This is a genomic window from Variovorax ureilyticus, assembly GCF_037889935.1.
In the GTDB taxonomy this organism is placed as follows: Bacteria; Pseudomonadota; Gammaproteobacteria; order Burkholderiales; family Burkholderiaceae_C; genus Variovorax; species Variovorax ureilyticus.
The window spans coordinates 1-108,604 of sequence record NZ_JBBKZU010000021.1 but is presented as its reverse complement, the minus strand read 5'-3'; the positions used below and the strand labels follow the sequence as shown (position 1 = coordinate 108,604).

The window sequence follows — 108,604 nt, the reverse complement described above, 5'->3', positions numbered from 1 at the left end:
CTGGAGACTCGCGAATGGTTCGATGCCGCTTCCGCCGGACTCTGGAAGCGCATCGGCGGCCGCGATGTCGTCGTGGCCACGCAAGCGGAGCGTGCGCCGCAGGGCGTGCTCTCGGTGCGCGAGCGCGATGGCGTTTTCGGGCGCTGGCTTCACGCGCTCGGCGCGCGGGCGGTCATCGTGCGGCCCGACCGCTACGTCTTTGGTATCGCCCGTGATGCAGCCGGCCTGCAGGCGCTCCTCGTGCAACTTGGAGACGCGCTGTTCGCGGGCTTGCCCGTCGACAACGATACGGTGCCTGCTCACGCCTGACGACCTCGTTCAAACTCAAAAGGAGACATTCATGGCTTCCCTTCCCCGCATGACGCGCAGGACCTTTGCCGCAGGCACCACGCTGGCGATGCTCAGCCCCTGGGCGCTCGCACAGGGCTACCCGACCAAGACCGTGAAGTGGGTGGTCGGCTTTCCGCCGGGCGGCGGCACCGACGTGCTCGCACGCACGGTGGCGGCACAGCTGTCGACCCAGTTCGGGCAGCAGGTGATCGTCGACAACAAGGCCGGTGCCGCCGGCATGATCGCCGCGGAGAGCGTCGCGCGCGCCGAGCCCGACGGCTACACGCTGTTGACCGCCGACATCGCGATCCTCGCGCTCAATCCCGCGATCTATCCCAAGGTCCGCTACAACCCGCTCACGGACTTCGTGCCGGTGGGCCTGATGGCGCGCTTCCCGCTGATCGTCGCGACGCATCCAGGCAGCGGCATCACCTCGCTCCAGCAACTGGTGGCCGATGCCCGCAAGGGCAAGAGCTTCAACTACGGCTCCGCCGGCGTCGGCACGCCGCACCACATGGCGATGGAGGTGCTCGCGTCTTCGGCCGGCATCACGGCGCAGCACGTGCCGTACAAGGGCGATTCGCCGGCCATGCAGGATGTCGCGGGCAAGCAGCTGCCGGTGGCGGTGATCTCGCCGTCGCTGTCGCTGCCCTTCATCAAGGATGGGCGGCTCGTTCCGCTCGCGGTGACCGGCGACCAGCGCATGGCGCAGTTGCCCGACGTGCCCACGCTGAAGGAACTCGGTTTCGCGCCGTCCGGCATCTATGCCTGGCAGGGCCTGGTGGTGCCGAAGAGCACGCCGCCCCACATCGTGTCGGCGCTGTCGGCCGAGATGCGGCAGGCGCTCGCGCTCGCCGCCGTGCGGCAGAAGCTCGCGGAGCTGGGCATGGAAGCCACGCCCAGCGATTCCGCCGAGATGGACCGCTATATTCGCGAGGAGATGCGCTTCTGGGACAAGCTGATCAAATCGCGTGGCATCACATCAACCTGACACACGTTCCGTCGTCCGCGAGGGCGCCCCTCGATCGCATGCGGATGCGGCGCACGACGATGCAGCCGCAGCGAGCCGTGACGGCGCATTGCACCGCGCCGCCGCGGTGCTCCGGCTACTGGCGACCGCCGGGCGCCGCGGCCTCGCGCTGACCGACCTGGCCAAGGCCGCGGGCCTGCCCAACAGCACGATGCATCGCCTGCTGCAGCAGCTGCAGGACGAGCGACTGGCGATGCGCATCGAATCCAGCCGCCACTACACCGTCGGCCCGCTGGCCTACGAGATCGGCCTCGCGGCGGCGCAGCAGTTCGACATCCGCGGCCTGCTTCGCCCGGCCCTCGAAGCGTTGGCCCGCGAAGCGGGCGAGACCGCCTACCTCATCATGCGAAGCGGCGACGAGGCGGTGTGCATCGACGTCGCCGAGGGCCCGACGCCGCTGCGCGTGGTCACGCTTCACATCGGCAGCCGGCGTCCGCTCGGGCTCGGCGCCGGCGGGCTCGCGATCCTCTCGGCCCTGCCGCCGGACGAGCGGAAGGGCATCCTGGAGAACGTGACCGCGAGGATCGAGCGGCACTGGGGCTTCCCGCCCGAACTGCTCGCGCAGTCGCTGGAAGAGGCCACGCGCCGTGGCCATGCGGTGATCCGCAACCGGGTGAATCCCGGCGTGACCGCGGTGGGCATGCCGTTCTTCGACAGTCTCGGCCAGGTGATCGGCGCGGTGACGGTCGCGGCGGCCAACGCGCGCATGGAGACTGCGCGCCTCGCCCAGCTCCAGCAACTGCTGGCGCGCACGAGCCGGGAATTGCGCGATGCCCTCAGCGGGCACCAGTGGCGCCGGCGCGAAGACTGAGCCGTGCCGCGCGCGCATGGCGAATGCGTCACGCGACCGGCATGACCAACCTCAGTGTGGTGGAGTCCACGATGAGGGAGCGTTGTAATTTCCTTGCGAAAAGGCGCGCTTCATTCTGAAAAGGTGTTGCGGGACGGCGCAATTCACAAGGATGCCCGTCTCTGGTCCTCGCTGAAGCCGCTCTGCACCTGGAAGGAGCCGACTTTCCGCTGCGAGAAGAGGGTGTCAAGGAAGCCCTCGCCGAGCTCAGCTGACCTGAGAGGCGATGTTCGAAGACACCGCGACCTGCTCGCAGGCGCGATTCCCATGAAACCAGGCGCCGGTCATCGGGGTAGGCGATCGGTGGCCGGCCAAGCGCTATTCGCGGATGTTCGCGAACTTCGCCAGTGCCGCGAATCGGTCCACGTCGTCGCGCGTCATTTGCGCCAGGTCCTCGTTGCCCTGGGCGGCGAGCGCGCCGTTCTCTTCCAGGCGCTTGCGCACGGCCGGGTCCTGCAGGCCCTCCTGCCAGGCCGCGCGCAGGCGCTGCACGATGTCGGGAGGCAGGTTGCGCGGCCCCTCGAGCGCGAACCAGCCCGAGAGGTCGTAGCCCTTGAGCAGCGGATGCTCACCCAGTGCGGGCACCTGCGGCAGACCGGGCCAGCGCGTGGCGGAGGTCACGCCCAGCGGCACGATGCGCCCGCCCTGCAGGAAAGGCGCGATCACCGTCGGCGACAGCCCCGCGAAGTCCACCGCGCCACCCACCAGGTCGGTCGTGAGCGTCGAGCCGCTGCGATAGGGCACGTGCACCAGCGACACGCCGGCGCGCTGCTTGACCAGCTCGCCGGCGAAATGCTGCAGAGAGCCGACGCCCGAGGTGCCGTAGCTGTACTTGCCGGGGTTGCGCTTCACCAGCGCGAAGAATTCGTCCAGGTTCTTCACGCCGGTGCGCGGGCTGGCAACGAGCAGCACGGGCGCGGTGGCCACCAGCGCAATCGGTGTGAAGTCCTTGCGCGGGTCATACTTCTGCGCGGGGTTCACGGCCAGCGTGGCAGCCAGTTCGTTGATGGTGCCGGCCAGCAGCGTGTATCCGTCCGCCGGCGCGAGAGCGACGCGCTGCGCGCCGATGGCCCCTGCCGCGCCAGCCTGGTTGTCCACGACCACCGCCTGCCGGAGACTGGCCGCCAGCACGTTGGCCACGATGCGCCCGATCACGTCCACCGAACCGCCGGGCGCATAGCCGACCACCAGCTTGACGGGCCGTGCGGGATAGGCGTCGGCAAACGCGGGTCCGGCAAGGCACGCCGCGATGGTGGCCAGGGCGTGGCGGCGCGAGAGGGGAGCGGAAAGATTCGAGTCCATGTGCTTCAGCCCTTCGGTGCCAGGAAACGCCGCGCCAAGCGGATCCAGAAGCCCGCGGCCACGGGCAGGATGGCGTCGTTGAAGTCGTAGCCGGGGTTGTGCACTTGGCAGCCGCCGGTGCCATGCGTGTCGCCTTCGCCGTTGCCCACGATCAGGTAGCTGCCGGGGCAGCGCTCCAGCATGAAGGAGAAGTCCTCGCTGCCCGTCACGGGCTGCAGCTCTTGCAGCAGCGCGCCATCGCCCAGCCAGTCGCGCACCACCTCGCGCGCGAGGCCCGTGCATTCCGCATCGTTGATGACCGCCGGGTAGCGCCAGTGGTAGTCGACCTCGGCGCGCACGCCCAGCGTGGCCGCCTGCGCCTGCACGAGCTCGGTGATGCGCTCGCGCAGCATCGCGCGGGTCTCGGGCCGGTACGCGCGCACCGTCAGGCGCAGGCTCACGGTGCCGGGAATGACGTTGGGTGCGTCGCCGCCGTGGATGGCGCCGACCGAAATGACCGCGGTGTCACGCGGGTCGACGTTGCGCGAGACGATGGTCTGGAGCGCCAGCACGATGTGCGCCGCCGCCACGATCGGATCGGCCGCCAGGTGCGGCGTCGAGCCGTGGCCGCCGCGGCCGACGACATTGATCATCACGGAGTCCGACGAGGCTGTGAACTGGCCCTCTCGGAATCCGAACTTGCCCGCCGGGAAGCCGGGCATGTTGTGCAGTGCGTAGACGGCATCGCAGGGAAACTTCTCGAACAGCCCCTCCTCCACCATGCGGCGCGCGCCGCCCAGGCCTTCCTCGGCCGGCTGGAAGATCAGGTGCAGCGTGCCGTCGAATCCGCGCTCCTGCGCCAGGCAGCGCGCAGCGGCGAGCAGGATGGCGGTATGGCCGTCGTGGCCGCAGGCGTGCATCTTCCCCGCATGGCGGCTGGCGTAAGGCAGTCCCGTCGCTTCGTGGATCGGCAATGCGTCCATGTCGGCACGGATGCCCAGCCGGCGCGTTCCCTGGCCCAACTTCAGCGTGCCGACCACGCCCGTGCCCGCCAAGCCCCGGTGCACCTCGTAGCCCCATTCGGCGAGGCGGCCGGCCACCAGATCGCTGGTCGCGAATTCCTCGTAAGCGAGTTCGGGGTGCGCGTGGATATGGCGGCGCAACTGCACCATTTCTTCCGCGATAGCGGCCGGGAGCGTCTCTGTCATGCTGTCAGTCTAGGCAGCGCACCGCCGCCGGTGCAGACAGGCGCCGCCATGCGCGGCGCGGCCCTGCCTGTCGGGCTCGCCGATAATGCCCCGATGAAGCTCCACCAGCTTCGCTATCTCATCGCCATTGCCGCCGACGGCAGCATCCGCGCCGCTGCGCGGTCGCTGGGCGTCACCCAAGCCACGGTGACGCAGGGCCTGCGCGAGCTGGAGGCCGGCTGCCAGGTCGCGCTGCTCACGCGCGGTAGTGGCGGCATTTCACTCACCGCCGCCGGGCAGGAGCTGCTGGAACACGCGCAGCGCATGATGGCGCAACTGCGTCACGCCGAGGAGGCGCTGGCGCGGCACCGCGACGCCGATTCGCCGCAGCACCTCGCGCTGGGCATCACGCCCTGGGTCGGCCAGACCCTCCTCGCGCACGTGCTGCCGCCGTTCCGGGCGGAGTTGCCACACGTGCAGCTGGAACTCTTCGACGGCCTATCACGGCTGAGCCTACCGCTGCTGCGCGATGGCAGTCTGGACCTGATGATCGGTCGCATCCCGCCGCCGGAGGCCATGGAAGGTCTGCAGGCCAGTGTCCTGTTCACCTACGACCTCACGGTGGTCGCACGCAGGGACCACCCCCGCGCGGGCGCGCGCTCCATCGCCGAACTGCTGGACCAGGACTGGATCCTGAACTTCACGCCGAGCGAGCGGGCCGCGGTGATGGACAACCTGTTCGGCCAGCACGGCCACGAGGCGCCGCGGCACCGCATCCACCTGGCGCACTCGGCGGCCCTGTCGATGACGCTGGTGCAGCAGACGGACATGCTGAGCCTGTGCCCATGGCCCCTGGTGGAAACCGAAGGGCGCCACAGCGGGCTGGTGCCGCTGCAGCTGCGCGAGCGCTTCCACCCCAGCCGCGTGGGCGTGGTGCGTCGCGCCAACGAGGCGCTGCCGCATGCCGCGTCGCGGTTCCTGGCGCATTTCACGGAGCAGACACGCGCCTGCCTGGCCTCGGGTGATCCGCGGATGAAGCGCGTATTCCGCTCGGTGGAGTTGCTGGCGGAGGAACCGGCGGGCTAGTTTGGTTAAACGTGGACATCCGCGTGACGAGATTGAGGCAATTCAATGCGCACTCCGGCGGCGCTCGACAAGGGCGCCTATCCTGCCGAAGCCGGGTCCGCGTTGACCATGGCCGAACTGGAGCACTGGCTCGCCATCGAGATCTGCGAGCCCATCGTCAGCGGTGAACTGTCGCCGCCGCCGCATCTGCGATCTGCGGCGCCCGTCCGACGTATCGGCTCACGTCCAGCAGGTCCGGTCTGTCGACGAGCAGCGGATGCTGCTTCTGAGCCCGCTTGGAGCTCAGCGCTCCGGAAGGCAAACGGTCTACTTGCGCGGGTATGAGCCCAGCACTTGCACATCGGGGTGGGTCTGCAGGAACTCGGCGAGTTTGCCCTGCCTCGAATGCCCGACAACCTCGACGAGATAACGGTGGGTGTCGAGTGTCTTCTTGCTTGGCCGTTCGTAGATTGTCAGGATCTGTAGGCCGGCCTGGGCAAAGGAATTTATCACCCCGTTCAGGGTTGCGTCAGAGGCATTGACCAAAAGTGACGTCTTGTCGTTTCCGGTGGGCGTGGGCATCGACCTGCCGAGTACCCACCAACGAGTGACGTTGTGCGGCCCCTCTTCGATACCTTCCGCCAAAGCTTGCAGGTTGTAAATGGACGCGCCAACCTTGGGTCCAAATGACGCCTTGTCCAACGTGGCACTGTCGGCCACGGCCTTGGCGGCTTCCCCACCGCTGGCTGCCTCGACTCGCTTGACGTTGGGCATCTCCCGATCGACCCATGGCTTGACCTCTTCTAGGGCTACGGGATGCGCCAACACTTCCTTGATGTCTTCCCGCTTGGCGCCGGGTCGTGCCAGCAGGCTGTAGCCCAGCATCTTTGGGTACTCGGCCACGATGGTCACGTCTGGCAAATCCAACACGGCATCCATGTAGGGGGTTACACCGACGATGGAGGTCGTTACCGGAACGCAAGCGCGCTCGACTTTGCCGCTTGAATAGCCCTTGAAAAGATCGTCACGGGAGAGCGCTACCAACTCCTTTTCACCGAACAGATCCAAACAGGCCTGGTGAGTCCAGGAGCCAGCAGGGCCGAGGTATCCGACGGGTCCGGCTAAGAGGGGCTTCAGTGGGAGCATAGAGGTTAGAAGTGCAAAGGTTAGAGTCGGGAGGCGCTTGTTCATCGTCTTCTCGCGGAGGCTGGATGGGTTGATTGATCCGTTGCGAATGCCGGCATCAAGTAAGCCGTTGCAACCAAATGGACTATGCATTGGGGTCAGACAATCCAATCAATGGCTCACCCGGGTACGCGGGCATCCGCTCGCAAAGCAGAGCTGATACGGGCGATTTTTCTCGAACCTCTTGCTGCGTTCAATCCGTTCGCGACAGGCAATTCTTGCCTCGGAACTCAACTACTCCCCTACGTCGTATCGCAGCGATTCAAGTTGCATGGACTGCAACTTGTGCCTCGATGTCAATTGAGCGGGGGTATGCTGGTCGAACCGGAAGGAACGGAAGGAACGGAAGGAACGGAAGGAACGGAAGGAACGGAAGGAACGGAAGGAACGGAAGGAACGGAAGCCTGTCGTCGCGCAAATGCCTGGGTGCGCAGAAGCGAGGGATGCACTCTCGCCCTTACTCAGAGCGATGAAGGTTTCAGGGCGCAAGCCGGTCTGGTGTTGCGATCCGATGCATGGGAAGGAACACGGTTACTTCATCCACTGGCTTCAAGACCCGTGACTTTGATCGAATCCTCGACGAAGTGCGCGAGTTCTTCGATGCCCATCGTGTTGAAGGAACGTATCCTGCCGGCTTGTATTTCAAAATGACAGGTCAGGACGTGATCGAGTGTCACGGGGTGCGCAAGCCCTCACGAACGAAGTGCTGGCAATACGATAAAGGAGCGCATGCGACCCGCGTCTCAATGGGGCCCAGAGCCTCGAGTTGGCGTTTCAGATCGCCGCCGTGTTGAAGGCTGCGCGCCGCAGCCTCTAGACGCCAGTGCGCGACGCAGAAGCCGCGTCGGGCCTTCTCTTTTTCTGCACCGAATCCGTGCAGTCCGGGGAGTGAAGACGCCCTGGCATGCACGGCAGCCGCAGCCGCGCGGGCGACAAGTGCCTTGGCGACTTAGGGTTCTCCCTGCCTGCGTGCGATCGAAGGCGCGGCGCCTCTATTCATAGCCGTCACATAACGGTCATGAGCAAAGTTGCATGCCATGCAACGCCAAGGGCGGGCTCACATTTGAGGCTCATGCAACTTTGCGCACACGGTGTTTTGCACGACGCGCAAGACTTGTTTGCCTAGTGAAAGACCCAAATCATTGAGCCTCCAAACTACTACTGCTCGAGGTACCCCATGGCCTTCGCCGCCACACTCGCCCGAATGAATCGTCGATTTGCCTGCGCCCTATTACTGTGCGCAAGCTGTGTTGGAGCTTCCTACGCTCAAAGTGCAAGCTATCGCATTGCAACTGAAGGGACGTACCCTCCGTGGAGCTTCAAAGATGCCCAAGGGAACCTTCAAGGCTGGGATGTGGACATTGCCAACGCCCTGTGCGAGAAGATGAAGGCCAAATGCGAAATCATCTCTCAGGATTGGGACGGAATCATTCCCGGCCTGGTGGCAAGGAAGTTCGACATCATCATCGCGAGCATGGCGATCACCGACCAGCGAAAGCAGAAGGTCGATTTCTCTGACAAGTACAAGGACACGATTTCCCGTTTCGTCGCGAAAAAGGGCGCTCCGGCCGACGTGTCTCCAACCGCGCTGAAGGGCAAGACCATCGGCGTGCAGCGCGGCTCTATTCAGGCCGGCTTCCTTAGCCAGAACTACAAGGACTCCGACCTCAAGTTTTACGACACGCCGCAGGCCGCGGAACTTGATCTCGTGGCCGGCCGTGTTGATTACATCTTCGGGAACATGGTGACCTACTTCGTTGGTTTCTTGAAGACGCCCGAAGCAGCGAGTTTTGCGTTCGTCGGACCCGAGATGAAAGGTGGCTTGCTGGGCGATGGAAACGGCATTGCGGTCCGAAAGGGCGACACAGCTCTGCTTGAGAAGATCAATGCCGCCTTGGCAGCGATTCGGGCTGACGGCACGTACGACCGCATCACCGCCAAGTACTTTCCCTTCAAACTGATGTGAGCCAGGGAACTCGATGAACCTCCTTCAGGGTTTTGGCGGCCAGCTTCTGCTCGGTGCCTTGGCGACAGTGCAGCTGGCAGTTGCGGCGCTGATCGTTGGGTCCCTCTTTGGCGCTATCGGCTGCTGGCTTCAACTGCGCCGGAACAAGATTCTACGAGGGATCGGGTACATGTATGCAGCGGTGGTCCGCGGCGTTCCCGACCTGTTGGTGGTTTTCGCGGTCTACTTCGGCGGATCTCTGACCTTGGCGACTATCACCGGGCGCTATGTAGAAATCAATGCGTTCGCAGCTGGCGTGTTTGCTCTGGCCTTGTCCTTTGGCGCCTATGCGGCCGAGATCGCTCGGGGCGCGCTGCTCTCCGTGGGAACCGGCCAAAGAGAGGCTGCCTGGATGCTTGGACTGTCTAAGTCACAGACCATGTGGACTGTCGTGGTCCCTCAGGCTGCCCGCACAGCGTTAGCGCCCTTTGGGAACCAGTCCATCGTGCTGCTGAAGCAGACGTCCATTGTTTCCATCGTCGGATGCGACGAGCTCATGCGCAAAGCGGCCGAAGCTTCGGGTGCGACTCGGCAGCCCTTCACGATGTACCTCGCCGCGGCATGCATCTACCTAGTGCTCACCGGCTTCGCCACATTACTGCTGGAGCGCGCTGAAGCTCGCTCCTCGCGCCACGTGAGAGTCTGAACCGTGTTCGAACTTTCCATTGTTTGGTCCGTCTTGCCTGCGCTGCTGAAGGGCGCGCTCCTGACGCTTGAGCTGACCGCCCTCGTGATCTTGCTCGGGTCGGCGTTGGCGCTGCCCCTTGCATTGATCAAGAACTCCCGGCTAGCTTGGGCGCGATCGGCGGCCAATGCGTACGTGGTCTTCTTCCGAGGTACTCCGTCGCTGGTTCAGGTTTTCCTGCTCTATTTCGGAGCAAGCCAGTTTGCCTGGATTCAATCGTCGTTTCTATGGCCGGTGTTTCGCAATCCGTTCTGGTGTGTCGTCATCGCTCTTGGCCTGAACTCCGCGGCCTACACTGGCAAGACGCTCGCGGCAGCACTAGCCGCCGTTCCACGGGGCATGAAGGAGGCAGCATTCACCTTGGGGCTTTCACGCACCAAGTCCTTCCTCACTGTCGAGTTTCCGTTGGCCGCACGAGCAGCGTTGCCGGCCTTTGGGAACGAGATCATCCTCACCTGCAAGGCGACATCCCTGGCCAGCACCGTGACGTTGCTTGACCTCACGGGCACTGCGCGCCTTCTGACGTCAGAGACCTATGCGCCGTATGAGGTGTTCTTGAGTGCGGGCTTGGTCTACCTCGCTATCAACTACGGCTTGATGCTTGTCATGCGCAGGCTGGAGTCGTCCTTCAAATACTCAAACTGAACGCAGAAAGCATTTATGAAGTTCATCACCCTTGGCCCGACTGGCAGCAACCACGAACACGTGACGCAGAACTACCTGGACTTCCATGGCATTGCCGGCAAGGCTTCCGTTGCCTTGGCTGTCGATTTTGAGGAGGGGGCGAAGGCAGTACTGAATGGCGACGCCGATTTTCTGATTCAGTGTGCCGTTCATCCGGCGACCATGGCAACAGTCGCCAAATACCTCAACGGTCTGTTTGTCGTAGATACGTTCATCTCTCCGAGCCAGGACCTTGCGGTTATTCATCGCCGGGATGCAACTCGGCCAGATACCCTCGCTGTTATGAAGCCAACCCTCGACTACACCGATGCATCTCGCTGGGCAAGGATTCAGTACGTCGACACCGTTGCTGAGGTCAGCCGCGGACTGCTGGAGGGTAAGTATCAGGCAGGTCTGGGTTTCGTTTCAATCGCGCAGAAGCACCCCGAGTTGTTGCAAATCGATGAGTTCATCGGCACTGTGGACGATGCTTGGATCGTCTATGGACGAACAAAGGTGAGCGGGGGGAAGCTGCTCGCCTGGCGAGACAGCCCGGCCGCTGCAATCTATCAAGAGATGGTGTGACATGGCATCCAACACTCATTCGATAGGGGATGCGGTCGTAACGATCAGCGGCATCTCCAAGCACTTTGGACCACTTCATGTCTTAAAGAACATCCACCTTGACGTCCACTCGCGTGAGCGCGTGGTGGTTTGCGGGCCATCGGGATCGGGGAAGTCTACGCTGGCCAGGTGCATCAGTGGCCTAGAGGAATATCAAAGCGGGCAAGTCAAGGTCAATGGCATCGAAATCTCGCCAGGAGCCAGCCATGCCGAGAGAATCCGAGCCAACGTTGGAATGGTGTTTCAGCAGTTCAACCTGTTTCCGCACCTCACAGTGATGGAGAATTGCACTCTCGCTCAAAAATGGGTGCGACGGAGGTCCAAGGAAGAAGCGAAAGACCGGGCCATGGCATATCTTGAAAAGGTTCGAATGTCGGAGAAGGCACAGTCCTACCCATCGCAACTATCGGGGGGACAGCAGCAACGGGTGGCGATAGCGCGGGCGCTGTGCCTCGATCCGTCAGTCATGTTGTTCGACGAAGCCACGTCGGCGCTGGACCCAGAAATGGTCAAAGAGGTCCTGGACACGATGATCATGCTGGCACGGGACGGCATGACCATGGTGTGCATCACTCACGAGATGGGTTTCGCCAAGGCCGTGGCGGACAAGGTCGTTTTCATGGAGGCGGGTAGCATCGTGAGTACGGAGCGCCCGGACGTCTTCTTTGGAGAACAAGGTGATGAGCGAGTAAGGCGATTCCTTAGCCAAGTGTTCTAGGCTTCGGCTCTTAAAGGTCAAAAAGCAGCAACATGGCCAAGCAGACGGCGTCCCCATTCCCCACCGGCAAGAAGGTTCGAGTGCCAAAGGCCGGCGCCAAGGTTGTCTCTGAACCAAAGCGAAGCACGACTGCTGCAAAGGTCGGCGTTCAGATTCGTGCCCAGCGAGCGGCCGTTGACATGTCAGCCGGTGCTTTGGCAACAAGAGCCGGTATTTCACGGTCGATGATGTCGAGGATAGAGCGGGGCCTGGTTTCCCCTTCCATCGAAGTGTTGGACAAGATTGCAACCGTCCTCGACGTGCCGATCTCCCGATTCTTCGCCGACCAGGTCCGCCGTCTTGACCTATCGCACGTGCCAGCGGGCAAAGGTCTGAAGATCGAACGTGTCGATGCCGTGCAGGGCTATCACTATGAGCTTCTTGGACATCTCCTGTCGGGAAATCTGTTCGTTGAGCCGTACTTGATCACGCTCTCAAAAGATGCAAAGCCCTATCCGACCTTTCAACATCCCGGGGTCAAGTTCATCTACATGCTTTCTGGGCGGGTGAAGTATCGCTATGGCAGTCGGACCATGGAGGTGAAGGCGGGCGATTCGTTGCTCTTTGACGCGCGTGCTTTGCACGGTGCGGAGGTTCTCAGGGAACGACCCATCTCTTATCTATCTTTGGTTTTCACCCTTCGAGAATAGGATGTGCAACCGTTCCTCAGGGCGAACAGACGTGGAGGCGGGATTCGGCCCGTGGAAATGCTCCGCCTACTGCGTTGTATTGCCGAATACAACAACTCGCCGTTCACTTGTTGACTTGTTGGTCTGAGCGGAGCTCTAACGGGTTTGCAGCCGTCAGGGTCTATACGCAAGCATCGTGGAGAAATAAGAGATGACTGCTACACAGCGATTGCGCCTACCCGAGAGTGATCCGACGTTCGGAGGCAACAAGGTTTTTGACCATTTCCAATACTCACCCGCCGTAACCGCGGGTGGTCTTGTCTTCATCGCCGGCCAAGTCGGCATTCGATCGGATGGCTCTATTCCAAAGCGCGCTGAGGAGCAGATTGAACTTGCATTCAAACGCCTTGGCGCAATTCTCACTCATCAGGAACTTGGGTTTGAGGACTTGGTCGAGCTCGTGAGTTACCACGTCAGAATCGACGAGCAACTTACTGCCTTCCGTGAGATCAAGGAGCGCTTTATTAACCGAGACTTCCCGACCTGGACGATCCTCGGTGTTGCATCGCTGGCGCGTCCCGATCTGCTAGGCGAGATCAAGGCGGTCGCGGCAGCGAAGTAGCTGAGAAGCGTCAATCATCTACCAGCGGGCTGGTGCCGTTGCAGTTGCGCGAGCGCTTCCACCCCGGCCGCGTGGGCGTGGTGCGTCGCGCCAACGAGGCGCTGCCGCATGCCGCGTCGCGGTTCCTGGCGCATTTCACGGAGCAGACACGCGCCTGCCTGGCCTCGGGTGATCCGCGGATGAAGCGCGTATTCCGCTCGGTGGAGTTGCTGGCGGAGGAACCGGCGGGCTAGTTTGGTTAAACGTGGACATCCGCGTGACGAGATTGAGGCAATTCAATGCGCACTCCGGCGGCGCTCGACAAGGGCGCCTATCCTGCCGAAGCCGGGTCCGCGTTGACCATGGCCGAACTGGAGCACTGGCTCGCCATCGAGATCTGCGAGCCCATCGTCAGCGGTGAACTGTCGCCGCCGCCGCATCTGCGATCTGCGGCGCCCGTCCGACGTATCGGCTCACGTCCAGCAGGTCCGGTCTGTCGACGAGCAGCGACCGGATCGCCTCGTTGTCGCTTGCAGCTTGTTGGAGCGAGCACCCTCGTTCTCTCGCGGTTCGGGTCAACCGTTGCATTTCGACGTGAGCCGTGTGCTTGCCCATGCGTTCGGCCAGCGCGAAGGTCATGGCCTCGGACATGATCATGCCCTGCGTGCGCTGGAGATTGGCGGCCATGTTCTGCGGCAGCACCACGAGTGCGTCCAGCAAGAGCCGAAGATTGAAAAGCAGGTCGCCCATCCCGACGCACATATCGCGCATCACATCCCCGTGTTGCGATGAATCGCGTTCGTAGACGACGAAAATCCATTCCAGCAGAGGCTGCACTCGCGCACTCACTTCGCGGGAACGGGATACAACGTCGATACACAAGGAGGGGTTCGACTTGTGAGGCATGGTCGATGATCCGACGGCACCGTTGGCCTCACGCACTTCATCCAGATCATCACCGCTCAGCAGGAAGATCTCCTGGGCCACGTGACCGCAGGTTCTTGCGGCAAGCGCTACGGCGCACCCGAATTCGGCGAAGCGATCACGGCTGCCTTTCCAGTCCACGATCTCGGGTTCGGCCAGGCCGAGCTCCGCCATGACCTCGCGCTCGATCACCGGGCCTTGTTCACCGAAGGCGGCGTATGTACCGACAGCACCGCTCAGGACGCCCGTCCGGTAGCGCGTCAGCCAGGCCTGGATCCGCGCGATGCTGCGGCCGTGCTCCGAGATCCAGGTAGCGACCTTCATGCCGAAGGTGAACGGCTGTGCGTGACGTCCGAGCGTGCGTGCAACCATTGGGGTCGCGCGATGCTCCGTCGCCAGCTCGGCGAGGCGGCTCTCGATGTCTCGCATCTGAGACGTCAGCTTGTTGCCAGCCTGTTGAAGCTGAAGGATCAGAACGGTATTGAACAGGTCCGCCGTGGTTGCGCCAAAGTGCAACCATTCGCGGCTTTCAGGATCTAGGCATGTCGTCCAGGCTTCGAGGATCGCCACCAGCGGGTGGCCGACCCGCGCGCGCTGGCGCGCCCATTCGTCGACGGGGAAGAAAGCCAGCTCGGCCTTTGCGCTGATGTCGCGGGCTGCCGCCTCGGGGACCAACCCGTGCCGCGACTGCACCCGAGCCAAAGCGGCTTCGAACGCCATGATGTGCTTGATGCTGGACCGCGCAGAAAAGATCTCAAGCAGGGTATCGCCAGCCGGTGTGGCTGCAGCATCGTCGGAAAGGCAGATCATGCAAAGAGCCCCGAGTTCAACGGTCGAGCTTTACAGTCGATGCGACTTGTCGATAGCGCGCATCTTCGCGTGCCAGCAGTTGAGCGAACTGTGCGGGTGAGCCGCCTTCGACACGAAAGCCGAGTTTGGCCAGCCCCTCTCGCACCTCGGGCTTCTTCAAACTCTGCGTGAGGGCAGCGTTCACTTTTTCGATCGCGGCCGAGGGTGTCTTCGAAGGTGCCATGAGGCCCAGCCAGGCATCCGTGGTGAAGCCCTTGATCTCGCGTCCTTCGTTGATGGTCGGCAGATCCTTGAAGCGATCGTCCCGATGCAGGCTCATCAAGCCGAGTGACTTCAGCTTGCCGTCCTGCACATACCCGATTGCGGAGGGCAGGGTCACCACGGCCAGGTCGATCTGCCCCCCCAGCAAGTCGGCATTCAGCGGGGCCGCTCCCTTGTACGGTACCGTGACCCAATCGACCTTTGCCTGGCTGGCCAGCATCGCCACGGCAATGTGCTGCAGTGTCCCCAGTCCCGGGATGCCCACGTTGAATGACCCCGGTTTCTTGCGCAGCACTGTGAGCAGATCGTCAATATGGTTCGCCGGAACCTTGGGATTGGCGACGAGAACGAAGGGCGTGACGCCGATTTCACCGATCGGTGCCAAATCCTGGTGCTTGTAACCAGTGCCGGGATTGACGATCGGCGCGAGGACCACTTCGTTGATCGTTCCGGCCAGGAGCGTGTAGCCGTCGGGTGTGGAACGTACGACTTTTTGCGCGGCGATGGCACCCGACGCCCCAGCAACATTGTCGACGACCACCGATTGTCCCAGCGCCTGACCGAGGTGCGTGGCAACCAATCGCGCGGCAGCATCCGTGGCGCCACCTGCCGGGAATGGCACGACGAGGCTGATCGGCTTGGCCGGAAAAGCCTGTGCGGCGGCCAATCCCGGTGCGAGTGCGACCGCACAGATCGCGGCCGCCAACCGAAGGGATCGAGAGGCGCGACGAGGCGCAAGGTGGGAAGTGAAACGCATGGTTGTCTCCGCGAGGTTGCTCTGATGCGGCCAAATTCTTGACGTCTACGAACAAGGCAGCAACATGCCAATGGTCTTAAGCTATAGGCTATTCAAATACCTTCAGAAGTCATGGTCAACTCGGTCTCTGACGCTCCAACTGCTCTGGTACGTCGCCTGCTGCACTACGCACGGCCCCGACAGTTGCAACTCGTCGTGCGCATGGCGGAACTCGGCGCCATCCAGAAAGCGGCTGAAGCTCTCGGCATGAGCCAGCCATCCGCCACCCAGGCGCTGACGCGCCTCGAAGGGCTCTTGGGCGTCACGCTTTTTGATCGGCATGCCCGCGGAGTGCGCCTGACCCGTGAGGGGACCTTGCTGATGCCGGCACTGAACCGAGCACTTGCTTCGTTCGACATGTTGGCTCGTGATGCCGCCCATGTGGGTCAGGGGGCGAGTGGATTGGTCCGGATCGCCGGGATCGCCGCAGCAAGCACGGCTGTTGTCGCGCCGGCCTTGCCTACGCTGTGTGCTTCGCATCCGGAACTCTGGATCGACTATCGCGAGATCGATGCTTCGCAGATCCCGTCGCTGTGCAGCGAAGACGGCGCAGACATCGCGTTGTGCCGGGCTTCGGTGGCCGTGCCCGATGGCTATTCGTTCGTTGGACTCAAGCAGGATAGCCTTGGCGTCTATTGCGCAAGTGACGACCCTCTCGCGGCGCGTCGGACGCTCAGTCCGCGCGCCTGCGCCAACGCGACGTGGCTCATGCCGCCGATGGAATCTCCGCCCCATCGCGCGTTTGTCGAGTTGTGCAAGCAGATGAACCTGAGTCCGAATGTTGCGCGCTTCGGTACACGGACCCTGGGCGTCAGCGTCGCGCTGGTATGTCGGCTGCGGCTCCTCTATGTCGGGCTGGAGAGCCACGTGAGTCCGTTCGTGGATGCTGGCCAATTGCGGCGACTGCCGCTGGCAGTGCCTGGCTCCGTGGACTGGATCGGCATGCTTGTGCGAGAACGGATGCGAGCTGAATCGGTTGAAGTTGTCGCTCGGCACCTTGCGACGTGGGCCGCGCGCTGATCGCCCGGGGGATATCCAAGTGCCGATCGTCGCCGCGCTGCTGGGCGGACGCAGTGCAGCGTACGCGAGGGGAACGCTGCGGCAGCGGCGGAGGGTTGCGCATCCTGGGGCTGGCCCGCGCTCACCTGCGTAAGTGCGCAAACCTGGTGTAGGTGCGTCTGGGGAAAACACCGATCATGACTTGCAATATTGGACTATGCAAGTCACTTGCATTGATGGATCATCTCCGGGCTGCTGCTTCACCTGTTCTTTCCCCACTTGAGCTAGAGGATCGTTATGAAGATTTTCCGCATGATTCGCACGAGCGTGGCCGTCGCTATAGCTGCGCTTTCCACCACTGTCTGGGCCCAGGCCAAGATCTCGGACAACGTCGTACGAATCGGCGTGCTGACCGACATGTCCGGCCAGTTCTCGCACGAGTCGGGCAAGGGCTCGGTCACTGCGGTGCAGATGGCCGTCGAGGACTTCGGGGGCAAGGTCCTTGGCGCGCCTGTCGAGGTGATCTCCGCCGATCACCTCAACAAGCCCGACGTTGCACTCGCGAAGGCGCGCGAGTGGTATGACACGCAGAAGGTCGACATGATCACCAATCTGATCAACTCGGCCATCGCATTGGGCGTCGCCAACGTGGCCAAGGACCGCAATCGCATTGCGATCGTCAACGGGTCTGGCAGTTCGAAGCTGACGAACGACTCGTGCACACCAAACAGCATCCACTACGCCTACGACACGTACGCGTTGGCCAACGGCACCGCCCGTGCGCTTCTCGACAAGGGAGACAACACGTGGTTCTTTCTGACAGCGGACTACGCGTTCGGTCAGGCGCTGGAGGCGGACACCGCGGCTATCCTGAAGGCGCGCAACGGCCGGGTCGTCGGCAACGTTCGCTACCCCGTGGAGACAAGCGACCACTCGTCGTTCCTGCTCAGAGCCCAGGACTCGAAGGCGAAGGTGGTAGCGATCGCAGGATCAGGCTCCTCGTTCGTTAACGCGGTCAAGTCGGCGCATGAGTTCGGCATCGGCGCAAAGCAAACGATCGCCGGCTTGCTGGTCTGGCTGACCGACGTTCACTCGCTGGGTCTGGAAACCGCCCAGGGCATGCTGCTGACCGACGGCTTCTACTGGGATCGCGACGAAAAAACTCGCGCGTGGTCCAAGCGCTTCTTCGAGCGCATGAAGCGCATGCCGCATATGGGCGACGCTGGCGACTACTCCTCGACCATGCACTACCTGAATGCCGTGCAGGCCGCGGGGACAGACGAGGCCGGCGCGGTCATGGCCAAGATGAAGGCGATGCCGATCAACGACTTCTTTGCAACCAACGGCCGCATTCGCGAGGACGGTCGCATGGTCCACGACATGTACGTGTACGAGGTGAAGAAGCCGTCGGAGTCGAAGTACCCGTGGGACTACTACAAGCTGCGGGCCACGATCCCCGCGGAGGAGGCTTTCCGGCCGCTGTCCGAGAGCTCTTGCCCGCTCGTGAAGAAGTAGGAAGGCAGAGCGGCCGCGTCACCTGCGGCCGCCGAGTCCTGCGACGCTACGCCGCCGCAGGATCGCGGTAGTTCATCCGATAGCGCATGTCGACGGCGCTCAAGGCCTTGAGGCACTGGTCGCACGCCACGGTCGGCACGAAGTCGTTCCCGCAGGTCGTATGGGTCAAGATCAATGGTGGCTCGCCCCCTGCAAGCCACGTGTCCCCCCAACGCAGCATTGCCAACATCGGGCCGAAGAGATCGCGACCCTTGTCGGTGAATCGATACTCGAAGCGCTCAGGACCGTCCTGGTACTTCACGCGTCGGAAGACACCCTCTGCAACCAGTCTGTTCAGGCGATCCGTCAGGATGTTGGGTGCGATGCCCAATCGAGTCTGCAGATCATCGAAGCGACGCACGCGAAAGAAGGCTTCTCGAATGATCATGAAGCTCCAACGGTCGCCGATGACCTGCAGCGCCCTTGCGACCGAGCTGGGGCGACGACGTTCCAAAGCGGTAGGGTCAGTGGATCGTCGACTGGTGCGCGTGTCCGGCACCGGGCCACTGCCGGCTCCCGGCCCGTCGCGGTAAGTGACCTCGCGAGCGAGGATCTCCTCTTTGCATGCGGAGCAAACGACCACGGCAGTACAGGGCTGACCGCAGCCCTCGTGAATCAGCTGCAGGGGCTTGACCTTGCGTCCGGCGAGCCAGCGGTCGCCGAAGGTCATCAACGCAAGCATGACCGGGTACAGGTCCAATCCCATGCGAGTGAGCTGGTATTCGTAGCGAACCGGCCGCTCGGAGTACGCCACCTGGCGAAGCAGCCCAAGTGTCGTCAGCTTGCGCAGACGATCCGTCAAGGTCGTGCGCGGCAGACCCAGCATGTCCTTGAAGCGCTCAAAGCGGCGAACGCCGAAATAGCACTCTCGCAGGATCATGAAGCTCCATCCGTCACCGATCACATCGATGGTTCTACCTACCGAGCAGTTGCGCTCGCGTGGAGCCCCATTCGCAGTCACCGTGCGTGCTGGAGGCGAGGAATGCTTCGGGGCAGCTTTGGAATGGGCGATCTGCGCGGTCGGGATGGCCATGGATAGGGTGGAAGAAGAGGTAGGCGGGTGTCGGCATGCGGCCGCCGCGTTGTTCGCAGTCTAAGCCCAGGCGTGTTTTCCCGTACCGGTCGATTTTCCTCTTGCAAATCCGGATAGTCCGTCCAATAATGCAAGTCAACAGCTTTGAGAATCCTCCGATGCAAGATTTCGACTTCAACACAGCGCGTTCCTTGAGCGTGATGAGGGGCGGCGCGACGCGCCTCGGGGAACGCGTGAGCACGATGGGCTTCAAGAGCGTGCTTGTCGTGACGGACCGAGATCTACTCGCCGCAGGCATGCTGGACAGCACCTTGAGAGGTCTCTCCGCTTGCGGCGTCGCACACCACGTCTTTTCCGACGTCGTCGCCGATCCGCCGGAGTCCGTGATCGTCGATGCTGCCGCAGCGGCGTCTGCTTGCAATGCCGAGTGCGTCATCGGCTTCGGCGGCGGCAGCTCGCTGGATGCGGCGAAGCTGGCAGCCCTGCTCGCCCGTAGCAAGGAGCCCCTCTCGCAGGTTTACGGCGTGAATCAAGCCCAAGGCCCGCGCTTACCGCTGATTCTGGTTCCGACGACTGCAGGCACGGGATCGGAGGTCACCCCCATTTCGATCGTGACCACGGGTCCTGGTGAAAAGAAGGGCGTTGTCTCGCCACTCCTGCTTCCGGATGTGGCACTGCTCGACGCAGAGCTGACCCTCGGGCTGCCGCCGCATGTCACCGCGGCCACCGGCATCGATGCAATGGTGCATGCCATCGAGGCTTACACGAGCCGGCGTCTCAAGAATCCGATCTCCGATTGTCTCGCTCGCGACGCATTGCGGCTGCTCGCAGGCAGCCTGCACCCGGCATGCCATGAGGGCAAGAACGTCAAAGCGCGAGAGGACATGCTCCTGGGTGCCTGTCTGGCGGGCATCGCTTTCGCCAACTCGCCCGTGGCCGCGGTGCACGCACTGGCGTACCCGGTGGGCGCGCGCTTCCACGTGCCCCACGGCCTGTCGAACGCGCTGGTGCTCGCGCCTGTGGTGCGCTTCAACCTGGACGCGGCGACTCAGCAGTACGCGCAGATCTGCGATGTGATCATGCCGGAGGTGTCCGGTACCGAGCGGCAGAAAGCATCGGCCCTCGCAGACTACCTGGGCAAGCTGACCGCCGAGTTGAACCTGCCGACCCGGCTGCGTGACGTCGGGATCGCGAAGGCAGACATCGCTCAACTGGCAATCGACGCCATGAAGCAGACCCGCCTGCTCGTCAACAACCCGCGTGAACTCACCGAGGCCGACGCCGTGGCCCTGTACGAGGAGGCACTATGAGCGAAAAGGCCCGACCGACGAGCCGCGACAGCTATCGTCATTTCATGCGGATTGACACACGCTGGGGCGACAACGACTCGTACGGACACGTGAACAACGTCGTGTACTACGCGTTCTTCGATACGGCTGTCAATCGCTACCTCATCGAGCGAGGTGTTCTCGACATCTCGGGCAGTCCTGCAATCGGCCTGGTCATCGAGACCCGTTGCACCTACTTCTCCTCGATCGGGTTTCCCGACACCGTTGATGTCGGCTTGAAGATCGTCCATTGCGGTAACAGCAGCGTGCGCTACGAGATTGCGCTGTTCCGCAACGATCAGCCCACGGCCTCCGCCGTCGGCGAGTTCGTCCATGTGTATGTCGAGCGCACGAGCAACCGTCCGACTCCGATCCCGGCAGACGTGCGCGGCGTCCTGCAGTCCCTCGTGGGCTGAGGACGGAATTCGTAGCTCAAGAGCAATAGGAGACAGAGAAAATGGAGATCTTGGGCGAAGCCCGCTTGGGCGCAACGCGAGAACTCGTTTGGGAGGCGCTGAACGACCCGGAGATCCTGCGCGCCAGCATCCCGGGCTGCGAATCCCTTGAGAAGGCCGAAGATGGCTCCCTGAGCGCGACCGTAGTGTCCAAGGTCGGTCCGATCAAGGCGCGCTTTGCCGGAAAGGTGACTCTTTCCAACATCGTGCCCCCGCGCAGCTACACGCTGACGGGCGAGGGCTCTGGCGGAGCGGCTGGTTTCGCGAAGGCGGACATCGGGGTGAACCTCGACGCGCTGGACGCCAATCTGACGCTGTTGCGCTACTCCGTAAAAGCCACAGTGGGCGGCAAACTCGCACAACTTGGCTCCCGGATGGTAGATGCTGCCGCACGCAAGTCCGCCGACGACTTCTTCGAGTTGTTCAGCGAGCAGGTGACATCGCGCGCAGCCACCGCCGCCCACGCGCAAACGCAGGCGGCCGTCGACCTGTCGGCTCTGGCCGGTCTGGGCCAGCTTGACGCCCCGGTGTGCGCCGCTGGACCGGCGTCGCCGCCACCGCCTGCCGCTCCTGCTCCTGCAGTGGCGCCCGCTGCCCCATCGGTCCAGGCCGCCCTCTCAAAAGCTCCAGTTGCCGCGGGGGCGACGCCTGCTTCTGCCGCGTCGACGAGCGCTGCAATGGACGTCCTGACATCCGAGATGGTCAAGGTCTGGATCTCCGATCAGATCGCCGTGGTGACGCTCAACCGGCCCGACAGCCGCAACGCGATGACATATGCGATGTGGCAGGCGATCCCCATCATCTTCGGCGCGCTGGCCCGCAACCCTGAGGTCCGCGCGATTATCTTGACCGGCGCCGGCAGCGACTTCTGTGCCGGCGCGGACATCGCCGAGTTCGAAGCAGTCCGGGGGAACGCCGCGCAGGCCACCGAGTACGAAGTGGCGGTGGATGCCTGCTGCGACGCCATCGCCAACGTGTCCAAGCCGACCATTGCCGTTCTCAACGGCTACTGCCTGGGCGGCGGTGCGCACCTGGCCATGTCCTGCGACTTCCGCTATGCCTCGACGGAGGCCGTCTTTGGCATACCTGCCGCACGTTTTTCCATCATCTACGGCGTCAAGGGAACCCGAAAGCTCCTCGCTCTGGTGGGCCTGCCCGAGGCAAAGAAGATCCTGTTCGGCGCGCAACGCTTCAACGCAGACCGAGCGCTTCAGATCGGGTTCGTCGATCACATCGCCACCGGCTCTGCAGGCACCTCCAGAGGTTGGCTCGAGCGACTCATCGGAGGCGCTAAAACCCGCGGGTCTGGCGTAGCGGATCCAATGGCCGACGCCCGTGTGTTTGCCCGGTCTCTGGCCGACAACGCGCCGCTGACGATCTCCGGTGCCAAGGCGCTGCTGAACGGCATGGCCATGGGAACAGGCACGCTCGACCTCGTGCACGCAGATGCCTTGATCGCGGCGGCGGCCGCCAGCGAGGACTACCGTGAAGGTCGGGCTGCCTTCGGCGAGAAGCGCGCGCCGCGGTTCAAGGGCCGCTGAGCGAGGGCAACATGAAGCCGGCACCGTTTGACTACTGCTGCCCCGATACGGTCGAGGAGGCGTTGAGCGTCCTCGCCGAACGCGGGTCCGACGCCAAGGTCATGGCCGGAGGCCAGAGCTTGACGCCGATGCTGAACTTCCGCGTCGTCCGGCCGGAGATCATCGTTGACATCAGCCGCCTCATCGAACTGGACTATGTCCGCGACCGCGACGACGGCGGGCTCACGGTGGGTGCGTTGACGCGTCACCGGGTGATGGAGACGTCCGCACAAGTGGCGCGCGTCTTCCCTGTGATCCCAGAGGCGATGAAATACGTGGCCCATCTGGCGATCCGTAACCGCGGCACGATCGGAGGGAGCCTCTCGCACGCAGATCCTGCGGCAGAACTGCCAATGCTCAGCAGGCTCCTGGACGCAACGATGGTTGCGCGCTCGGTGCGCCGGGAGCGATCCATAAAGTCCGAGGACTTCTTTATGGGCCCGCTGACCAGTTCGTTGGAGGAAGACGAATTGCTCGTGTGCATCGAGATGCCCGGCGTAGCCCACAACGGATGGGCCTTCGAAGAGTTTTCGCGTCGGGCCGGAGACTTTGCGCTGGCGGCCGTCGGCGTCATGTTGGACGTGACAGACCGCGAGATAGTCCATGCACGCGTTGCCATGATGGGTGTGGGCGATACGCCGTTGCGGAGACACGCGGCAGAGGAAGCGCTGATCGGCCGAGCGCTAGACGAGAAAGCGCTCGGCGATGCGATCGATGCGGCGTGCGATTCGCTCGATCCCCGTCGAGACCTTCAGGCATCGCCGGAGTTTCGCCGTCACCTTGCCCGAACCGTGATGGAGCGGGTTTTGCGCAAGGCATGGCAACGCGCAATAGGAGAAAGCTCATGAGCGACCGCGCGATCCCTTTGTACCCCGTCTGGATGGTAGTGAACGGCCAGGTCGAGGAACACAACGTTGAGCCTCGTTTGCTGCTCTCGGACTTCTTGCGCCACACGCTTGGCCTGACTGGGACCCACGTGGGCTGCGAGCACGGCATCTGCGGCGCGTGCACCGTGATGATGGACGGCGATAGCGTGCGTTCCTGCTTGACGCTCGCGGTAAGGGCGAACGGCTCGGAGATTACGACCGTTGAGGGCATGGGCAGCGTCGAGCAACTCAGCCCCATCCAGGAAGCGTTCAGGGAGTGCCATGGGCTGCAGTGTGGCTTCTGCACGCCCGGAATGCTGGCCACCTGTACCGACGCGCTCCAGAAATACCCCTTGGAATCCGATGAGGAGATCCGCGATGTCCTCTCTGGAAACCTGTGCCGCTGCACCGGATACCAGGGAATCGTCGAAGCACTGCGCGTGTGCGCAACGGCCAAGAATGCGCTTCGCGAGGCCGCAGGTACCGACGAGGATCAGGGAGAGAAGCGATGAAGATGCACATTCTCTGCGGGGGGCGACTTCGGATGCGCAAGAGCGTCTACCTCCCAGACGCTGAGCGAACCGAAACGATCGATCTCCCGGTCTCGAGCGTCCTCCTTCGCCACGCCCAGGGAAATGTGCTCTTTGACACGGGCTGTCACCCCAGCACCTTGAACGAGGCTGAGGCCCGCTGGGGAGCAATGGCGAAGGCCATGGTTCCCATCGGCGGCCCGAACGACAACGTGGTGTCGGAGCTGGCGACATTGGGGATGACCCCACAGGACATCGACGTGGTCGTGGCTTCCCATTTTCACTCCGACCACTGCGGCTGCAACGAGTTCTTCAAGCGTGCCACCCTGGTGTGCCATCGGAAGGAACTCGAGGCAGCGCAAGGTCCGGACGCGATCAGGAATGGCTACATCCCCGCAGACTGGCAGCATCCGATGCCGACCCAGCTCATCGAGGCGCAGCACGATCTCTTCGGCGACAGCCGCATGGTCCTTCTGCCGCTGCCTGGGCACACCGCCGGAGCCATCGGGGCACTCGTGTCCCTGGATCGCGACGGAACCTTCCTGTTGGCATCGGACGCTGCGGCCCTCCGGGCGAACCTCGACCGGGAGATCATTCCACGCAACACCTGGAACGCCGAGCAGGCGTCGGTGTCCCTGCGCGAGATCCAACGCATTGAGCGCTCCGGTGCCACCGTGATCTTCGGTCACGACCACCAGCAGTGGAGCGAGATGCGCAAGGGAGTGGACTCGTATGAGTGAACCCGACATCGACCATTCCCCGGACCTCGGGGCACTCCAGGAAGGCAGGCTGGTGGGCAAGCCAGTGCGGCGCGTCGAAGACGCCCGCCTGCTCGCAGGCCTGGGCCGGTATGTGGACGACAGGCCATCGGCGCATGCCTTGCACATGGCCGTCTTCCGAAGCGATCAGGCCCATGCACGCGTCGACGCCATTCGCACCGACGCAGCGCGCGCATTGCCTGGGGTACGGGGCGTCTACGTCTGGCAGGACATTGCCGGGTTGATCAAGCCCGCGCTGGCTACGTCCCGCATGAGTGGCTACCAGCCGACGCCGATCCATGCCTTGGCCAACGGCGTTGTCCATTTCGTGGGCGAGCCGGTCGTGGCGGTGCTCGCCGACAGCCGCTACATCGCCGAGGACGCGTTGGACCTCATCGAGGTCCACTACACCGAACTTCCAGTTGCCACCGATCCGGAAGTCGCGGCTCAGCCCGGTGCACCGCTACTGCACGCAACGCTGAAGAGCAACGTCCTGGTCGAGCGGGCATTTGCGCGTGGCGAGGTGGATGAGGCCTTCAACGATGCCCCCCACGTCATCAGCGGCCGCTTCCGTTTTCACCGCAAAACCTCGCTGGCCATGGAGAGCCGCTGCTACATGGCGGAGGTCGAGCGTGGCCGCGACGCCTTGACGCTCTACACCTCGAGCCAGGTGCCCGGGATCATCCGGGACGGCTTGGCGGACCTGTTGGACATGCCGGGCAACAGGCTGACCGTGATTGCCCCGGATGTCGGGGGCGGCTTCGGCGGCAAGACCTCGCTGTATCAGGAAGAAATGCTGGTCTGCGTGCTGGCCCGCAAGACGGGCAAGGCCGTCAAGTGGACCGGCGACCGCCTCGAGGACCTGATGTCCACGAGCCAGGCCTTCGACGAGCGCGTCAACGCCTCTCTTGCCATCAGCGAAGATGGCCTCATCCTGGGGCTGCGCGCCGAAGTGATCGGCGATGTCGGCGCGTATTCGATCTACCCCTGGACCGCGGGAATCGAGCCCGTGCAGGTCATCAGCTTTCTGCCCGGACCCTATAGGGTGCCGTGCTATCACGGGCATGTTCGAGGCGTGACGACCCCGAAGTCGCCGACCGGCCCCTACCGCGGCGTCGGACGGCCGACGTCGACCTTCGTCATGGAGCGGCTGCTCGACATGGCCGCAGTCGAATTGGGCATCGACCCGACCGAGATTCGCCGCCGAAACCTGGTGCGACCGGAGGAGTTCCCATACAAGACCGCTGTCGGCATCGTCTGGGACCGCTCCGCTTTTATTGAAGGGCTGGATGCCGCGATGGAGCGCTTTGACTACCACGCGGCGCGGCGTGCGCAGGCGCAGGCGCGGGCCGAGGGGCGATGGATCGGCATCGGCATCGCGTGCTACGCGGAGCTATCCGGCATCGGTTCGCGAATCTCAGCCTCGCCGGGCATGCCGATCAACACCGGAACTGATACATGTGTGATCCAACTCGACTCCACCGGAGCGCTGACTGCCTCCTTCGGATGCGCTTCGCACGGACAAGGCCACGAGACGACCTTGGGCCAGGTGCTCGCTGACGAGCTCGGTGCGCGCATCGAGGATCTGCGCGTGGTGACTGGCAGCAGCGCGGCCGTGCCCCACGGTACCGGAAGCTATGCGAGTCGAACAGCCGTCATCAGCAGCGGTGCCGGCATCCTCGCAGCTCGCGAACTGCGGGCGCGGATGTTGCGGGTCGCTGGTCACCTCTTGGGCACGACGCCCGAGGACCTGGACATCACCGAGGGCGTGATCAGCGCCAGGTCGAGCGGCGCCCGGATGACCTTCCCCGAACTGGCCAGAGCCTTGTATTCGCAAATGGGCCGCGTGCCCGCCGAGGTGCGTGAAGAGATGTGCGTCACGCGAGTCTACGACCCGGTGGTGGGGACGACGAGTTCCGCGACCCACATGGTCCAGGTCGAGGTGGATCCGAAGACCTATGGCGTCCACATCCAGCGTTATGTCATCGCCGAGGACTGCGGCCGCATCATCAACCCGCTCATCGTGACGGGCCAGACCCGGGGCGCAATGGCTCAAGGTGTCGGGGCGGCGTTGCTGGAGGAAGTGGTCTACGACGCAGACGGCCAGTTGCTAACCGCCAGTCTTGTGGATTACCTGGTCCCCTCGGCACCCGAGGTGCCGGACGTGGAGCTTGTCCATCTGCCCGCGGTTGCTCCCAACACCCTCGGCGGATTCCGTGGGATGGGTGAGGGAGGAACGATCGGCGCCCCTGCGGCGATCGCCAATGCCATCTCTGACGCCCTGGCGCCGTTTGGCATTGGGATCACTGAACTTCCCGCCACGCCGGAACGCCTGTTCCGGCTCATCCACGCGGGCCAACCTCATTCAACTTAAGGAAAGATTCATGAAATTAGGACTCGAAGGCAAGGTCGCGCTGATCACGGGCGGTGCGCGGGATGTTGGTCGCGAGATCGCAGTCGGCCTCGCCAATGAAGGCGCAGCCGTCGTTGTCAACTACAACGGTTCGAAGGCTGCCGCGCAAGCGGTGGTCTCCGAGATCCGTGAGCGCGGCGGCAAGGCCCTGGCCATCGGTTGCGACATTTCCAAGATGGACGCAGTCAAGGCGATGGTGGCGCAAACCGTGGCTGAATTCGGTCGCCTGAACATCTTGGTCAACAACGCTGGCCTGGTGATCCGCAAGCGCTTCGCCGATACCACCCCGGAAGAATGGCAGCGGCAGATCGACGTGTGCCTGTACGGCACGCTGAACTGCACGCACGCGGCCCTTCCGCACCTCGAAGAGAGCAAGGGAGAAGGCCGGATCATCACCATCGTCGGCGACTCCTCGCGCGTCGGCGAATCCGGGCTGGCTCTGGGTGCGGCTGCACGCGCGGCCAACGTTGCTTTGATGAAGTCGATCGCCAGGGAAACCCGCGCCGGCCTGACCGCCAACACGCTGGCACTGGGCCTCATCGAGACCGCTCACGACCCCGAGTTCATCAAGGCGAATCGCGAAAAGCTCACCAAGCTCTACCCGCTGCGCCGACTCGGCCAGCCGAAAGACGTCGCGCCCATGGCGGTGCTGCTGGCGTCCGTCGAAGGTGGCTGGATCACGGGTCAGGTCATCAGCATCAGCGGCGGGTTCAGCATGGTTTGAGACAGGTTGCCTGGCCACGTCAGTGGGCCGGGCCTGCATAGGAGACAAAAATGATTCGTACGGATTTGATTGCGCCCATCGGTGAGCTGGTTCGCAGGCACGCCAAGGATCGCCCCGACAAGGTGGCTTTCGAAGACGCCAAGGGCGCTTCGATCACTTACGGCGAGCTCGCCGCCAGGACTGCGGCCGCAGCCGGCCACTTCCAGGATCGCGGACTCGAAGCCGGAGACACGGTAGCGATCATGCTGCCCAACTCGGTGGACTGGGTCGTTTCCTGCGTGGCCATCGCGAGAGCAGGCTGCGTCAGTGTGCCCATCAGCCACGAGGCGGCTGAAAATGAAGTGCACTACCGCTTGGGAGACGCTCGCTGCAAAGCGATCGTGGTTTCTCCGAGCCAGCTCCCGCTGATCGAGCAGCTGCGGCCCAGATTGCCCCACCTGCAGCTCATCATCCTGGCAGGTAGCGACGACCCGACCGACCAGCTGTCGCTTGCGCTGCTCGTCCAGAGCGCAGCGCGATCGCAGCCTCGCGATCTCACGGACCTGCATGCGACCTCCTTCATCGTCTACACCTCCGGAACGACAGGGCGCCCAAAGGGCGTGATGCTTTCGCAGCACAGCATGCTGTGGGTCATTGCCGCGTGCTGGGCGCCGATCGCCGGGCTCAGCGCCGAGGATGTCCTGTTGGCTCCATTGCCGCTGTACCACTCCTACGCACTGAACCTGTGCGTCATCGGCGTGCTCGCGACCGGCGCTTCGGAATTCCTGCTCGAGAAGTTCTCGACTCAGGATGTGCTGGCCAGGCTGCGCACCGGCCGATACACGCTCATGCCAGGTGTTCCCACGGTGTTCCACTATTTGCTGGAGGGTGGCCGTGCCGGTTGCGAGACGGTTGCGCCTGGCATCCGCTACTTCATCTCGGCGGGGGCCATTCTCCCGGCCGCGCTCAACCGCGAATTCGAAGCGGCATTCGGCCGACCGCTCCTCGACGGCTATGGCATCACCGAGACCTCGACGATGGTCACGATGAATTCGCCCCAGGTGCCCCGGACAATGGGTTCTTGCGGGGTGCCACTGCCTGGCGTGGCTGTTCGCATCGTCGATCACCAGGGCGTCGATGTTTCGTGCGGTGAAGAAGGCCAGCTGATCGTGCGCGGACCCAACGTCATGCAGGGCTACTTGAACAAGCCCGAGGAGACGGCCTCGGCGATCCTGGGAGGGTGGTACCAGACCGGTGACCTGGCTCGAATCGATGTCAACGGCTATGTGACCATCACCGGCCGGCTCAAGGAACTGATCATCCGCGGCGGCCAAAACATTGCGCCTGCCGAAGTGGAAGAGGCAGTGCTGTCGCACCCGGATGTCCTGGACTGCGCCGCCATTGGCATCGCACATCCGTTCCTTGGCGAGGTGCCGGTCGTTTGCGTCGTAGCACGAGAAGGACATGAGATTGATGGCGAGGCCATTCGGGCGCATTGCGCTCGGCTGATCTCTCCCTACAAGGTTCCCCAGTCGGTGAACCTGGTCAGCGCCATCCCACGCACGGGCTCCGGCAAGATCCTTCGCTTCAAGCTCCGCGAAGCGATTGGACCGGTGACCTCGGCCTGATACCCGTCGCAATCACCCATTCAGCCGTAGACGGCGAGGACATCATGACAGCCCTTCAATTGAACGATCCGTCGCTGTGGCGACATCAGGCTTACATCGACGGCGCCTGGGTCGACGCCGACGACGGCGAAACCATCGTCGTCAAGAACCCCTCGGACGGCTCGGACCTGGGCACGGTGCCCCGGATGCGAGCGGAGGAAACATCCCGGGCCATCGATGCTGCGAACATCGCGGGCATCGAATGGCGCCGTCGCACGGGGAAGGAGCGCGCCGCCATCCTGCGCCGCTGGTTCGAACTCATCATGGAGAACCAGAACGATCTCGCCGCTCTGATGACCGCCGAGCAGGGCAAGCCCCTGACGGAGAGCCGCGGCGAGATCGCGTACGCCGCCTCTTTCGTCGAATGGTTCGCCGAGGAAGCCAAGCGCGTCTACGGCGACACCATTCCCGGCCATGCCCCCGACAAGCGCATCGTGGTGATCAAGCAGCCGATCGGCGTCTGCGCCGCCATCACCCCGTGGAACTTCCCGGCCGCCATGATCACCCGCAAGGCAGGCCCGGCGCTGGCCGCAGGCTGCACCATGGTGTTGAAGCCGGCGAGCCAGACGCCGTTCTCCGCGTTGGCGTTGTGCGTCCTGGCCGAGCGCGCCGGTGTGCCGAGGGGCGTCCTGTCGTGCGTGACGGGCGCAGCGGGCCAAATCGGCGCCGAGCTGACGTCCAACCCGCTCGTTCGAAAGCTCAGCTTCACGGGTTCTACGGAAGTCGGCAAGGTCCTGCTGGAGCAGTGCGCTTCTTCCGTGAAGAAGACGTCGATGGAGCTTGGTGGCAACGCGCCGTTCATCGTGTTCGACGATGCCGATCTCGATGCTGCGGTGAAAGGAGCGCTGATCTCGAAGTTCAGAAATGCCGGCCAAACATGCGTCTGCACGAATCGATTTCTGGTCCAGGATGGCGTCTACGAGGCCTTCGCTCAAAAGCTCGCAAAGGCCGCCGCGGAACTGCAGGTGGGTGACGGCGCTGCGCCGGGCACTGTCATCGGTCCGCTGATCGACACGGGCGCCATTGCCAAGGTCGAAGAGCACGTCAACGATGCCCTGCAGCGTGGTGCGCGCGTGCTGGTCGGGGGCGAGCGCCTCGGTGGCAACTTCTACGCGCCAACGGTGCTGGCAGACGCCAAGCCAGACATGCTCATCTTCAAGGAGGAGACGTTCGGCCCGGTCGCGCCGCTATTTCGATTCAAGACCGAGGCGGAAGCCATTGCGCTCGCCAACGACACCAACTTTGGGCTGGCCTCTTACTTCTACGGCCGCGACATCGCCCGGGTCTGGCGCGTGGCCGAGGCACTCGAGTTCGGCATGGTCGGCATCAACGAAGGTCTGATCTCCACTGAAGTCGCGCCCTTCGGTGGCGTCAAGGAAAGTGGTCTCGGCCGCGAGGGTTCGAAGTACGGCATCGACGACTACCTTGAAATCAAGTACCTCTGCATGGGGGGTATGTGATGGGGGTCGAACCAGGAGACGTCCTGCTCGAGACGACCGGGCTGCGCAAGGAGTTCAAAGGCTTTGTCGCTGTGGATGGGGTGTCGCTGAAGGTCCGCCGTGGCGACATCCACGCGCTGATCGGACCAAACGGCGCTGGAAAGACCACGATGTTCAACCTGCTGACGAAGTTCTTGCCCCCGTCTGCCGGAACCGTCGTCTTCAAGGGGCAGGACATCACGGGGGCCGATCCTGCGCAAACGGCGCGGATGGGCATCGTTCGTTCCTTCCAGATCTCAGCGGTCTTTCCCCACATGACCGTACTCCAGAACGTTCGAATCGCATTGCAGCGAGAGCTGAAGAATTCATTCCACTTCTGGCGTCCGCGCCGCTCGATCGACGTGCTGAACGACCGTGCTTTGGCGTTGCTTTCGGACGTCGGACTCGTCAAGTTCGCCAACGAACAGACGAGCTCTCTGTCCTACGGCCGCAAGCGTGCGCTTGAGATCGCGACAACGCTTGCGCTCGATCCCGAGCTGATGCTCCTGGATGAACCCACGCAGGGCATGGGCCATGAGGACGTCGGCATGGTCATCGACCTGATCAAACGAGTCTCGGCCAACCGGACCATCCTCATGGTGGAGCACAACATGAACGTAGTCTCCCGGATCGCAGATCAGATAACCGTGCTTCAGCGAGGCTCGATCCTGGCAGAAGGATGCTACGGCGACGTTTCGAAGGATCCGCGCGTCGTCGAAGCCTACATGGGGACTGCGGTCCACTGATCGGGAGATGGCGATGAACAAACGTTCCCCCATGCTGCGCGTGTGCGGGCTGAACGCCTGGTACGGAGAATCCCACATCCTTCACGGCATCGATTTCGAGGTCGGCGAGGGGGAAGTGGTTACCCTTCTAGGCCGCAACGGAGCGGGTCGAACCACCACGCTTCGAGCGATTCTCGGTATGACCGACCGTCGCACCGGCGAAGTCGAGATTCGCGGGCAGGACGTCATGGGACTGCCTGATCACCGAATCGCGCACCTGGGCGTAGGTTATTGTCCGGAGGAGCGAGGGATCTTCGCTGGCCTGAGCACCGAGGAAAACCTCAAGCTGCTTCCCCTGGTAGACCAGAACGGCATGTCGATCGACGAGATCTACGACATGTTCCCGAACTTGAAGCTGCGCGCGAAAAGCCCCGGCACACGTCTCTCAGGCGGCGAACAGCAGATGCTCGCAATGGCGCGGATCCTTCGCACCGGCGCAAAGTTGCTCTTGCTCGATGAGATCACGGAAGGTCTGGCTCCCGTCATCGTCCAGAAGCTGGGCGAGGTGATCCTCGATCTGCGCAGCAAGGGGTACACGATCGTGCTTGTCGAGCAGAACTTCAGATTTGCTGCGCCGCTTGCGGATCGGCACTACGTCATCGAGCGAGGTCGGGTCGTCGAGACGATTCAAAGCGACGAACTCGCCAGCAAACAAGCACTTCTCGACGAGCTTCTGGCCGTCTGAGACCGAGACTACAAACTTCGAGACAAAGAGGCACGCACGATGGATGCATTGCTCAACATGAGCCCACAGGCGCTGTTCGCTCAGCTTCTGATCGGGCTGATCAACGGTTCGTTCTACGCGGTACTGAGCCTGGGTCTGGCGATCATCTTTGGATTGCTGAACGTCATCAACTTCGCACACGGGGCGCTCTACATGCTCGGAGCCTTCGTCGCCTGGATTGGCATGACGCAGCTGGGCCCGTGGATCGGACAACCCGACCTCGTTGTGAACTACTGGCTCGCGCTTGGGCTCGCGCCGCTCGTCGTCGCGGTCTTCAGTGTAGTGATCGAGCGAACGATGCTGCGACGCCTGTACCGGCTCGATCACCTGTACGGGCTCCTGTTCACCTTTGGGCTCGCGCTCGTACTGGAGGGGCTGTTCACGCACTGGTACGGTGCAGCCGGTCAGTCTTACGCGGTCCCGCCGGCACTGTCCGGTCCCGTGCGACTTGAACAGCTCCAGATCGTGCTGCCGAAATACCGCTTGTGGGTAGTAGCAGCCTCCGCTGCGATCTGCCTTGCCACCTGGTGGGCCATCGAGAAGACGAAATTGGGCGCATACATGCGCGCAGGCACAGAGAACCCCAAGTTGCTCAAGGCCTTTGGCGTCAACGTTCCGTTGCTCATCACGCTGACATACGGCTATGGCGTGTTCCTGGCAGGGTTTGCCGGCGTCTTGGCCGCACCCGTGTTCCAGGTCAGTCCGCTCATGGGATCGAACCTCATCATCATCGTCTTCGCGGTCGTCGTCATCGGTGGCATGGGCTCGATCGGCGGCGCAATCCTGACGGGGTTGGCGCTTGGCCTCATTGAAGGCCTTAGCAAGGTCATCTACCCGCAGGCCTCCGCAATCACGATTTTCATCATCATGGCCATCGTGCTGATGGCCAAGCCGGCAGGACTGTTCGGCAAGACAGCTTGAGAGGCGCAGTATGAAGACCCCAACTCTGACGGCGGCCCGATCGATCAACGTCCCAAGGACGGACAACCAAGCAATGCTGCGCAGAGGCAATGCGTGGTGGCTGTGTCTTTTGCTACTTGCGCTGGCCGCTCCTTTCCAGAGCGTCGTCTATCCGGTCTTTATCATGAAGATCCTGTGCTACGCCTTGTTTGCCTGCGCCTTCAATCTACTGCTCGGCTACGCAGGCCTTCTCTCGTTCGGACACGCAGCGTTCTTCGGCGGCGCCTCCTATGCGACTGCCTACCTCTGCACGAGCCTAGGTGTTGGACCATTGACCGGAATTGCCGCCGGTGCACTGGTCGGCGTGGTGCTCGGCACTGTAGTGGGAGCGATAGCGATACGTCGCTCGGGCATCTACTTCGCGATGGTCACGCTCGCCTTGGCGCAGCTGATCTACTTCGTCGCGCTGCAGGCGCCCTTCACCGGCGGCGAAGACGGCATCCAGAACGTCCCCCGTGGCCATTTGCTCGGCCTCATCGACCTGAGCAACGACACAGCGATGTACTACGTAGTCCTGGTCATCTTCTGTGCTGGGTCTGCCCTGATTCATCGGGTCGTTCATTCACCATTTGGCGAAATTCTCACCGCCATCAGGGACAACGAAGCAAGAGCCATATCGCTAGGGTATCGAGTGAATCACTACAAGCTGGTTGCGTTCGTGCTCTCTTCGGGCCTGGCCGGTCTTGCGGGTTCCACAAAGGCCCTGGTTTTCCAGGTTTCGACCTTGGCGGATGTACATTGGCACGCCTCCGGAGAGGTCGTGCTCATGGCGCTGCTCGGCGGGGTGGGAACGCTGCTGGGCCCGGTCGTGGGTGCCGGCATCGTCGTGACCTTGCAGAACTATTTGTCCGATGCCGGATCGTGGAGCACCGTGATCATCGGTTTGGTGTTCATGGCCTGCGTCTTGGCGTTCCGTCGCGGGATTGTGGGGGAATTCAAGGCCTACCTCGAGCAGCGGCGTCGTCGCTGAAGCGATGACGACATGCAGGCGCTGGAACGCTACGATAGTGGGACTTGCCGAACATCCCCGGGGAAAGCTATGAGCATCTATCCGCACGCGGAGTCACCTTGGCCCCAGTTTGAGCATTCGGCTCTTCCGGGATATGCATGCATTGGATGGGTTTGCCCCGGCGACTTCGAATCGTTGATCAAGTCCATTCGCGTGACCGGACTTGAAGAGGAAGAGATCGACGCGCTTGTTCGTGCGGCAAGGGCCGACACGCGCGATGAAAGCCTCGGCGACGGACACGCGATCGCGCAATGGTTCTCCGGGATGCGTGTGAAATGCTCGCATGGACTTTGTGGTGTCACAACCCAGACGCTCATATGGGTGGTGCAACCCATGCTTCACAGGTACACGCCGGCACTTTCGTTGGACACCGAAGGCCGAAGAGCAGGATCTGGCTGCGAGTCCGGATGATGGTCCGTTCCCTGAGGCGGACTGGCGGCTTGGATGGAGATGCGGTTGCACCACCAGCTCTTGAGCGAAGTATGTCAAATCGCGGGGCGTGATCAGGAAAGGGACCCGTTGCTGGGTGCATGGATAGTAAGGCCAGGGGCGACAACCGACAGGATGACCTCAGTCGCGACAGTCTGACTACCGTGCAAGTCGAGCAGTTCAAAACCGCCGTTGTATTGAACGGATCGCGTGGTGCTCGAGCGTGGGTACCAGGGTTTCAGATTTGCGCAATGCGCAACAGGTTCGTGGTACCGGGTGCGCCGAACGGCATTCCGGCCGAGATGACGATGGTCTGACCGGAGGCACCGAAGCCTTCTTTCACGGCGGTCCGAACGGCCAGATCGCTCATCTCCAGCACGTCGGCGACCTCGTGGCACAGCACGGCATGAACGCCCCATACCAGCGCCAGCCGTCGAGCGGTGGCGAGTCGCGGCGTCATGCCGATGATCGGAGCACCGGGTCGCTCGCGGGACATGCGCTGCGCCGAATAGCCCGAGCTCGTGTAGGCGACGGTGGTGGCGGCATTGAGGAGGCCTGTCACATCTCTCATGGCCAGGCCGATGGCATCGGCAGCCAGCGACAGCGGTTCGGAGCGCGATGCATCGATTGAGACGCGGTAGTTTGGATCACTCTCCGTATGCGCGATGATGCGACTCATCATTTTCACCGCCTCGACAGGGTAGCGGCCGCTCGCCGACTCCGCGGAGAGCATCACCGCGTCTGCCCCTTCATAGATCGCGGTCGCGACGTCCGATGCTTCTGCGCGTGTAGGAACCGGCGCTCCAACCATTGATTCCAGCATCTGGGTTGCCACGATCACCGGCTTTCCAGCGCGACGACAGGCACGGATGATTCGTTTCTGAATCGAAGGGACCTGTTCGGCGGGCATCTCCACGCCCAAATCTCCGCGCGCTACCATGACGGCGTCCGTCTCGGCGACGATAGCATCCAGTGACGAAATAGCCGCGGGCTTCTCCAGCTTCGCAATGATTCCTGCACGGCCCTCGACAAGATTGCGTACCTCGATCACGTCCTCGGGTCGTTGGACGAACGAGAGCGCCACCCAGTCCACGCCGAGCGAAAGGCCAAAGCTGAGGTCGGCCCGGTCTTTCTCTGTCATCGCCGAAAGGGGCAGGACCACCCCGGGCACGTTGACGCCTTTACGATCCGATAGTGTGCCGCCGTTCACCACCCGAGTGTTGGCGAAGTCCTTTCCGAAGCTCTCAACGCGCAACCGCAGACGCCCGTCATCCAGGAGCAGTTCGGTGCTGCCGGTCTTCAACGCAGCAAAGATCTCGGGGTGTGGCAGCGCGACCCGTTCAATGCTTCCCGGCGACTGGGTGTCCAGGTCAAGCCGGAAAGGTGCGCCTTCGACCAGGTTGATGGGTCCGTTGGAAAAGGTACCGATGCGCAGCTTTGGACCTTGCAGGTCAAGAAGGATGCCGATTGGCCGACCGCTCTCTCGTTCGATTTCGCGTATGACTTCAAGCCGTCGTCTGTGGTCCTCGTGCTTGCCGTGGCTGAAGTTCAATCGAAAGACGTCTGCTCCGGCGTCGAAGAGTGACCGGATGGTGTCCCGGTCGTCGCTCGCTGGCCCCAGGGTCACCACGATCTTGGCTTGCTTGCTGCGTCGCATCTTTCAACTTCTCCTGTTGGCACGTAATGAACATCGCAGCAGGCTTGCTGGTCATGATTCATATCGCGAATCTGGCTTCGCATTGGCTGGCAACCAGTACGGGATCATGATCGCCAAAGCAATCGAAGCGCCCGGCGGCTGGTCGACCATGCATCGAAAGCCAAAGCAAGCTCTCGGTTCAGGCGACCGAATCGGCCACTACATGTACTTAAAAGTCATAGCTTTACGAGGCCGATGGTTGAGATTTTAGAAAGTCGAAATAGAATGGACAAAGGAGTTCTTCGATACGAGCTGTGAAGTTTTATGACAGCACAGGATTCAATGACTTTGAAGGAGGGCGGCGTGCGTCAGCGCCTGCCCCTCAATGCCTTGCGAGCCTTTGAGGCGACGGCGCGCCTGAGATCAATGAGCGCGGCGGCGGACGAATTGCTGGTCACTCACGGGGCGATCAGCAGACACATTCATTCGCTCGAAGAACAGTTTGGACTGCCCCTGCTTCAGCGTTTGGCCCGATCAGTCGAACCGACCCCAGAGGGGGCGGCGCTGGCGACCCAACTCACCGACGCCTTTCGGCTGATGCAGATGGCGGTGGCGCGCCTGGCGCCCGGCCCAGTGACGTTGTCGTGCTCAGCCACGATCATGATGAACTGGTTGATACCGCGACTCAGTGATTTCAAGCGGGCCAATCCGGAAATCGAGATTCGGCTGAACATCAATCATGGCGTTCTGGATTTTGTTCAGGACCAAGTAAGTATTGCCATCCGAACGAGCATGGTCCGCGCGCCGCAGGATGTGGTGATAAAGCCTTTGCTGCGCGAGCAGACCGGACCGCTCTGTCACCCGGACTACGTTGCGCGCCATGGTTTGGATTCGATCGAAGCATTGTCGCGAGTGCGAATCCTGACGGCAGCGACCCGGCCCAACGCCTGGGCGGAATGGACACATAAAGTAGGGCACGATGGCCTTTCGCTTGGAGCTCATGAGAGCTATGAGCATTTCTATCTCGTGATTCAGGCTGCCGCATGCGGCCTTGGCGTCGCGCTCGCGCCTCGCTACCTAGTGGAGAACGAGATGAACTCGGGGGCGCTGGTTGCCCCTTTTGGCTTTGTGGAAAGCGACCATTCGTTGAACCTGTGGATTGCGCCGCATGAACGTTTGCGCGATGAGGTCCGCAAGCTCGCGACATGGATTGAGGAACACATGGAGTACGCGACTCCATAGTTTCGCTCTTCCCATGCAATCTACGAGGACACAACTTCTTTGTGGAATGGGATCTACGCGCGGACAGTCCGTCCAGTGAGGGCATCGAAGATTGGCGTGGGGGCTGAGCTGCCTCCAGTCGGGCCTGCAACCACGCCGTCGAGCGTCGTCCCGAAGTAATCGGCGACCGCTTGGGCGCTGCGCGCAGGCGGTCTACCGTGCGGATTTGCGCTCGTCGAGATCAGGGCGCCCCCGAACGCACGACATAGTTCCGCCGCGGGCTCGTGCTCGGTGACGCGCAATGCAATGCCCTCATGCGTGCCAACCACCCACGCCGGGACCTTGGAGGTTCGGGGGAGTATCCAGGTAACTGGGCCCGGCCAGCTGGTTTTCACCCTTCGGAGCATTCGCGTCGGAACGCGGCTCTCGTCGACGTATTGCAGTACCTGTTCGTAGTCTGCGGCGATCAATAGGAACCCCAGTTCATTGCTACGCTGTTTCAGTTGAAAAAGGGAGGCCGTAGCCCGAGCATTGTGGGGATCGCATCCCAGCCCGTAGGTGCCTTCGGTCGGATACGCGATCAGGCCGCCGTCGCGTACCAAAACTGCAGCTTCCTTGATGGTTGACAGGGTGAAGTAGCGCAGCTTCATGACGAACCTCAGCGTTCCGGCGGTGGCGGGTGAAGTGAGGCGGGTCAGTGCGCCGCAGTAGCGAAGAAGTGACTTCGATCAGGAAGGAGTCTTCTTGCGGCCGCCGAACATCAGCCCTGCCGTACCGAAGCCGCCATCAACATTGAGCGTGTGGCCCTGCACATAACGGGATTCATCTGAGCAAAGGAAGATGGCTGCATCGCCGATCTCTTCAGGACTGCCGTAGCGGACCATTGGGATCAGATAGTTGTATGCACTACGGGTGGCTGCATCGTGCGCCGTCGCGGCCATTTCAGTCTCGATTGCGCCCGGAGCGATATTGTTAACGTTGATGCCATACTCAGAGAGCTCGACAGACATCACCTTGGTGAGAAGCTCGAGTCCCGCCTTCGCCGATCCGTAAGCTGCGCGCCCGTTGCCGCCGCGCTGCCCTGAGAGCGATGCAATGTTGATGATCTTCCCGCCGTGACCCTGATCCACCATTTGTTGAGCACACGCCTGCGCGACCAGGAACGCACCAGTCAGATTGATCGAGATGGTCCGATTCCAGTCTTCCAGTTTTGTCTGCAGAAATGGCGTATTTCCACCGATGCCAGCGTTGTTGATCAAGATGTCAAGCTTGCCAAAATGACGCACCACCCCCCCGACCATCGCTTGGACCGAAGGTTGGTCGGCGACATTGACTTCGATTCCGAGGGTGCGCACGCCACTTTCCGCCAGTTTCGCCGCTGCCGACTTTGCTCCATCTGCGTTGATGTCTGCGATGCAGATGTTCGCACCTTCACGGGCAAGGGATGTTGCGATGGCAAACCCGATGCCTCGAGCCCCACCGGTGATCAGTGCGGTCTTGTCTTTCAGTCTCATGATTTTCCCTTCTCTTCGGATGCATCACTGGCGGCCAGCACGAACTGCCGCGAAAAAGTCGGGCGCGCCGGTCTGGCCACCCTTGAGAATCAGCTCCAGGCCATCAATGGCCGGTACGCTTGAATGGGCGCGACAAAGGGGAGCTCCCGGTGCCATCGGGGCGATCGCTGTCAATGCATCGATTCCCAGGCGCAGGGCCGCTTGACCGGAGGTATCGCCACCTGAGATCACGACGCGACGAACACCAGTTTCGCTGATCAACCGCTTCAGGATGTCTCCGAGAGCAGCGCCCAAGTGATCATTGACGGTCGAAAGCGGCGTTTTGGAAGCTGCGACGGCGGCTCGGAAAGCCTCTACTGCCGGGTCCTGTGGCCCAGCCGCGGTGAAGACCAATGGACTACGGCCCCCTGCGAGTGCTGCCTTCGCCAGTTGAGAGACCCGAACGACCTCTTTCGCGAGACGGCTTGCATCGGTCGCCAACGCCGCGTTCAATCGGATGAGTTCGAAGCCGTTGGCTTCCGCGTGGCTGATCTGGGCGGCAGTGACGGGAGACACCGAGCCAGACACCGCTGCAATGTTCTCTGCCGCTGTGAACCCGGGGGTGCTTCGGCAGACCGTCAGCAGGCCAGCGGACCGCCAGTAGGCTATCAAGGCTTGTTCAACGCCCTGAGATCCGACAGCAAACAGCGGCGTCGCTCCTTTCTTCCACATGAGACGGCCGGCCTCGACGAGGGTTTCGGCATCTAGCACATCGAGCGATATGATCTCCGCCCCGCCGGCAATCTCGTCTTCAAGCATCTTCGTTGCGCCACCTCGCTTCATCGTGACGAAGTCCACGAGCCCGATGCGCCGGTCCGTCTGACGGGCGAGGTGACGCCCCAGGTCGGCCTCATCCATTGGAGTCGACGGGTGTACGGACATCGTCGGATGCCGGTCCAGCCTGAATCCAACTCCGTTCGAGTGGGCGAAAAGATTGCCGAAGGCTTGAAATCGTCCCATGCCCGGATCAGAGACCACCAAGGGTGTCCAACCCTCGAAGTACTGCCGTCCAATCTCAGCGGCTCGGCCAATACTCCCGATGTGTGGTGCAGAGTCAAACGTCGAGCACACCTTGTAGTGGACGATCGGCGCACCGACTTCGCGGAGTCTCGAGAAGATCGGGGGAAGGTGGACATTCATCCACTCCGGGGATCGGGCACGGGCGATGCCGGCGATTCCGATGCCCCTGTAGCCCGAGAAAGCCGCCAGCCGTTCTGCCGAGGGAGGAGCCAGGAACAATACCGTTTCGAGGCCCGCAAAGGCGAGAACTTCCATGGCCGCCGAAGAGCCGGTGAAGTCATCGCCGTAGAAGGCGACCAAGGGCCCCGCCGGAAGAGGACGTGCTGTCATGCCGACGGCCGCTCCAGAGCTGCGCTGAGAGCAGGATGTGAAGAACCGTACTCAGTCAATGGAATGCCCTTGATCGTTGCCTCCCATGCCTCTCGTAGAGCGGTAACGCCGGCAGCTGCCCCATCCGGATGAGCCAGGATGCCCCCACCGGCAGTCATGATCAGGTCGGGAGAGCCCAGTCCAGCGAAGGTGCCGGGAGCCTGGTGAACCGTTTGACCCGACGAAAAGACAGGCATTACCTTGCATGGCTTCTCCTTGAACATGGGCGTCATACAAGCCCTGGCCGACTCGATCACGCTGTCGTCCGGTTCGGAGAACTTGTTGCCGAGACCGTTGACGTGCATATGATCTGCCCCGGCAAGTCGCCAAATCTTGTGCCATGCATTGAAGGACCATCCGAGTTGAGGATGCCTCGAAAGATAGCCCCAGCCGTTGCGATGTGCATGGATTGGCAGCTCGGAGAATTTGGCAAGCTCGATGAATCCCGCAAGACCCACCGAGTTGACGCTGACCATGAGGCATGTCGCGCCGTTCCTTACCAGGAAATCATGCCGCCGCTTCATCTCTTCGACATCGCCCGTGAGATTGAAGGCGTACATCGCTTTCTTGCCGGTGCGGTCGGCGCTCGCATTAATCTCACGCATCACCGCCAGGACCCTGTCGTTGAAAGGGCAGTTCGGGCCATCGGCTTGCAGCTCGTCGTCCTTGATGAAATCAATCCTCGCTTCGCAAAGGTTGGCGACCAAGGAAGCCGTCTCTTCGGCAGTGAAGCCGACGCTCGGCTTGATGATGGTTCCGATGATAGGGCGTCCATGCACACCGGCGAGTTCGCGCGTCCCATCGACCCCAAACTTCGGCCCCGTATAGACACTGGCAAACTCATCGGGCAAACGGATGTCCAGGAGACGAAGCCCGCTGACTTGCCGAAGCTCGAAGAGATTGCCAGCGACGGTCGCCATCAGGTTGGGCAATGAAGGCCCCAACGTGGCGAGCGGCCAGGAAATAGTCACCCTTGCACGAACAAGACGCTCGGCCAGCGGGCTCGGCTCAGCGCTCGGCAAAGAGCGAGTTCCGACGAATTCCTCCAGGACATCGACCTCGACTACCTCCGCCGCCGCACGCTCGCGAAGTTGAGTAGTCTCGCCAGGCACTCTCACAAAGGTGCCGCTGGATTGTTCTCCAGCCATCACTTCTGCCGTTCTGAACGGGTCGCCAGGCGTTTCCAGTAGATAGTCTGCTTGGATTCGGGGCTGTTTCATATGGGTCTCTCAAGTGTTGTCGCGTGCTTCAATGACTGCTGCAGCAGCGGTAGCGGTGTCGTGTCGGCTTGCTAGCCCTCAGAGCAAAGTCGCCTTGGACGTCCCGCATGGTTGAAATCTAAAGGAAACTCAACCAATCCACACTCCAGTTCTTCGACCGGACTTGTGAGGTTTGCTGATATGCGTGCCATGCGTGGGAAGCCGGAGTTGAGACGAGCTATGCGGCCATGTCCAACATGACTTGTTGAGTGGCTTGCGAGCGCGGCAACTCTCCCTTCGTGCGCCCGTTCTTGAAAATAACGATTCGATCGCTGACCTCGAGAATCTCAGGGGCTTCTGATGACACGAGGAGAACCGCGCCTCCCTCAGCCACAAACTTGCGCATCAGCGAATAGATTTCCTGCTTCGCCCCCTCGTCGATCCCACGGGTGGGTTCATCGCAGATGAGCAACTTCGGTCGCGATGAGAGACACCTGGCGAACACGACCTTTTGCTGGTTCCCGCCACTGAGGCTTTCCGTCGCGAGGTTGTAGGAAGCAGCCTTGATCAGCAATTCCTTGCCCATCCGAGAAACCAAGGAACTTTCACGCTGTCGATCGATGAAAACTCCAAATCTCGATAGCGGCTTCAGTGTTGACAGGCTGATGTTGTGCCTGATGGACGCCGCCGGAATGATGCCGGACTGTTTGCGATCCTCGGATACCATGGCGATGCCGCGGCGGATCGACTCCCGAGGAGAGGACACCGGTAAGGCACCCCCACAAAATTCAACGTGACCTGAGGTTGGCCTGCGTGTTCCATATACGGCCTCCAGAAACTCGGTTCTTCCAGAACCGAGCAGGCCGTATATTCCCACGACCTCTCCAGCGCGGACTTGCAGTGAAATCTCGTCGAAACATCCTTCCTGGGAGAGGCCCACGGTACGGAGCATCGGTTCCCCAGCGGTCCTTTCCGCCGATGCGGAGCGAGTCGTCAACTCGTGCCCGAGGATGGCGGTGACGAGTTGCTTGCGGTCGATGTCGGCAATGCATCCGCTCTCGACCCAACATCCGTCGCGGAACACCGTGTACTCGTCGGCGATCTCAAAGATCTCGGTCAATCGATGCGAGACATAGATGATGGCCGATCCGTGTGCCTTGACGAGCCGTATCGCGTCAAAGAGTACGTGCGTTTCATTCTCGCCAATCGCAGAGGTCGGCTCATCCATGATGACGATATCTGCCTCATAGCTGAGCGCCTTTGCAATCTCCACGAGCTGGACCTTAGCCAGGCTGAGGTCTCGCATCTTGGCGTCGGGCGGAACGTCGAACTTGAGGCGTTCCAGCAGCTCGGCCGCATCGGCGCGCATTCGCGCGAAGTCGACGAATACGCCGGCACGGCGCGGTTCCCGGCCCAAGTACAGATTCTCTGCGACGGTCATCTCCGGAACAGGAGAGAGCTCCTGAGTAATGATCGCGATTCCATGGCGCAATGCTTCGCTTGCCGAATCGAAGTGGGCGTCCTTCCCCTTGACTCTGATCGTGCCACCATCCCGTGGAAGCAGGCCCATCAGAATGTTCAGAAACGTCGACTTGCCCGCGCCATTTCCGCCGCAAAGAGCGTGTACCGTTCCCGACTTGAGACGCAACCTGCCATCGTGCAAGACAGTCACGCCATTGAAGGACTTTGTCACACCTTCAGCTTCAAGGAGCAAGCTGGCCGTGTTCATTCGAACCCCGCAACCGCATGCGGAACGTAACTCTCTTCGAGTTCTCGAAGTTCGTCCGGCTCCAAGACAAGATCGAGCGCGGCCACCGCGTCCGAAAGATGTTCAATCTTCGATGCTCCCACGATGGGGGAGGTCACGCCAGGTTGTCTTACCACCCAGGCAAGCGCAACTTGCGCGCGCGGCACTCCGCGAGCTGCCGCAACCTTTGCAACGGCTTCGACCACCGCCTTATCGCTAGCCAGCGTTGAGCCGAACATCCTGTTGCCGGCATCGTCCGTCTGGGTGCGAAAGTTCGACTGGTTCCAATCACGCGTCAGTCGGCCGCGGGCGAGGGGGCTCCAGGGCATGACCCCGACACCTTCGGAACGACATAGCGGAAGCATTTCCCGCTCCTCCTCGCGATTGAGCAAACTGAGGTGGTCCTGCATGGAAATGAAGCGGGTCCAGCCGTGCAGGTCCGCCGTGTACAGCGCCTTTGCAAATTGCCAAGCGTACATTGATGAGGCGCCGATGTAGCGAGCCTTCCCCGCCTTGACGACATCGTGGAGTGCCTCGAGGGTTTCCTCGATGGGCGTTGCGTAGTCCCAGCGGTGAATCTGATAGAGGTCCACGTGGTCGACGCCGAGACGGCGCAAGCTCGCATCGATCTCGGTCATGATGGCCTTGCGCGATAGACCACCGACGTTTGGAGCTGCGCGCGAAGGAAAATAGACCTTCGTCGAAATGACGACTTCATCCCGGCGAGCCATATCCCGGAGCGCACGGCCGATGATTTCCTCGGAGGTCCCATCCGAGTACGCATTCGCCGTATCGAAGAAGTTGATGCCTTGTTCGATCGCTGATCGAATCAGCGGCCGGCTCTTCTCTTCGTCGAGGGTCCAGGGATTGGTGCCGCGATCAGGCACCCCGAAAGTCATGCACCCGAGGCACAACCTCGAAACCTTCAGCCCACTCTTTCCAAGATTCGTGTACTCCATCTTTGTCTCACTCTTGGTGTGTCGCTCCAGGGATTCGCTTCGCTGGGGTTGTTGGTGCGTCGGCCGGAATCAGTCCTCGCTCGCGCAGTTCGCTCCAGAACGCTTCCGGAATCGAGGAGCTCGCGGCATCGAGGTTTGCCTCGACATGATGCGAGCCTAAGGCGCCGACCACCACCGAGGAGACACCAGGGTGGCTTCGAACAAACTGCAGGGCGGCTGCCGGCAGTGTGACGCCGTGCCGATCGCACACCTCCTCAAGGGCTCGCACGCGCTTGAGGATTTCGGCCGGGGCCGCCTGATAGTCGTAGGTCTGATTGGTCGCATTCCCTTGGCTGCCTTCGGCAAGGATTCCGGAATTGAAGACGCCTCCGGCGATGATCGAGATGCCACGGCGCTTGCATTCCGGGAAGAATTCCTGCAGCGGCTCGTGGTTGAGAAGGGAGTAGCGTCCAGCGACGAGTGAACAATCGAGCTTGAACTCTCGTGAGATCTCCAGAACCGAGGCTGTCTCGTTCACGCCAAGTCCGATCGCAGAGACAGCACCAGAACTCCTAAGCTCGTCCAACGCCCGAAACCCGCCGTCGCGAAGTTGCTTCAAGTACCTTGGGTAGCTCTCCTGGAACCAAACCCTACCCACGTCATGCACGTACAGGATGTCGATGTGATCAGCGCCCAATCGCTGCTGACTATCCTCGAACGAGCGCAAGATGCCGTCGTAGCTGTAGTCGTACTCATCGACAAATGGCAGCGGCTCGATCCAGTTGATCGGATACAGCGTCTCGGCGCGCGCGGCACGGCTGGCGGGCTTGAGGACTCGCCCAACCTTTGTGCTCAGCACGACGTCGCCGAGCAAACCGTTGACGCGCAGGATGTGGCCGAGCGAGTGCTCGGCCTTTCCAAGCCCATAGAGCGGCGCGGTGTCGAAGTATCGAACGCCACGTTCGTATGCTGCCAAAATGACAGCCTCGAAGTCGCTAAATGGCACTGGCACGCCACATCCGCCGAGCGGTGATGTTCCCACACCGATCGTTGTCACCGATACCGCCGTTTGGCCAAGGCGCCGCGTTTCGAGCTCTGTCATGATGGGTCTGAAGTTAGGGCGAAGTCAGGGTGGGGGGACTCAGTCTTTGTACTTGGCGACGTTCGACTTGCTGAGCGGCAGCCACGGCACTGTGTAATTCTTGGCCGTACCGTCGCCCCAGGCCATCAGCCCATTCCAGACTTCGGACTGCGGTTTGTAGCTCGGGCCTTCGAGAGCTCTCAGGGCCAGGTCCAATGCCCCTTGTCCCTCGGCACGCGCGTACTTGTAGAGCGTCATGGTCATGGTCCCATCGGCTACAGCTCGCTTTCCGTCTGGAATTCCGTCGATCGCCACGACCGGAACCTTTGCCAGATTCACGTTCTTGGCCTTCATGGCTTCAATGGCTCCCAGCGCCATCTCGTCGTTCTCGGCCAGTACGCCGTTGATCTGGTTGGGGTACGCGGACAGCCAGTTCTCCATCAGGGCCTGTCCCTCCGCGCGGCTCCAATTTCCGGACTTTGCGACAAGCAGCTTGAGGCCCGGGCTTTCCTTCATCCCGGCATCGATGCCCCGCCGGCGCTCGAGCTGGGCGGATTGGCCAATGGGTCCCTCAAGAAGCGCAATGTTCCCCTTGCCACCCAAGAGCTTCGACATCTCGACTGCAATGAGTCGCCCACCCTCCACGTCGTCGACAATGATCTCCGAAGTCAGCTTCGTTGACTTTGTTTTCAGGGCTGATCCGATGACCGGAATGCCGGCCGCAATGGCTCTGTCAATCGGCGGGCCCGACGCATCCAGGTCGAAAGGTGCGATGACGATCGCGTCGAACTTCTGGGTGATCATCGTGTCGACCTGGTTTGCCTGAACGAGGGGGTCAAACTTCCCGTCGAAGACGACCAACTTGACGCGACCATTCTTCACCCACGGGTGCGCCATCATTTCCGTCGTCCAGGTGTGCATGTATTCCGCGGACTCCCCGAAGGACGCAGCAGCGATCTTGTAGATCTTGTCGGCCGCGACTGCAAAGTTGGCGACTACCAAGCTTGCGGCGACAGCCGCGCTTTTCAGAATCATGCGACGCGAGTGGATATTCATCATTGTCTCCTGTTGATTAACTCTCTCAAGAACGGGCGCGGTCAAGCGCTACTGCCAAAATGGTGATGAGGCCTTTAACGAGTTGTTGGTAGTAAGAATTGACGCCCACCAGGTCCATTCCGTTATTGATCGTCCCGATGATGAGTGCGCCTACCAATGTGCCTACCAGCGATCCTCGTCCTCCATTGAGGCTGGCCCCGCCAATCACGACTGCGGCAATTGCGTCCAGCTCGTATCCGGCACCTGCCTGAGGTAGCGCCGCCGTAGTTCTCGCGGTCAAGATCACCCCCGCGAGCCCGGCCAGTGCTCCGCAAACGACATATGTTGATGCCGTGATCAGTCGAGTGGACACGCCACATGTTCGGGCAGCTTTGGTGCTGCCTCCCACGGCGAAGATGTAGCGGCCCCACGCCGTGTACTTCATGCTCGCATACGCCGCAACGAAGACAATCGCGAGGATCAATACCGGCACAGGGATGCCCGAAAGGTCCCCGCCGCCGAACCACAAGAACGAGCTGGAAAGGTTCGGGATGGGGCGTCCATCGGAGTAGATCAATGTCATCCCACGCGCCATGCTCAACATGCCGAGAGTCGCGACGAATGCGGGTAAGGAAAACCTCGCGACCAGAAACCCGTTGATTCCCCCCAGAAGAGCACCAGCCAGGATCCCGGCCGTGACGGCGATGCCGGTTGACTGCAGGATGGATCCAGCTTGAATGGTTCCAGCGAGCAGTCCCGAATGCATGGTCGCGGATGTCGCGAATGTGGCGGACACCATTCCGCACAGGGCCATCACGGACCCGACCGACAGGTCGATGCCGCCTGCCAGGATGACGAAAGTCACGCCGATCGCGAGAATGGCATTGATGGACGACTGGCGTAGCAGGTTGCGCCAATTGTCTATCGTCATGAAATATTCATTGGATAAGGCGAATACAACGCAAACCAGGATGAATACCCCGACAATTCCGAACGACCTGACGTTGGGAAAAATACTGGAATACCGTGGCAGTTTTCCGAGCGGGAACGCTTGGGTCACCATTTGCCTTGTCTCCTATTTGTATGTCGTCGATCGAGCGAGAGCCCAAGTCCCCGCGAGTTCGTCGCTACCATGGCGAGGAAAAGCTCGCGAGTTTTTTTAAATGCTAGTGATCGACTGGGGCTTCAACAAACGAGATTAAGGCCGCGCGGTGTGAGGAAAGTTCACCGCAGACCCTCTTGGCGACGAGCGGGAGGAAGCGCGGGTCATCCCGATGAACCGCCTGCCGGACGGCCGCGGCGCAGCGGGATGAGGTGCACCCCGGGCCGCGTTGCAAGCGGCCCTCCCGTTGGATGCTCTGCCTCTTGGTAAGAGCGCAGGGTGCTACTTGCAGCCCCGGCAGCCTGCTCATGTCGGTGATTTTTTTTCACAGACGGCCGCAATAAAGTGATTAGTGGGTCGGCCGAGCCCGTCCTTACCATTTCGAGGCGCTCAAAGCGCGGCTCCTGTGAAAGAGCAAGCTTTGAACTTTTGCAAGCCGGTAAGGAGACAAATTCATGCCAACACTCGATAAGCGCCGTCTGGGTTCGACCAAGGTGGAGATCACGCGCCTGGGCCTAGGAACGGTTCCGATCAGCGGCTTTGGGGAGCCGGCCAACTACGCGAAATTCGAAAGCGTCATCCTCTCCGCATTCGAGCGCGGGGTTAGATACTTTGACTGCGCACCGATGTACGGGCTCGGCTTGTCAGAGCACTTTCTTGGTCACGCGCTGAGAACGAATGAAATCAGAGATCAGGTCGTGGTCAGCACGAAGGCAGGGCGCGTGCTCAAGCCAGCGAGTCGTGCCAAGAAGATCGAGAGTGTCTACGGCATCGAGTGGCGGAACGGACTGCCATTTCTGGACGATTACGACTACACGTATGACGGGATCATGCGGTCATTTGAGGACAGCCAGCAGCGCCTGGGACTCGACCACATCGAGATCCTCTATGTTCACGACGTGGGTACTGCATGGCACGGAGAAAAGAGCGAGTACTACTGGGACCAGTTGCGCGCCAGTGGCTACAGGGCGCTCGACGGCCTGCGCAGCAGCGGCGCCGTTGGTGCCATCGGCTTGGGCGTCAATGAAACCGAGTCAGTCCTGGGCGTGGCGAAGGAGTTCCAGCTCGATTGCTCGATGATTGCTGGCCGGTACACCCTACTGAATCATGGGCCGCTGGCTTCGGATTTCCCCGAGCTGCAGCGCCGCAATATCTCTGTCGTCGCTGCCGGCGTCTTCAACTCTGGTGTTCTTGCCGGTGGTGGGCGCACCTACGACTATCAGAGCGCGCCGGCATCGGTGATCGAACGTGTACAAGCCTTGGATCGGACTTGCCAGCAGTTCGGCGTGAGTCTAGCGACCGCCGCGCTGCGATTTGTCTATGAACATCCTGCAGTTGCCTGCGTCGTACAAGGGGCTCGCAACGACGCCGAGGTCGCGCAGAACGTCGATTCCACCACGGCCGGGGTCCCTGCGGCGCTCTGGGCTGAACTCAAACGGTTGGAGCTGATTCCTGCGAACGCTCCTGTTTCAGCCCTGGCGGGTTGAGGTGCCGCCGTGGATCGCTATCTCGGCACTTGGGCCGTCGCGTCCCGTGAGGCGCATCGGGAAAGCGCGGCGAGCTATGTCGTGGACGTGCGGCCAGCGTTCGACGCGCTGATCAGCGTGGCGGCGCAAATGTCTGCAGCGCTGGTGGCGACGACGACGGGCTCCAGGGATTCGGCTATTGCCGGCTTCATTCTCGAAGCAGCGCGGGGTCTGTTTGACGAAGCGATGGATATGCTGCGATCAATCCGCGTTCCGCCGGTCGGCCGACACAACCATGCACATTTGGGGCGGGCGGCGGCTCTCATCGGATCCGCACTTTCGCTGGCTTGTGAGAGTCGATCAAGGCGCTTGAATGGCGACCTTGACGGGATCATCGCTCGGCTGCGTCGCGGTTGGGGAGAACTCAACGCTGCGTCGAAATCAGTGCCGGGGCTCAGCGTCCTCAACGTCAGCGAATGTTGTGGAGCACATGCGCCCATCGGCTCAGCGGTGATTGCCCCGTAGTTCAACATCAAGGGGTAAAGCAATGATGCACTATTCGATCTGGGTTCTTGAATACGCGCGCGTAGAGCAGCATCCGCTTAGCGCGACCTTGTACGGTTCGCATAACGCAGGTACTTGCTGCCTACCGTTCTCCTACGTGTTGCTGAAGGGTGACGGCATCGTGGCCCTCGTTGACGTTGGCCACAACCACGTCGACTACAAGAAGGAGTTCGCCGAGCAAATCGGGGTGACAAACTGGCGTTCTCCAACGGATGTACTCGCCGAATGCGGAGTGGGTCCGCAGGACGTGACGCATGTCTTCATCACGCACGCACACTTCGACCATATGGGTGGATTGGAGTTCTTTCCGAACGCCACGTTTTACATCCAGGAACGCGAACTGACGAGCTGGGTCTCTACGATGGCCCTCGGAAGGCGATTCCGATCACTGATGGGTGGTATCGACCCGAGCGACATCATGCGTCTCGTGGATCTTGGACGTCAAGGGCGTCTGGTTGCCGTTGACGGATTCCGGGAGAACATCCTGCCAAACATTGATGTTCATCCTGCCTTTGATACGCATACGCCTGGCTCGCAGTATGTTGTTGTTCGCAATGGCGGGGGCGATGAGCGGACCGGAGATACCTGGGTTCTCGCCGGTGATCTGGTCTACAAACACGAGAACCTGCACGGAGGCGACGAGAAGGATCCGTTCTACATTCCCGTTGGCCTCGCCACCGGTAGTCAGACACGCTTGATCATGACTTCTGACGAAATGTTGAGGCGCGTCGACGGGGAAGTTTCAAGGGTGATTCCCGTCCATGAGGAGCGGCTGAAGGACTTGTTCCCTTCCAGGCCGAGCAAACATGGTCTGCAGGTCATTCAGCTATGCCTGCGCCAATCCGACGTGAGTGTTGTCGACTGAGGTCGGCGATTCGCATCACTTGCGGAGAAACGGAGATGTTAATAACCATGCGCAAGGTTCCGCAGGTCCAGGACCCTCATATCGTCATCGCGTGCATTCGTGCCTGCGTCTGGGCGCATGTCGAAGGCAGACCGTTTAGTCATCTTCATCGCGCGGTGCGCGGTCCATTCGAGCCCGGGCGGGCCACACTGCGTACGCCTGAAGTCATGGTCGAGCGTGCCACAACCCCTGACTAATCCGCGATGCGTTCGCAACCCTCCGAACAGGGAGCATGCGTTTCTGCTTCCACGAGCCGCCAGAATTTGGATCGACACACGATGCGATGGATTCGTTTTTGACCACTGTGCAGCGCGAGCTGCTTTTGAATTCAGAGCTCCAAACTCGCGTCGTTGGAGAACTCCTGCAATTCCTGCCGTCCCACGCGGTGCTCTGGCAGCGCGAAGACACGGTCCCCTATGAATGCGACGGCCTCACGGCCTACCGCATGCGTCCGCTCGTGGTGGCGCTGCCGGAGACCGAAGCCCAGGTCGCCGCCGTGCTCAAGGCCTGCCATGCGCTCGGCGTTCCGGTGGTGGCGCGCGGCGCCGGCACCGGGCTCTCCGGCGGCGCGATGCCGAATGCGATGGGCGTGACGCTGTCGCTCGCCAAGTTCAACCGCATCCTCAAGATCGACCCGGTGAGCCGCACCGCCGTCGTGCAGTGCGGTGTGCGCAACCTCGCGATCAGCGAGGCGGCTTCGCCCTTCGGCCTCTACTACGCGCCCGATCCGTCCAGCCAGATCGCCTGCACCATCGGCGGCAACGTGGCCGAGAACTCGGGCGGCGTGCATTGCCTGAAGTACGGCCTCACGCTGCACAACGTGCGGCGGGTGCGCGGCTTCACTGGGGAAGGCGATCCGGTCGAGTTCGGCGGCGAGGCACTCGACTGCGCGGGCCTGGACCTGCTGCCGCTGGTCATCGGCAGCGAAGGCATGCTCGCGGTCACCCTCGAAGTCACGGTGAAGCTCGTGCCCAAGCCGCAACTCGCGCGCTGCATCATGGCCAGCTTCGACGACGTGCGCAAAGCAGGCGATGCGGTCGCGGCCGTGATCGCCGCCGGCATCATCCCGGCCGGCCTGGAGATGATGGACAAGCCCATGACCGCTGCCGTCGAGGACTTCGTGCACGCCGGCTACGACCTCGATGCTGCCGCGATCCTGCTGTGCGAATCCGACGGCACGCCCGAAGAAGTCGAGGAGGAAATCGGCCGCATGACCGATGTGCTGCGCGGCTGCGGTGCGACCGCGATCGCGGTCAGCGAGAACGAGGACGAGCGCCTGAAGTTCTGGAGCGGCCGCAAGAACGCCTTCCCCGCCTCGGGCCGCATCAGCCCCGACTACATGTGCCTGGACTCGACGATCCCGCGCAAGCGGCTCGCCGACATCCTGCTCGCGATCCAGGACATGGAGAAGAAATACAGGCTGCGCTGCTGCAACGTCTTCCATGCGGGCGACGGCAACCTGCACCCGCTGGTGCTGTTCGATGCGAACGACCCGGACGAGCTGCATCGCTGCGAGCTGTTCGGCGCCGACATCCTCGAGACCAGCGTCGCGATGGGCGGTACGGTGTCGGGCGAGCACGGCGTGGGCGTCGAGAAGCTCAACAGCATGTGCGTGCAGTTCACGCCCGAGGAGAACGAGCAGATGTTCGCCATCAAGCGCGCCTTCGATCCGGCCGGCGTGCTCAACCCCGGCAAGGTGATCCCGACGCTGCAGCGCTGCGCCGAGTACGGCAAGCAGGTCTTCCGCGCCGGCCAGCCGCAGCCCTTCGCGGACATTCCCCGATTCTGAACATGGGCAGCTCCATTTCCTCTCCAGCCCTTCGCCAGATCACCGAGCGCATTCGCGCTGCTGCCGCCGACGGCACGACGTTGTCCATTCGTGGTGGCGGCACCAAGGACTTCTACGGCGAGCCGCCGCAGGGCGAGCCGCTCTCCACGCGCGGGCTCACCGGCATCACCAGCTACGAGCCGAGCGAACTGGTCGTCACCGTGCGCGCCGGCACGCCCCTGGCGGAGCTCGAAGCGGCGCTCGCCGACAACGGTCAGTGCCTCGCCTTCGAGCCGCCGCGCTTCGGCGCTGGCGGAACGGTCGGCGGCATGGTCGCCGCGGGCCTGAGCGGCCCATCGCGCGCCAGCGTCGGATGCGTGCGCGACTTCGTGCTCGGCGCGGTGCTGGTCAACGGGCGCGGCGAGGTGCTGACCTTCGGCGGGCAGGTCATGAAGAACGTCGCGGGCTACGACGTCTCGCGCGTGCTCGCGGGGTCGCTGGGCGTGCTCGGCGTGATCGCCGAAGTGAGCCTCAAGGTGCTGCCGGTCGCGCCCGCCGAAGCCACGCTCGAGTTCGCCTGCACGCAGGCCGATGCGCTGCGGCTGCTCAACGAGTGGGGCGCCCGTCCATTGCCACTGAACGCAAGCTTCTGGCGCGAGCGTGATGGTGTCGGCGTGATATCTGTGCGCCTGCGCGGGGCTGTTGCGGCGGTTGAAGCAGCTTGCACACACCTCGGCGGCGAGCGAAAAGATTTGGAGCGTTCTGTCAGCAGATGGCAATTGCTGCGCGACCAGCGCCACGCATGGTTCGCAAGTCCTGGGGAGCACGACCTCTGGCGGCTTGCCGTCCCTCAGACCGCGCCGGTGCTCGAAGTCGCGGGCAGCACCCCCATGATCGAATGGCACGGCGGCCAGCGCTGGTATCTCGCGCCGCCGGACCAGCGTCCGCAGCTTCGCGCGGCGGCACAGGCGGCAGGCGGCCATGCGACCTTGTTCCGGCCGTCGGATGCGCACGGCCACCGCGTGCTCGGCCGCTTCGATGCGCTCAGCGCGCCGGTGGAGCGGATCCACCGCGCATTGATGCGGGAGTTCGATCCTCATGCCGTCTTCCATCGCGGGCGCCTCTACCCCGCAGCCTGAACCCCCATGCAGACCGAACTCGCCCCCGAATTCAAGAACACGCCCGAAGGCCGCGAAGCCGAGGCGATCCTGCGCAAGTGCGTGCACTGCGGCTTCTGCACCGCGACATGCCCGACCTACCAGCTGCTCGGCGACGAACTCGACGGGCCGCGCGGACGCATCTATCTCATCAAGCAGGTGCTCGAAGGCAAGCCGCCGACGCAGAGCACGCAGCTTCATCTCGATCGCTGCCTCACCTGCCGCAACTGCGAAACGACCTGCCCGAGCGGCGTGCAGTACGGCCACCTCGTCGACATCGGCCGCAAGATCGTCGAGGACAAGGTGCCGCGTCAGCCCGCGGACAAGGCCCTGCGCTGGGCGCTGAAGGAAGGCCTGAACTCGCCGCTCTTTGCGCCCGCGATGAAGCTCGGCCAGGCGGTGCGCGGACTGCTGCCCGCGAAGCTCAAGGCCAAGGTGCCGGAGCCGCGTCCCGCGGGCGCGTGGCCGCAGCGCACGCATGCACGCAAGATGCTCATGCTCGCGGGCTGCGTGCAGCCGGCGATGGCGCCCAACATCAACAGCGCGACCGCGCGCGTGCTCGATGCCGCTGGCATCCAGGTGGTGATCGCGCCCGATGCCGGATGTTGTGGCGCGATCAAGTTCCACCTCAACGACCACGAGGGCGGCCGCGCGCAGATGCGCGCGAACATCGATGCCTGGTGGCCGCAGGTCGAGAAGGGCGAGGTCGAGGCGATCGTGATGAACGCGTCGGGCTGCGGCGTCACGGTGCGCGAGTACGGCCACATGCTCAAGGACGACTCGGCCTACGCGGAAAAGGCGGCACGCATCAGCGCCCTCACGCGCGATTTGAGCGAGCTGCTGCCGGACATCGCGCCGACGCTGAAGCCGCGCGTCAAGCCGCCTTCGGGCCTCGTCGCCTATCACCCGCCGTGCACGCTGCAACACGGCCAGAAGCTGCGCGGCGGCGTCGAGAAGCACCTGCGCACGCTGGGCTTCGACGTGCAGGTCGCGCAGAACGAATCGCACCTGTGCTGCGGCTCGGCGGGCACCTATTCGGTATTGCAGCCCGAGCTGTCCTACAAGCTGCGCGATCGCAAGCTCGGCCACCTGAACCAGCTCCAGCCGAGCGCCATCGTGTCGGCCAACATCGGCTGCATCACGCACCTGCAGAGCGGCAGCGAGGTGCCGGTGCGGCATTGGGTCGAGTTGTTAGATGGCGCAATGCGATGAGGAGCAACTGCGCGCTGTTCGGGAATACTCGTCTGGCACCTTCAACCAAGGCTGCCGCACGATTTTTCCAGCAGCCCCCAAAGCTCTTCACCGTACTTGGCGCGCCATTCCTTGTAGAAGCCCGCCTGCACGAGGGCTTCACGGAAAGGTGCCGTCGCCGGTTGATCGACCACCAGCCCTTTCTCCTTCAGCTGCGACAAATACGTCACGACGTTAGCGGCCATGTCCTGGCGTTCCAGAAGCGCAGCATTGTTGATGTGCTTGTTGGCGAGTTCCCGGAGATCAGCAGGTAATCCCTCCCAGGAAGCTCGCTGCGCTATGCAGAAAAAGCCATCCCACATGTGATTGGTCAGCGACAAATACTTCTGCACTTCAAAAAGCTTCGCCGTGACGATGTTGGCGAGAGAGTTCTCCTGGGCGTCCACGATCTTCGTCTGCAGTGCCGAGTAGAGTTCGTTGAAGTTGATCGTTGTCGGCGCAGCGCGGAAGTCTTTGAACATGGAAGTCCATAGCGCACCGACCGGGACTCGAATCTTTAGGCCCGCGAGATCCTTTGGCGTGTTGATTGGCTTGGTGCTTGTCGTGATGTGGCGGAATCCGTTATCCCACATCTTGTCCAGAGGAACCAGTCCCGCCTTCCTGATCTGAGTGCGAACATAGGCGCCCACTTCGCCGTCCATCGCTCGCCAGACTGCAGGCAAGTCCGGGAAAATGAACCCGAGACCATAAACCGATGCAGACGGGATCATGGTCGACAGCACGTTGATCCCGGAGTTCAGGAACAAGTCCAGAGCTCCGGCGCGTATCTGCTGGAACATGTCCTGGTCGCTACCGAGCTGGTTGTTCGGAAACACTCGGATCTCGAGGCGGCCATTCGACTCCTGTAAGATCTTCGCTGCGGCTTCCTTCGAGCGCGCAGTGATGGGGTGACTCTCAGCGAGGTTGAAGCCAAACTTCAGGACGTACTCGGGCGCAGCCCATGCGCGCCGGGGCGTCAATCCCACTCCCAATGCGGCAGCGCCAGCAGCGCCAGCTGCAATGAACCTGCGTCTTTGAACTTTCATTTCTCGTCTCTCCTCGTTGAGTGAATTGCGAAGGCTGCAGCGGTGTCAGATCAGACCGATCGAGAGCCACGGAACGCTGGCGACGATCACCAAGCCGACTAACATGGCGGCGATGTAGCCCAGGATCGGTCTCATGCCCGCGTCCGGATTGACTCGTCCGATAGCCGAGGCGGCGTAGTAGCCGACACCGAAAGGCGGTGCGAACAGGCCGATGCCCATCGAGAGCACCACGACCATCGCGTAGTGAACTTCGTGGATGCCCAAGGCACGCGCAATCGGAAACAACAGCGGCCCGAACAGCACGATTGCAGGTATGCCTTCGAGCACGCTGCCGAGGATCACGAAAGCAATGATTGACACGACCATGAAGCTTGCGGCGCCGCCGGGGAGTCCCGTCATCGCATCACTCAGGGCTTTCGAGAATCCCGACTGTGTGAGGGCCCAGGCCATCGCTGTCGCGGTGCCGATAATCAGGAGAATCGAACCGGACAGGCTTGCGGTGTCAACCAGCATCGGTCCCAAGCGCTTCCAGTTGAACTGGCGGTAGATCACGAGCCCGGCAACTATGGAATAGGCGATGCCAATGGTCGATACTTCGGTTGCCGTGGCGACACCCTCAATGACGGCTGCGCGAATGATGAAAGGCAGGACGACAGCAGGCAGGGCGATCAGAAGTGCGTTGCCAATCTGCTTGAGCGTGGCGCGCTCGACGTCAGCGAGGCTCTCCTGACGGCAACGCCACCAGACCACAGTGCAAAGCATTGCGCCGAGCACCAGGGCGGGGATCATGCCGCCCGTGAACAGAGCTGCGATCGATACTCCGGTCACCGATCCGATGGTTAGCAGGACAATGCTGGGTGGAATGGTTTCGGTTTGAGCACCTGTCGCTGCGAGCAGTGCGACCAAGTCGCCCTCATGCGCACCGCGCTGTTTCAACTCGGGAAACAGAACTGGCGCAACTGCGGCCATATCTGCTGCCTTCGATCCCGAGATTCCGGAAACCAAATACATGGCTCCAACGAGCACGTAGTGCAGTCCACCACGCACGTGGCCCAGAAGACTGGCGAGGAAAGCTACCATGGCCCGCGCCATGCCGGTCATCTCAATCAGTTGCCCAAGGAATACGAACAAGGGGATAGAGAGAAGAATGAGGTGACTGACCCCCTCGTCGATGCGTCCGACCATCACCAACACGGGTGTTCGTGTTGCGAGGGCGAGGTAGCCGATCGTTGCGAGTCCGAACGCAAACGCGATGGGAACACCCGCGAGCACGCATATCGCGACGGCTCCGACGAAGAATATGACCAGGTTCAGGTTGCCAAGCGTTTGAAACATCGGCCTACCCAGCCATAGCGCGCATGAAACGAAGGCGACCGCAAGAAGTGCTAACCCGATCAACCTCAAATCGCCGAAGCGAAGGAGCCGGGTCACTGCAAACAGAGCCATTAACGCGAATCCGGCAAACATCGCCGATGCACGCCACGAATTCTGCAGATCCAACGCGGGTGTTCGGATCATGGCCTCACCCGCCGCGTATTCGAACGAGTAGGGCATGATGATTGCCAAGAAAGCGAGCGCTCCTGCGACGGCGACCACGTCGAGAAACGCCCTGGCCCCGGGTGAAGACTTGCTCACGAGAGCGGTCATCCGCATGTGCTCGCCGCGGCGGAACGCAATCGCGGCGCCCAGCATCGCGAGCCACAAGAACAGCATGGATGCAATTTCGTCAGACCAGATCAATGGTTGGTGCATGACATATCGGGAGAAGACGCCCGCTGCCAGCACGCAGATTTCTGCAGCGACCAATAGCGCAGCCCCAACCTCGACGACTTGGCCGACAACATGTTCGACAGCCAGTGCCGAGCGCGTCAGCGGGGCCAACTGGTCACCCCGTCTTTCGTTCACCGAATGAGCTACGTGCATGATCAGCCCCCGATTGAGCTGAGGGCGACAGAGGCATCAGGAAGCGGCGCGTGGGGAAGCCCTTCGGCGTACTTATGTTGATCGAACACTTTTGTCTCCTTCATTTGTGGTTCAGGCACCCCTGACCACCTCGGAATGCGCGGGCTTTCTACTACCGTTACCACCCTTGGGGCTGCAAAAAAGACCTCTCCATCGCCTCCATTCAGCGACAGCCGAGATCTTCACGCAGAGGGTGCGGCATAGCCATGCAGAAGATCGAACAGCCGGGCAGCCGGTGTTTCACCTCCTCCAAGGCTTGCCTAGTGCGACCGACCGCCTAGTTGCGAGTGGACAAAGGTTAAGCCCTCAATCTTGTCAGGACAAACGACTTGCTCTCTCGAGGTTGTGAGAAAAACTGATATGTGGATAAGGGGTAACCCTGAGGCCCGGGACGTGGTCCGATGGAGCCCTATTCAAGATTCAAACACAGACAATTGGCAAAGCTTCATTGGGGGAAGGCCGGGCTATGCGGTCGCGGCGAATGCTTTTCTAGGTGCGTCCGCGGGCGAGTTAGGCGATGCCGATTGGCGTAGGGTGATGTGAAGTTTGCTGTGACTCAGCAAGCGGGTGCCTAACCCCTCATCAACCTCGAAGGAAAGCGGACATTTCAGCGATCACGAATTCCGGTCGCTCTTCTGCGACCCAGTGTCCGCAGTCTGGGATGGTGCCGCCCTTTACGTCTTGGCCGACGCGCTGTAGCGAGGTGAAGCCTTCTTCGCCGCGTCCCATCGATTCCGCGCCACCGTAGGCCAGGATCGGCATGGTCAAGCGGCCATTGCGCAAGAACTCTTCGTTGTCACGGACGTCCTGAGGCACGTTGCGGTAGTAACTCAAACCGGTGCGCAGTGTCGCGACATCACGGTAGGTGCGCAGATACTCCTGTATGTCCGACTCCGACATCGCATCCGGCCGGTGTCCGAATTGCCGGTAGAACCAGCGGTAGTAAACGTCTTCCCGACCGGCGATAAGAGCTTCGGGCAGATCCAAGGTCTGATGAAACGCATGATGCCATCGCCGGCCCGCCTGCGAGTAGCTTCCGCTGCCGTCGCCGGGCACCGCGGCGTCCCACATCACCAACTTCTGCACCAGGCCCGGGTGAAAGGCAGCAAGGGCGAATGCTGCCGGGCCCCCCCAGTCATGACCCGCCAGGTGAATCTTCTTCAGGCCGAGATGACCTTGCAGAAGATTTGCGATCTCGCCCGCGACGGTCCGCATATCAAATCCGCTGGATGGCCTCGAACTGTCACCGAGCCCCCTGAGGTCGGGGGCGATAACTCGATAGCTTTTTGAAAGTTCCGGCATGACTTTGCGCCATGCATACCAGGTCTGAGGCCAGCCGTGCAGAAGCACGAGGGCTGGGCCTTCACCGGCAGTGACGAAGTGAACAAGGGAGTCGCCAACTTTCGCGTAGTGGTGCTCAGGTGCAAATGTCATGGAGTCATTCCGAACGAGGTTTTGACAAGGGGTGCTTAAAAGCAATTCACCCAGTTTCCCTATCAATGCAGTGCGTTTGATGAGAATTCGAAAAGAGCCTTCGAGCGAACGCGAGGGGCGCAACTTAGGCCATCGAAAACTCATGCTACGTATCGGTGAGCTTGTGAGCAACCGACTTTCAATCCGGCACGTGTGAAGAAACATCACAAGGTCCAACTTCCTGGTGTCGGGTATTGAGGCGGCTGGAACTCGGCGCACCATCGAAGATTTACTCACATGTTTCCAGAGCGTGGTACGGGGGGGCGGAGTCGTTCCTCTGCCTCCAACGCCGCGGCGCGCAGACCTCCCGCGGCTCGGGCCCGTGCCTCCCGGGCTGAGTCGGTTGCGCTTTCATTCGGAGGTCTTCTGGCAATCGATTCTTCTCGGACCTGTTTGTCGGATGAGCAACCAGATGAACTCGACCGTGGCGACGACTACGGGGAAACCCTCTGAAAGATCATGGGAGGATAGGCGTATGGTCTACCTATCAGACCAAGGAGCTGCACGAAATGGCGCGCAAAAAACTCATCATCGAGGCTCGGATCAACGAGTACATGCCCCGCTCCGCCAACCCGAACATCCCGTACACCGCGCAGGAAATCGGGCGAGAGGCCGCCAGAGCACGCGAGGCCGGGGCGAGCATCATTCACTTCCACGCAAGAACGGCTGACGGCAAGCCCGCGCATGACGTAAAAACTTTTGCGGCAGCTATCCGGGCGATCAGAGCCAATTGCGACTGCCTCGTCTTCCCGACTTTGGGGCAGATCTCGAATGAGGGCGAGATGGGCCGCCTGACACATATCGAAGAGTTGTCGAAGGACCCGGCCACCCGCCCGGATCTTGCTCCGATCGACACAGGTAGCACAAACATCGACCGCTACGACGACGTAAATCGCCGGTTCCTGAGTGATCGTGCAACTTATTTGAACAGGACCGGTGTGCTTGAAGCTTTCGCGAAGCGCCTACCGGAGCTGGGCGTGAAGCCCCAATTCGTAAGTTGGAATGTGCCATTTACGCGCATGTTCAATGCCCTGCGTGACATGGGCCTAGTGCAGAACACTCCTTATTTCATGTACGAACTGACGGATGAGGGAATCCTCGGCGGACATCCGGGAACAGTGAAAGGCCTCATGGCGCATCTCGAGTTCGCGCCGAAGGATCCGATCGAGTGGACGGTATGCAACAAGATTGGAAATCTGACCGCGCCAGGTACGGCATCGATTGAGCTGGGGGGGCATGTCGCCGTAGGACTGGGTGATTACGGCTGGCCAGAACTGGGGACGCCGCACAACGGCGAAGTTGTTCATCGATTTGTTCAAATCGCGAAGATGCTCGGCCGAGAGATTGCGACGCCTGCGGACACACGTGAAATGTTTCAAATGAACTAGCGCTTGTTGGATCATTGGCTCCGGGGAATAACAGGCGATCACCGGTGCGCTGAATTTATGGCCTGAGATCTGGAGACAAAAATGCGCTTCAACATTCTTCGCAAACTGGCGGCATCGGCCGTCGTTTGTGCAGCAGCTTTTTCTGCGGCGGCTGCTGGCACGTATCCCGAAAAGACGGTTTTTCTCGTAATTCCATTTGCTCCAGGGGGAACAAACGATATCGTTGGTCGTTTGGTTGCATCTGAACTAAGCAAGAAATACCCCAAGAGCGTTATTGCGGACAACCGCGCAGGTGGCGGTGGCGTGGTCGGGTGGGGACAGGTGGCCAAGGCGCAGCCCGACGGCTACACGTTGCTGACGAGTGATATGTCTTTCGCTATTGCTGCCGGATTGCTTCCCAAGCTTTCGTTCGATCCCAAGAAAGACTTTGTGCCGGTGAGCACCGTCGCGACCGTGCCCTTTGTCGTGGTTGTCAATGCCGAGGTGCCCGCCAAAACGATTCAGGAGTTCGTCGCGCTCGCGAAGAGCAAACCTGGTCAGCTGAACTATGGTTCGGCGGGCAACGGGACCAACTCTCATCTGGCGGCCGAATTGTTCAAGCAGAAGGCGAACGTCAACCTCACGCACGTTCCTTACAAGGGGGCCGCAGCCGCCATGTCGGATCTGATGGGTCACCAGATCGACGTCCTGTTCACGGCCTTGCCAACTGCACTCTCCCAGATTCGATCGGGCCGAATCCGTGCCCTGATGGTGACCAGCAATGAGCGAGTAGCGGTGTTGCCGGACGTGCCCTCCGCGAAGGAAGCCGGGCTTCCAGAAATGGAGATGAATTTTTGGGCAGGCGTTGCCGCACCGACAGGTACACCCGCTGACGTGGTCGAGAAGCTGAATGCGGATATCACCGCGTCTCTGGCCAGCCCCTCAGCAAGAAAAGTCCTGGCGGACCAGGGCCTGACGCCCGTCGGCGACTCCCCGGCGGATGCACGCGCGTTCATGAACTCGGAAATCGACCGCTGGGCGGCATTGGTCAAGTCGGCCAACATCAAGCCCGATTGAATCAAGAGTCGACTCTTCCACCATCAACAGGATCCACTATGGAACAGGGAACCTCAAAGCTCGTCTCCGAGCAAAGCCTCAAGAAATTCTGCAACGCGGTTCTTTGCAAGGCGGGCGTACCTGCCGATGAGGCGTCCGTCGTCGTCGACAACCTGGTGCAAGCCGATCTCCGGGGCGTTGACTCCCATGGCGTGGTCAGATTCCCGATCTACATCAAGCGGCTGCTGGATGGCGGAACAAACGCAACGCCTCGACCCAAGGTCCTCAGGGATTCGCCCACCGCAGTGGTCTACGATGGTGACAACGGCCTTGGACATCTTGTCGGTGTCCGCGCTATGCAACTCGCGATCGACAAGAGCCATGAGCACGGCGGATGCGCGTTCGTGGCAGTACGCAACAGCAACCACTTCGGGGCCGCTGCCTACTACGCAGAGATGGCCGCACGACAGAACATGATCGGCTTTGCCTTCACCATCGGTGCCATCAATCACATGACACCGTGGGGGGGCGCAGAGGCCATGCTCGGAAACAACCCATTTGCCGTGGCCTTTCCGACTCCGACCGGCGACCCCATCGTCCTCGACATGGCTTGCAGTATCGCTGCACGCGGCAAAATCATCGTCGCAGCCAAAGAGGGTAAGCCTATTCCTGCCGATTGGGCAACGGGGCCGGATGGCCTGCCCACAACCGATGCGGTTGAAGCCCTTAAGGGTTTCGTCGTACCAGTTGGCGGACCGAAGGGCTATGCGCTGACGCTGACGGTTGGGCTTCTGAGCACGATGCTGTCAGGGGCGTTCTTCGGTTCGGAGGTAGGCGACTTGTACGAGAAAACCGGAGAGGCGCAGAACAGCGGGCATCTGTTTGGCGTACTGCCTGTCGCGGCATTCGATGAGGTGCCCAATTACATGGCGCGCATCCAGAAGGGAATGGATGACATTCGAAATGCCAAACGTGCTCCAGGTGTCGACAGGATCTACTTGCCGGGTGAGAGAGAGCAACTAAGCCTTCTGTCGCGTCGAGAAAATGGGCTGCCCCTCGGCGAGGGACTTTGGAGAGAGCTTCAGGAACTGGCACAGCGGTATGACGTACCGTTGACGCACATCGACTAGGAAAGAACCCGCATGACAAAACTGCTCCTGCCTCAGCAATCGCCGGTGCGGCGCCGAAAGATCTATGAGGAAATCGTGGATCGGTTGGAGGTGATGATGCTCGATGGAACGCTGTCGCCCGGCGATGTCCTTCCTGCTGAGCGGGAGCTGATGGAGTCGTTTCAAGTCGGTCGCTCCTCTATTCGAGAGGCTCTTTTTGCCTTGCAGCGCATGGGCCTGATATCGATCCGAAATGGTGAGCGTGCCTACGTTACAAAGCCCTCAGCCGATGCCGTGGTCAACGAGTTGGGAGGGGTGGTAAAGCACTTGCTGGCACGCCCCGAGGGCGCACGCGATTTGCAGCGTGCGCGTGCGATGCACGAGGTTTCTCTTGCGCGCTATGCCGCTCGCCATGCCACGGAAGAGGATTTGCAGGCGCTGAAGGCTGCACTCGATGCCAATCGCGAGGCGATGGGTAATGTCACTGCCTTCACCCGCACAGATGTGCAGTTCCACCTAGTTCTGGCCAAGATTCCAAACAACTCGATCTTCACTTCGCTGCATTCGGCGCTTGCCGCATGGCTTTCCGAGCAACGCACGACTTCGCTGCAGGTCGCAGGGGCAGACGAGGCGGCATACGAGGCCCACGAGGCAATCTACAGAGCAATCTCTTCGCGGGACCCGGACGCCGCGGAGAGAGCCATGCAAGGGCACCTCGAGGAGGTAGGGGCGTACTACTGGCACGGACGTGGAAAAGAATCTGGGGATAAATGATGTACGCGGTAATCGTCAGGTTCGCCATTGATGTCATGCACGTTGAGAAATTCCGCGGTCTCGTCTTGTTCAACGCTGAGCAATCCCTTTCGAAAGAAGAAGGGTGCCGGGTATTTGATGTCTGCGAAATGGGAGACGGCGAGTTCTGGCTATACGAGCTCTACGATGATCCCGAGGCCTTCCAACTGCACCTCCGGACGCCTCACTTCCTGCAATTCGATGCGCAAGCCACCACGTGGATCCTCGAGAAGTCTGTAAGGACAGGCCAGCATCTTGCGAAGACGTCATCACTGCAACTCTCTTGACCTCGACATCCAATATTCGCGTCGGCTGCGTTGCCCACGACTTCACAGAAGCCACCGATCTAGAGAACAAGCAGGTACGGGCATCCTTGCTGCTGGAGACCGAATAACATGACCTCGAAAAAGCCCATACTCGGCGTCATCGCCGATGACTTCACTGGCGCCACCGATGTGGCGGGCATGCTTGTTCATTCCGGTATGCGTACCGTCCAGGTGATCGGCGTTCCCAGTGGTCCCGCTCCGGCTGCAGATGCTGTGGTGATCGCGCTCAAGTCCCGTACGAATCCGGCTTCTGAAGCAGTAGAGGAGTCGCTTGCAGCATTGCGATGGCTCCAGGAGGCTGGCGCTCGGCAGATCTACTTCAAGTATTGCTCGACGTTTGATTCGACTCCTGCTGGCAACATCGGCCCTGTTGCCGAGGCGCTGATGGACGCCCTCGACACCACCTTCACTGTTGCCTGCCCCGCTTTCCCAGAGAACGGAAGAACCATTTGTCGCGGGCACCTTTTCGTCGGTGACGAGTTGCTGTCGGACTCAGGGATGCGCAACCATCCCTTGACACCAATGACTGATTCGAACCTCGTCAGGGTGCTGCAGAGTCAGTGTCGCGGGCGAGTGGGATTGCTGCGGTACGACGTTCTTTCAAAGGGTGTTGAAGCGACCCGCGAGCGCATGAAGGAGCTGCAAGCGGACGGCGTCCGACTCGCTGTCGCGGACGCGTTGGACAACGAGCATCTGCGCACACTCGCGGCGGCTTGTGCTGAGCTTCCATTGCTGACCGCCGGATCAGGGCTGGCGTTGGGGCTCCCCCAGGTTTACCGGGAGCGAGGCTGGATCGCGATGCATGGTGAGGACACGAACTTGCCGAAATCCAGCGGATATGCCGCCGTTCTCTCGGGATCGTGTTCGACGGCAAGCAACCAGCAAGTGAAGCACTGGATTCAGTCGGGCCGTCCTGCTTTGCCAATCGATGCTCTAGCCTTGGCAGAAGGACGGGATGAAGCGGGGCATGCCATTGCATGGGCTATGAGCCAGCTTGAGAAGGGCTCAGTACTGGTGTACGCCACAGCAGAGCCTGAGCGTGTGCGAACGGTCCAAGCGACTCTCGGCGCCGCCCGTGCGGGCGAACTGGTGGAGCGTTGCCTGGCTCAGGTCGCACGCGGCCTGGTCGACCGCGGCGTCGAGCGCCTGGTGGTGGCGGGCGGCGAAACGTCTGGCGCTGTAGTGAAAGCGCTTGAGGTCAGCCGTCTGCGCATTGGTCCGCTGATCGATCCGGGGGTTCCGTGGACCGCAGTGCAAGACGACAGTCGCAGCTTGCTCCTGGCACTGAAGTCCGGAAACTTCGGTTCTACCGATTTCTTCACGAAGGCATTGGCCCAGCTCCCGTAAATCCCCCGTTTTTCCTTTGACGCGCCACAGCTTCTGTGCGCGCGAATGGATTGTCATGCCCAATTTTGCCGCAGAGTGTCATTGATGCACGGGGATCGATTTGCCGCCGCGCTGAACGATGGCTTTCGCGCCGTGGAGTTCCTTTTTCCAAGTTCGCTTGGCATGGCATCGATCTTTTGATTGAGCCGATTAGCAAGCGCGACATGCCGGCCTCCAGTGCACTCGCCGGCCGCGACGGTACAGACCCGATCGCCCCCTCTCTTGGTGAATAGCTTGAACCAAGGCCCCACTGAGCGGGGGCGAGTCGGCCTCAGGAGCTTTTGCGAGCCTCCTCACGGAGCCAGTTTGCGAACTTCATGACTCGGTCCCACTGCGCATGGGCGCGCGGGAAGACAAGATGATGCGCGCGCACATGCATACCTTTCCTGTCCTCGAAGACCGGCACGAGTTCACCTTTCCGAAGCGCTACCTCGGCGGTCTTGCTGCTGTCCAATGCAATCCCGAGCCCTTGGATTGCGGCGTCCAGAACCATGAAGGTGCGGTCGAATGCAAGGCTGTAACCGCCCGGGCTGACAGGTACTCCGTTTGCTGCGAACCAGTGCGGCCACTGCACAAGCGTCAGCTCCGAGAGGATGAGGTCCTGGTCTACCAAGTCTTCGGGGCTTCGGATGTTCAGTTTGGACTTCAGGCTCGGGCTGATCAGCGGCAGGATTTCCTCCGAGAAGAGCGTTTCAACATGCAGGTCACGGCCTCTTACCGCTCCGTAGCAGATGTCTACGTCCGTTTCGCCGCGCGCAAAATCCACCTCACCATGGGACGCGTCGAGTTGCACCCGAATCTCCGGGTGCTTTGCCCTGAAGCTGGGTAGTCTGGGCATCAACCAGAGACTTGCAAAAGTGGGCACGGAATGAATGCGCAGAACTTCAGCGACCTCGCCGGAGCGCACGTTTTGTGCTGCGGATGCGAGCAGCGTGAGAGCTCCAGTGATGTCGCGCTGGAAGCGCTCGCCGAAGATGGTGAGAGTGAGCCCGCGAGGTGACCGGTCGAACAGCTGTCGATCGACGAAGGCCTCGAGGTTTGAGACCTGATGGCTGACGGCCGAGACCGTCAGGTTGAGTTCTTCAGCCGCCTTGCTGATGCTGCCAAGACGCGCCACCGCGTCGAACGCAAGAAGACCTTTAAACGGAGGAATCTGCATAGGGAGATTGCGGAAGGGACCACTTTTAACGCCACTCGGACTGTACTAGCCGCCTCGCCGAGGCAGCCCCCGAGAAACTCCTCACCAGCGTTTCACGACAGCCTTGCCATCGACGGCGGGAAAGCGGACTGCACCCTGCTGACGGCAGGCGGTGCAGCTGCGGATGGACCCGCGGCGGCCGTAGCGAGGCCGTCCCTACGGTAGCGACGGGGTAGAGCCCGCGCGAAGGAAAAAATAGGGTAACTACTGATTAAGGCATTTTTCAACCCCGCTTGAACGGCACTGCCTTGTTCAGTCATAGCCCCGCCGAGACACTCCTAGCCACCACTTCGCAGGAGCCTCACATGAACATCGCAAGCCGCCACATCCCGCTGGCAGACCAGAGTTTCTAAGCCATGGCCAAGAACGACAAAGCCGCCGCAACGTCGACCCCGCAGCTGACCAGGCTAGCTGCCAGTGCCTATCGAATTCGGCGCTTCGCCCTGCGCATGGGGGAGGTCCAAGGTCAGGGCTATATCGGGCAAGCCTTGGGCTGGGCAGATGTGCTTGCAGTTGCCTACGCCTACGCACTGAACTATCGACCTGAGGACCCGTACTGGGAAGGCAGAGATCGCTTCCTGCTCTCCCACGGCCACTACGCAATCGCGTTCTACGCCGCGCTGCTCGAGGCCGGGATCATCGAGGAGAACGAACTTGAGACCTACGGGAGCGACGACAGCCGCTTGCCGATGTCGGGCATGGCCACCTACACGCCCGGCATGGAGATCTCAGGAGGCTCTCTCGGGCAGGGGCTTGCCATCGGCGTGGGCATGGCACTGGCCTTGCGGCACAAGGGACACAGCGCGTTTGTCTACAACTCGATGTCAGATGGTGAGCTCGACGAGGGTTCGACGTGGGAAGCGGCCATGGGCGCAGCCCACCACAGGCTTTCGAATCTGATCTGCCTGGTCGACATCAACAACCAGCAAGCGGACGGCCCTTCAAGCAAGGTGCTCGGCTTCGAGCCGCTGGCCCAGAAGTGGGAAGCATTCGGATGGCACGTCCAGCGTGTCGATGGCAACGATCTGCCTGCCGTGATGAAGGCGTTCGACACAGCCCGTGAATTCACCGAACCAAAGCCCCGAGTGATCCTTTTTGACACCCTGATGGGGAAGGGCGTGCCGTTTCTCGAAAAGCGCGAGAAGAACCATTTCATCCGCGTCGATCCTCCAGAGTGGCAGCAGGCCCTGGAATATCTCGATCAATCGCAACAAGGAGCGACCGCATGAACGCCGTCACCGAGAAGAAGCCACGTTTGACGACGTCGGCAATGATCGCCTCGATCGCTGGCGAGGGACAGCGAGTAAAGGCTGCGCCCTTCGGAAAGGCGCTTTCCGAACTTGCGGGTAAATCCTCAGAGATTGTTGGCTTGACGGCCGATCTGGCGAAGTACACCGACCTGCATCTGTTCGCCCAGGCGTTCCCTGAGCGGTATTTCCAGATGGGCATGGCCGAGCAGTTGCTGATGGCGGCTGCCGGAGGGTTCGCGAAGGAGGGGCTGGTTCCGTTCGCGACCACGTACGCTGCATTCGGAACCCGTCGCGCCTACGACTTCATCCACCAGGTGATCGCAGAGGAGAACCTGAATGTGAAGATCTGCTGCGCTCTGCCTGGCCTCACCACGGGGTATGGTCCCAGTCACGTCGCGACGGAGGACCTGGCGATGATGCGCGGCATCCCCGGCATGACGGTCATTGATCCCTGCGACGCGCTTGATATCGAGCAAGCCGTACCGCAGATCGCCGCTTTCAACGGCCCGGTGTATATGCGTCTGCTCCGAGGCAATGTTCCGCTCGTGCTCGACGAGTATGACTACAAGTTCGAGCTTGGCAAGGCCAAGGTGCTACGAGGTGGCCGTGACGTGTTGATCATTTCAACCGGGATCATGACCATGCGCGCGCTTGAGGCGGCCGCAAGCCTGCAGGCCGACAGTGTGGATGTCTCGGTACTGCACGTGCCTACGATCAAGCCCCTGGACGAGGCTACCCTGCTCGCAGAGGGTCAACGCACAGGGCGACTTGTCGTCGTCGCGGAGAACCACTCCACCGTCGGAGGTCTGGCTGAGGCAGTAGCAGGGACCTTCTTACGCGCGGGTGTCGCCCCGAGATTTCGACAGATCAGCCTTCCCGACAAGTTTCTCGATGCTGGCGCGCTGCCTACGCTGCATGACCGGTACGGCATCTCGACGAATGCAGTGGTCGCATCCATCAAGGAGTGGTTGGCATGAACGCGAAAACGAAAGTCGGCCTGATTGGGCTCGGCGCCATGGGTCGTGGCGTCGCAAGCAACATGTTGGCCAAGGGCTACGACGTGGTAGGAACGGATGTACGCGCTGAGGCGCTCGACTGGCTTCGAGCACAAGGTGGGACGCCGGTCCAGTCGCTTGCTGAAATGGCGCGCCAGGTTCAGATCGTCATCTGTTTCGTCGTGAACTCCGCGCAGACCGATGCTGTCCTCTTCGGGGAAGACGGCTTGGTCGGTCACCTTCCCCGCGGCGCTGTGTTCGTAGCGTGCAGCACCATGGATCCGGCATACGTTCGAGACCTGGCCCAGAAGCTTGAAGAACATTCAGTCTCGCTGGTTGACGCGCCCGTTTCGGGTGGGGCTGCCGGCGCTGAACGCGGCACCCTGACCATCATGGGATCAGGCCCCTCCGAAGCTTTCGACCTTGTGCGGCCTGTGCTGCAAACGTTCGGCAAGCATGTCCACTACCTTGGACGAGCGGGCGCTGGCGCACAGATGAAGATTCTGAATCAGCTCTTGTGCGGCGTTCACCTCGCAGCCGCGGGAGAGGCGCTGGCTTTGGCTGAGCGGCAGGGATTGCCACTCGACTTGACGCTGGAGATCCTCTGCAGCGGTGCGGCCGGATCCTGGATGCTGGCTGATCGCGGCCCGCGCATGGTTTCCGGTGAATTCGGGAACGTCAAGTCGGCCGTGGACATCTTCGTCAAGGACATGTCTCTCGTGCTCGACGCAACGCGCGAGTCGCGCTTCCCGGCGGCTCTTGCCCATGACGCATACCTCGCCTTCCTCGGAACCACGGCACGAGGACTTGGCACGCAGGATGACTCGGCCGTGATGACCCACTATCAGACGTCAAAGAGGAGCGTATGACAGACATTCGAAGCAACTATGCCGATCTCGGCGACGGGCTGGTTCACTACCTCACTGCCGGCAAGGGAGAACCGCTGGTTCTGCTGCACGGGATCCCCCAAACATCCTACGAGTGGCGGCATGTGATTCCGATGCTAGCGGACCGCTTCCAGATCGTTGCACCTGATCTAAGGGGACTGGGTGACAGCTCGCGAGCCGCGAGCGGCTTCGACAAGAAGACGGTAGCTGGTGACGTCTGGCGCCTGTTGAGCGAGCATCTGAAGATCGACAGCTTCTTCCTGGTTGGCCACGATTGGGGCGGCCCCACAGCGTTCGCCCTTGCTTGTGCCCACCAGGAAGCAGTCAGGCGCCTGGCGATTCTTGACGTTGCCATCCCGGGCGACGGTGCCGACTTCTCCCAGGGTGGTCGCCGCTGGCATCACGCGCTCTTCCGCACGCCGCACCTGCCAGAAGCACTGCTGCACGACCGCGAGCACATCTACTTCGACTGGCTGTTCGACAACTACGGCTATCTGCCAAACAGCGTCACGGAGGTGGACCGCACAGAGTACCTGCGTACCTATCGCAAGCCCGGTGCCATGAGTGCGATGTTCGGCTACTACCGCGCCCTTCCACAAGACGCGGAGGACAACAGGGCGTTCCTCGCCACGAACGGCAAGTTGCGCATGCCTGTGCTCGCGCTCGGAGGTGACAAGGCTTTCGGACGCGGAATCGAAACGCTTGAGTCACTCCAGCGCGTAGCCGAAAACGTGCGCGGCGGTCTGATCCCGAATAGCGGCCACTGGGTCACCGAAGAGCAACCTGAGTTCGTCGCTGGAGAGCTTCGCAAGTTCTTCCTCGAATAGGCCAGCTGAAAAAAACCATACCTCAAAAAGTCAACCACGGAGACAACGTCATGACCATTTCTCGCCGCAAATTGATCCAAGCGACCGTCGCAGTGGGCGCCGGAATAGGGGCACCATCCCTGGTCTTCGGGCAGTCTCAATTTCGTCTGAAGTTCGCCAACATCATGCCCGTGGATCATCCGCTGAACGTTCGAATGACCGAGGCGAGCGCTCAGATCAAACAGATGACGAACGGGCAAGTCGACATTCAGGTATTCCCCGCCAGTCAGCTCGGAACGGATGCCGACATGCTCGCTCAGGTGCGCTCAGGAGGCATCGACCTGTTTGCGCAAACGGGCCTCATCCTCGCTACGTTGGTCCCAGTCGCTGCTATCAACGGCATCGGGTTCGCGTTCAGCGACTATCCGACTGTCTGGAAGACCATGGACGGGGCGCTTGGCAAGCACGTCATCAAGGCCTTCGAGAAGGCGAACCTCGTTGCCTTCGACAAGATGTGGGACAACGGTTTCCGGCAGACGCTTTCGGTTTCCAAGCCCATCCGCACCCCTGACGACCTGAACGGCTTCAAGATCCGCGTTCCCCCGAGCCCCTTGTGGACAGCGATGTTCAAGTCCATCGGCGCGTCCCCTGTCTCGATTCCCTGGGGCGAGACCTATTCTGCGCTGCAGACGAAGGTGGCCGACGGACTGGAAAATCCCTTGGCGGGCATCTACTACGCGAAGATGCACGAAGTTGGGAAGTATTTGTCTACGACGAACCATATGTGGGATGGCTTCTGGATGCTGGCCAATCGCCGGTCGTTCGAAGCGATGCCGCCCGCTACCCGCGAGATCATTACCAAAGTGGTGAACGAAGCTGCGCTCAAGGAACGCGCGGATGTGGAGAAGCTGAATGTTGATCTGAAGTCTCAGCTTGCCGCGAAGGGATTGCAATTTGTCGATGTCAAGCCGGAAGCTTTCCGCCAGAAGCTTCAACAGTCTGGTTTCTATGCTGACTGGAAAAAGCGTCTTGGCGATGAGGCGTGGGGTCTTCTTGAGGCCACGACCACCAAGCTCGCATGAGGTGAACCATGGACACCCGCGTAGACCCCAATATGCTGGCCGTCGAACGACCAAGCGCCGGCAGCATCTCATGGTTTGAGAATGGCCTGCGTCGGGTGGTCGAGGTGCTGGCTTCGACGATCCTGGTGATAGAGATCGCCGTTCTGTTCATCGGCGTGGTGGCGCGGTATGCACTTGGTGCGCCCGTCACCTGGTCCGATGAGCTCGCCTCCATACTCTTCATCTGGCTGGCGATGCTTGGCGCGGCGGTGGCTTTCCAACGCAACAGTCACATGAAGATGACTGCCTTCTCGGATGGGAGGAAGGGGTCAACGCGTCAGTTGCTCGACGTTCTCGGTCTTGCGGTACCTCTGGCTTTTCTGGTCCTGATCGTGCACCCGGCCATCGAGTACGCGATCGACGAGATCATCGTCATCACTCCGGCCCTGGAGATCTCGAACGCGTGGCGCGCCGCGGCGTTCCCGACGGGTGTGGTGCTGATGATCGCATTCGCCGTCTGCCGCATCGTGAGAATGCATCTCTACAAGCGAATCCTGGCGACCGCCATCGCAATTCTGATCGTGGGCTCGGCGCTCTACTTTGTCGGCAGGCCCTGGCTAATGCAGCTCGGCAACTGGAATCTGCTGATCTTCCTGGTCGGGATGATTGCGGTCGGGGTCTTTCTCGGCATCCCGATTGCCTTCGTGTTCGCGCTGTCGGCCCTCTCGTACGTCACTCTCTCGACCAGTACACCCACTGTTGTCCTTGCCGGCCGGATGGACGAGGGCATGAGCCACCTGATCCTGTTGGCCGTTCCACTCTTCGTCTATCTTGGGTTGCTGATCGAGGCGAACGGAATGGCACGCGCCATGGTCGGATTTCTTGCCTCTTTGCTGGGCCATGTTCGAGGAGGTCTGTCCTATGTGCTCATCGGCGCCATGTACCTCGTTTCGGGTATCTCGGGCTCAAAGACGGCCGACATGGCGGCGTTCGCTCCGGCGCTGTTTCCTGAAATGCAGAAACGCGGCGCAAAGCCTGGTGACTTGGTTGCGCTCCTTGCTGCCAGTGGAGCGCAGACCGAGACCATTCCTCCGAGTATTGTGGTCATCACGATCGGCTCCGTCACCGGGGTCTCGATAGCCGCGCTCTTCACGGGAGGCCTTGTCCCCGGTCTCGCACTGGGAATCGCGCTGTGTGGCGTCGTTTGGTGGCGCTATCGAAAAGAGGACCTCTCGAAGGTGACCCGGTCGACGCGTCGGGAGATCCTGTCCTCGTTCGTGATCGCATTCCCGGCCCTCGCGCTGCCGTTTGTCATCCGTTCCGCGGTCGTCGAAGGTGTCGCAACAGCCACCGAGGTTTCGACGATCGGGATCGTGTACTCGTTGATCGTCGGAATCGCCATCTATCGTCACCTCGATCTTCGACGACTCGGCGCCATGCTGGCCGAGACAGCCACGCTGTCCGGAGCGATCCTTTTCATCATCGGGGCGGCCACTGCCGTGGCCTGGTCTCTGACGCAGTCAGGCTTTTCGCGTGATCTGGCGTCGATGATGAGGAGCCTGCCTGGCGGTGCTCCTGTCTTCATGATCGTGTCGATCATTGCATTCATCATCCTGGGGAGCGTGCTCGAAGGAATTCCAGCCCTCGTGTTGTTTGCGCCGCTGGTGTTTCCTATTGCCAAGAGCCTCGGAATCCATGAGGTCCAGTACGCGATGGTGGTGATTCTGGCGATGGGTATCGGACTCTTCGCGCCTCCGGTTGGTGTCGGCTACTACGCGGCGTGCACCGTAGGACGCGTCAACCCCAACGAAGGGCTGACGGCCATCTGGGGATACATGCTTGCGCTCATCGTGGGCCTGGCCGTAGTCGCCGCCGTACCCTGGCTATCGATCGGATTCCTCTGAGAACGGCGTCTCAGACCGGCTCGTTTCTAACCTCAACCAACTATGAACCTAAGCAACGCGCAGGGCTTTGGCCCGGCGCGTCCAGGAGAACCTTGTCATGTCAAAACCGGAACCTTCAAAACTTGCCAACGCCATCCGCTTCCTAGCGATCGATGCCATTGTCAAAGCGGGCGAGGGACATCAGGGCGTGCCGCTGGGCATGGCGGAAATTGCGACTGCGCTCTATACCCGTCACCTGAAATTCATGGCCGGCGACCCGACCTGGCCCGATCGGGACCGGGTTGTCCTTTCCAATGGTCACGGGTCTATGTTGCTGTACGCGTTGTTGCACCTGACGGGTTACGAGCGCTTTCCGATCGAGGAGATCAGACGCTTTCGTGAACTCGGTGCACATACCGAAGGACACCCGGAATTCGATGTGGCCAGCGGCATCGAAGTGACCACGGGTCCGCTCGGTCAGGGAATCGCGAATGCCTTCGGCATGGCAGTCGCCGAGGCATATCTGAGCGCCCGATTCGGGTCGCAGCTGGTGGATCATCGCACCTACGCATTTGTCGGAGACGGCTGCCTGCAGGAGGGGGTCGGTCAGGAGATGATCTCGTTGGCAGGCCATCTACGCCTGAGCAAGTTGACGCTACTGTGGGACGATAACCGCATTACGGATGACGGGAGTACTGACCTTTCGATCAGCGAGGACGTGGCCGAGCGCTTCCGGGTCGCTGGGTGGCACGTGGTCGAGGTCGACGGTCACGACCTGGAGGCTGTATCGGCCGCATTGACCGCCGCGAAGTCGGACCTGCGTCCGTCGTTCATTGCTTGCCGCACTGTGATCGCCAAGGGGCTGGCACGCCTCCAAGGCCAGCGTGGCGGACACAGCGGGCGCCTCCACCCCGAGGACGCGGACGTGGCGCGCAACGAACTGGATTGGCCCTATGCGCCGTTCGAAATTCCCGCACCCGAGCTCAAATCGTGGCGAGAGGCTGGCCGCCGCAGCGAGGCCGATCATGCGGCATGGCAAGCTCGCCGCGATGCTTTGGCCGCCCACGAGCGAGCCGAGTTCGATCGTGTACTTGCGGGCGAGCTCCCGGAGGGCTGGCGCGGCGTGCTGCTTGACTACAAGCGGCGTGCGCTCGATCTCGCCGAGGCCCCTGGCGGCATCATGATCTCGGGTGAAATCAACGATCTCCTGAAGGATGTGTTGCCCGAACGGATGGTGGGCTGCGCGGATCTTGAGGCCCCGACGAGTCACAAGCGCCGTCTGAAGGCGTTCACCGCCGACGATCGTAGCGGTGCCTACGTGCACTGCGGGGTTCGCGAGCACCTGATGGGCTCGATGGCCAACGGCATGGCGGCTCATGGCGGTGTTTTGCCGCTGGCCGTTACATACCTGGCTTTCTCGGACTATGAACGCCCGGCGATGCGTATGGCGGCCCTGATGGGGCTGCCCGTGAAGTTCGTGTTCAGCCATGATTCGATCGGCGTCGGGAAGAACGGGCCCACCCATCAACCCGTCGAGATCCTGGCATCTCTGCGCGCAATGCCCAACATGCTGGTCCTTCGACCTGCGGATGCGGTCGAGGCAGCCGAGTGCTGGGAAGTCGCGTTGGAGCATAACAGCGGCCCTTCGACGCTTGTCTTCGCCCGCCAGTCCTTGCCGACGGTTCGAAAGACGCATGTGCAAGAAAACCTGTGTCGTCGCGGGGCATACGTGCTTGCCGAAGGTGAGGGAGGCGAACGAGCCGTGACATTGCTGGCGACGGGTTCCGAAGTAGCGATCGCGCTCAGGGCGCGCGAGCGGCTTCAGGCCGAGGGTGTCGCCACTGCGGTGGTGTCGATGCCATCCTGGGAACTCTTCGATGCGCAATACGAGGTTTATCGAGCACAGGTGCTCAAACCTGGTTCCGCAACGGTTGCCATCGAGGCGGCTGTCCGCTTCGGCTGGGACCGTTATCTGGGCCAGCGCGGCGGGTTTGTCGGCATGACTGGATTTGGGGCGTCCGGCCCTGCGGATGCCCTGTACGAGAAGTTCGGCATCACGCCATCTGCAATCGTCGCAGAGGCTAAGCGGTTGCTGGAATCGTCTAACTGATGCTTGAGACCATCATGCAAAAAATTGTCTTTCTTGATCGTTCCACCATCGCACCGCAGACACGTCTGCGGCGACCAGACTTCGATCACGAAATAGTTGAGCACGCAAGCACCTTGCCAGACCAAGTCGCCGCGCGGCTTCAGGGTGCGAGTGTCGCCATCACCAACAAGGCGCCCATCACGGCGCGGACACTTGAGGCGCTGCCTTCCTTGCGGCTCGTCGCCGTCGCAGCGACCGGAACGGACTTCGTGGACAAGGTCGCCTGCCAAGCTCGGGGGTCACCGTCGTCAACATCTGGGGCTACGCGCTCAACACAGTCCCCGAGCATACGTTTGCGCTGATCCTCGCATTGCGTCGAAACGTTGTCGCGTACCGCGATGCTGTGCTTATTGATTCGGCATGAACGAACTTGAATCAGGCCGCATAGCGAACCGGCTCGTGTTCGAAGTAACTCTTGATGCGTTCAGGTTTGCGTTGCACGCTGCTCAGGTGCCTCGCGGCGGCCTTGACCAACTGCAACTTCGTGCGGGCCGGGGCGAGCTTCGTGACGGCCTGCTTGAGATCGGCGTTGGCCATCTCGTTGGGGTTGAGCTCCGGGCTGTAGCTCGGCAGGTAGAACACCTCAATCTCGTGCTTGTGCTCGGCAAGCCAGGCCTTTACGGGCCTGCTGTGATGCACGCGGAGGTTGTCCAGGATCAGATAGATCTTGCGGCCCGCGTCCTTGATGAGGCGGCGCAGGAAGTCGATCAGGATGTCGGAGTTGAGCGCGCCGTCGTAGGCCTTCCAGCGCATCTGCCCTTTGTTGGTGACCGTGGAGATGACCGACAGGCCGTGGCGCTTGTTGTTCACTCGCACGACCGGGGTCTCGCCCCTGGGCGCGTAACTGCGACCACGCACGTCGTCGCTGCGAAGCCCGGTCTCATCGCCCCAGTGGATCTCCGCGCCCTTCGACCTTGGCGCACGCGGCGATGACGGGATATTCCTCCTCGAGCCACTTCTTCACCGCCGCAGGCGACTGCTCGTAGGCCTTCTTCATGGGCTTCTGAGGCGTGAAGCCCCAGCGCGCCAGGTACAGCCCCATCGTGCGCACCGGCAAGCGGATCCCGAAGCGCTGCTCGATGAGTTCCCCTACCGCTGCGCGAGTCCACAGCGCGTACGGCATCTTCAGCTGATCGGGCGTCTTGTCGGTGATGAGCTTGCGCACTGCTGCCTCCTGGGCCGTATCCAGGCGCCGTCCGTCGCCCAGCTTGCGGCCTCCAGGGGCGTCTCGCAACGCCTTGGCGCCGGCCGCCTCATGGCGCTTGCAGATGTCGAAGACGCCGGTACGGCTCAGACCCGTCTGCGACGCACGAATGCCGACCTCGTTGGCACCGACCTCAGGCTGTCGATCCATCGCACCATGCCGAGAAGGGTCCCGAGTCCGGCCCCGCCTGAACTCATTGATGGAGGCCCTGCAGCGTCGCCGAGTAGCCCAGAGCACTCGAGCATTTTTGGGCCGCGCGAACAACCATCCTGGCAATTTCCGGCCACTCCTTTACGCCTCGCTGTGCTTTCAAGAACGCGACGCTGATCGCAGCTACAACGATCCCATCCTTGTCGCGAACCGGGGCGCCAATGGAGGCAATGCCAAGATCGTTCTCCTCATCAGCGATCGCATAACCTCGCTTGCGAGTCTCCTCAAGTTCTTTTTGCAGGGCACGAACGGTCGTAATGGTCCGCTTGGTCCGTGCGGAGTAGGGTGCCGGACCAAGGACGGCGTTTGCGCGATCAGGCGGAAGGTAAGCAAGAAGGGACTTGCCAATGGCGGTCGCGTGCGGCGAGATACGCTGTCCCGCCTCGGCCCGGATCGCAATGGCGCCATGGCTTTGCACGGTGTGGAGATACACGACGGCATCCTGCTGAATCACCCCGAGGTAGCCATTCAACTGGTGGTGCTCCGCAAGGAACCGCAGTTCCTCCGAGGCACTCGCATATAGCGCATCGGTCCGAACCATCGCGGAACCCAGTGCGAGCGCGCGCACTCCCAATCGGTACTTCCTTGTCTCGGCCACCTGTTGAAGGTAGCCGGCTTCCAGGAGGGTCGTCGCCAGTCTCTGGACGATCGAGGGACTGATGTCCTGAAGTCTTGCGAGTTCACGAATGCCAAGAGGTTGCGCACTGTCGTTGATAGCATCCAGAAGCGCCAAGCCTCGTGATAGCGACTGGTTCGTGGAAGTCATGTGCCATTAATTGGTGCATTGTGCCGATAGCCAATTATCGGCCCTTCCTCCCGCTCAGGGGATCTTGAGTGCAGGACAGGCGGCTAATGAGCGATCACTCTGCCACCGATTTGCGACCGCGCCAGGGATTGAGCCCGTTCCCATGCGTCGATCTCGACCGTGATGCTCGGCTGGGTTTCCCGCCGAGTGCCTGGTAGGCGTGTTCCGGGCTCGGAAAGGATGGATTCCTTCAAGCGATCCAGCTTGCTCCAGAAATGAGCGCCTGCGATGGCCGCTGGATCTAGCAAGAGGCAAAAGACCCCGATCCCGTGAGCGGGTCCGGAGGGAGACTGCAGATTCTCGGTGTCGAGCGACATCGCGGAATCGGTGTAGAACGAGCCCAGCACCTCCGCCATCAACCCGATGCCGAATCCTCTGCTGCCACCGGCGGGAAGGAGGGCGCCTGCAAGAGCCTTGAGGGCGTCGGTGGTCGGATGGCCATTTGGCGAAACAGCCCAGCCTTGAGGAATCGGCGCGGCCCTTGCGGCGGCCTCTCGCACGTGTCGCAGATTGGCGGCGCTCGTGCACTGGTCGAACTGGAATGCGATGGCGCCCTTGCCATCGGGAACCGACATGGCCATCGGATTGGTTCCTAGCACGCGCTTCGAGCCGCCCGGCGCAGCCACCCTGGCCGAAGCGGTGGTGAAGGCCACACCGATGAATCCGTGCTGCGCAATCCTTTCAGGGAAGTAGCCGAGCGCCGCGCACGTGTAGGCCTTGCTGATGGCGAGGACGCCCACGCCAAGCGTGCGGGCGGCGCTGAGTGCGTCGGGCAACCCCATCGCGAACGCCGGTTGTGCAAAGCCGTTTTTCGCGTCGACATGGATCAGGCCCGGCCGAGGGCGATATATTGCGGGAGTGACGGTCCCCAGCACCCGGCCGCTCATGAGTTGCGCGCAGTCATGTTCCAGATGCCGGAGACCACAATGGGTGTTGCCCCGCTGCTCCGCGCGCCCCAGCGCCTCGGCAACATGTTCTGCAACGGGTTCTGACGCCCCGTGCAGCCGCAGCGCGCGCGCTATCACGCTTTGGAGATCCTCCAGGGAGACGGTGGTCGTACGCATACCGTGTTGTCGCTGCGCTCAGTCGAACTTGATTCCCGCGGTTTGGATGACCTTTGTCCAGCGCTTTGTGTCGTCGGCAATGAACGCATCCATCGCCGCCGCAGTCCCCGGGGCCGCCTCCATGCCGGCGGCCGATAGCTTCGCCTGGACGGCGGGGTCCGCCAGCGCCTGGTTCATGGCGCCGTTCCAGAAAGCCACGATGGACTTGGGCGTCCCCGCGTTCGTCATGAATCCAAACCAGCTTTGGTAGTTGAAGCCCGGCAAGCCGGACTCCGCGACCGTGGGTACGTCCGGCAGCGACTTGCTCCGTGTGGGCGAGCCCACGGCGATCGCCCGGAGCTTGCCGGACTTGATGAGCGGCAGTGAGCTCGCGTCGGCAAACGTCAGATCGACCTCGCCGCGCACGAGACCAGGCACGATGAGGGGAGTACCTTGGAATGGGACATGCAGCATCTCGATACCCGCCATCTGCTTGAACATCTCCGCGGCCAGGTGCTGGGAGTTGCCCACGCCGCCGGATCCGAAAGTCAATTTCCCGGGATGGGCCTTCGCCATGGCGATGATCGTCTTGACGTCCGTGATCGGCGAATTGCCTCCGGTGACCAGAATGGGTGACATATAGACGCCCATGCTGATGGACTGGAGATCCTTGACGGGGTTGAAGCTCAGCGGACGGTTTGACGCCGCCAGAATCGTCGTCGAAGGTGTTGCCACCAGAAGTGTGTAGCCGTCAGGCGCCGCACGCGCGACCAGCTCGGTTCCGATGATGCCGGTCGCACCGGGCTTGTTCTCGATGACCATCGGCTTTCCGACGATGGTGGCCAGCTTGTCGCCGACGATCCGTGCAAAGGCGTCCGGCGCACTGCCGGCTACGAACGGGACGACGACCTTGACGGGTTTCGAGGGGAACGCATCCTGCGCGTACGCACCTCCCAGGAATGGCGACAAGGATGCGAAGGCTGCGGCGCAGATGAGATGACGGCGGTTCATGGTGTGTCTCCGGTTTGGATCGGGGGAAGCGAGGGTTATCAGTGGGCTGTTCGAAGTCGATGGTCACGTAGCGGCATCTGATGGCACGTTGGAAAGCCTGGCCAAGGTCTGCTGCGCGGCAGACTTCGCCGCTTCCAGCAGTTCCTCCTGAGGTTGCCTGTTGATCGGAATCTCCGCCCACTCTCGAGTCGATTTGTCGATGTCCTTCAGGCCGGAAGCCGTGGCCAGACACACGACCAGGTCGTCGCTCGCAACGACTCGTTGCTTGCGCAGTTGACGCACTGCGGCAAACGGCATGACGCTGGCCAGCTCGAAGAACAGGCCTTCGAGTGATCCGACGAGCTCCTGAAGCTCGAGGAGGCCCTCGTTCGTGATCTTGACCGCGACACCTTCGGACTGTCTGAGAGCCATCAGGGCCTGGTACGCGCTTTGCGGTGCACCCACGGACGACGCAAGTGTTTCGTACTCTGCCGTTACCGCGTCAACCCGTTCGGACCCGCTCGACATGGCCCGGGCAAGAGACCCATGGGCCTCAGCCGCGAGGAAGCGAGGGATGCGGCTCGTGGTGCCCGAGTCCTTCAGGTCGACAAAGCCTTGATGAATTCCGGCCAGGGCGTCCCCGTAGCACACGGGCAAGGCGATCCAATCGGGCACGCGACCCAGATCCTGGTAGATCTCGTAGGCGATGGTCTTGTAGCCTTCGATGCCGATGGGCGTGCTTCCGATGACGGGCGCAGAGTAGGGCGATGTGATGAACCAGCCATATCGCTTCGCTGCCTCGGCGAGAAACGGCCAGCGTTGCGTCTTGTCTTCCATCAGGATCAGATGCGCACCGAGCTTGCGGATCTGGGACACCATCGGACCCGCGGCGCCTTTCATGGACGCGACCACGCAGGGCAAGCCGGCGCGGGCCGCATAGGCCGCGAGCGAAGCCCCGGCGTTGCCGGACGATGCGGTTGCGACTGCGGGCGCCCCCACCTTCTTCGCGTATGAGACTGCAACGGCGCTCAGGCGATCCTTGTAGGAATGGGTTGGGTTGCGGGACTCGTCCTTGACATACAGATTCTCGAGGCCAAGGTACTTGGCGAGCCTGCTGGTGGCATGGAGAGGGGTGTCGCCCTCGCCCAGTGTGACGAACTGATCCTCCGTCACCGGCAACATGGCGCTGAAGCGTTGAAGGCCGGGCCGAGCACGGCCGGGGTTGCCGAAATCCCAGCGAGTGACATCGTCCTTGCCGTACTGCACGCGAAGGTTGCTCGCCAGGCCTCCGGAACATCTTTCACACCCGGGTGCAAGACGGTCCGGAGCGTAGAGGGTGCCGCAACGCAGGCACCTGAGCGCGACAGGGGTGCTCACGCGAGTACCTTCAGCTGTCCGTCCTCGCGATGGAGGAGTTCGACACCGTCCTTGCGGACGACCACGGTGTTCTCGACCTGGAGCCCGCACCACCCGAACTCGTAGTAGGGCGTTTCCACGCACATGACCATTCCTTCCTCGATGACCTGGTCATTGCTCGGGATCAGGTCGGGCATGTCGTAGCCGTCCAGACCAATGCCATGGCCCACATGGCTTCTCGAGTAGTGCGGGATACCCGACCTGCGAGTCGCATCCATGGCTGCTTCATACACCTGTGATGCTCGAACGCCGGGTCGAATGGCTTCGAATGCGGCGATCACGCCGTTGTGAAGCGCCTTGTGATACGTCTTCATCTTGTCGCTCGGTTCGCCGAGAACGGCGATGCGTGCCAGGTCCGCACGATAGTGTCTATAGCGTCCACCCGCGTCGAAGCGAATGACGTCGCCCATCTTCAGCTTGGCCTCGGACGGATAGACATTCGGCATTGCGGATCGCGTGCCAAAGCCGAGGCAGCCAAGAACAGGCGTCGCATCGCTGTCGACGGTCTTCGCATGAAATGCGCGCGCCATCTCGAGTTCGGTCACTCCGGGGCGCGCCAGCTTCAGGCCCGCTTCGACGGACTCTTCGGTGATCGTCGCGATCCTGCGAAGCCGTTCGACTTCCTGCGGCGTCTTGACGGCCCGGATCTCCCTGAAGAGCTTCATGGCGGGAACGAGCTTGGCGTTAGGGAGCTCCTGTTGCAGCCGCTCCCAATGGCCCGGCATCAATCCCAGTTCATCGACGGCCAAGGTTGACCGATCGAGGCCTTCGGCCCGCAGTGCCTTCACCAGGGCGGCGATGGCATCCTTTTCATCGGGCTGGCTGAACAGTTCCAGCAGACGGGCATCCGCTTGGCCGAGAGGCGCATCGCTTTTGTCGACGTGAAAGAAGCCATACCGCGAGACGTTGGGGATCCATACGTCCTCCTGGTCGACGAGCTGGTCGAGCAGGGACGTGGGCGCAATGACGCGCGATGCAGCGAGGTTCTTCACCGGCAGAAGCACATGCACCTGCGGGCCTCGCCGAATCCACTGCGAGAGCGCCCAGTAGCCGCTGGCATAGGTAACGTTTTCCGGGGAGGTCGCGACGAAGGCATCGATCCCGTTGCGCTTGGCAATCTCCGTGAGGCGTGGCTGATTCAGTAGGGTTTCCATGAGTTGCTCCGTGGGTTGAGGGTCTCGGTCGTGGTGGGGACGATTCCGAAGTTTGTGTGCCGATAAAAGGAACGATGTACCGATAGATAAAATGCTACGCCTTTGTGAATCGCCGGTCAAGCCTTGCGACGTCGCGCTGGTTTGTTCAGCCGAGGGCAACGCGATCACCTCCAAATGAGCGCCATGCCGAGACGCCCCTTGAAGAGCGCGTCCTCTGAGCTTCGGGTCGCCCCGATGGGGCGTCATAAGGTCGGAAGTCATCGCTTGACACGGCAGAAGTCAAGGTCAGATAATTCATTTAACGGTACGATGTACCTATAAACGGCACATAGATCGATTTTCGTGCATGGCCAGGCAGTCAATCGCTGCTTTCGGCCCACGAGAGGCAACCCAACTCATCCACATCCCCGCTATGGACATGTCAACAGAGCACCTCACCTTGGACGAGGACCCGGCCGAGACCGCCGAATGGCAAGACGCATTTCGAGCACTGCTTCAAGTGCACGGGCCGGCACGGGCACGATTCGTCCTTCAAAACCTGGAATGCCTCGCACGGGAAATGCGTACGGGTTGGCAGCCCAACCTCAACACGCCGTACATCAACAGCATTCCTGTTGAGGCGCAGCCGGCCTTTCCGGGCGACCTGGCGATCGAGGAGCGGATTGGCTCCCTCATGCGCTGGAACGCGCTCGCGATGGTGGTGCGTGCCAACCAAGCTTATGGCGAACTGGGCGGTCACATCGCGAGCTATGCCAGCGCGGCCGATCTGTTCGAGTTGGGTTTCAACCACTTCTTCCACGCGCGGGATGGGGCTCATCGGGGCGACCTGGTCTTCTTCCAGGCGCACAGCGCCCCGGGTGTGTATGCGCGTGCTTTCCTCGAAGGGCGCTTGGGCGAACAGGATCTGCAGCACTATCGTCAGGAAATCGACTTGGCCGACGGGGCGCGGGGCCTGTGCAGTTATCCGCATCCGTACCTGTTGCCGGACTTCTGGCAGTTCCCGACCGGCTCGATGGGCATCGGCCCGATCAGCTCGATCTATCACGCGCGCTTCATGCGCTATCTCACGCACCGCAACTTGCTGGACTGCGAAGGGCGCAAGGTGTGGGGCGTGTTCGGCGACGGCGAGATGGATGAGCCCGAATCGATGAGCGCGCTCACGCTCGCGGCGCGCGAGAAGCTCGACAACCTCGTGTGGGTCGTCAACTGCAATCTGCAGCGGCTCGACGGACCGGTGCGGGGCAACGGGCGGATCATCGACGAGCTCGAGAAGCTCTTCGCCGGCGCGGGTTGGAACGTCATCAAGCTCGTGTGGGGCAGCGATTGGGATGGGCTTTTCGCGCGTGATGTGAACGGCGCGCTCACACGCGCCTTCGCGAACACGGTCGACGGCCAGATGCAGACCTTTGCCGCAAAGGATGGCCGCTACAACCGCGATCACTTCTTCGGGCAGAACGAGGCCCTGATCCGTCTGGCTCAGGGTATGACTGACGAGCAGATCGACCGGCTCAAGCGAGGGGGCCACGACCTTGTGAAGATTCACGCCGCCTACGCCGCAGCGGCCGCGCATCGCGGCCAGCCGACCGTGATCCTGGCCCACACCAAGAAGGGTTACGGCATGGGCACCGCGGGCCAAGGCAAGATGACCACGCACTCGCAGAAGAAGCTGGACGAGAGCGAACTGCTGGCCTTCCGCAATCGATTCAATCTGCCATTGACTGACGAGCAGGCAACCACGCTCGCCTTCTACAAGCCGGCTGAGGACAGCGCCGAGATGCGGTATCTGAAGGAACGCCGAGCCGCCTTGGGCGGTGCCATGCCGCGCCGCGAGACGCTCTGTGACACGGTACCGATACCCGAGCTGGCAGGCTACGCACAGTTCGCGATCGGCGCCGCCGGCAAGGAGATGAGCACCACCATGGCCTTCGTGCGCATGTTGGGCAATCTCATGAAGGACAAGGCGCTCGGACCCCGCATCGTTCCTATCGTCGCCGACGAGGCGCGCACCTTCGGCATGGCCAATCTGTTCAAGCAGGTCGGCATCTATTCGAGCGTTGGCCAGCGCTACGCGCCGGAGGACATCGGCTCGGTGCTCAGCTACCGCGAGGCCACTAACGGGCAGATTCTGGAAGAGGGCATCAGCGAGGCCGGCGCGATTGCGAGCTGGACGGCGGCTGCGACCAGCTACAGCGTGCACGGCCTGGCGATGCTGCCGTTCTACATCTACTACTCCATGTTCGGCTTCCAGCGCGTGGGCGACGCGATCTGGGCGGCGGCGGACCAGCGCGCCCGTGGCTTCCTGCTGGGTGCCACCTCGGGCCGCACCACGCTGGGCGGGGAGGGCCTTCAGCACCAGGACGGTACCAGCCACCTGGTGGCGGCCACCATTCCCAACTGCAAGGCCTACGATCCGGCCTTCGCTGGCGAGATGGCGGTAATCGTGGATGCGGGCATGCGCGAGATTCTCGTCGAGCAGCGCGACGTCTTCTACTACATCACCCTGATGAACGAGAACTACGCGCAGCCTGACCTGCCGGCGGATGCGCATTCGGACGTCCTGCGTGGCTGCTATCGCTTCGGCACCTACGGCCTGGCGGATGCGAAACAGAAGGTCACGTTGATGGGCTCGGGTGCGATTCTCACCGAAGTAATCAAGGCCGCGCAGATCCTGGCCAACGAAGGCGTTGCCAGCGAGGTCTTCAGTGTCACCAGCTGGAGCGAGTTGGCCCGCGACGGCCAAGGTTGCAGTGCAACCGGTGACCTGCCCTTCATCGCACGTCAACTGGGTGCAAGCCAAGGCCCGGTGATTGCTGCCACCGACTATGTGCGCGCGGTGCCCGAAAGCATTCGCGCGTACGTGCCAGAGGGGAGGCCATACCGGACGCTTGGCACCGACGGTTTTGGCCGCAGCGATACGCGGGCCGCACTGCGTAGCTTTTTTGGCGTCGATGCCAAGACCATTGCGGCAATGGCTAGGGAGTGCTCCTGATGGGCCTGATGGAGTTACGCGTTCCCGACATTGGAGACTTTGACGAAGTCGCGGTTATCGAGGTGCTGGTGAAGGTCGGCGACACGGTCAAGGCCGAGCAGTCGCTGATCACGGTGGAGTCGGACAAGGCGTCGATGGAGATTCCGTCGGGCCAGGCCGGCGTGGTGAAGGAACTCAAGGTCCAGGTCGGCAGCAAGGTGAGCGAAGGCTCCGTGGTGCTGGTGCTTGAAGCCGAAGGCGCGGCTGCAGCGGCTCCGGCGGCGGCGCCTGCCGCTGCGGCGCCAGCGCCGGCACCTGCCCCGGCTGCAGCAGCCCCGGCTCCGGCCGCGGCCGCAGGCCTGATCGAAGTGAAGGTGCCCGACATCGGCGACTTCAAGGACGTTGCCGTGATCGAAGTGTTGGTGAAGCCCGGCGACACCATCAAGGAAGAGCAGTCGCTCATCACCGTCGAGTCGGACAAGGCCTCGATGGAGATTCCGTCATCGGCCGCCGGCGTGCTCAAGGAACTGAAGGTCAAGGTTGGCGACAAGGTCAACATCGGCGACCTAATCGCGGTGGTTGAAGGCTCTGGCGGTGGCGCGGCCGCGCCGGCCCCGGCACCCGCCCAGGCCGCAGCAGCACCTGCACCGGCCACGGCGTCGGCCCCTGCACCGGCCGTGGCGTCGGCCCCTGCACCGGCCGTGGCGCCTTCGGCATCCGCGGTCGCCCCGGCTCCGCATGACCCGACCGTCGCACCCAGCGGCAAGCTGCCGCACGCATCGCCGTCGGTGCGCAAGTTCGCGCGCGAACTCGGCGTGCCACTCGACGAGGTCAAGGGCATCGGACCCAAGGGTCGAATCACGCAGGAAGACGTCCAGAACTTCACCAAGGCCGTGATGAGCGGTGCTGTCAGCACCAAGGCCGCGGGCGCCAAGGCGCCGGCCGGCGGCGGAGACGGCGCCGCGCTGGGCCTGATCCCCTGGCCGAAGGTCGACTTCACCAAGTTCGGCGCCGTCGAGCGCAAGGACCTGTCGCGCATCAAGAAGCTCAGTGGCGCCAACCTGCACCGCAACTGGGTGATGATTCCGCACGTCACCAACAACGACGAAGCGGACATCACCGAGCTCGAGGCCTTCCGCGTCTCCACCAACAAGGAGAACGAGAAGTCGGGCGTCAAGGTGACGATGCTGGCCTTCGTGATCAAGGCCGTGGTCGCGGCGCTGAAGAAGTTCCCCGAGTTCAACACCAGCCTCGACGGCGACCAGCTCGTCTACAAGCAGTACTACCACATCGGCTTCGCGGCGGACACGCCCAACGGCCTGGTGGTGCCGGTGCTCAAGGATGCCGACAAGAAGGGCATCATCCAGATCAGCCAGGAGATGGGCGAACTGGCCAAGAAGGCGCGCGACGGCAAGCTCGGCTCGGCCGACATGCAGGGTGGCTGTTTCTCGATCAGCTCGCTCGGGGGCATCGGCGGCACGCACTTCACGCCGATCATCAATGCGCCCGAGGTGGCGATCCTGGGTCTCTCCAAGGGCCAGATGAAACCGGTCTGGGACGGCAAGCAGTTCGTGCCGCGGCTCGTCCTGCCGTTGAGTCTGAGCTGGGACCATCGGGTCATCGACGGCGCTGCTGCGGGACGCTTCAACGCATATCTCGGCCAACTGCTGGCGGACTACCGCCGGCTCGTGCTTTAAAGCACCCCCAGGAAGATGGGCAAAGTACAAGTTAAAGTGCCGGACATCGGCGATTTCTCGGACGTCGCCGTGATCGAGGTGCTCGTCAAGCCGGGCGACACGGTCAAGGTCGAGCAATCCCTCATCACCGTCGAATCGGACAAGGCCTCGATGGAGATCCCTTCGTCGCACGCGGGCGTGGTGAAGGCAGTGGCCGTGAAGGTCGGCGACAAGGTGAGCGAAGGCTCGGTCGTGCTGACGCTCGATGCGGTGGAGGGCGCAGCCGCTGCGCCTGCCCCAGTTCCAGCGCCGGCCCCGGCGGCCGCAGCACCCGCTCCGGCGCGTGCACCTGCTCCCGCTGCTGCGCCGGTGGTGGCATCGACCGTCGATGTCGAATGCGACTTGCTGGTGCTCGGCGCCGGCCCCGGCGGCTACTCGGCTGCCTTCCGCGCGGCCGACCTCGGGCTCAAGGTCGTGCTGGTCGAACGCTACGCGACGCTCGGCGGCGTGTGCCTGAATGTCGGCTGCATTCCTTCCAAGGCGCTGCTGCACGTGGCGGCGGTCATGGACGAGGTCAAGCACTTCGCCGATCTCGGCGTCAGCTACGGCGATCCGAAGATCGATCGCGCCAAGCTGCTCGCCCACAAGAACAAGGTGGTCGGCAAGCTGACCGGCGGCCTGACCGCGATGGCCAAGATGCGCAAGGTGACGACCGTGCGCGGCAGCGGCGAATTCGTCGATCCGTACCACCTCAAGGTGCAGGAAACCGGCGGCGACGGCAAGGACCCGAGCGGCAAGTCGCAGGTCGCGAAGTTCCGCCACTGCATCATCGCGGCCGGTTCGCAGGCGGTGCAGCTGCCCTTCATGCCGAAGGACGATCCGCGCATCGTCGACTCCACCGGCGCGCTGCAGCTCGGGATCGAGCCCAAGCGCATGCTGATCCTCGGCGGCGGCATCATCGGCCTCGAAATGGGCTCGGTGTACTCGACGCTCGGCGCGCGCCTCGACGTCGTCGAGATGCTCGACGGGCTGATGCAGGGCGCGGACCGCGACCTCGTCAAGGTCTGGCAGAAGATGAACACGCCGCGCTTCGACAACATCATGCTCAAGACGAAGACCGTCGGCGCCGAGGCGACCAAGGAAGGCATCCGCGTGAGCTTCGAGGGCGAGCAGGCGCCGAAGGAGCCGCAGGTCTACGACCTCGTGCTGCAGGCGGTCGGCCGCAGCCCGAACGGCAAGAAGATCGGCGCCGAGAAGGCGGGCGTTGCCGTGACTGACCGCGGTTTCATCCCGGTGGACGTGCAGATGCGCACCAACGTGCCGCATATCTTCGCGATCGGCGACATCATCGGCCAGCCGATGCTGGCCCACAAGGCGGTGCACGAGGCGCACGTGGCGGCCGAGGTGATCGCCGGCGAGCAGAAGGGCGACCACGAACTCGCGAGCGCAGCCTTCAATGCACGCGTGATTCCGAGCGTGGCCTACACCGATCCTGAAGTGGCCTGGGTCGGCCTCACCGAGGACCAGGCCAAGGCGACGGGCGTGAAGGTCGAGAAGGGGCTGTTCCCATGGACCGCTTCCGGCCGGGCCATCGCCAACGGGCGCGACGAGGGCTACACGAAGCTGCTGTTCGACGCCGAGACGCACCGCATCGTCGGCGGCGGCATCGTCGGCACCCATGCGGGCGACATGATCGGCGAGATCGCGCTGGCCATCGAAATGGGTGCGGATGCGGTCGACATCGGCAAGACGATCCACCCGCACCCGACGCTGGGCGAGAGCATCGGCATGGCGGCGGAAGTCGCGCACGGCAGCTGCACGGACGTGCCACTGGCCAAAATCCGGTAGGTATGCCGTCTCTGAGAGCGCTGCTGCCTTGAAGCGGGAGTCGCTTGAATTAAAGAGGGGCTTGGAGATGCTCCTCATTCATTTCGGTGTGCGTCCGGTCGTGCATTCGGCTCTGTGGTGCCTGCAATGCGCAAGGGAGTCGCCCTTGTCCATCGGCACTATGGTGCCGAACATGGTGAAAAGATTCTTGATGCGGTTTCGCGGGGCCCCGATTTGGTCTTTGGACTCATCGATCGGCACGGTATTGGTTGTCTGCCGGCTCGTTGCGGGTTCATTGTTGCAGCGCATAGCTTGACTGGTCGAAGAAGGCTCGAAGCGCAAGCTGCCTATTGGTCGCGCTTCGGGGCTCCTGTCACCTACTCGTCGTGGCTCAACCAAGTAGCTCACGCGATACATCCGTCAGCTGGCGGCGACAATTGTCTTGAGCGGCTCAGGATAAGTTGACGCCGGGCAGTCAGCACAACAGGGACCCAAAGCCGCTGAAGTGGAAGTACGACAATCCACAACGCCGACACCACCAATTCTTCTGATTCAGTGGACTATTGAGGGCAAGCTCGATGCACTGCCTTGGAATGAGAGCGCCGAGCTACGGAGCTCACCCAGGTGGAATGTCGCCGCAGTTGATGGTGAGATGAGCCCCGCAGCGATGCCTCGGTTATGGTGCTGGCGCTGACCGTACTGCTGCGGCGACGCCTCAGGTGCGCTCTCGGCCCTCGGTGGCCGTGGAGCACTCGTCTGCCGGGCGCTCTTGGCGACGCACCGGCTGAGGGGCGCCGAGCCGAGTAAAGCTCAGACGGCCCCTTCGTTCGGGCCAGCGCTGCTCGAAGAGCAGCACATGCTCCCATGCTTCGGCGGGCACGCCGCCGAACACTGTGTGATGTGAATGGCGATTGTGCAGGCCCTTCTGGATTTGAGAAGCACCCTGCAAGCGCACCCTGCGGCGGATCGCCGACGCTGCGCTCCGTGCCTTCTCGTCTGCGAGAGGCGACTCTTCAAAAGATCGATCGGAGCCTGCGGCGACTGGTAGACCATAGCAGCGCAAAACGGCGTGCTCTCCGCAGTGAACTCTTTGCATTCTCAACGAGACACCCGCGGAATCGCGAGCCCCTTGACCTATGGGACACCAAATCGTAATATACGCCATATAGTGGCACGATGTGCCGAATATCGGCACATATATAATGCGAGACATCCACGCAGAGCCCTTCACACCCGAGTCCCGTATTTAACCTTGGAGAAAATCTGCAATGAAAAAGACTCTTGTCGCCTTGGCTGCTCTGGCTGTTGCCGGCGTTGCTTCGGCCCAGTCGTCCGTGACTGTGTTCGGTGTCGTTGACGCTACCTTCAGCGGCTATTCGAACAAGTCGGAAAACGCCTTCGGCAAGGAAGTCAAGGTCACGAAGAACCAGTTGACGAACTCGGGCTATAACAGCAGCCGTCTGGGCTTCCGTGGCACTGAGGACCTCGGTGGCGGCTTGGCTGCTAGTTTCTGGCTCGAAGCTGGCCTGTCCAACGACGACGGCAACACGGGGGGCAACGTCGCGAATTCGGGGTCGACCGTCACCGGCCTTTTCAATCGCCGTTCGACCGTGAGCCTGTCGGGCGCATTCGGTGAAGTGCGCCTGGGCCGTGATTACACGCCGAGTTTCTGGAACGACAATGTGTTCGATCCGTTCGGCACCGTTGGTGTCGGTACCAACCTGATTTCCACGGCCAATGGCTTCGGTCCTGGTGCTCCAACGGGTTTCACTCAAAACCAAACGTACATTCGCGCCAGCAACTCGGTCGGCTACTTTCTGCCGCCGAACCTGGGTGGTTTCTACGGCCAGGTCATGTACGCTTTCAACGAAGCGACGAAGTATGACCCGGGTACGCTGACCCCTGACGTGGCTAACACGCAGCGCGCGGGTCGTTACGTCGGTGGGCGCTTCGGTTACGCGAATGGCCCGCTGGACGTCGCTGCTGCCTACGGCGAATCGACGATCGCCGACAACTTCTTTGCTGGCACCACAGGCACGCTCAAGAGCTGGAACATCGGCGCTTCATATAACTTCGGCGTGGTGAAACTCTTCGGAGAGTACTCGGCTGCCAAGAACGAAACCGATCGCTCAGCTGTCAACACATTCAACGCGTTCGGCTTCACCGACCCGGGCGCCAAAGGATGGCTCATCGGCGCGACTGTGCCGGTCGGCCCTGGCCTGATCCGCGCTTCGTACTCGGGCGTGAAGTACAGCGATCTGCCGCTGCCTGCTGGTATTCCGGTGGCTAACCAGATCTTCGGTCTGAAGGATCCGAAGGCTGACAAGTTCGCGCTCGGCTACGTGCACAACCTTTCAAAGCGCACCGCACTGTACGCCACAGTCGCCTATGTGGACAACAAGGACAACGAGTTGTACCGCAACGGGCTATCTGCTAGCGGCGCGTACTATGCCCCGTCGGGCACCACTCCCAACAATTCAGCCGCGCAGGCGGCCATCGGCGCGGTGACTCCCAAGAGTTCGCTCGCCTACGACTTGGGTCTGAGGCACGCGTTCTGATGGCATTCGAATCGACTTGAAGCCAGAACATTTCGAAGCTTCACCCATTGGCGGCAACGTCGAACTTGACGAATCGGACCCGCAGTCGACAGCGAACTGCTTCTCATAGGCGTTGCGGGGATCGAGTTCGGTGCCCACCAGAGATTCACGCTGAATTGGGCAGCGCTGCTCGAGGTCGTGATGACTGCGTCGGCTGGCCTCTTCGGAATCATCCCACTGTACTGATGGAGAGGGTCATGGATATGCCCGCGCACCAGCTTTCGATGAGCGTCCTGATGACGCCGGACACCGCCAACTTCTCAGGGAATGTTCACGGTGGAACGATCCTGAAACTGCTCGACCAGGTTGCGTACGCATGCGCCGCACGATATGCCGCGTGCTATGTCGTCACGATGTCGGTTGACCAGGTGGTCTTCCGGCAGCCGATCTACGTGGGCGAACTGGTGACCTTCCTTGCGTCCATCAACTACACCGGGACCTCGTCGATGGAAGTCGGCATCAAGGTGGTCGCGGAAAACATCCGGACGCAGGAGGCCCGACATGTCAACTCATGCTTCTTCACCATGGTCGCGGTCGACGAGAGCCGCAAGCCAGTTCCTGTTACCCCACTGAGGCCCTTCTCGCCCGATGAAAAGCGGAGGTATGCAGAAGCGCTAGAGAGAAAGGAGCTGCGCCGGGAGATGGAGAAGCGTGCGCGCTGACGCTAGGCTTCTGGCCTTCAGCTTGGCAATGCCATCTGGATGTCTGCTACGCATTGCTTGATGCGGCTCCAGAGGGGCGCGGTGCGGCCGCAATGAAACAAGTCCGTTGCGCAGCAGCGTATGCCGACCTTGAAGCTGGACTGCTTGGTTGCGGCGTTCCAGCTGGGCACGGGGAAGGCTCTAGTGGGCCCGGAATTGCCATCGAAAGGCCGTCGGGGGAATTCCGTTGTGCAGCGGATGCGGACCTCGAGGCTGATATGGCTTGATCCTGTCAAGAAGGCGAGCCGATCTCTCCGGATTGCTGGATTGCCGGATTGCCGGATTGCAGAATTGTTCGCGAATGCCGGATAGGGAACGCGACGGAGCTGGATGCGTAAGCGACGGTTGATCATGCTGATATGCGTGGATTGGCTACCGACAGTTCATGTATTCGTCGCGGGGCTGCCTGCTTTCTAGGGTCTGCGTTTTGCCACTTGCGTGACTGCGCAATAGCCTCGCCGAGGATTCCCCTGTGGCCGTGGCTGCGCCGCGTTCCCGATCCGGCCTCAAGAAGGTTGTTCGATAGGTGCCTTTCCTGGTGATGTGTGCCCATGTCATCGCGGGTTCACTTCGAGGCCGGCGGTGGTGGCGTCACCTCGCGCGCAATGGCCCACACGAAACCGGAGAGTTCGCACGCGATGGCCACGACGATCTTGTTGTGCGGCATATGTCGCGCCCTCAGTCGCTTGAAGCGTGCGCACAGCCGAAGCTGCGCGCTCCAGGCGATGTCGGTCACGGCCTTGGGCAGTTGCGTCTGGCGCTTGGCGATGTCTGCGCTGACTCGAGCCGGATAGCGGTATTGGTGCGCTACCTCCACCAGCATGCGCCGCGCCGCCGAGTTACCGGCCTTGGTGATGGCTCCCTGACGGCGGCGCTGGCCGCTGGAGTCCTCGCTAGGCACCAGGCCCAGGTAGGCCATTAACCGGCGCGGATTGTCGAAGCGGTGGAAGTCCTGGATCTCGGCCACCAGTGTGACCGCGGCGATGAGTTGCACGCCGCGCAGCGCCTGCAGCGCGGCCACCACCGGCGCCAACGACCAGCCCGCGAGCGCGTCGCGCAACGACTGCTCCAGGCGTGCGATGCGCGCCCCCGACTCGCTCACCGCGTGCAGGTACTCCTGGAAGGCGATCTGCTGCGCGGCGTGCGGCAGTGCCAGGCTGGCCAGCCAGCGCAGATGCGCCGCCGTCCAGGCGGTCCTGCCCGCGTACATCACGCCATTGCGCAACAGCAGCGCCTTCAGGCGATGGCGCGCGTTGCGCTGCTCGCGCACGGCATCCTCGCGGGCGCGCGCCAAATCGCGCAGCGCCTCGTCCACCGCGTCGGGTATGCGCACCGCACTGAGTTCACCCGCGCGCGCCAGGCGCGCAAGCATCAACGCGTCGCGCCGGTCGGTCTTCACCCGATCGCCGGAGCGCTTGGGGATCGACGAAGGCGCCACCACCTCGCACTGGTAACCCAGCGCGGCGAGGTGGCGCTGCAGCACGAAGCCGCAGGGACCCGCTTCGTAGACGACCTGCAGGCAATGCCCCCGACTGACCAGGCGGCGCAGAGCCTTGCTGACGGCAACAACGCCGCCGGCGACCGCGCCCAGATGGCGCACTTCGCCGTCACGGCCGGCCTCGGCCAGGGCAATGTCGATGCTGTCCTTGTGGACGTCCAGGCCAACGTAAACGGTGGCCGCAGTGGTGGTAGATTGACTCATGGCCCGTCTCCTTGCACGTTGCAGGCTGTCCGCCCTTCGGGGTACAGCCTTGTGGCTCGGCGCACCTCATGGTGCGCAACCCACGGTAGTCCCGGAGACGGGCCTCCTCAACGGCTCAAGCCATTCTGTCTAGGACCGCTTGCCGTTTCTGACCTGTCATTTCCCGTCAGGCTAGTGGAAGGCTGTGAGGGCCCATTTAAGGCTGTTCGCCCATCTCCGAAGCGGCCTTTCGTTGCCCCTTGCCAATCAACGATCGTGAATGCCAGCATCAAGCGGATCCGAAAAGGCAGAGGCGGGTGGCAGGCGACCCTCGCGCAAACTCGCAGCGGGTGCGCGCCCGTGCTCGCGCATGGGTGCGCCGGTCAGCAACTGCACGCGGCACGGCTGGGTGTTCGAATTGCTCGGGGCGGTGGCAGCTGATTGCGCCGGCGGTGGCAAGGGACTCCCACGCGCAGCTCGCCTCACTCGTCGTCGAGCAACCTGCCCATCCTGCTGCCCAGCGCCGATTCGGCCCTGAAGTAGCCCACGACCGTGGCGATGCTCTGGTGGCCGGTCATGGCCATGGTCTCGGCGAGCGGCATGTTCTGGCGGCCGGCTTCCGTCACGAACCCCGCGCGCAGCGAGTGCGCAGAAAAGCTCCCCTCGACTCCGGCAAGAACACAACGCTCCCGCACGATGTCGCGCACGGCCGCCGGCGCGAGCGGCTCTGCCAGGTGCCCGCCGCGCCGGATGCGCCGGAAGATGGGCCCCTCGTGGATTCCTTGCGCGCCGAGCACCGCGAGCCACTCGCGCATGGCGGCGGCGGCCGTGCCCACGAGCGGCTTGACGTCCTCGGGCCGCAGGCTGCCGCTCTGGTTGGTCTTGGAGTGGGTGAGGGTGTAGACGAAGGACTCGGCATCGATGCGCTGCAGGTTCGCGAGCGTCGCCGAGGCGATCTCGGAGCGCCGGCGCCCGCCCGTGGCCCAGCCGAAGAGGAGGAGGGCGCGGTCGCGCTTGCCCTTCACGGACTCGTCGCAGGTGGCCAGCAGCAGCTGCAATGGGTCCTTCGTGAGCGCGCGCTGGCGCTTCGCAAGCGCGCCGCGCTGGGCGTAGGCGCGGCGCGTGCGCGCGAGCAGTTCGCGCACCCATGGGTCGGCACAGGGATTGGCCATGCCAGCATCGGGCGATCCCGTGGCGCCGGTCGGCCCGGTCGATCCCGCCGATCCCGCCGATCCCGCCGATCCCGCCGATCCCGCCGATCCGGTCGCGCCGGCCCGGGCCATCTGGTGCGCCTTGGACAGCACCGCGATGCGATGCACGAGCGTGTTCAGGGCCGGCGGGCCCAGGCGCGACTTGTAGCCATGCTTGACCAGCGCCTGGTCGACCTCGGGCGGCAGCTCGGTGACGAGCGCGGTGCTGGGTTGGGCGGCTCTGCGGCCCTTGCGGCCCGGGGCCTGGCTCGGGCTGTCATCGCCGGTCTCGGCCGGGGCTTTCGGGGGATCCGCCTGCGAAGGCTCGTTCGGGCGGCGCGCCGCATGGTCGACGATGAACTGCACCACGACGGGCACCGGCACCGGCAACGCGAGCGCTGCGCCGTAGCGCGCGGCGTACCAGGCGCACCAGTAGCGCATGGCCGAGCCGTAGGAGGCGCGCGTGTTCGAGGACTCGCCCTGGCGCAGCAGCGCGCGCGCCGCTTCTTCGGCCGTCGAGGCGAGCTCGCGGGGGTCGAGCACGGCACGGCGCTCGGCCAGCGTCGCCAGCGGATGGGCCGCGGCTTCGGGCTCGGCTTCGGCCTTGAGCGCCCTGGCGGGGGCGCCTGGGCTGGAATCGGGGTCGCTCGAAGATGGCATAAATATCCTACATATCACGTATGATCTGCTACATCATACACCGATAGACCACGATAACGCTCCCTTATCGTGGGTAAAAAAGAGCGGGGGAAGGGCACTTCAAACTGAAAAGTTCGAGGGTGCTTTTTTAAGGTTTGCGAGGGTCGGCGGGCGCCCCGGTCCGCGAAAAGTCGGCTAGCACGCAGGAAAGGAATGAGATGAACCAGGTCACCGAGTTGAGAAGCCGCGGGATTCAGGAAAGCGATGTCTTCGCGGCCGCGGATGCGCTGCTCGCCGAGGGCAAGCGGCCCACGATCGAGCGCGTTCGGCAGCACATCGGGCGCGGCTCGCCCAATACCGTGAGCCCCATGCTCGAGAAATGGTTCGCATCGCTCGGCGATCGGCTCGTGGGTGCTCCAGGTGTTGCTGGTAGCAAGCCTGCTGGCAACGATCCGGACGGCATGCCCTTGGGCGTGCGCAACGTGGCCAAACTGCTGTGGGAAACAGCGCGGCGCGAGGCCGAGGAAGTGCAGCGCAGCAAACTTGAATCGACGCGGATGGAACTGCAGGCGCGCGAGCAGGCCTTGGTCGAAGCGCAAGGTGCTCTGGCGCAGCGCGAAGACGCCTTCAAGCAGGCGCGCGTGAGCCTCGATACGGCGCTCGCGTCCTCGCAGCAGGCGCGCGAGACCTTGGAGCGCCAACTGAAGGACCACGCCATCGAGGCACACCGCGTGCGCTCGGGGCTGGAGGACGAGATCCGGCGGCTCGCCGCCCTGCTCTCTCAGGCAACTGAAACGCAGGAGCAGATGCGGCGCGAGCATGCCGAGGTCATCGCCGCCAAAGAGCAGGACCTGCGCCGGACCGAGGAGCGGCATGCGGGCCAGGAAAAGCGCATGCTCGAAGACGTCGACCGCGCGCGCCAGGCGGCGAAGCAGTTCGAGACGGGGCTGGCCAGGGAGCAGCAGCGGCGCATCCAGAGCGAGGAAGCCGCGGCCCAGACGCTGGAAGCCGGGCGCCGGACGCTGCGCCAGACGCAGCAAGCCGCACAACAAATAGAACGCGAGCTTCGCGATCGGCTTGCCGATCGGGCCAGCCTGCTGGCGGGTTCCCAGTCGCAGGCCTCGGCGCTGCAGCAGCGGCTGGATGACCTCGAACGGCAATTGAACGAAGAGAAGACCTCGCATGAGGACACACGCGGACTGCTCGCCGAGGCACTGGCCGCCGTGCGCAGCACGGACAAGCCGCCACGCAAGGCGGCTTTTCGGCGAGGCAAGACATAGATCGCAATGCCGGCGACTCATTCACGATGGTCGTCGTTTGACGCGTTGACCTTCGATCGACAGGCTCGTGCCTGCGGCACGAGTGATGGATGGTCCCCCCTCGGACGGTCAGGACCCGACGTTCCTCTTCTCGCGGACGGCGCGCGTTTGGACTAGCATTGCCTTCGATCCGAGACGCCCCGGCTCGGGCACCCCCTGCAGCAGGAGGCGCTTCATGGTCGCCAAAGCCATCAGCAATGAAACGCTAGAGCATCCGGGGCGAAAAGAACGTTGCAACTTACGTCACGGCCTACGACCACGTCGCCACCCTTACGCCGTCCTCGGGCTTCCCGATCGTCTATAACCTGAAGATCAGCGGCAAAATATACCGCTCCGTGCGCTTCTGAGAAGTCCTTCGGCGCGCCGCAACATCGGCGATCCCAAGTCGTCGACGCTGGACGCGATCGCGCAATGATCGTCCCTGTCAGTGCATCCCCAACATGAGGGAGATTCAGTGCGGACGCGGCGCTAGCCAAGATGAATCATAAGGTGCTACTCTCTGGGCCGTGTCGCGCACAGTCGTCCTCTTTTAACTCGAACAAGGAGAGGGAAATGACAGCCTGGAGGGAAGTCGCGGTGGTTGAGCACGTCCTGAACGAATGCTGATCGGTCGCGGACCGGCATCCTTGACATGTCGACGACTCGATGTTCTGCGTGCGGGCAGTTCAACCCGCAAACGCAGAATTTCTGCGGCGAGTGTGGTGCTTCGCTCTCTTCTGCGGTGCGAGCCGACCGTGGCGGGGGGGATACTAGTTCCTATACCCCTCACTACTTGGCTCAGGGCGAGCTGACTACCCGATTCGCTTTCGAAGGGGAACGAAAGCTTCTCACTGTCCTCTTTTGTGACATTGCCAACTCGACCCAACTCGCCGCGCGCATTGGCGCGGACGCAATGCATTCGCTGTTGGGCCACTTCTTCGATCTAGCGCTCACTGAGATCCATGCCGTTGAGGGCACGGTCAATCAATTTCTCGGCGACGGCTTCATGGCCCTCTTCGGAGCGCCAGTGGCGCACGAAGACCACGCACGCCGAGCACTGACCGCGGCGGTGAGCCTGAGATCGCGGCTTCACTCTTCAGTATCCAAACCATTGCACGATCTGCGGGTGCGTATGGGCGTTCACACGGGCCACGTCGTTGTCGGGATGATTGGCGACAAACTGCGCCTTGACTACACCGCCATCGGCGATACCACGAATTTGGCAGCGCGCTTGCAGCAAAACGCGCAGCCCGATGTGATCTTGGTCAGTGAGGCGACCCAGCGGTCCGCGCACTTGTGGTTCGACTTCAGGTCCATCGGACGACCACTGCTCAAGGGCATTCCAGAGGCCCCCGAGGTGTTCATCCTGCTCGGTGCCCGATCCCCGCGGGGAGCAACGCCGTCGCACACACAGAATCCTCATGAGATGGTGGGGCGGGTGAGGGAGCTGTCACTTCTGTCGCGCTCACTCGAAAAGCTGGCTGCGGGCCAGGGCTCCATCGTGATCGTACGCGGTGAAGCTGGCGTTGGTAAGTCGCGACTCGTTGCCGAGGCAACCCGCGCGAGCGCCATGCAGAGATGGGTTGAAGGCCGAGCCTTGTCCTTTGGACGCAAGTTGAGCTACTGGCCCTTCATATCGATTCTGAAGACATGGTTCGGAATCGACGACAACGACTCAGAAGCGACAGCTTGGACCAAGCTAGAACAGGCGGCCCAGGAATTGTTCGCTGAAGATGCACGCGCTGCAGTACCGTATCTGGCAACGGTGCTGTCCCTGCCCGTTACCGGGGAACACGAGCAACGCGTCAGATACCTGGACGCACGTGGGCTTGGATCGCAGGTGCTGCTGAACATGCGCGAACTGTTCGAGCGACAGGCGCGCCGTTCCCCTCAGCTGATTGTGATGGAGGACTGGCACTGGGTGGACAACTCCTCCGTCGCCCTGTGCGAGCACCTGCTGCCACTTGTGCGTAGTTCCGCGATCTGCTTCTGGTTTGTCACACGCAGTGAGCCCGGTGAGCCGGCCGCGCGCATACTCGCCGCCGCCCGGGCACAGCCAGAGTTGGCACTTTGTGAAGTGTCTCTGGCGCCCCTCGCTTCGGCGGAGAGCGAGTCGCTTATCTACTCGCTCGTGGGCCCAGGCGCCCTCACCGCTGCAGCTCGCAGCGCGATTCTGCGAAGGACCGAGGGAAATCCATTCTTCATTGAAGAGATCATTCGATCTCTGATGGCCGACGGATCTCTTGTCCACGACAGCCATGAAGATCGATGGCGTACTGCCAAGCCGATTGATGCAACTTTCTTCCCCGCGACAGTCCACGACGTCATCGTTGCCAGAATCGACCGACTCGATGAAGCCGTCAAGAGTGTCCTGAATCTCGCCTCAGTGATTGGCCGTACCTTCTTGCTGCGGGTGTTGAAGGCAATTGGCGACGTCAACGAAAAAGTAGATGCAGGCCTCGTGCAGCTTGAACTGGCGGAGCTGGTCAAGCTGCGCCAGCAAATTCCGGAGCTGGAGTACATCTTCAAGCACGCCTTGGTGCAAGAGGCCGCGTATGCAAGTATTCTTGTGGAGCGACGACGCACCATTCACCGCAGCGTCGCACGGGCGATCGAGACGCTCTTTGGTGAACGGATCGATGAGTTCACCGGGCTCCTGGCCTATCACTTTGCACTCGGCGAGGAGTGGGACAAGGCCAGGGACTATCTCTTCAAGGCTGGTGATCAGGCGGGACGCATGGCCGCTGATGCTGAAGCACTTGACTACTACCGCCAAGCTGAAGAAGCGTACCTGCGAGTTGCAGGCGCCGGGCTTGCGCCATTGGAGCGTGCGACGCTGGACCGTAAGCTCGGCCAAGCCCTATACGGGGTGGGGCGCTATGACGAGGCCGTTGCGCATTTCTCGCGTGCCTTACTCAACCTTGGCATCCGCTATCCGTCCAGCCGCCTTGGCGTGCGAGCGAGCACCGTGAAGTTCTTCAGTGCGCACTTCACTCGAACAATCGCCAGTAAACTGATGCCTCCGAGAAAGCTCAACTTGGATGTCGCTCAAGAGATCTCCACCATCTGTCAATCGCTGGCCTGGCTGGACTTTTTTGTTGATGAAGAGCGCTTTGGACTCGACAGCTTGATAGAGCTGTATGCCGGTGAGCGCAGTGACGACGTGGTTGCACGCGTGCGCGGACTAGGAACACTTTCGGTGGTTCTGATGATGCTCGGTGCGCTGGGTCTTGCACGGCGACGGATTGATGAGGCGGTTGCACTGGCGCTGCAGAGTGGACAACCGGCCGCCGTCGGTGGCGCGCTGTTTGTTCGGGGTTGGCTCGGCTGGATCGACGGAGCTCCCGATCTGGGTCGCCAGTCGCTGCAGGAAAGTGCGGCCGCCTATCGCGCGGTCGGTGACATTCGGCGCTGGGGTGGCCCTACCTACTTCATGTGTTGGATCGCTCTGCAACGCGCCGAATTTTCGAGTGCGTCCAAGTTCGCCGCCGAATTGATCCGCGTCGGCGAAGACTCGGGAGACCCGCATATGGTCACTTGGGGGCTCACCGCACGCGGCGCCATCGAAATGACCGCGGGGCCGCTGGAGGACGCGATTGGCTGCTTTATCAAAGTGCGGCAAATGTGCATGGCCATCTCGTCCTTCCGAACACAATCCGACGCCGCGGGGCTGCTTGGCATGTGCCTCATGCGCCAGCAAAAACTGGTCGAGGCCGAGAAGATGGTTCTAGAGGCTGTCGAGTTGGTGCAGTCGCACAACTTGCGCGGGCACTGGTCATGTGACCCGTTGAACGCCTACGCGCAGCTGCGTCTACTGCAGGCCGAGCGCTGCCCCATAAGCCAACGCGCCGGCGCCATTGGCGTCGCCAGAAAGGCGTGCACGCGGGCACTTCGCTGTGCCCGTGATGCTGCGACCTGGCTGCCCGAGACGAAGCGGCTATTGGGAATCCTTGCTCACCTGCGGGGTGATACCCGGTCCATGCAAGTGCACTGGAACGCGAGTCTTGAAATCTCCGGCAGATTGGCGCTTCCAGTCCAACGAGCGCGAACACTGCTGGAAGTTGGACTGCGCCTGGGAGATAGACAAGCCGTTGACCAAGCGGTGCAGGAGCTTGCGCTCAAAGGCGCCATCGTTGACCTTGACCTGGCTCGTGCTGCACGGGCCTCCCGTTGGCCCGACGCGGCCAATACCTCCCAAGAGGTGCTCACATGACGACTCAAGGACATCCAGCGGCTGGGGCAACGGGGCCGCGCAGCGCCGCAAGCGGGTCGAGACATCAGGGCCTCCTGTTGGCTGCCCTCGACAAGTATGTCCAGAAAGGCCGCATCGCATTTGTGATGAATGGGCAGTCCGCAGTGGTCGGCCGAGGTGAAGAGCTCGATGTGCGCGTGCGCGTTCACAGTCATGACTTTTATCGAAAGGTCATTTGCTATGGAAACCTGGGACTCGCCGAAGCGTTCATGGCAGGTGACTTTGACGTCGATGATGAGCAGCTGCCGCAGTTACTCACCTTGCTGTTGCAAAGCAGGCTTGACGCACAGCTCGCGCACGATCTTCACTTTGTCATTCACTATGCGTGGATCCGCCTAATGAATTTTGCAGTGAGTCGAAAGACAAACGTGCAAAGGCACTATGACATCGGGGCGGAACTCTTCGACGCCTTCTTGCGAGACCGCTATCAGGTCTACTCCTGTGGCTACGCGCACTCAGTTGGCGACGATATTGACTCATTGCAGCGCAACAAGTTAGAACGCATTTGCCAGAAGCTGAAGCTGCGGTCTGGGCATCGGATGCTCGACATAGGCTGCGGCGGCGCCGGCCTACTGATTCATGCAGCACTGAACCATGGGATCCGGGGCGTTGGAATTACCAACAGTCGCGCACACCATCAGTTGGCGTTGCGAAACATTCGAGCGCATGGATTGGAGGACCGAATTGCAATTGAGTTTGGCGATTTCAGCGGCGTTGCGGGCAAATTCGATCGAGTGGCAAGCGTTGGCATGCTAGAGCATGTGCCGCCGCGCACGGTGTCGACGTTCTTTAGAAAAGTGGCTAGCGTGCTGACCCCGGGAGGCTGGGCCCTTGTCCACGCCATTGGTCTGAACGCCGCAAAAAACAAGCACGATCCATTCATCCAGAAGTACATCTTTCCTGGCTCCGATACGCCCAAGCTTTCTGTCATGGCAAGAAATATCGAGGCGAACCATCTGGCCATTATCGATGTAGAGAACATCGTTCGACATTACGCGATCACATGCCGTCGATGGCTGGAGGCCTTTCGGTGCAATCGCCATACCTTGGATGAAAGCTACTATGACGCATCGTTCAAGAGGATGTGGGAGTACTACCTCTCGTGCGGTATCGCCGCTGCGACAGCGGGGAACTTGGCTGTGTATCAGTTGCTCTTCACTGGTGACTACCATGCCCCCTATTCGTTCCAGCGCGTGTGAGGGGGAGGCGTGCCAGCCCACCATCCCACTGGCCTTTCAGGCGTTTCGGGAGAACCTTGTGGTCCAAGGCTTCTTCAGGCGTAAGCCCACGCGCTCCATTCTGGAGATCTTTGCCTTTGTCACTGTCACAGCCCTCGGGATCGCACTGGTAGTGGCGAGCGACTGGCCGTTGGTGAAGATCCTTGGGCTGGCGCTGGTGACGCTAGGAAGCTTGGGCGTCTCTACACGCGCTCACACGGCCTCGCACAACGCCATCAGCAACCGAGCCTGGGTCAACAGGGCGCTCACCTACTTTGGATTTCCGTTCTTCCTTCAGGTCTCTGCAACCTACTGGCGCCACAAACATCTCGTGGTGCACCACCCCTATCCCAACGTGGCTGGCGTTGACGATGATGTGGATCTGAAGCCGTTTTTTGCGATGACATCACACGAGTTGGTGATGGCAAAAAGCTGGCTACAAACACTGTACAGATTCCAGGTGGCGTACTTGCCACTAATTCTGATCGGCAATGCCTTCAACGTGGTGCGCTGTGGGTGGAAGTTTCTCGCCACCAAACTTCTTGATCAGCACGCGCGGCGAGGTGAGCACTGGGTCGACCTGGGTGCGTTGATGCTGCACTACGGCGCCTGGGTCGGCCTGCCCATGCTGTTTCTTGCGCCAACGGACGTGCTGACGTTCAACTTGCTTCGCTTTGCCTTGCTCTCGTACGGCATGTTTGTGATCTTCGCACCGGCACACTTTCCTGCAGAAGCGCTGATGATTGAAGCTGACCCTGGGCGCGATTTTGTGGCAACGCAGACCCTTACAACGGTGAACTATCGAACGGGATGGTTGGGTGGGCTCGTTTGTGGCGGCTTGGAGTATCAGATTGAACATCACTTATTGCCAGCCATCAGTCCCACGCACTACCCGCGTTTGAGTGCCCTAGTGCGCGAGTACTGCGAGACGCACGGATACCCCTATCGGTGTTTGGGTTGGTGGGAGGCGCTTGAAAAGTCTTTGCTCTCGTTCGTGCATCTGAAGCCAATTCACGCGGTAGTCGCGGCTGCGACCCCCGAGAAGTGCCCTCCTGAGTCGAGCCCGGCTCGCGAAAGCGAAGCGCCTCCATGCTGCGGTTGCCGCGAGCTCGCTGAGGGCGCTCAACGCTTGGAAGCGCCTGAGGGTCCAGGAGCGTTGAAGGATCGGTGATCGATAGCCATCAGTGATTGCCTGAGGAGATGATCATGAACCAACGCAACGCCATGATCCTACTGGTAGGCTCACTCATGGGTCTGATCAAACCCGCATTGGCACAGCAAGCGGGCGCCTGGCAAGTTGGGGCGGGTTGGGTGCATGTGGCGCCGCAGGACTCCAGCGAGCCCTTGACGTTCACTTCGCCAGTGGTCGCGCAAATCCCCGGTTCCGGTGGCAACGTCCATAGCGCCGACACCTTGGGGATAAACATCACCTATTTCGTCACGACTCACTGGGCTGTGGACGCGGCGATGGGTATACCGCCGAAATTCAAACTCACGGGCACAGGTTCACTGGAATCGATCGGCGAGCTGGGGCAGGCGCGTCAGTGGAGCCCGGCGATTCTGGCCAAGTACTACTTCAACGAAGGGGGAGATCGGTTTCGGCCCTATGTGGGCTTCGGCCTCACCTACACGTGGTTCACGGACGTTGAAGTGTCGACTGGATTGCAAAGCGCGCTTGCGTTGCTGGTCGGTCGGCCACCTTCCACCAGCGCAGCCACTGCGAAGCTGGACAGCTCCTTTTCGCCGATCGTCAACCTCGGATTTGCGTATCGCTTAAACGAGCGTTGGGGCGCGACGTTTGCCGTGTCCTACACTCCCATCAAGACCAAAGCCTATCTGACCACCGTCTCCGCTGCAGGCGCGACCGTTGCAAGAGCTGAGTCAAGTTTAAAGATCAATCCGATCACTCCTTACTTGGCGCTCGCCTACAGCTTCTAGCTACTCGGTCAAGAACTGTTAGCGCCACCGGTGAGCTGGCCCCTTGAGCCACGCGACACTCATAGTTACATTGTTACGGCAATAAATGGCGGAATCGCCTTTTGGGGATTGACTTCTGCGAACAACGATTTGACGAAAGCGGGACCGACTCGCCCTGGTCGCTCGCAATTGCTAGTGTAGTGCGCCACGTAAATATGTACTTATCTCTTGATCAGCGCCAGCGCCGCCTTGGCTCTCGTGACCTTGGCCAGGATGTCGTTCGCGCTCTTGGTCCAGATGAACGGTTTGGGGTTGGCGTTGTGGTGTTCGACATAGAGATCGATGGCCAACTCCAGTTCAGGCACGCTGGTGAAGCTGTCGCGCCGGATGCGGTTCTCCGAGATGTCGCGGAAGAAGCGCTCGACCATGTTCAGCCACGACGCGCTCGTTGGCGTGAAGTGCATGATGAAGCGCGGGTGCTTGGCGAGCCAGGCTTGAACCTCCGGGTGCGTGTGGGTGCCGTAGTTGTCCACGATCAGGTGCAACTGCAGGTGCTTGGGCGTCTTGCGCTGGATCAGGCGCAGGAACTGCAGCCACTCGGCGTGGCGGTGTTGCGGCTGGCACATCGAGATCACGGTGCCGTCCAGGGTGTTCAAGGCGGCGAACAGGGTGGTCGTGCCGTGGCGCTTGTAGTCGTGCGTGACAGTGCCGGCGCGGCCCTTCTTCATCGGCAGGCACGGCTGGGTGCGGTTGAGCGCCTGGATCTGGCTCTTTTCGTCGCAGCTCAGAACCAGGGCGCGTTCGGGCGGGTTCAGATACAGGCCCACGACGTCCAGCAGCTTGTCCTCGAAACGCGGATCGCGCGAGAGCTTGAACGTCTTCTGTCGATGCGGCTTCAGGCCGTTGCGCTGCCAGACGCGGCGAATCGTCGTGGGTCCCACCCCAAGCTGCGCAGCCAGCGTGCGCGTGCTCCAGTGCGTGGCGGCGATGGGCTTTTCGTGAAGCGTCTTGTCCACGATGCTCGATTCCAGCTCGGCGGTCACGCTGGGGGTACGCCCGGGGCGCGGCGCATCGTGCATCAGAGCCTCGACCCCGCCCTCCAGGAAACGCTGGCGCCACATGGCCACCTGGCGTCGATCGAGATCGACCTCGACTGCGATCTCCTTGTTCTGCCAGCCCTGGGCGGCCAGCAACACGATCTTGGCCCTTTGCTGCACACGGGCCTCGACGCGGCCTCGCCGCGTGAGGGCGGTCAACTCTCGTTGAACAGCGGCATCCAGTTCGATCCTTGGGGCAATGCGCATGACGACCTCCGTCGAGGTCGGAGTGTGCCGTATCAATTAAGTTCCTCTATTTTGAGCGCACTGCACTAGTCAGGCTGAGACGTTTCCTACTGTCCAGTGCCTAACCTGCAATCACGTCGCCTCAAGATGATGCACAGGGCCGGGCACGTGTCTGCGAGCTAAGCATGGGCCGCGTGCCATAAATCTCATCTACTTGGGGTATGGCGATCGCGTGGAAACTCGCGATCATCCCTCCGTCGTGAAAAATTGACGGCCGCCTCAAAAAGACGGAACCTCCCCTCTTCAATCCGTGTCCTCCGCTGGGCCTTGCGGAAGTCGTCCAGTGGAGGAGCGGTTCACATGCAGGCTTCGTCACCGGTCGGGGCGAACTGACCTTGCGTTGAAGCCCGACCGCGAGGCCAAAATACATGAACTCTCAAGCTGATAGTGGTCATGTTCAATCTGTCTCAATCGACATGCGCGACCCCGCGTTCCGTCATGACCCGCATCCAATGCTCCGGAATCTGCGAGAGAGTGGGCGGTTAGCGCGTGACGTCGTGGGTGTCTGGCTAATTACTCACCATGAGGATGCCAACACGGCGCTGCGTAGCAGGGAACTCAGCCGTGAGTTCTGGCGACTACCTTTCTACCAAAAGTATCGGCCTTTTCTCGCCGACTCTACGCTGGAAAGAATAGTAGAGCAATGGATGCTTTTCACCGATCCGCCCACTCACACAAGACTGCGCAATCTGGTCAACGATGCTTTCAAGCCTCGGGTCGTCGAAGCGTTGCGAGAGCGGATAGAAAGACTTGCCGACGAACTTCTGGGCAAGCTACCCACGGGCAACGCGCTTGAGCCCTCCTTCGACTTAATGAGTGGATTGGCACAACCACTTCCCGTGCGGGTGATCTGTGATCTTATGGGCCTTCCATTCGATGATTTTGGACAGACCAAGCAATGGGTGGACGCGCTGGCGGTCGTTTTGGAGCCTGTTATCCATCAAGAGCAGCGGCTCGCAGCGAACAAGGCAGCCGAAGAAATGGTTGCGTACTTACGTAATGAGATCGCAGTACGCCGTAAACAGCGGCCACGCGATGATTTGTTGGGCGCACTGCTTGCCGCCCATGAGCAAAGCACAAACAGTTTAGACAGCGGGCCGAACTTCAGCGAAGACGAAGTGCTTGGAAACCTCATACTACTTTTCATTGCGGGTCATGAGACCACCACCAATTTGATCGGCAACGGCGTACTCACACTATTGCAGCATCCGTCGGAAATGAACCGCTTGCGTGCCGACCCAACGATCGCTCCGATCGCCGTCGAAGAAATCCTCCGCTATGAGGGATCCGTCGCGATGATCAACCGCTTCACCGTGGAACCGTACGCAGTCGGGGAGACGGTGATTCCGGTTGGTCAGACTCTTATGTTTTTATTCAGTCCGATCAACCGAGATCCGGCAGTCTTTGCCGATCCCGAGCGATTCGACGTCACCCGTAGCCACAATCCGCATCTAAGCTTTGGCGCCGGAGTGCACTTCTGCCTGGGCGCGAGATTGGCTAGACTCGAAGGCGAGATCGCTTTCAACAGGTTGCTGGCAAGATTCCCGCGCCTGACGCTGACGGATCCCGTGCCCCGCTGGCGGAAATTGATCAACCTTCGGGGCCTTGAAATCCTGATTTTAAGAGATGCCGCATAGTCGCCCGTCGCTAGTCCATTCTGCGGACGTCTATGCAAAAGCTTCAAGAAGGTTTGGGTTGCCCCTCATGTTCGGCTGAGCTAAAGGCCCCTGTGGGTCTGGACTCCTTGGCGGCTAGTTCTAGTGTAGTGCGCCACTCAGATATGTACTTATCTTTTGACCCGTGCGAGTGCTGCCTTGGCTCGCGTGACCTTGGCCAGGATGTCGTTGGCGCTCTTTGTCCAGATGAACGGCTTGGGGTTGGCGTTGTGGTGCTCGACATAGAGATCGATCGCCAATTCCAGTTCAGGCACGCTGGTGAAGCTGTCGCGCCGGATGCGGTTCTCCGAGATGTCGCGGAAGAAGCGCTCGACCATATTGAGCCAGGACGCGCTGGTCGGCGTGAAGTGCATGACGAAGCGCGGGTGCTTGGCGAGCCACGCCTGCACCTCGGGGTGCGTGTGGGTTGTGTAGTTGTCCACGATCAGGTGCAATTGCAAATGCTTGGGCGTCTTGCGCTGGATCAGGCGCAGGAACTGCAGCCACTCGGCGTGGCGGTGTTGCGGCTGGCACATCGAGATCACGGTGCCGTCCAGGGTGTTCAAGGCGGCGAACAGGGTGGTCGTGCCGTGGCGCTTGTAGTCGTGCGTGACGGTGCCGGCGCGCCCTTTCTTCATCGGCAAGCCCGGCTGGGTGCGGTTGAGCGCCTGGATCTGGCTCTTTTCGTCGCAGCTCAGAACCAGGGCGCGTTCGGGCGGGTTCAGATACAGGCCCACGACGTCCAGCAGCTTGTCCTCGAAACGCGGATCGCGCGAGAGCTTGAACGTCTTCTGTCGATGCGGCTTCAGGCCGTTGCGCTGCCAGACGCGGCGAATCGTCGTGGGTCCCACCCCGAGCTGCGCGGCCAGCGTGCGCGTGCTCCAGTGCGTCGCCGCGATGGGCTTTTCGTGAAGCGTCTTGTCCACGACGCTCGATTCAAACTCGGCGGTGGTCACGCTGGGGGTACGCCCGGGGCGCGGCGCGTCATGCATCAGGGCCTCCACACCGCCTTCCAGGAAGGTGAGCGTCCAGCGATCCCACCTTGCGCCTGACGCAGCGGCTCCCGAGGATGGCGTCCACCTAAATTTGGCGGACGCCTATGCATCCCAATACTTCCAATCGCCGAGTCCA

89 protein-coding genes and 3 pseudogenes are annotated in these 108,604 nt (G+C 61.8%); 62 read left to right on the top strand and 30 right to left on the bottom strand.

The window, feature by feature from the left end:
- The 3 genes and pseudogenes from WKW77_RS31355 to WKW77_RS31345 all read left to right on the top strand — a co-directional run.
- A pseudogene (locus WKW77_RS31355) lies at window positions 1-309 on the top strand (hypothetical protein); the annotation flags it as partial.
- A gap of 31 nt (window positions 310-340) precedes the next feature.
- Entirely contained in the window at window positions 341-1,321 is a 981-nt protein-coding gene (locus WKW77_RS31350; RefSeq protein ID WP_340360797.1) for a Bug family tripartite tricarboxylate transporter substrate binding protein, read from the top strand.
- Entirely contained in the window at window positions 1,302-2,171 is an 870-nt protein-coding gene (locus WKW77_RS31345; RefSeq protein WP_340360796.1) for an IclR family transcriptional regulator, read from the top strand. Before WKW77_RS31350 ends, WKW77_RS31345 begins: the two co-directional genes overlap by 20 nt.
- Before the next feature lie 357 nt (window positions 2,172-2,528).
- On the opposite strand, the gene WKW77_RS31340 is transcribed toward WKW77_RS31345, so the two are convergent.
- Window positions 2,529-3,512 carry a Bug family tripartite tricarboxylate transporter substrate binding protein gene (locus WKW77_RS31340; RefSeq protein ID WP_340360795.1) on the bottom strand — a complete coding sequence of 328 codons (984 nt, stop codon included), beginning with the start codon at window positions 3,510-3,512 and terminating at the stop codon, window positions 2,529-2,531.
- 5 nt (window positions 3,513-3,517) lie between these two features.
- Window positions 3,518-4,699 carry a M20 aminoacylase family protein gene (locus WKW77_RS31335; protein ID WP_340360794.1) on the bottom strand — a complete coding sequence of 394 codons (1,182 nt, stop codon included), beginning with the start codon at window positions 4,697-4,699 and terminating at the stop codon, window positions 3,518-3,520.
- A gap of 93 nt (window positions 4,700-4,792) precedes the next feature.
- Here WKW77_RS31335 and WKW77_RS31330 point away from each other — a divergent pair, with 93 nt between their 5' ends.
- Window positions 4,793-5,764 (top strand): LysR family transcriptional regulator, encoded by a 972-nt coding sequence (locus WKW77_RS31330; protein ID WP_340360793.1) that lies wholly within the window; start codon window positions 4,793-4,795, stop codon window positions 5,762-5,764.
- 306 nt (window positions 5,765-6,070) lie between these two features.
- Here WKW77_RS31330 and WKW77_RS31325 read toward each other — a convergent pair whose 3' ends face one another.
- A complete protein-coding gene (locus tag WKW77_RS31325; RefSeq protein WP_422823301.1) occupies window positions 6,071-6,934 on the bottom strand; it encodes a prephenate dehydratase in 864 nt (287 codons plus the stop codon).
- A gap of 306 nt (window positions 6,935-7,240) precedes the next feature.
- Here WKW77_RS31325 and WKW77_RS31320 point away from each other — a divergent pair, with 306 nt between their 5' ends.
- From WKW77_RS31320 to WKW77_RS31280, 10 genes are all read left to right on the top strand, one after another.
- The gene (locus WKW77_RS31320) at window positions 7,241-7,579 is read left to right on the top strand and encodes a hypothetical protein (RefSeq protein ID WP_340360792.1); all 339 of its coding nucleotides are present in this window, start codon (window positions 7,241-7,243) and stop codon (window positions 7,577-7,579) included.
- On the top strand, window positions 7,501-7,722 hold the full coding sequence (locus WKW77_RS35100) for a 3-deoxy-7-phosphoheptulonate synthase (protein WP_422823302.1): 222 nt from the start codon (window positions 7,501-7,503) through the stop codon (window positions 7,720-7,722). Before WKW77_RS31320 ends, WKW77_RS35100 begins: the two co-directional genes overlap by 79 nt.
- Window positions 7,723-8,105: 383 nt before the next feature.
- A complete protein-coding gene (locus WKW77_RS31315; protein WP_340360791.1) occupies window positions 8,106-8,894 on the top strand; it encodes an ABC transporter substrate-binding protein in 789 nt (262 codons plus the stop codon).
- Between the two features lie 13 nt (window positions 8,895-8,907).
- On the top strand, window positions 8,908-9,579 hold the full coding sequence (locus WKW77_RS31310) for an ABC transporter permease (protein WP_340360790.1): 672 nt from the start codon (window positions 8,908-8,910) through the stop codon (window positions 9,577-9,579).
- Between the two features lie 3 nt (window positions 9,580-9,582).
- Window positions 9,583-10,263, top strand: a complete 681-nt coding sequence (locus WKW77_RS31305; RefSeq protein ID WP_340360789.1) for an ABC transporter permease — start codon at window positions 9,583-9,585, stop codon at window positions 10,261-10,263.
- Between the two features lie 15 nt (window positions 10,264-10,278).
- Entirely contained in the window at window positions 10,279-10,866 is a 588-nt protein-coding gene (locus WKW77_RS31300) for a hypothetical protein (RefSeq protein ID WP_340360788.1), read from the top strand.
- 22 nt (window positions 10,867-10,888) lie between these two features.
- On the top strand, window positions 10,889-11,623 hold the full coding sequence (locus WKW77_RS31295; protein ID WP_340360802.1) for an amino acid ABC transporter ATP-binding protein: 735 nt from the start codon (window positions 10,889-10,891) through the stop codon (window positions 11,621-11,623).
- 152 nt (window positions 11,624-11,775) lie between these two features.
- Window positions 11,776-12,312: a helix-turn-helix domain-containing protein gene (locus WKW77_RS31290; RefSeq protein ID WP_340360801.1), complete on the top strand. Its 537-nt coding sequence runs from the start codon at window positions 11,776-11,778 to the stop codon at window positions 12,310-12,312.
- A gap of 190 nt (window positions 12,313-12,502) precedes the next feature.
- Window positions 12,503-12,913: a RidA family protein gene (locus WKW77_RS31285; protein ID WP_340360787.1), complete on the top strand. Its 411-nt coding sequence runs from the start codon at window positions 12,503-12,505 to the stop codon at window positions 12,911-12,913.
- 32 nt (window positions 12,914-12,945) lie between these two features.
- Window positions 12,946-13,146, top strand: coding sequence for a hypothetical protein (locus WKW77_RS31280; protein ID WP_340360786.1), 201 nt, complete (start codon window positions 12,946-12,948; stop codon window positions 13,144-13,146).
- A 157-nt stretch (window positions 13,147-13,303) separates the two neighbouring features.
- Here the strand turns inward: WKW77_RS31280 and WKW77_RS31275 are convergent, their stop codons facing one another.
- Window positions 13,304-14,626, bottom strand: a complete 1,323-nt coding sequence (locus WKW77_RS31275; protein WP_340360785.1) for a lyase family protein — start codon at window positions 14,624-14,626, stop codon at window positions 13,304-13,306.
- 16 nt (window positions 14,627-14,642) lie between these two features.
- Window positions 14,643-15,644 (bottom strand): Bug family tripartite tricarboxylate transporter substrate binding protein, encoded by a 1,002-nt coding sequence (locus tag WKW77_RS31270; protein WP_340360784.1) that lies wholly within the window; start codon window positions 15,642-15,644, stop codon window positions 14,643-14,645.
- A 111-nt stretch (window positions 15,645-15,755) separates the two neighbouring features.
- Between WKW77_RS31270 and WKW77_RS31265 the strand changes: the two genes are divergently transcribed.
- Window positions 15,756-16,703: a LysR family transcriptional regulator gene (locus WKW77_RS31265; protein WP_340360783.1), complete on the top strand. Its 948-nt coding sequence runs from the start codon at window positions 15,756-15,758 to the stop codon at window positions 16,701-16,703.
- A gap of 291 nt (window positions 16,704-16,994) precedes the next feature.
- Window positions 16,995-18,197, top strand: coding sequence for an ABC transporter substrate-binding protein (locus tag WKW77_RS31260; protein WP_340360782.1), 1,203 nt, complete (start codon window positions 16,995-16,997; stop codon window positions 18,195-18,197).
- A 46-nt stretch (window positions 18,198-18,243) separates the two neighbouring features.
- Here WKW77_RS31260 and WKW77_RS31255 read toward each other — a convergent pair whose 3' ends face one another.
- Window positions 18,244-19,269, bottom strand: a complete 1,026-nt coding sequence (locus tag WKW77_RS31255; RefSeq protein WP_340360781.1) for a winged helix-turn-helix transcriptional regulator — start codon at window positions 19,267-19,269, stop codon at window positions 18,244-18,246.
- Between the two features lie 158 nt (window positions 19,270-19,427).
- Here WKW77_RS31255 and WKW77_RS31250 point away from each other — a divergent pair, with 158 nt between their 5' ends.
- The 14 genes from WKW77_RS31250 (at window position 19,428) to WKW77_RS31185 (ending at window position 34,486) form a co-directional block, all read left to right on the top strand.
- Entirely contained in the window at window positions 19,428-20,579 is a 1,152-nt protein-coding gene (locus WKW77_RS31250) for an iron-containing alcohol dehydrogenase (RefSeq protein ID WP_340360780.1), read from the top strand.
- Complete coding sequence (locus tag WKW77_RS31245; RefSeq protein WP_340360779.1) at window positions 20,576-21,013, top strand: acyl-CoA thioesterase; 438 nt, start codon at window positions 20,576-20,578, stop codon at window positions 21,011-21,013. The genes WKW77_RS31250 and WKW77_RS31245 overlap by 4 nt, the downstream gene beginning before the upstream one ends.
- Before the next feature lie 41 nt (window positions 21,014-21,054).
- Entirely contained in the window at window positions 21,055-22,593 is a 1,539-nt protein-coding gene (locus WKW77_RS31240) for an enoyl-CoA hydratase-related protein (RefSeq protein ID WP_340360778.1), read from the top strand.
- A gap of 11 nt (window positions 22,594-22,604) precedes the next feature.
- Window positions 22,605-23,480, top strand: a complete 876-nt coding sequence (locus WKW77_RS31235; RefSeq protein ID WP_340360777.1) for an FAD binding domain-containing protein — start codon at window positions 22,605-22,607, stop codon at window positions 23,478-23,480.
- Entirely contained in the window at window positions 23,477-24,010 is a 534-nt protein-coding gene (locus WKW77_RS31230; protein ID WP_340360776.1) for a (2Fe-2S)-binding protein, read from the top strand. The genes WKW77_RS31235 and WKW77_RS31230 overlap by 4 nt, the downstream gene beginning before the upstream one ends.
- On the top strand, window positions 24,007-24,768 hold the full coding sequence (locus tag WKW77_RS31225) for an N-acyl homoserine lactonase family protein (RefSeq protein WP_340360775.1): 762 nt from the start codon (window positions 24,007-24,009) through the stop codon (window positions 24,766-24,768). Before WKW77_RS31230 ends, WKW77_RS31225 begins: the two co-directional genes overlap by 4 nt.
- Window positions 24,761-27,160 carry a xanthine dehydrogenase family protein molybdopterin-binding subunit gene (locus tag WKW77_RS31220; RefSeq protein WP_340360774.1) on the top strand — a complete coding sequence of 800 codons (2,400 nt, stop codon included), beginning with the start codon at window positions 24,761-24,763 and terminating at the stop codon, window positions 27,158-27,160. Before WKW77_RS31225 ends, WKW77_RS31220 begins: the two co-directional genes overlap by 8 nt.
- On the top strand, window positions 27,051-27,923 hold the full coding sequence (locus tag WKW77_RS31215) for an SDR family NAD(P)-dependent oxidoreductase (protein ID WP_340360773.1): 873 nt from the start codon (window positions 27,051-27,053) through the stop codon (window positions 27,921-27,923). Before WKW77_RS31220 ends, WKW77_RS31215 begins: the two co-directional genes overlap by 110 nt.
- A 65-nt stretch (window positions 27,924-27,988) precedes the next feature.
- Window positions 27,989-29,530 (top strand): class I adenylate-forming enzyme family protein, encoded by a 1,542-nt coding sequence (locus WKW77_RS31210; RefSeq protein ID WP_340360772.1) that lies wholly within the window; start codon window positions 27,989-27,991, stop codon window positions 29,528-29,530.
- A 44-nt stretch (window positions 29,531-29,574) separates the two neighbouring features.
- The gene (gene gabD, locus WKW77_RS31205) at window positions 29,575-31,029 is read left to right on the top strand and encodes an NADP-dependent succinate-semialdehyde dehydrogenase (protein ID WP_340360800.1); all 1,455 of its coding nucleotides are present in this window, start codon (window positions 29,575-29,577) and stop codon (window positions 31,027-31,029) included.
- Entirely contained in the window at window positions 31,029-31,793 is a 765-nt protein-coding gene (locus WKW77_RS31200; protein ID WP_340360771.1) for an ABC transporter ATP-binding protein, read from the top strand. Before gabD ends, WKW77_RS31200 begins: the two co-directional genes overlap by 1 nt.
- 13 nt (window positions 31,794-31,806) lie before the next feature.
- On the top strand, window positions 31,807-32,517 hold the full coding sequence (locus tag WKW77_RS31195; RefSeq protein WP_340360770.1) for an ABC transporter ATP-binding protein: 711 nt from the start codon (window positions 31,807-31,809) through the stop codon (window positions 32,515-32,517).
- 39 nt (window positions 32,518-32,556) lie between these two features.
- Window positions 32,557-33,477 (top strand): branched-chain amino acid ABC transporter permease, encoded by a 921-nt coding sequence (locus tag WKW77_RS31190; protein WP_340360769.1) that lies wholly within the window; start codon window positions 32,557-32,559, stop codon window positions 33,475-33,477.
- A gap of 73 nt (window positions 33,478-33,550) precedes the next feature.
- Window positions 33,551-34,486, top strand: coding sequence for a branched-chain amino acid ABC transporter permease (locus WKW77_RS31185; protein ID WP_340360799.1), 936 nt, complete (start codon window positions 33,551-33,553; stop codon window positions 34,484-34,486).
- Between the two features lie 706 nt (window positions 34,487-35,192).
- On the opposite strand, the gene pyk is transcribed toward WKW77_RS31185, so the two are convergent.
- Entirely contained in the window at window positions 35,193-36,611 is a 1,419-nt protein-coding gene (pyk, locus tag WKW77_RS31180; protein ID WP_340360768.1) for a pyruvate kinase, read from the bottom strand.
- Between the two features lie 321 nt (window positions 36,612-36,932).
- Here pyk and WKW77_RS31175 point away from each other — a divergent pair, with 321 nt between their 5' ends.
- Window positions 36,933-37,832 (top strand): LysR substrate-binding domain-containing protein, encoded by a 900-nt coding sequence (locus tag WKW77_RS31175; protein ID WP_340360767.1) that lies wholly within the window; start codon window positions 36,933-36,935, stop codon window positions 37,830-37,832.
- A 53-nt stretch (window positions 37,833-37,885) separates the two neighbouring features.
- Here WKW77_RS31175 and tsaC read toward each other — a convergent pair whose 3' ends face one another.
- The 9 genes from tsaC to WKW77_RS31130 all read right to left on the bottom strand — a co-directional run bounded on the left by tsaC (window position 37,886) and on the right by WKW77_RS31130 (window position 47,816).
- Complete coding sequence (gene tsaC / locus WKW77_RS31170; protein ID WP_340360766.1) at window positions 37,886-38,461, bottom strand: L-threonylcarbamoyladenylate synthase type 1 TsaC; 576 nt, start codon at window positions 38,459-38,461, stop codon at window positions 37,886-37,888.
- A gap of 78 nt (window positions 38,462-38,539) precedes the next feature.
- Window positions 38,540-39,325 carry an SDR family NAD(P)-dependent oxidoreductase gene (locus WKW77_RS31165; RefSeq protein WP_340360765.1) on the bottom strand — a complete coding sequence of 262 codons (786 nt, stop codon included), beginning with the start codon at window positions 39,323-39,325 and terminating at the stop codon, window positions 38,540-38,542.
- A 24-nt stretch (window positions 39,326-39,349) separates the two neighbouring features.
- Window positions 39,350-40,684 carry a four-carbon acid sugar kinase family protein gene (locus tag WKW77_RS31160; protein ID WP_340360764.1) on the bottom strand — a complete coding sequence of 445 codons (1,335 nt, stop codon included), beginning with the start codon at window positions 40,682-40,684 and terminating at the stop codon, window positions 39,350-39,352.
- A 26-nt stretch (window positions 40,685-40,710) separates the two neighbouring features.
- The gene (locus tag WKW77_RS31155; protein WP_340360763.1) at window positions 40,711-41,973 is read right to left on the bottom strand and encodes a ribulose-bisphosphate carboxylase large subunit family protein; all 1,263 of its coding nucleotides are present in this window, start codon (window positions 41,971-41,973) and stop codon (window positions 40,711-40,713) included.
- 217 nt (window positions 41,974-42,190) lie between these two features.
- Entirely contained in the window at window positions 42,191-43,681 is a 1,491-nt protein-coding gene (locus WKW77_RS31150) for a sugar ABC transporter ATP-binding protein (RefSeq protein WP_340360762.1), read from the bottom strand.
- Window positions 43,678-44,658: an aldo/keto reductase gene (locus tag WKW77_RS31145; protein ID WP_340360761.1), complete on the bottom strand. Its 981-nt coding sequence runs from the start codon at window positions 44,656-44,658 to the stop codon at window positions 43,678-43,680. Before WKW77_RS31145 ends, WKW77_RS31150 begins: the two co-directional genes overlap by 4 nt.
- Window positions 44,659-44,665: 7 nt before the next feature.
- Complete coding sequence (locus WKW77_RS31140) at window positions 44,666-45,739, bottom strand: aldo/keto reductase (RefSeq protein WP_340360760.1); 1,074 nt, start codon at window positions 45,737-45,739, stop codon at window positions 44,666-44,668.
- 39 nt (window positions 45,740-45,778) lie between these two features.
- A complete protein-coding gene (locus WKW77_RS31135) occupies window positions 45,779-46,774 on the bottom strand; it encodes a substrate-binding domain-containing protein (RefSeq protein WP_340360759.1) in 996 nt (331 codons plus the stop codon).
- Window positions 46,775-46,799: 25 nt separating this feature from the next.
- Complete coding sequence (locus tag WKW77_RS31130) at window positions 46,800-47,816, bottom strand: ABC transporter permease (RefSeq protein ID WP_340360758.1); 1,017 nt, start codon at window positions 47,814-47,816, stop codon at window positions 46,800-46,802.
- A 494-nt stretch (window positions 47,817-48,310) separates the two neighbouring features.
- Here WKW77_RS31130 and WKW77_RS31125 point away from each other — a divergent pair, with 494 nt between their 5' ends.
- The 6 genes from WKW77_RS31125 to glcF all read left to right on the top strand — a co-directional run bounded on the left by WKW77_RS31125 (window position 48,311) and on the right by glcF (window position 54,926).
- Complete coding sequence (locus WKW77_RS31125; RefSeq protein WP_340360757.1) at window positions 48,311-49,342, top strand: aldo/keto reductase; 1,032 nt, start codon at window positions 48,311-48,313, stop codon at window positions 49,340-49,342.
- 9 nt (window positions 49,343-49,351) lie between these two features.
- The gene (locus tag WKW77_RS31120) at window positions 49,352-49,846 is read left to right on the top strand and encodes a hypothetical protein (protein ID WP_340360756.1); all 495 of its coding nucleotides are present in this window, start codon (window positions 49,352-49,354) and stop codon (window positions 49,844-49,846) included.
- 22 nt (window positions 49,847-49,868) lie between these two features.
- On the top strand, window positions 49,869-50,750 hold the full coding sequence (locus WKW77_RS31115; protein WP_340360755.1) for an N-acyl homoserine lactonase family protein: 882 nt from the start codon (window positions 49,869-49,871) through the stop codon (window positions 50,748-50,750).
- A 322-nt stretch (window positions 50,751-51,072) separates the two neighbouring features.
- Complete coding sequence (locus tag WKW77_RS31110; RefSeq protein WP_340360754.1) at window positions 51,073-52,578, top strand: FAD-linked oxidase C-terminal domain-containing protein; 1,506 nt, start codon at window positions 51,073-51,075, stop codon at window positions 52,576-52,578.
- Between the two features lie 2 nt (window positions 52,579-52,580).
- Complete coding sequence (gene glcE, locus WKW77_RS31105) at window positions 52,581-53,696, top strand: glycolate oxidase subunit GlcE (protein WP_340360753.1); 1,116 nt, start codon at window positions 52,581-52,583, stop codon at window positions 53,694-53,696.
- A gap of 6 nt (window positions 53,697-53,702) precedes the next feature.
- A complete protein-coding gene (gene glcF, locus WKW77_RS31100) occupies window positions 53,703-54,926 on the top strand; it encodes a glycolate oxidase subunit GlcF (RefSeq protein ID WP_340360752.1) in 1,224 nt (407 codons plus the stop codon).
- Window positions 54,927-54,967: 41 nt separating this feature from the next.
- On the opposite strand, the gene WKW77_RS31095 is transcribed toward glcF, so the two are convergent.
- The 3 genes from WKW77_RS31095 to WKW77_RS31085 all read right to left on the bottom strand — a co-directional run bounded on the left by WKW77_RS31095 (window position 54,968) and on the right by WKW77_RS31085 (window position 59,386).
- Window positions 54,968-55,990: a TRAP transporter substrate-binding protein gene (locus WKW77_RS31095; RefSeq protein WP_340360751.1), complete on the bottom strand. Its 1,023-nt coding sequence runs from the start codon at window positions 55,988-55,990 to the stop codon at window positions 54,968-54,970.
- A 45-nt stretch (window positions 55,991-56,035) separates the two neighbouring features.
- Window positions 56,036-57,913 (bottom strand): TRAP transporter large permease, encoded by a 1,878-nt coding sequence (locus WKW77_RS31090; protein ID WP_340360750.1) that lies wholly within the window; start codon window positions 57,911-57,913, stop codon window positions 56,036-56,038.
- A 621-nt stretch (window positions 57,914-58,534) separates the two neighbouring features.
- Window positions 58,535-59,386 (bottom strand): alpha/beta fold hydrolase, encoded by an 852-nt coding sequence (locus WKW77_RS31085; protein WP_340360749.1) that lies wholly within the window; start codon window positions 59,384-59,386, stop codon window positions 58,535-58,537.
- 548 nt (window positions 59,387-59,934) lie between these two features.
- Between WKW77_RS31085 and WKW77_RS31080 the strand changes: the two genes are divergently transcribed.
- The 6 genes from WKW77_RS31080 (at window position 59,935) to otnK (ending at window position 65,422) form a co-directional block, all read left to right on the top strand.
- A complete protein-coding gene (locus tag WKW77_RS31080) occupies window positions 59,935-60,813 on the top strand; it encodes a beta-keto acid cleavage family enzyme (RefSeq protein WP_340360748.1) in 879 nt (292 codons plus the stop codon).
- Window positions 60,814-60,894: 81 nt separating this feature from the next.
- A complete protein-coding gene (locus WKW77_RS31075; protein WP_340360747.1) occupies window positions 60,895-61,869 on the top strand; it encodes a tripartite tricarboxylate transporter substrate binding protein in 975 nt (324 codons plus the stop codon).
- Between the two features lie 38 nt (window positions 61,870-61,907).
- Window positions 61,908-62,978 carry an Ldh family oxidoreductase gene (locus WKW77_RS31070; RefSeq protein WP_340360746.1) on the top strand — a complete coding sequence of 357 codons (1,071 nt, stop codon included), beginning with the start codon at window positions 61,908-61,910 and terminating at the stop codon, window positions 62,976-62,978.
- Between the two features lie 12 nt (window positions 62,979-62,990).
- The gene (nanR, locus tag WKW77_RS31065) at window positions 62,991-63,731 is read left to right on the top strand and encodes a transcriptional regulator NanR (protein WP_340360745.1); all 741 of its coding nucleotides are present in this window, start codon (window positions 62,991-62,993) and stop codon (window positions 63,729-63,731) included.
- Entirely contained in the window at window positions 63,728-64,036 is a 309-nt protein-coding gene (locus tag WKW77_RS31060; RefSeq protein ID WP_340360744.1) for a putative quinol monooxygenase, read from the top strand. The genes nanR and WKW77_RS31060 overlap by 4 nt, the downstream gene beginning before the upstream one ends.
- A gap of 108 nt (window positions 64,037-64,144) precedes the next feature.
- A complete protein-coding gene (gene otnK / locus WKW77_RS31055; RefSeq protein WP_340360743.1) occupies window positions 64,145-65,422 on the top strand; it encodes a 3-oxo-tetronate kinase in 1,278 nt (425 codons plus the stop codon).
- 310 nt (window positions 65,423-65,732) lie between these two features.
- Here otnK and WKW77_RS31050 read toward each other — a convergent pair whose 3' ends face one another.
- Window positions 65,733-66,620, bottom strand: coding sequence for a LysR substrate-binding domain-containing protein (locus WKW77_RS31050; RefSeq protein ID WP_340360742.1), 888 nt, complete (start codon window positions 66,618-66,620; stop codon window positions 65,733-65,735).
- A gap of 395 nt (window positions 66,621-67,015) precedes the next feature.
- On the opposite strand from WKW77_RS31050, the gene WKW77_RS31045 reads away from it, so the two are divergent.
- The 8 genes from WKW77_RS31045 (at window position 67,016) to WKW77_RS31010 (ending at window position 75,992) form a co-directional block, all read left to right on the top strand.
- The gene (locus WKW77_RS31045; RefSeq protein ID WP_340360741.1) at window positions 67,016-67,888 is read left to right on the top strand and encodes a transketolase; all 873 of its coding nucleotides are present in this window, start codon (window positions 67,016-67,018) and stop codon (window positions 67,886-67,888) included.
- Window positions 67,885-68,886: a transketolase family protein gene (locus tag WKW77_RS31040; protein WP_340360740.1), complete on the top strand. Its 1,002-nt coding sequence runs from the start codon at window positions 67,885-67,887 to the stop codon at window positions 68,884-68,886. The genes WKW77_RS31045 and WKW77_RS31040 overlap by 4 nt, the downstream gene beginning before the upstream one ends.
- Entirely contained in the window at window positions 68,883-69,773 is an 891-nt protein-coding gene (locus tag WKW77_RS31035; RefSeq protein ID WP_340360739.1) for an NAD(P)-dependent oxidoreductase, read from the top strand. Before WKW77_RS31040 ends, WKW77_RS31035 begins: the two co-directional genes overlap by 4 nt.
- The gene (locus WKW77_RS31030; protein WP_340360738.1) at window positions 69,770-70,618 is read left to right on the top strand and encodes an alpha/beta fold hydrolase; all 849 of its coding nucleotides are present in this window, start codon (window positions 69,770-69,772) and stop codon (window positions 70,616-70,618) included. Before WKW77_RS31035 ends, WKW77_RS31030 begins: the two co-directional genes overlap by 4 nt.
- A 50-nt stretch (window positions 70,619-70,668) precedes the next feature.
- Window positions 70,669-71,679: a TRAP transporter substrate-binding protein gene (locus WKW77_RS31025; RefSeq protein WP_340360737.1), complete on the top strand. Its 1,011-nt coding sequence runs from the start codon at window positions 70,669-70,671 to the stop codon at window positions 71,677-71,679.
- 8 nt (window positions 71,680-71,687) lie between these two features.
- Window positions 71,688-73,562 (top strand): TRAP transporter large permease, encoded by a 1,875-nt coding sequence (locus WKW77_RS31020; protein WP_340360736.1) that lies wholly within the window; start codon window positions 71,688-71,690, stop codon window positions 73,560-73,562.
- A gap of 97 nt (window positions 73,563-73,659) precedes the next feature.
- A complete protein-coding gene (gene tkt / locus WKW77_RS31015) occupies window positions 73,660-75,651 on the top strand; it encodes a transketolase (protein ID WP_340360735.1) in 1,992 nt (663 codons plus the stop codon).
- Window positions 75,651-75,992: a Rossmann-fold NAD(P)-binding domain-containing protein gene (locus tag WKW77_RS31010; RefSeq protein ID WP_340360734.1), complete on the top strand. Its 342-nt coding sequence runs from the start codon at window positions 75,651-75,653 to the stop codon at window positions 75,990-75,992. The genes tkt and WKW77_RS31010 overlap by 1 nt, the downstream gene beginning before the upstream one ends.
- Window positions 75,993-76,065: 73 nt before the next feature.
- Here the strand turns inward: WKW77_RS31010 and WKW77_RS31005 are convergent.
- From WKW77_RS31005 to WKW77_RS30980, 6 genes and pseudogenes are all read right to left on the bottom strand, one after another.
- A pseudogene (locus WKW77_RS31005) lies at window positions 76,066-77,044 on the bottom strand (IS630 family transposase).
- 43 nt (window positions 77,045-77,087) lie between these two features.
- A complete protein-coding gene (locus WKW77_RS31000; protein ID WP_340360733.1) occupies window positions 77,088-77,870 on the bottom strand; it encodes an IclR family transcriptional regulator in 783 nt (260 codons plus the stop codon).
- Window positions 77,871-77,953: 83 nt separating this feature from the next.
- Window positions 77,954-78,973, bottom strand: a complete 1,020-nt coding sequence (locus tag WKW77_RS30995; protein ID WP_340360732.1) for an Ldh family oxidoreductase — start codon at window positions 78,971-78,973, stop codon at window positions 77,954-77,956.
- A gap of 18 nt (window positions 78,974-78,991) precedes the next feature.
- Complete coding sequence (locus WKW77_RS30990) at window positions 78,992-79,963, bottom strand: Bug family tripartite tricarboxylate transporter substrate binding protein (RefSeq protein ID WP_340360731.1); 972 nt, start codon at window positions 79,961-79,963, stop codon at window positions 78,992-78,994.
- Between the two features lie 63 nt (window positions 79,964-80,026).
- A complete protein-coding gene (locus WKW77_RS30985; RefSeq protein ID WP_340360730.1) occupies window positions 80,027-81,208 on the bottom strand; it encodes a pyridoxal-phosphate dependent enzyme in 1,182 nt (393 codons plus the stop codon).
- Between the two features lie 107 nt (window positions 81,209-81,315).
- Window positions 81,316-82,680: a M24 family metallopeptidase gene (locus WKW77_RS30980; RefSeq protein ID WP_340360798.1), complete on the bottom strand. Its 1,365-nt coding sequence runs from the start codon at window positions 82,678-82,680 to the stop codon at window positions 81,316-81,318.
- A gap of 244 nt (window positions 82,681-82,924) precedes the next feature.
- Between WKW77_RS30980 and mdeB the strand changes: the two genes are divergently transcribed.
- The 5 genes from mdeB to WKW77_RS30955 all read left to right on the top strand — a co-directional run bounded on the left by mdeB (window position 82,925) and on the right by WKW77_RS30955 (window position 92,242).
- Window positions 82,925-85,501, top strand: coding sequence for an alpha-ketoglutarate dehydrogenase (gene mdeB, locus WKW77_RS30975; RefSeq protein ID WP_340360729.1), 2,577 nt, complete (start codon window positions 82,925-82,927; stop codon window positions 85,499-85,501).
- Between the two features lie 8 nt (window positions 85,502-85,509).
- Window positions 85,510-87,177 carry a dihydrolipoyllysine-residue acetyltransferase gene (aceF, locus tag WKW77_RS30970; protein ID WP_422823300.1) on the top strand — a complete coding sequence of 556 codons (1,668 nt, stop codon included), beginning with the start codon at window positions 85,510-85,512 and terminating at the stop codon, window positions 87,175-87,177.
- A gap of 15 nt (window positions 87,178-87,192) precedes the next feature.
- Window positions 87,193-89,004, top strand: a complete 1,812-nt coding sequence (gene lpdA / locus WKW77_RS30965) for a dihydrolipoyl dehydrogenase (RefSeq protein WP_340360727.1) — start codon at window positions 87,193-87,195, stop codon at window positions 89,002-89,004.
- Window positions 89,005-90,251: 1,247 nt separating this feature from the next.
- Window positions 90,252-91,541 carry a porin gene (locus WKW77_RS30960; protein WP_340360726.1) on the top strand — a complete coding sequence of 430 codons (1,290 nt, stop codon included), beginning with the start codon at window positions 90,252-90,254 and terminating at the stop codon, window positions 91,539-91,541.
- 236 nt (window positions 91,542-91,777) lie between these two features.
- Complete coding sequence (locus WKW77_RS30955; protein ID WP_340360725.1) at window positions 91,778-92,242, top strand: acyl-CoA thioesterase; 465 nt, start codon at window positions 91,778-91,780, stop codon at window positions 92,240-92,242.
- 604 nt (window positions 92,243-92,846) lie between these two features.
- Here WKW77_RS30955 and WKW77_RS30950 read toward each other — a convergent pair.
- Both WKW77_RS30950 and WKW77_RS30945 read right to left on the bottom strand, forming a co-directional pair.
- A complete protein-coding gene (locus tag WKW77_RS30950; protein WP_340360724.1) occupies window positions 92,847-93,983 on the bottom strand; it encodes an IS110 family RNA-guided transposase in 1,137 nt (378 codons plus the stop codon).
- Window positions 93,984-94,444: 461 nt separating this feature from the next.
- The gene (locus WKW77_RS30945; RefSeq protein WP_340360723.1) at window positions 94,445-95,812 is read right to left on the bottom strand and encodes a site-specific integrase; all 1,368 of its coding nucleotides are present in this window, start codon (window positions 95,810-95,812) and stop codon (window positions 94,445-94,447) included.
- A gap of 197 nt (window positions 95,813-96,009) precedes the next feature.
- On the opposite strand from WKW77_RS30945, the gene WKW77_RS30940 reads away from it, so the two are divergent.
- From WKW77_RS30940 to WKW77_RS30920, 5 genes are all read left to right on the top strand, one after another.
- Window positions 96,010-97,071 carry a DNA-binding protein gene (locus WKW77_RS30940; protein WP_340360722.1) on the top strand — a complete coding sequence of 354 codons (1,062 nt, stop codon included), beginning with the start codon at window positions 96,010-96,012 and terminating at the stop codon, window positions 97,069-97,071.
- 670 nt (window positions 97,072-97,741) lie between these two features.
- Entirely contained in the window at window positions 97,742-101,302 is a 3,561-nt protein-coding gene (locus WKW77_RS30935; RefSeq protein ID WP_340360721.1) for an adenylate/guanylate cyclase domain-containing protein, read from the top strand.
- A complete protein-coding gene (locus WKW77_RS30930; RefSeq protein WP_340360720.1) occupies window positions 101,299-102,540 on the top strand; it encodes a class I SAM-dependent methyltransferase in 1,242 nt (413 codons plus the stop codon). Before WKW77_RS30935 ends, WKW77_RS30930 begins: the two co-directional genes overlap by 4 nt.
- Window positions 102,512-103,729 (top strand): fatty acid desaturase family protein, encoded by a 1,218-nt coding sequence (locus WKW77_RS30925; protein ID WP_340360719.1) that lies wholly within the window; start codon window positions 102,512-102,514, stop codon window positions 103,727-103,729. Before WKW77_RS30930 ends, WKW77_RS30925 begins: the two co-directional genes overlap by 29 nt.
- A gap of 35 nt (window positions 103,730-103,764) precedes the next feature.
- Window positions 103,765-104,496, top strand: a complete 732-nt coding sequence (locus tag WKW77_RS30920) for an OmpW/AlkL family protein (RefSeq protein WP_340360718.1) — start codon at window positions 103,765-103,767, stop codon at window positions 104,494-104,496.
- A gap of 200 nt (window positions 104,497-104,696) precedes the next feature.
- Here the strand turns inward: WKW77_RS30920 and WKW77_RS30915 are convergent, their stop codons facing one another.
- On the bottom strand, window positions 104,697-105,779 hold the full coding sequence (locus WKW77_RS30915) for an IS630 family transposase (RefSeq protein WP_340360717.1): 1,083 nt from the start codon (window positions 105,777-105,779) through the stop codon (window positions 104,697-104,699).
- Between the two features lie 407 nt (window positions 105,780-106,186).
- Between WKW77_RS30915 and WKW77_RS30910 the strand changes: the two genes are divergently transcribed.
- Window positions 106,187-107,455 (top strand): cytochrome P450, encoded by a 1,269-nt coding sequence (locus WKW77_RS30910; RefSeq protein ID WP_340360716.1) that lies wholly within the window; start codon window positions 106,187-106,189, stop codon window positions 107,453-107,455.
- A 149-nt stretch (window positions 107,456-107,604) separates the two neighbouring features.
- Here WKW77_RS30910 and WKW77_RS30905 read toward each other — a convergent pair.
- Window positions 107,605-108,507, bottom strand: a pseudogene (locus WKW77_RS30905) (IS630 family transposase); the annotation flags it as partial.
- Between the last annotated feature and the right edge of the window lie 97 nt (window positions 108,508-108,604).

Excerpts from the sequence above, each read along its gene's own strand:
- WKW77_RS31350 (WP_340360797.1), top strand. The coding sequence starts at position 341 with ATGGCTTCCCTTCCCCGCATGACGCGCAGGACCTTTGCCGCAGGCACC.
- WKW77_RS31340 (WP_340360795.1), bottom strand. The coding sequence starts at position 3,512 with ATGGACTCGAATCTTTCCGCTCCCCTCTCGCGCCGCCACGCCCTGGCC.
- WKW77_RS31335 (WP_340360794.1), bottom strand. The coding sequence starts at position 4,699 with ATGACAGAGACGCTCCCGGCCGCTATCGCGGAAGAAATGGTGCAGTTG.
- WKW77_RS31330 (WP_340360793.1), top strand. The coding sequence starts at position 4,793 with ATGAAGCTCCACCAGCTTCGCTATCTCATCGCCATTGCCGCCGACGGC.
- WKW77_RS31325 (WP_422823301.1), bottom strand. The coding sequence starts at position 6,934 with ATGAACAAGCGCCTCCCGACTCTAACCTTTGCACTTCTAACCTCTATG.
- WKW77_RS31320 (WP_340360792.1), top strand. The coding sequence starts at position 7,241 with ATGCTGGTCGAACCGGAAGGAACGGAAGGAACGGAAGGAACGGAAGGA.
- WKW77_RS31315 (WP_340360791.1), top strand. The coding sequence starts at position 8,106 with ATGGCCTTCGCCGCCACACTCGCCCGAATGAATCGTCGATTTGCCTGC.
- WKW77_RS31310 (WP_340360790.1), top strand. The coding sequence starts at position 8,908 with ATGAACCTCCTTCAGGGTTTTGGCGGCCAGCTTCTGCTCGGTGCCTTG.
- WKW77_RS31300 (WP_340360788.1), top strand. The coding sequence starts at position 10,279 with ATGAAGTTCATCACCCTTGGCCCGACTGGCAGCAACCACGAACACGTG.
- WKW77_RS31285 (WP_340360787.1), top strand. The coding sequence starts at position 12,503 with ATGACTGCTACACAGCGATTGCGCCTACCCGAGAGTGATCCGACGTTC.
- WKW77_RS31275 (WP_340360785.1), bottom strand. The coding sequence starts at position 14,626 with ATGATCTGCCTTTCCGACGATGCTGCAGCCACACCGGCTGGCGATACC.
- WKW77_RS31270 (WP_340360784.1), bottom strand. The coding sequence starts at position 15,644 with ATGCGTTTCACTTCCCACCTTGCGCCTCGTCGCGCCTCTCGATCCCTT.
- WKW77_RS31265 (WP_340360783.1), top strand. The coding sequence starts at position 15,756 with ATGGTCAACTCGGTCTCTGACGCTCCAACTGCTCTGGTACGTCGCCTG.
- WKW77_RS31260 (WP_340360782.1), top strand. The coding sequence starts at position 16,995 with ATGATTCGCACGAGCGTGGCCGTCGCTATAGCTGCGCTTTCCACCACT.
- WKW77_RS31255 (WP_340360781.1), bottom strand. The coding sequence starts at position 19,269 with ATGGCCATCCCGACCGCGCAGATCGCCCATTCCAAAGCTGCCCCGAAG.
- WKW77_RS31250 (WP_340360780.1), top strand. The coding sequence starts at position 19,428 with ATGCAAGATTTCGACTTCAACACAGCGCGTTCCTTGAGCGTGATGAGG.
- WKW77_RS31245 (WP_340360779.1), top strand. The coding sequence starts at position 20,576 with ATGAGCGAAAAGGCCCGACCGACGAGCCGCGACAGCTATCGTCATTTC.
- WKW77_RS31240 (WP_340360778.1), top strand. The coding sequence starts at position 21,055 with ATGGAGATCTTGGGCGAAGCCCGCTTGGGCGCAACGCGAGAACTCGTT.
- WKW77_RS31235 (WP_340360777.1), top strand. The coding sequence starts at position 22,605 with ATGAAGCCGGCACCGTTTGACTACTGCTGCCCCGATACGGTCGAGGAG.
- WKW77_RS31230 (WP_340360776.1), top strand. The coding sequence starts at position 23,477 with ATGAGCGACCGCGCGATCCCTTTGTACCCCGTCTGGATGGTAGTGAAC.
- WKW77_RS31225 (WP_340360775.1), top strand. The coding sequence starts at position 24,007 with ATGAAGATGCACATTCTCTGCGGGGGGCGACTTCGGATGCGCAAGAGC.
- WKW77_RS31220 (WP_340360774.1), top strand. The coding sequence starts at position 24,761 with ATGAGTGAACCCGACATCGACCATTCCCCGGACCTCGGGGCACTCCAG.
- WKW77_RS31215 (WP_340360773.1), top strand. The coding sequence starts at position 27,051 with ATGCCATCTCTGACGCCCTGGCGCCGTTTGGCATTGGGATCACTGAAC.
- gabD (WP_340360800.1), top strand. The coding sequence starts at position 29,575 with ATGACAGCCCTTCAATTGAACGATCCGTCGCTGTGGCGACATCAGGCT.
- WKW77_RS31200 (WP_340360771.1), top strand. The coding sequence starts at position 31,029 with ATGGGGGTCGAACCAGGAGACGTCCTGCTCGAGACGACCGGGCTGCGC.
- WKW77_RS31195 (WP_340360770.1), top strand. The coding sequence starts at position 31,807 with ATGAACAAACGTTCCCCCATGCTGCGCGTGTGCGGGCTGAACGCCTGG.
- WKW77_RS31190 (WP_340360769.1), top strand. The coding sequence starts at position 32,557 with ATGGATGCATTGCTCAACATGAGCCCACAGGCGCTGTTCGCTCAGCTT.
- WKW77_RS31185 (WP_340360799.1), top strand. The coding sequence starts at position 33,551 with ATGCTGCGCAGAGGCAATGCGTGGTGGCTGTGTCTTTTGCTACTTGCG.
- pyk (WP_340360768.1), bottom strand. The coding sequence starts at position 36,611 with ATGCGACGCAGCAAGCAAGCCAAGATCGTGGTGACCCTGGGGCCAGCG.
- WKW77_RS31175 (WP_340360767.1), top strand. The coding sequence starts at position 36,933 with ATGACTTTGAAGGAGGGCGGCGTGCGTCAGCGCCTGCCCCTCAATGCC.
- tsaC (WP_340360766.1), bottom strand. The coding sequence starts at position 38,461 with ATGAAGCTGCGCTACTTCACCCTGTCAACCATCAAGGAAGCTGCAGTT.
- WKW77_RS31165 (WP_340360765.1), bottom strand. The coding sequence starts at position 39,325 with ATGAGACTGAAAGACAAGACCGCACTGATCACCGGTGGGGCTCGAGGC.
- WKW77_RS31155 (WP_340360763.1), bottom strand. The coding sequence starts at position 41,973 with ATGAAACAGCCCCGAATCCAAGCAGACTATCTACTGGAAACGCCTGGC.
- WKW77_RS31150 (WP_340360762.1), bottom strand. The coding sequence starts at position 43,681 with ATGAACACGGCCAGCTTGCTCCTTGAAGCTGAAGGTGTGACAAAGTCC.
- WKW77_RS31145 (WP_340360761.1), bottom strand. The coding sequence starts at position 44,658 with ATGGAGTACACGAATCTTGGAAAGAGTGGGCTGAAGGTTTCGAGGTTG.
- WKW77_RS31140 (WP_340360760.1), bottom strand. The coding sequence starts at position 45,739 with ATGACAGAGCTCGAAACGCGGCGCCTTGGCCAAACGGCGGTATCGGTG.
- WKW77_RS31135 (WP_340360759.1), bottom strand. The coding sequence starts at position 46,774 with ATGAATATCCACTCGCGTCGCATGATTCTGAAAAGCGCGGCTGTCGCC.
- WKW77_RS31130 (WP_340360758.1), bottom strand. The coding sequence starts at position 47,816 with ATGGTGACCCAAGCGTTCCCGCTCGGAAAACTGCCACGGTATTCCAGT.
- WKW77_RS31125 (WP_340360757.1), top strand. The coding sequence starts at position 48,311 with ATGCCAACACTCGATAAGCGCCGTCTGGGTTCGACCAAGGTGGAGATC.
- WKW77_RS31115 (WP_340360755.1), top strand. The coding sequence starts at position 49,869 with ATGATGCACTATTCGATCTGGGTTCTTGAATACGCGCGCGTAGAGCAG.
- WKW77_RS31110 (WP_340360754.1), top strand. The coding sequence starts at position 51,073 with ATGGATTCGTTTTTGACCACTGTGCAGCGCGAGCTGCTTTTGAATTCA.
- glcE (WP_340360753.1), top strand. The coding sequence starts at position 52,581 with ATGGGCAGCTCCATTTCCTCTCCAGCCCTTCGCCAGATCACCGAGCGC.
- glcF (WP_340360752.1), top strand. The coding sequence starts at position 53,703 with ATGCAGACCGAACTCGCCCCCGAATTCAAGAACACGCCCGAAGGCCGC.
- WKW77_RS31095 (WP_340360751.1), bottom strand. The coding sequence starts at position 55,990 with ATGAAAGTTCAAAGACGCAGGTTCATTGCAGCTGGCGCTGCTGGCGCT.
- WKW77_RS31090 (WP_340360750.1), bottom strand. The coding sequence starts at position 57,913 with ATGCACGTAGCTCATTCGGTGAACGAAAGACGGGGTGACCAGTTGGCC.
- WKW77_RS31085 (WP_340360749.1), bottom strand. The coding sequence starts at position 59,386 with ATGACATTTGCACCTGAGCACCACTACGCGAAAGTTGGCGACTCCCTT.
- WKW77_RS31080 (WP_340360748.1), top strand. The coding sequence starts at position 59,935 with ATGGCGCGCAAAAAACTCATCATCGAGGCTCGGATCAACGAGTACATG.
- WKW77_RS31075 (WP_340360747.1), top strand. The coding sequence starts at position 60,895 with ATGCGCTTCAACATTCTTCGCAAACTGGCGGCATCGGCCGTCGTTTGT.
- WKW77_RS31070 (WP_340360746.1), top strand. The coding sequence starts at position 61,908 with ATGGAACAGGGAACCTCAAAGCTCGTCTCCGAGCAAAGCCTCAAGAAA.
- nanR (WP_340360745.1), top strand. The coding sequence starts at position 62,991 with ATGACAAAACTGCTCCTGCCTCAGCAATCGCCGGTGCGGCGCCGAAAG.
- WKW77_RS31060 (WP_340360744.1), top strand. The coding sequence starts at position 63,728 with ATGATGTACGCGGTAATCGTCAGGTTCGCCATTGATGTCATGCACGTT.
- otnK (WP_340360743.1), top strand. The coding sequence starts at position 64,145 with ATGACCTCGAAAAAGCCCATACTCGGCGTCATCGCCGATGACTTCACT.
- WKW77_RS31050 (WP_340360742.1), bottom strand. The coding sequence starts at position 66,620 with ATGCAGATTCCTCCGTTTAAAGGTCTTCTTGCGTTCGACGCGGTGGCG.
- WKW77_RS31045 (WP_340360741.1), top strand. The coding sequence starts at position 67,016 with ATGGCCAAGAACGACAAAGCCGCCGCAACGTCGACCCCGCAGCTGACC.
- WKW77_RS31040 (WP_340360740.1), top strand. The coding sequence starts at position 67,885 with ATGAACGCCGTCACCGAGAAGAAGCCACGTTTGACGACGTCGGCAATG.
- WKW77_RS31035 (WP_340360739.1), top strand. The coding sequence starts at position 68,883 with ATGAACGCGAAAACGAAAGTCGGCCTGATTGGGCTCGGCGCCATGGGT.
- WKW77_RS31030 (WP_340360738.1), top strand. The coding sequence starts at position 69,770 with ATGACAGACATTCGAAGCAACTATGCCGATCTCGGCGACGGGCTGGTT.
- WKW77_RS31025 (WP_340360737.1), top strand. The coding sequence starts at position 70,669 with ATGACCATTTCTCGCCGCAAATTGATCCAAGCGACCGTCGCAGTGGGC.
- WKW77_RS31020 (WP_340360736.1), top strand. The coding sequence starts at position 71,688 with ATGGACACCCGCGTAGACCCCAATATGCTGGCCGTCGAACGACCAAGC.
- tkt (WP_340360735.1), top strand. The coding sequence starts at position 73,660 with ATGTCAAAACCGGAACCTTCAAAACTTGCCAACGCCATCCGCTTCCTA.
- WKW77_RS31010 (WP_340360734.1), top strand. The coding sequence starts at position 75,651 with ATGCTTGAGACCATCATGCAAAAAATTGTCTTTCTTGATCGTTCCACC.
- WKW77_RS31000 (WP_340360733.1), bottom strand. The coding sequence starts at position 77,870 with ATGACTTCCACGAACCAGTCGCTATCACGAGGCTTGGCGCTTCTGGAT.
- WKW77_RS30995 (WP_340360732.1), bottom strand. The coding sequence starts at position 78,973 with ATGCGTACGACCACCGTCTCCCTGGAGGATCTCCAAAGCGTGATAGCG.
- WKW77_RS30990 (WP_340360731.1), bottom strand. The coding sequence starts at position 79,963 with ATGAACCGCCGTCATCTCATCTGCGCCGCAGCCTTCGCATCCTTGTCG.
- mdeB (WP_340360729.1), top strand. The coding sequence starts at position 82,925 with ATGGACATGTCAACAGAGCACCTCACCTTGGACGAGGACCCGGCCGAG.
- aceF (WP_422823300.1), top strand. The coding sequence starts at position 85,510 with ATGGAGTTACGCGTTCCCGACATTGGAGACTTTGACGAAGTCGCGGTT.
- lpdA (WP_340360727.1), top strand. The coding sequence starts at position 87,193 with ATGGGCAAAGTACAAGTTAAAGTGCCGGACATCGGCGATTTCTCGGAC.
- WKW77_RS30960 (WP_340360726.1), top strand. The coding sequence starts at position 90,252 with ATGAAAAAGACTCTTGTCGCCTTGGCTGCTCTGGCTGTTGCCGGCGTT.
- WKW77_RS30955 (WP_340360725.1), top strand. The coding sequence starts at position 91,778 with ATGGATATGCCCGCGCACCAGCTTTCGATGAGCGTCCTGATGACGCCG.
- WKW77_RS30950 (WP_340360724.1), bottom strand. The coding sequence starts at position 93,983 with ATGAGTCAATCTACCACCACTGCGGCCACCGTTTACGTTGGCCTGGAC.
- WKW77_RS30945 (WP_340360723.1), bottom strand. The coding sequence starts at position 95,812 with ATGCCATCTTCGAGCGACCCCGATTCCAGCCCAGGCGCCCCCGCCAGG.
- WKW77_RS30940 (WP_340360722.1), top strand. The coding sequence starts at position 96,010 with ATGAACCAGGTCACCGAGTTGAGAAGCCGCGGGATTCAGGAAAGCGAT.
- WKW77_RS30935 (WP_340360721.1), top strand. The coding sequence starts at position 97,742 with ATGTCGACGACTCGATGTTCTGCGTGCGGGCAGTTCAACCCGCAAACG.
- WKW77_RS30930 (WP_340360720.1), top strand. The coding sequence starts at position 101,299 with ATGACGACTCAAGGACATCCAGCGGCTGGGGCAACGGGGCCGCGCAGC.
- WKW77_RS30925 (WP_340360719.1), top strand. The coding sequence starts at position 102,512 with ATGCCCCCTATTCGTTCCAGCGCGTGTGAGGGGGAGGCGTGCCAGCCC.
- WKW77_RS30920 (WP_340360718.1), top strand. The coding sequence starts at position 103,765 with ATGAACCAACGCAACGCCATGATCCTACTGGTAGGCTCACTCATGGGT.
- WKW77_RS30915 (WP_340360717.1), bottom strand. The coding sequence starts at position 105,779 with ATGCGCATTGCCCCAAGGATCGAACTGGATGCCGCTGTTCAACGAGAG.
- WKW77_RS30910 (WP_340360716.1), top strand. The coding sequence starts at position 106,187 with ATGAACTCTCAAGCTGATAGTGGTCATGTTCAATCTGTCTCAATCGAC.